Source organism: Streptomyces sp. NPDC058697 (assembly GCF_042715345.1).
Taxonomy (GTDB): domain Bacteria; phylum Actinomycetota; class Actinomycetes; order Streptomycetales; family Streptomycetaceae; genus Streptomyces; species Streptomyces liliifuscus.
This window is the reverse complement of sequence record NZ_JBHXSU010000001.1, coordinates 226,561-339,933: the sequence shown is the minus strand read 5'-3', so window position 1 is coordinate 339,933 and position 113,373 is coordinate 226,561. Positions and strand designations below refer to the sequence as shown.

Here is a 113,373-nt window from a genome sequence, read left to right as displayed (position 1 = left end):
GCCGAGCTCGGCTACTGGCTCACCAAGGCGGGCAGCCCCGTACCGGCGGACGGCTGGGACCATCCGTACGCGCTCCAGGCCGCCGGACAGTGGCGCGAGGCGGCCGAGGTCTGGCGCGCGTCCGGCTGCCCGTACGAGGATGCCGCCGCGCTCGCCGAGAGCCCGGACCCGGACGACAAGCTCACGGCCCTCGCAGGTCTGGACGCACTCGGCGCGGAGCCCCTGGCACGACTGGTCCGTGGCGAACTGCGGCAGCTGGGCGTGCGCCACATCCCGCGCGGCCCGCTCGCCGCGACACGCGACAACCCCGCGGGCCTCACCGAGCGCCAGCTCCAGGTCGTGCGGCTGCTGGCCCAGGGGCTGACCAACCCCGAGATCGCCGAGCGGCTCGTGGTGTCGGTGCGTACGGTCGACAACCACGTCTCCGCCGTACTGGACAAGCTCGGTGCCCGCTCCCGGCGCCAGGCCACCGCCCGCGCCACGGAGCTGGGGCTGGTGCCCGGACGCGAGACCTAGGTAGCCGCCGACGCCGAGCTGAGTGACCGGCACGGATATCTGCGCGCGGGGGACGGGACTAGAAACAGGCCCATGGAAGGGGCCCCGGAAGCCGGGTCCCGGATCGGGGGATGCACATGTCCGTCACACCAGCACAGGCGGCCCGGCAGGAACTCACCCAGTTCAAGGGCCAGTTGATCGGGTCGGACGACTCCGGCTACGACGAGGCCAGTCCCGTCTACAACGCGATGATCAAGCGTCGGCCCGCCCTCGTGGCGCGCTGTACGAGCGCCGAGGACGTCACGCACGCCATCCGCTTCGCCCGCGCCCACGAGCTGCCGCTCGCCGTACGCGGCGGCGGGCACCACGGCGCGGGACTCGGGACCTGCGACGACGGCGTGGTTGTCGACCTGTCCCCGCTCAAGGACATCGAGGTCGACGCGGAGGCCAGGACGGTCCGCGTCGGCGGCGGCTGCGTCTGGGGCGAGGTGGACCAGGCCACCAACGCGCACGGTCTGGCCACCCCGAGCGGCATCATCTCCACGACCGGCGTCGGGGGTCTCACCCTGGGCGGCGGCCTCGGCCATCTCACCCGCAAGTGCGGGCTGGCCATCGACAACCTCCTGGAGGCCGAACTCGTGCTGGCCGACGGCCGGCACGTGACCGCGAGCGCCGACGAGCACCCCGACCTGTACTGGGCGATCCGCGGCGGAGGCGGCAACTTCGGCGTCGTCACCTCGTTCCTGTTCCGGCTGCACGAGGTGAGCACGGTCGTCGCGGGTCCCACGTTCTGGCCCGTCGAGCAGTGCGCCGAAGTACTCGCCGCCTACCGCGACTTCATCCCGCACGCACCCCGCGAACTCAACGGCTTCTTCCTGATCGGCGCGGTCCCGCCCGCCCCGCCGTTCCCCGAGGAACTCCATGGACGCAAGGCCTGCGGTGTCGTGTGGTGCTACGCCGGAGAGGACACGGACGCGGCGGCGCGCGCGATGGCGCCCCTGCTCGACGCCCTGCCGGAACCGATGCTGCACGGCCCCGCGCCGATGCCGCACCCCATGATCCAGGGTGCCTTCGACGGCCTCTACCCGCCGGGCGACCAGTGGTACTGGCGTGCCGACTTCGTCAACGAGATCCCCGCCGAGGCGATCGAACTACACGCCAAGTTCGGCGCCGAACTGCCCACCATGAAGTCGACGATGCACCTGTATCCGATCGACGGCGCAGTCCACGACCACGCGCCGACGGACACCGCCTGGAGCTACCGCGACGCACGCTGGGCCTCCGTCTACGCGGGCGTGGACCCCGACCCGGCCAACGCCGAGGACATCAAGCGGTGGACCGTCGACTACTTCGAGGCCCTCCACCCGTACTCGGCGGGCGGCGCCTACGTGAACATGATGATGGACGAGGGCCAGGAGCGCGTACGGGCCAGCTACCGCGACAACTACGCCCGGCTGGCCCGGATCAAGGCCGAGTACGACCCGGGCAACCTGTTCCGGCTCAACCAGAACATCGAGCCGGCCGCGCGGCCCTGACCGGCGGGACCTGGAACGGGCCCTGGCGCCAACGGGGGGCGTCAGGGCCCACGGCTCGGGGCTACAACTCACCTATGGGGGCTCGCGCTTCAGGACTTGCGGGCGACGCCCCCGTACACGTCCGTCGCCTCCGGAGTGGTGCCCGGCTCGGGGCGCCACAGCGGGCAGGAGACGATGCCGGGGTCCAGCAGTTCGAGGCCGTCGTAGTAGACGGAGATCTCCCGCGGGCTGCGCAGCACGTACGGGACGGCACCGGTGTCGTCGTAGCCCTCCTGGGCCCGCTTGAGTTCGGCGTCCGTGTCGGTGCTGTCGTAGTGCACGAAGTAGCTGCCCGACGGCAGGGCGGCCTGGAGGCGGCGGACGATCGACTGCGCCTCCTGGTAGTCCTGGATGTGGCCCAGGATGCCCATCAGCATCAGCGCGACGGGCTTGCCGAAGTCGAGGATCTTGCCCGCGGCCTCGATGATGTTCTCGGGCTCGTGCAGGTCCGCGTCGATGTAGTCGGTGACGCCCTCGGGGGTGCTGGTGAGCAGCGCCTGGGCGTGCCGCAGCACCAGCGGGTCGTTGTCCACGTAGACGATCCGCGACTCGGGTGCCACGCGCTGGGCGACCTGGTGGGTGTTGTCGTACGTGGGCAGGCCCGTGCCGATGTCCAGGAACTGGCGGATGCCCAGCTCACCGGCGACGAACGTCACGGTCCGGATCAGATAGCCGCGGGAGGCGCGGGCCATCGTCTCGATGTTCGGGGCGATCTCGCGGTAGGCGTCGCCCGCCTCCCGGTCGACCTCGTAGTTGTCCTTGCCGCCCATCCAGTAGTTCCAGATGCGGGCCGAATGCGGCACCGTGGTGTCGATCTTGGACAAAGCGTCCTGGTCGGGAGTGGACTGGCCGTCTGCCATGCGAGATCTCCTGCCGTGCGTCACGCGGTCTGCTTCCAACCTACCGTCAACTGCCCTTTGCATCGCCCCAGTTGGAGATCGGGAGCGGATGGTGCACGGATGGGAGGGCCGGGGCCGCCGACATCCAGAGTGACCACTGGGACGTGTTGGGCGAGGGTGCGGAACACCCGGCGGTAGGCGTCGGCGGCCTCGGCGCTCTCGGGGTCCGGATGGCGTCCGGAGTCCGTCAGATGGAGCAGGGCGCCGTCCCGCTCGGCCACGGACTCGGCGAAGTCGAGCGCCTGGATCCAGGTCACCCGGGAGTGCCCGCGGCGCAGTGGCCCGTACACCAGCTCGTGGACGATGCCGCCGTCGACCGCCAGGCGGCCGGGGGCGGCGAGGAGTTCGCGGTACGGACGGGTCGGGTCCACGTGGTGCAGTTGGTCCCGCGAACGTCTGATCATGAATCCGTTGCGGACCAGTTCGGCGAGCAGCCCGCTTCTGGCGATGCCGTCGGGGCCCTCGACGACCAGTGTCCGGCACCGGTCGACTGCCTCATGGAGCGTGCGCATACCACTCCCTCCAGGACGACCGACTTCCCCAGTGTGGCCGGGCGACCCGCACGGCGGGAGTGCGCGTGCGGGTTGTCCGGTTGTGCGGCCGTAGTGGTGGATGGTTGTGCCGGCGTAGTGGTGCCGCCCGGCCCGGCGCGCGAGGGCGTCGGAACACGGGCTCGCGACACGGGAGTTCGACGGGGTGCCTGCCGGGCGGCGAGGGGCGTCAGCTGACGAGCGACGTCAAGTGACGAGCGGCGTTCAGGTGACGAGCGACGTCAGGCGACGAGGAAGTCGGCCTGGCCGGACTTCGCGCCCTCCAGGAACGAGATCATCTCTTCCCGGGTGTAGATCAGCGCGGGCCCGTCCGGGTCCTTGGACTGGCGGAACGCGACGCTGCCGTCGGGCAGTCGCTTGGCCTCGACACAGCTGCCGCCGTTGGTACCGCTCCAGGGCTTGTGCCAGCCCTCGGTTCCCAGATCGATGGCGGGCATGCCGCTGTGGATGGGGTCCATGGAAGTCATGGCTCACAACTCCTTACGCAGTTCAGCCAGGATGGCCCTGGTCCGAGCGACCGGCTCCGCCTGCACGGACATCCGGTCCATTACTTCGAGGTACGTCACGACGTCGGCCGGCTGGTCGACATAGACCGAGCCGACGAGGCTCTCGGTGTAGACGACATCGGGGAGTTCGGAGAAGCCGAAGCGGAAGTGGTGGAAGGGGCCGAACGCGCCCGGATGGGCTCCCACGGAGTAGCGCAGTATCTGGATCCGGACCTTCGGCATGTCCAGGACCTCGTTCAGCCGGTCGATCTGGGCCCGCATCACCTCGACCCCGCCCACCGGGCGGCGCAGCACCGTCTCGTCCAGGACGGCCCAGACGGCCGGTGCCTCGGATTTCGAGAGCAGGTCCTGGCGCTTGAGGCGCAGGGCGACACGGCGGTCGATGTCCTCCTTGGTCTCGTTGGGAAAGCCGATGTGCATGAGCGCGGCCGCGTAGTCGTGCGTCTGCAACAGGCCCGGGACGTAGTGGGGTTCGTAGAGACGGATGACGCTGGCTTCGCTCTCCAGGCTCACGTAGGCGCTGAACCACTCCGGCAGCACATCGCGGTACGAGTACCACCAGCCGGGCCGGTTGGCCTCCCTGGCCATGGAGAGGAAGTCGTCGACCTCGGACTCCGGGACTCCGTAGGTGTGCAGCAACTCCCTCACGTAGGGGATACGGAGGCCGACCTCGGCCTTTTCGATCCGGCGGACCGTCAGAGCAGTGACCTCGATGGCCCGCGCGGCGTCCTCGAAGGAGACTCCGGCCTGTTCCCGCAGATGCCGGAGCCGCTTGCCGAGAACCATCCGCAGGACGGTCGGTGCACTGCCGCCCGAGCGGTTGTCGCTCACGTCCTACCTCCCGGAACGGCCGTCACAGCGTGCAGTGTGCCACGAGGTCGCTGACACAGACAGAGCGATGAGGATCGTTCTGAAATTATCAGAACGCTTGTTGCGGGTTGTGTGTGTCGGCCATCATAGTGATCGAGTGACCTGCCGCACAGTCCGGCGGCGACGGCGCACAACAGCGCATCGCCTTCCCGGACTTGACGCCCCGGCAGGGAGGCAGACCGCCGCACCGCGATGCGACACCTGGATGGCCACCGTGACCGACGGACAATCGAGGAGCCCGGGCAAGGGTCCCGCCGGGGCCAACAAGGCGCTGGCGTCCGCCCTCAGAGACGCCGGCTGCTCCTATGCCTCGCTCGCCCTCCGGGTCAACGAACTGGGGCGCAGACAGGGCGCGGACTCCAACTACGACAAGGCGTCGGTCACCCGCTGGCTGAACGGCCAGCAACCCCGGGGAAACACCCCCGAGTTGATCGCCGCCGTCCTGTCCGAGCGACTCGGCCACGCCGTCTCGCCGACGGACCTCGGCTTTCTGCCCGACCAGCAACGCCCGGTCGTCGGCAGGGCACTCGTGTACCGCGAAGACCTGGCAGACACCTTGCACACCTTGGCCGAACTGGGCTCCACCGACATCTCCCGCCGCAGCCTCCTCGGCGCGGTCCCCTTCGTCGCCGGCGCCCTGACGAACCCTCAGCGCGAGTGGCTGCTCTGGCTGGTGGAGCACGCCGGGAATCACGACGTCATCCGGCTCGCGCCGGTCACCGACGGCGGTCCCGTCGAGCAGGTCCACGCCATGATCAGCATGTTCGACCAGATGGACAACCACTTCGGCGGCGGCGGAGTGCGCACCAGCATCGTGCACTACCTGTGCACCGAGGTCGTGCCCATGCTCCAGCGCCGCGGCACACCCCCGCACCAGCAGCGCCTGCTGTACGCGGCGGCCGCCCGCCTCGCCGCGATGGCCGGCTGGAGCTCGTACGACGCGGGGGAGTACGGACTCGCGCAGCGCTATATGACCCAGGCGCTGCGGCTCTGTGCCGAGGGCCGCGACCGCGTCCTGGGCGGGCAGATCCTGGCCGGTCTCTCCCACCTCGCCACCAGCCTCGGCCGCCCGGACGAGGGCGTGGCACTGGCGAGGGCCGGCATCGCGACCGCGAAGGACTCGGGCAGCCCGCTCGGCCTGATGCGCCTGTACGCCATGTCGGCGCGCGGACACGCGGCGCGGGGCCGCTCCGGTGAGACGGCCGAGGCGCTGAAGCTCGCGGAGCGGCAGCTGGACGCGAGCCGGGGAGCCGCGCAGGAGTCCGTGTGGGTGCGTTTCCTCGACCACCACTATCTGCAGGCCGAGTCCGCCCTGTGCTTCCGTGACCTCGGCCTGGCCGCGCAGGCGGAGCGCACAGCCGGTGAGTCCATCGACGCCAACGCCGACCGGCGCAGGCGCCAGGCCATCAGCCGTTCCGTACTGGCGACCGCGCACCTCCAGCAGAACCGCCTCGACGAGGCGATCGGTACGGCGACCAGGGCCCTCGACACCCTCAGCACGGTGCACAGCGAGCGGTCCATCCAGGCCCTGCGTGACTTCCGCAAGAGGCTGGAGCCCCGCAGCCACGAGCCGCTGGTCCAGGAGTTCGAGCGAAGGTCCCGACCGGTCCTGGGGGCGGTGGCATGACCAACGGACCCGGCACGAGCGGCCTGCCCGACGGCTTAGTAACCGTCGGGCGAGGGGGCGTTCTGGGCGCGGTCGACGGGCAGATTGGCCCCGGAGATCCCGCTCGACCAGTCCGACAGCAGGAACGCCACCACACGCGCCACCTCCTGCGGCGCGACCGGCTCCCCGCCCGGCAGCTCGGCCGCCGCGAACGCGGCGAACGCCTCGGGTTCCTCCCTGCGCATCCGGTCCCAGCGCCGGCCCGGGATGAGCATCGACCCCGGCGAGACGGAGTTCACCCGGATCCCGTCCGGGCCGAGCTCGCGGGCCAGCGAGGCCGCCAGATGGATCTGCGCGGACTTCGCGGTCCCGTACTGCGCGTTGGGGCCAGGCTTCCAGCCGGAGATCGACGAGATGACCACGACCGAACCACCGCCCGCGGTACGCAGATACGGGACGGCGGCCCGTACCAGCCGCGCGGTGTGCCCGACGTTCAGCTCCCAGGTCGCGGCCCAGTCGCCGGCGTCCGTCTGTTCGAGGCCGCGCCCGCGAGAACCGCCCGCACAGGCCACCACACCGTCCAGGCCGCCGAAGCGACTCGCCGCGGCCGTGACGAACGCCTCCAGCCGCTTGGGTTCGGTGACGTCGAGGGCTCGGGTGAACAATCCGTCGGGCGCGGCAGAGTCGAGCGTGCCTCTCAGCGCCTCCAGGTCCCGTGCGGTACGGGCGCAGGTCGCGACCCGGGCGCCCTCGGCGGCCAGCAGCCGCACGATCTGCTCGCCGAGGCCGCGTGTGCCGCCGGTGACGAGCACGCGCTTGCCGCTCACGCCGGACCAGCCGAGGGCATCCTGCCCGCTCTCGATCGTCCGGCCCTCGCTCGCATTGCTCACGCTTTCGAACATACATGCCACACCACTACGCGCCTGCAACCGGACAACCCCCGCACTCCCTGGTCCGCCGCCGCTCGGGCCGGTTGGCTGCACGAGCAGCCACCGAGACCGTCCCCCACCCGTGCTGCACTCGAAGGAGGCACGATGACGGCATCCAGGGCACACCGCCGTCGGCCGTCGCCCTCGCTGACGCGCGGCGCGGACCATGACTCGCCCACCGGTAGGCCCTGGGCCGGTGAGACGGCCCGGACCGCCCCGGTCGCGTCCTCGGCTCCCGCCGCGCCCGATTCCGTGAGCGGGGCCAGTTCCCTTCGCATCGTGGTCCCCGCGCAGCCCTCGCGCGCCTCGGGCGTACGGCGCATGGTCGCCGAACAGTTGTCGCACCTGCGGTTGCCGGCCGAGCAGCTCGACAACGCCGTCCTGGCCACGGACGAACTCTTCGCCAACGCCGTCCGACATGGCAGCCCCGACGCCGGCGACATGGTCACCGTCAGCGTCGAATGCACCGACCACGAAGTACGGGTGACGGTCGCCGACCACTCGGCCGAGCTGCCGCGCCACCGCACGGCGGACGACGCCGACGAGTCCGGACGCGGGCTCGCCATCGTGGCCGCGCTGGCCGACGACTGGGGCATCGCACCGCCCGACCCCGGCGAGTCGGGGAAGCGGGTGTGGTTCTCATTGGAAATCCAGGGGGCGTCATGAGCGGTTCCGGCATGCCGGGCCACGTCGCACACGACACGGCGCGAGAGGGGCGTACGGGGGTCGCCCCCCGCCCGGGTCGCGACGGGCCCACGGAGCCGGCGGGTGCCCCGGGCGGTGACCCGGGGCACCCGTGCCGGGACGGGCACGCGGGGCGAGTGCATGACGCGGCGGGGGAGGACGGCGCGGGGCGCAGCCACGACGAGATACACGGCGAGGTGGGCGAAGTGCGTCCGGTCGTCGTGCCGGCGCTCGCGGCGGCCCTCGCCCGCGAGCTGGTCCGCAGGGCGGACGAGGACCGGAGAGTGACGCGGGCGGCACACCGCAGCCCCACGCAGGTCGCGCGCCGCCGTATCACCGAATGCCGCAGGGGCAACGCCGAAGCGCTGAAGACCATCGTCAAGCGCCATGCCTGGCCGACCGCCGACCTGGTCGGTGCGCCCGCCTCGACGGCGGCGCTGATGATCCTCCTGCACGCCCCCGACCTCGAGTTCCAGCTCACCTGCCGCGACCTGATCGCCCAGGCCACGGCGGACGGACGCTGCCCGGCGCCGCACCACGCGTACATCGCCGACCACTGCGCCGTCGAACTCGGCCAGCCGCAGTTCTACGGCACCCGTGTCGACCCCGCGACCTTCCGTCCGTATCCGGTCCGCCAGCCCCGGACGCTCGACGAGCGCCGCGAGGACGTCGGGCTGTGCCCGCTCGACGAGCAGATGAGGGCGCTGCGCCTCGGCGGCTGAGGCCGTGGCGGCGGCTCGGTGCGAAGGCGGAGGGAGCGTTACGGCTCCAGCCGCAGCTGCCATTCCTGCTCCTGGTCGCCGGAGACCATGCCCTCCTCGCGCACGGTGAAGACGGAGGTGAGGGTCTCGTCGGCCCGCCGTACCGCCTCGGGGCTGCCCTGCAGGGTGACGGTCACGGGCGCCGAGAGCGGCGGCGCGGTCATCGGCGTCACACCACCACCGACCGGTACGTCGTTGTCGAACGCAGCCGTGTAGACCGTGGCGCCCCCGTCCCCGGGCATGTCGTCCGCCGTTCCGAAGGCGGATTCGAGGGTGTGGACCACCGCCCGCGCGTCGGCGGCCGTGCCGCCGCTGAGCGTGAGTGTCAGAGCGAGATGCGTGCCAGGCGTCATGACCAGCCACCTTTTCTTGTGCGGATGCGCGCCGTCCCGTCCGTGTAACCGGTCCTCGGGGCCACAAACGGCGGCTCGGCCCTGCGTGGGGCATGTCTCCATGACACCGCCATCCACCGGACCTCGCAGCCCCACATGCACCGGACCTGCCGGCCGCACCGGCCGGGTGTCGCGGACCGCCGCCGCTTTCCCGCTCGGCTTTCCGTCGGCTTCCCGCCGGGTCAGGACGGTCGCAGAGGGGTGATCTCCAGGAGACGGGCGGCCATCCGGCGGGCGGGCTCCTCGGTCTGTTCCGCGATGCGGTGGAAGGTGTCGTGGGCCGACCGGGCCGGCCAGGCGGCGGGCAGGTGCCGGGCGGGCAGTCGCGGGTCCGTACGGATGATCTGGAGCCACTCGCTCGTCAGGCGCAGCCGGGTCCCGAGCGGGTCCCCGGAGCCGGAGCCGGTGTCGGTGTCGGTGTCGGAGCCGAGCCGGTGGGTCCAGCGTTTGTCGAAGTCGGCGTACCGAGTGCCGACGCCGTCCAGGTCCCAGGTGTCACGGATCATCAGGCCGATGTCGGTGGCATCGTCGGCCGTGGCGTGGAAGATCTTGACGTGGGCCGCGAGCCCGAGTTCGGAGACGAGCTCGGACACGTCGAAGACGCCGGGCGCGATCCACAGCCCGCTGTAGAGGGGGCCGAAGCCCGACCACGCCAGCCGGGAGCGCAGATCGTGCCGCTGGCGCTGCCAGGACTCGGGCAGTGAGAAGCCGAGCAGAGTCCAGGTGCCGTCCCAGTCGTCGTTGACGGCGCCGGTGTCCCAGAGCCGCTTCTTGCCGTTCCAGAGGATCTCCGTCGCCTGCGGGGTCAGACCGAAGTACATCCGGCGCCCCTCCCGCTGACGCCGCAGCAGACCGCGGTTGACCATCCGGGTCAGCGTGGACCGCACCGCCTGCTCCCCGACCCCGGCCCGCGCCAGCACCTCGATGACGCTGCCGGAGTACACGCACAGCGGCCCCTCCTCCAGAACATGGCCGCCGAAGAACGCGAACATCAGCGACTGGGGGCGCAGTTGCGGTCCCTCGGGGAGGTCCATGGCCCCCTGCGGAGTCTCGTCGTGCACGTCGGAAAGGGCCGGGCCGTCCACTTTGCAACCTCCCTTGTCCGGGGTACTGACAGCGCGAACATAGGTGTGTAGATTGCGGCCGTCAAGAAAGTGCACAACATTCCGTCACCGTCAGGAGGAGCCCATGCAAAGGCGCATTCTCGGGCTAGCCATAGCCGTGGTCACGGTCGCAGGCGCGGCCGGATGCGGGTCCTCGTCCTCCTCGAGCGGCGCTTCGGCGTCCTCCGGCGGAGGCGGGACCACGGAGGTCAAGGTCGGCATCATCCCGATCGTCGATGTCGCACCGCTCTATCTGGGCGACAAGAAGGGCTTCTTCAGCAGCCGGGGCATCAAGCTGAAGATGGAGAGCGCCCAGGGCGGCGCGGCGATCATCCCCGGTGTGGTGAGCGGCCAGTTCCAGTTCGGCTTCAGCAACACCACCTCGCTGATGCTCGCCCAGACCAAGGGTGTGCCGGTCAGGTCGGTGGTGAACGGAGCGGCCTCCAACGGCAAGGTCGGCGCCGACGTCACCGCCGTCGCGGTCAAGAAGGACAGCTCGATCAAGTCGGCCAAGGACCTCGCCGGGCAGACGGTGGCGGTCAACACCCTGCAGAACATCGGGGACACGACGGTCCGCGAGTCGGTCCGCAAGGCCGGCGGCGACCCGTCCAAGGTCAAGTTCGTCGAGATACCGTTCGACCAGATGCCCGCCGCCCTGGACGGCGGACAGGTCGACGCGGCCTGGATGGGCGAGCCCGCGACGACGATCGCCAAGGCACAGGGCGCCCGCGTCATCGCCTCGCCCTTCGCCGAGACCGACCCGAAGCTCACCGTGGCCACGTACTTCACCTCGGCCAAGGTGATGCAGGAGAACCCGGATCTCGTGAAGAAGTTCACCGAGGCGATGGCCGAATCGCTGACCTACGCCTCCGAACACCCCGACGAGGCACGCCAGATCCTCAGCTCGTACACCAAGATCAGCGGCGATGTGCGCGAGAAGCTCATCCTGCCCAGCTGGCCTGCCGAGGTCGACATGGCCTCCCTGGAGAAGCTGGCCGCCCTCGGCGAGGAGGACGGCATCTTCGGCGACAAGAAGCCCGACCTGAACGCGCTCTTCTCATGACCAGCCCCGGTCTCACCTCTGTACTGGCGGAGCCCGCCGGGACCGACCCCGGTCCCGGCGCGGCACCCGCCAGGCGAGGTCCGGTCCCCGTCGCGGTACTGCGCGGCCTCGCCGGTCTCGCCGGACTGGTCGCGGTGCTCGAAGTGCTGCCGCACACCGGCCTGGTGTCGCCCGACTACCTGCCGCCCGCCTCGGAAACCGTCCGCACCCTGGGGACCCTGCTCGCCGAACCGGCCTTCTGGACCGCGCTCGGCGACACCCTCACCGGGTGGGGCCTGGGGCTGGCCGTCGCCGTCGTGGCGGGCGTCGCCGCCGGAGTCGTCATCGGTTCCGTACCCGTACTGCGTGCGGTGACCGCCTCCACCATCGAGTTCCTGCGCCCCATCCCGTCCGTGGCCCTGATCCCCGTCGCGGTCCTGCTCTACGGCACCGACCTCCGGTCCAAGCTGCTGCTCGTCGTGTACGCCTCCTTCTGGCAGGTGATCGTCCAGGTCCTGGCCGGCATGCAGGACGTCGACCCGGTCGCCGAGGACACCGCCCGCAGCTATCTCCTAGGCACCTGGGGCCGGGTCCGCCACGTCCTGTGGCCCACCGCCCTGCCGTACGTGATGACCGGGGTACGGCTGGCCGCCACCGTGGCGCTGATCCTCACCATCACCGCCGAACTCGTCATCGGCGCCCCCGGCCTCGGCCACGAGATCGCCGTCGCCCAGGTGTCCGGCGCCGTACCGGAGGTCTACGCCCTCGTCCTGGTCACCGGCCTGCTCGGCGTCGCCGTCAACCTCGCGGCACGGGCGGTCGAACGACGGGCACTGCACTGGCACCAGTCCGTACGCACGGAGGTGACCGCATGACCGTCCTCACCGTGGCCCGACGCGGCCTGCTGGTCCTGGGTCTGCCCGCGGTCCTCTTCACCGTGTGGTGGTTCGCCACCGCAGGGAGCACCGACTTCTACTTCCCGCCCCTGGCCACCATCCTGGACAGCTTCGGGAAGGTCTGGACGGCGGACCGGCTGCTGTCGGACGTGGTCCCGAGCCTGCTGCGCCTCGCGGCCGGCTATCTCCTCGCCGTGGTCGTCGGAGTGGGGCTCGGCCTGATCGTCGGGATGCGGCGGGCCGTCCGGGACGTCCTGGAACCGGTCCTCGAACTCTTCCGGGCCATCCCGCCACCCGTGCTCATCCCGGTGATCATGCTGTTCGCGGGCATCGGCGACACGATGAAGGTGCTCGTCATCGTCAGCGGCTGCATGTGGCCGATCCTGCTCAACACCGTCGAAGGCGTCCGCGCGGTCGACGAGGTGCTCGGCGACACCTGCCGCTCGTACGGCATCACCGGCGTGGCGCGCCTGCGGCATCTGGTGCTGCGCGCGGCGAGCCCCCAGATCGTCACGGGCATGCGCCAGGCCCTGTCGATCGGGATCATCCTCATGGTCATCAGCGAGATGTTCGCCGCCAGCAACGGCCTGGGCTTCACCATCGTGCAGTTCCAGCGATCCTTCGCCATCCCCGAGATGTGGAGCGGCGTCCTGCTGCTCGGCATCCTCGGCTTCCTCCTGTCCCTGCTCTTCCGGTTCGCCGAGAACCGAGTCCTGGCCTGGTACCACGGCCTGCGCCGCGCGCAGCGCAACCCCTGACGCACCCCCCCCCGACGCCCCCGTCGCAACGCCTGACGCAATCCCTGAAGCACCGCCTGACAAGGAGACGTCGATGCTCGACGTACAGGACCTGCAGAAGATCTACACCGGTCGGCACCGCAACGTCGAGGCGCTGCGCAACCTCACCTTCCACATAGCCGAGGGCGAACTGGTCTGCCTGGTCGGCCCGTCGGGCTGCGGCAAGACCACCCTGCTGAAGTGCATGGCGGGCCTGCTCGCCCCCACTCGCGGCGAGGTGCGCCTCGACGGCCGTCCGGTCGCCGGACCACCGCCCGGCATGGCGGTCGTCTTCCAGGAGTACGGCCGCTCGCTGTTCGCCTGGATGAACGTGCGCGACAACGTCGCCCTGCCCCTGCGCCGCAAGAAGCTCGGCAAGGCGCGCGAGCGGGAGCTGGTGGACCACGCCCTGGAGGTGGTCGGCCTCTCCGACGCCCACGAGGCGTACCCCTGGCAGCTCTCGGGAGGCATGCAGCAGCGCGTCGCCATCGCCCGCGCCGTCGCGTACGAGCCGAAGGTGCTGCTGATGGACGAGCCCTTCGCGGCGGTCGACGCGCAAACGCGTGCCGAACTGGAGGACCTCATCCGCAAGTTGTGGCACGAACTCGGCGTCACCGTCCTGTTCGTCACCCACGACATCGACGAGGCGGTCTACCTCGGCCAGCGCACCCTGATCCTGTCCAAGTCCCCGACCGTCGTGCAGGAGGACCTCACCATCGACCTCCCCGACGAGCGCGACCAGTTGCACACCCGCTCCAGCCCCCGCTTCGCCGAACTCCGCGCCCACGTCTACGAACAGATCCAACGGGCCAAGCACCACAGCGGGGACACGGCCCCGGACCCGGTGGTCGCGGACCGTGCCATCGAGCCGGTGCTTCAGAAGACCGAGTCCTGAGCGTCCGGCGGGGGGCGGCGGGCGGCACGCCAGGCGCCGCTTCCGCGGCAGACGGCCGCTCTCCGGCGCCTCGTCGGTGATCACCCGGAAGCGGACGGCTCCGACTCGACCAACCCCTCGCGGTAGGCGATCGCCACGGCCTCCGTGCGGCTGGCGGCGCCGAGCTTGGCGAGGATGTTGGAGACGTGCACGCTTGCCGTCTTCCCGCTGATGAAGAGTTCCTCGCCGATCTGGCGGTTGGTGCGGCCGCGGGAAAGGAGCAGCAGGACGTCGTTCTCACGTGCCGTCAGCAGAGGTGCTCTTTCCGCCGCGGACGCGGTCTCCGCGAGGCGCCCCCGGCGGATCAGCCGTTCGGCCTCGTCGCGCAGTGGCACTGCGCCCAGCCGGACGGCCGTGTCGCGCGCGGCACGCGCGTGCGTGGCGGCCTCGTCGCGCCGCTCCGCCCCCAACAGGGCCTCCGCCAGCCGCAGTTGACAGCGGGCCTGCTCATAGACATCCCCGTAGCCGAACGCCGCGACGGCCTTCTCCCAGGCCCCGACGCTCAGTTCGACGCCCTCTCCGCCGTTGTTCGGCCGGGCGCCGGCCCGCGCCCACTCCGCCTCGGCGCGCGCCAGCCAGGCCAGCCCCTCGGGGCCCTGCGGTGTTCCGTCCTCGCCCTTGGCCGCCGTGACGCGGGCCAGCTCCACCAGCTCTTTCCCGGGCGCCGCCCAGCGGCCGACCCCTTCCTCGTCGCCGGTCAGCCGGGCCTCCACGACCGCGTCCCCGATGGCTGCCAGGGTGAGGGCCGCGAGCCGTACGGTCACATGGGGCGTGGTACCGGCGTCGTCGATGAGCGCCGCGAGCGTCGTACGGAACTGTTCGAGAGCCCCCTCCGCGTCGCGTCGCAGTACCGCGGCGTCGGTCAGGAGGAGGCCCGCGACGAGCGTGGCCATCCAGTCGAACGGCCCGTCGAGCAGGGCCCGGGCCCGCTCGGCGGCGTGCTGGTCACCGCGTGCCAGGGCCACGGACAGGGCGGGCCCGATCGCGTATCTGCTCGCCGTCGGCAGCCGGTCGCCCTCGGCCTCCACCGCCCGGACGCACTCGTCCCACTGACCCAGCGTGAACAGCATCAGGGAGCGCAGATAGCGCATCTCCACCGGGTACGGCGACGAGAGGAGCCCGGCGCGGCCCGCGCGCTCCAGCCCCTCGGTGAGCCAGGTCAGGCATTCGTCCAGGTCACCGGACTCGTGCGCGCCGATGGAGAGGTTGAAGAGCGCGCGCATCTCGACGGAGGTGTTGCCGGCGCGGCGGGCCAGCTCACGTGCGTCCCGCAGCCGGGCCCGCCCTCCGGGAGTACGCCGGCTGTCCCCTTCGAGGCCGACCAGGGAGATCAGCAGATCGGCCTGCGCGTCGGACACGTCGAGTTCCTCGGCGATGCGCAGGGCCTTGCGGGCCACGCGGTGGGCGGCCTCGTCCTCACCCATGTACCTCGCCGCCATGACATGCGTGGCCGCGGCCCACACCCAGGTGCGCGACGGAGGATCGGCGGGGATCATCGCGAGCGCCTCGTTGCTGTACGTGAACGCGGCCGCGAGGTTGTCGATGCGCATGAGGTTGCCCGCGAGCGTGTAGCGGACGCGCGCGGCCAGTTCGGAGTCCTCGTCGTTGCCGACCCTCGCGAGCGCGGACCTCGTCAGCGAGACGGCCCGGTGGGTCTCACCGGCGTGCGCGGCGGCCGCCGAGGCGCGCAGCGTCAAGGTGACCGTGTCGAAGCCTTCGGGCCGTCCGGCCGCAGGCACCGCCGACCACAGGTCGAGCGCCGCTTCCAGATGCCGCAACTCCTCGGCGGGTGCCCGGACGCGGCCCGCGTGGTCGGCGGCCTCCAGCGACGCGGCCAGCGCGTCGGCCAGGTCGTGGCTCTCCCGGGAGTGGTGGGCGCGCTCCGCCGCGCTCTCGGCCCGGTGGCCGCGTCCGGCCAGCACTCCGGCGAACGCCCTGTGCAGCCGCACCCGTTCACCCGGCAGCAGGTCGGCGTAGACGGCCTCGCGGATCAGGGCGTGGCGGAAGGAGTACGTGTCGTCGCCGCCAGGGACGAGGAGTTGCCGCCCGACGGCCTCGCGCAGGGCCGACTCCAGCTCCTCCTCGGGCAGTTGGACTGTGTCGCGCAGCAGATCGTGGTCGACGCGGCGCCCCGCGACGGCTGCCGTGCGCAGCACCTGCTGGGCGGTCGCCGCGAGTTGCTCGAAGCGGATGAGCAGCACGTCGGCCAGCCCGCTCGGCACGGCGGACGCCGCCCCGGGCATGGTCTCGGAGGTGGCGGCGAGCAACTCCTCCGCGTAGAACGCGTTGCCCTCGGCGCGTTCGACGATACGGCGGACGGTGGCATCGGGCAGCGGGGCGACCTGCTGGGCACGGACGAGACGCGCCACCTCGCCGTCGGGCATCGGCCGCAGTTCGAGCCGCTCGACGACGGGCAGCCGGACGAGCTCGGCGAGCAGCGGGCGCAGCGGGTGTCTGCGGTGCAGATCGTCGGCGCGGTACGAGGCGAACACCGCGAGCCGCTGACCGGGCGCACCACCCGCGCCCGCGTCCCCTCCTCTTGGGCGGACCCGGGACTGCAGGATCCCCCGGCTGAGCAGGAAGCGCAGCAGGTCGCGGGAGGACTGGTCGGCCCAGTGCAGGTCCTCCAGGACCAACAGCAGCGGGGCGGTCCCGGCGAGATCGGTCAGCAGGCTCGCCATGCCCTCGAACAACTGCAGCCGTCCGCCCGCGTCCCCCGCGCCACCGCTGCGGTCGCCGAGCAGCCGGTCCACCACGGGATGCGAGGCCAGGGCGGCGGAGAACCGCTCGTCGTCGGCCAGCACACCCACGATCTCGGTGAACGGCAGATAGGGCAGGCCCACGTCACCGAGGTCCACGCAGTGCCCCGTGACGACGGTCGTGCCGGCCTCGGTGGCATGCCCCGCGGCCTCGGCGAGCAGCCGGGTCTTGCCGACTCCCGCGTCCCCCGCGACGAGCACGGCACGCGCCTCACCGGCCCGGGCCCGGTCCAGGACTCGGGTCAGACGGGCGAGTTCGTCCTCGCGGCCGATGAACGGCGTGGTGAATGAGGTGGTCGGCACACATCCATCCTGGCACGCACCACCGACACAGCCACCGCCGCGGCCACCGGCCGTCCCGCCGACGACCTGCTGGGCCGTGCCGTCGGCAGTCCCAGCGGCTCCGTCAGGCGGCCCCGGGCGCGGACGAAGGACTCCTGCGCGTCGAGTGTCCCCGCGTCTACGGTGAGTACCCGCCATGGGGTCCTGCCAGCAGCCGACGGGTCAGATCCGCCTCGATACGAAGATGGGCGGCGGCGGACGGGAGATCGTGGACCGACCGTGTGCCGGGACAGCCCGCGAGCTTCCCGACGTACCAGTCCTCCCAGGCGGGACCCTCACACTCGACGGGCTGCCCGCCGCGAGCGACTCCTCGACGTAGGCACGCGTGGACTCGACGAGTGTCCCGGGCCGGACGTCACCGGCCCCACCGGCGAACTTCTCGGCCACGGCCCGGCACAGCGTGGACTTGCCGGCTCCGGGGCTGCTCCCGATGACGGAGATCAACTTCAGCGCAGGGTCTCCGCCCAGTTCGCCGGGACCCGTCCCGCGGGCCCGGGTGCGGGCTGGTCCGCCGGGTGGGCGAGCGGCGGAGCGAGTTCCGGACCGGACTCGTACAGCTCGGAGGTGCTGAAGTTCCAGAACCAGCGCTCGCCCGGCTCGAAGCTGCGGATGATCGGATGGCCGGTGGTCTGGTGATGGGCGGTGGCGTGCTTGGCGGGGGAGTCGTCGCAGCAGCCCACGTGACCGCACTGGGCGCACCGGCGCAGATGGAACCACCAGCCGTCCACCTCGTCGCATTCGACGCACCCCGCGCCACTCGGCGGGACGCCGGGGTCGATTCCGTCCGTGGTCATGAGGCCTCCTGAGGGGCGTCGGTTTCGGCGGCGGTGAGCGGGAGGAAGACCTGGAAACGGGTGTCGCCGGGCTCGGAGTGGACCTCCAGATGCCCGTGGTGCTTGTTCACGACGATGCGCCAGGAGATGTCGAGCCCCAGTCCGGTGCCCTCGCCGACCGGCTTCGTCGTGAAGAACGGGTCGAAGATCCTGCCGCGGATCTCCTCGGGCACACCGGGCCCGGTGTCGCGGAACTCCACGAGCAGCTGGTCCCGTTCGAGCGCGGTGCGTACGGTCAGCACGCCCTCGCCGCCCATCGCGGAGGCCGCGTTGTCGATGAGGTTCGTCCACACCTGGTTCAACTCGCCCGGGTAAGCGGGGATCTTGGGCAGAGCACGGTCGTACTCCTTGACGATCCTGATGCCGGAGCCGATCTTCCCGGCGAGCATCATCAGCGTGCTGTCCAGCAGTTCGTGCACATCGGCGACCTGGTAGGGCGCCCGGTCGAGCTGGGAGTACTGCTTGGCCGCGTTCACGAGATTCGAGACCCGGGTGGTGGAGTCCTCGATCTCGTTCATCAGGAGCTCGGTCTCGACGGTGTAGTTGAGCCACCCGACGGCCCCAGCCAGCATCTCCTCGTCCACGGCTCCCGCGACCTGCTCCAGCCAGTCCGTGTCTAGCCCAGCCTGCACGAACGTCGGCGCGAGCCGCCAACCGCCCTCGATGCCGTGGTCGTCGAGCCAGTCGGCGAGCGCGTCCTCCCGGTCGGAGGCTTCGAGAGGGCTCAGGGCGGGTGCCTTGGCGACGCGTGCGGCGGTGTTCTCCTGGATCTCGACCAGCGTCTTCAACGCCTCGCGCTGATACGGACCCGAGGCGATCACACTCAGTTTGTGCCGCATGTGCGCGACCCGGTCCCGTAGCGCGGACGTGGCCCGCACGGCAGCCGCGGCCGGGTTGTTGAGCTCGTGCGTCAGCCCGGCGGACAGCGAGCCGAGCGCCAGGAGCCGCTCGCGCTGACCGATGGTCCGCTGGGTGTTCTGGCTGCCGAAGAACAGCCCTTCCAGCAGGTGCACGGCCATCGGGAACCACTCCCGCAGGACCGCGGCGAACGTCTCGGCGGGCAGGATGAAGAACCGCGACGGCTCCGTCACCCGCAGGGAGCCCTTGTAGCGCGCGTCGTCCGGGACGGCCAGATAAGCCTGCATGGCCCCCGCGTACACCCCGCGCTGGGAGGTGCGGCTGATCTCGACGTCGTCCTCGCCGACCCGCCGTGACATCACCAGCGTGCCTTCGAGAAGGACGAAGAAGCAGGTGGCGGGCTCGCCCTCCTCGTACACGTAGCCGGGCTCGAACTTCTCGACGCGGCCTTCGCTGCACAGCCGCCCGAGCTGTTCCGGGTCCAGCTTCTCGAACAGGAAGAGTGTGCTGAGTTCCGCCGCGTCGCACGGCATCGGCTGCCCGCTCACGACTGCTCCAGATACCTGTGGACGAGCATCACGGCCATGGCTCCCTCTCCGACGGCGGAGGCGACACGCTTGGCGGACTCGGCGCGGGCGTCACCCGCCACGAACACTCCGGGCACATTGGTCTCCAGGTGGTACGGCGCCCGGTCCAACTCCCAGTCCGGGGGCGGCTGTCCGCCGACGGCCAGGTCGGGTCCGGCGACGATGAACCCGCGTTCGTCCCTGAGCACGGTGCCGTCCAGCCAGTCGGTCAGCGGGGCCGCGCCGATGAACACGAACATCCACTGCGCGTCGACGAGTTCGGTGTGCCCGCTCTCGATGTCGCGCACGGTCAGCTGCTCCAGGTGGTCGGAGCCGTGCACCGCCTCGACGACCGTTCCCGTACGCACGGAGATATTGGGCGCGTCCGTGATCTGCCCGATCAGGTAGTGCGACATCGACGCGGACAGGGAGGAACCGCGCACCAGCAGGGTGACCGACTTCGCGCCCCTGGACAGATACATGGCGGCCTGCCCGGCGGAGTTCGCACCGCCGACGATGTAGACGTCGTGTCCCTGGCAGGAGGCCGCCTCGGTCAGTGCCGATCCGTAGTACACCCCGCACCCGGTCAGGTCCGCCGTGCCGGGCGCTTGCAGCTGCCGGTACGACACGCCGGTCGCCAGGATCACGCAGTGCGCGGCGATCGCGGAACCGTCCGAGAACCGCACGGTCCGCGAGGAGCCGTTGACCTCCAGACCGGTCACCTCGCGCGCGGTGAGGATCTCGGCGCCGAACTTCGACGCCTGCCGTCGCGCCCGGTCGGTGAGCTGTGCCCCGGACACACCGTCCGGGAAGCCGAGGTAGTTCTCGATCCGCGAGCTCTGGCCGGCCTGTCCGCCGGTCGCGGAACGCTCCACGAGCACGGTCCGCAGCCCTTCCGAGGCCCCGTACACCGCGGAACCCAGCCCGGCGGGTCCGCCGCCGATGACGACGAGGTCGTAGAAGTCCGCCGCGGGGGTCGTGGCCAGCCCCACCTGGGTGGCCAGCTCGGTGTCGTCGGGCTCGACCAGCACGGCCCCGTCCGCGGTGACCACGAGCGGCAGCCGCTCCCCGTCCTGATCGGCGCAGGCCAGCAGCCGCTTGCCCTCCGGTTCGTCAGAGGAGTACCAGCGGTACGGCACCTGGTTGCGGGCCAGGAACTCCCGCACGTCCGACGAGCGCGCCGACCAGCGGTGCCCGACGACCTTCGTGATCGGAACCGCCCGGTGATCGGAGGCCCGCCAGGCGTCCAGGAGGTCGTCCAGGACGGGATAGAGCTTCTCCTCGGGCGGGTCCCAGGGCTTGAGCAGGTAGTGGTCGAGGTCGACGACGTTGATCGCGTCGATGGCCGCGTTCGTGTCCGCGTAGGCGGTCAGCAGTACTCGCCGCGCGCCCGGGTACACGTCCAGGGCCTGCTCAAGGAACTCGATGCCGTTCATCTGGGGCATCCGGTAGTCCGCCAGGATCACCGCGACGAGATCACCGCGCAGCTTCAGCTCCCGCAGGGCCTCCAGGGCGCTCTCACCGGACTCGGCGCGCACGATCCGGTATCCCTCGCCATAGCGTCGCCGCAGGTCACGGGCCACGGCACGGGAGACTCCAGGGTCGTCGTCCACTGTCAGGATGACGGTCCGTGCTGCGTCCGTGCCCTGTGCCATTCGTCTCCCACCCCGAGCGGTCGGCGTCCCGGGGCGGTCTGTCTGCGGTACCGCCCCCGGTGCATCCCCATCGTATGTTCGATCGTCCTGCTTCGCTCCGAAACCGGGAGGTACCGCACGCCCGGCGCCCGCCGGGGTGTCGTACGGCCGGTCGGGGGCACCTGGGGACGGGAGGCAATGATGAACGCAAGCACGTTGACGCGAGGCGGCCGGGCGGGGAAACGAAAGGCCGCCCCGGCGATCGAGGGCGCGGCCCGGGCAGGTCTCACCGCACGCGGTGTGATCTACCTGCTGGTGGGCCTGCTGGCGCTGCAGATCGCCTTCGGCGGCAGCGGGAAGCAGGCGGATCAGGGAGGCGCGCTCCAGGAGGTGGCCGGGAAGCCCTTCGGCGGGGCCATGCTCTGGGCACTCGGCATCGGGCTGGTCGGCATGGCGCTCTGGCGGCTGTCCGAAACGGTCTTCGGCGCGGCGGGCCCCGACGGCGGCAAGGCGAAGAAGAGGCTGACATCCGCGGCCCGAGCCGTGTTCTACGGCTTCGTCGCCTACACCGTGCTCTCCTTCGCCGCCGGTTCCGGAGGGAGCGGATCGAGCGACGGCAAGTCCCGGGACGCGACGGCCAGGGCCATGGACCTGCCCGCCGGGCAGTGGCTCGTGGCCGCGGCGGGCGTGGGCATCCTCTGCGCGGGCGTGTGGATGGTGGTGCAGGCCGCGCGCCGGAAGTACCACAAGCACATGAGGCTCGGTGAGATGTCGCACCGGGTGCGCCGGACGGTCGACGTGACGGGCGTCGGCGGCGGGGTGGCCCGCGGTCTGGTGTTCGCCGTCGCCGGAGGCTTCGCGCTCCGGGCCGCCGTGGAGTACGAACCGGACAAGGCGAAGGGCATGGACGACACCCTGCGCTCGTTCACCGAGACGCCGGTGGGGCCGTGGCTGCTGGTGTTCATCGCCGTCGGTCTGGTGCTCTTCGGGCTGTTCTCGTTCGCCATGGCCAGGTACCGCAAGGTCTGACCCGTCACACGGACGTTGCCCCGGATCCCGCCGGACCCGGGGCAACGGACGCGTCAGCGGGGCAGACCGCCCGGCGCGGTCGCCCAGTCGGTGTCCGGCTCCCGAGAGAGTCCGAACGTGAGGGTGCCGCCGCCGCGCAGGAAGCGGGCATCCGTCCAGGAGCGGTCGTACGAACGGCCGTCGAGCCGGACACCGCTCACATACGGATGATCGGCGTCGGCCGAGGGCGCGTCGATGACGATGTCACCGCCACCCGGCCGGTCGACCACGGCGTACGGGAAGAGCGGGGCGCCGAGCAGCAGGTTGCCGCTGCCCGGGGTCTGCGGATAGAGGCCGAGGGCGGAGAAGACGTACCAGGCGGACATGGTCCCGAGGTCGTCGTTGCCGGGCAGTCCGGCCGGTCCGGTGCCGTACACGGTGTCGAGGATCTGCCGGACCGTCGCCTGGGTCTTCCACGGCTGGCCGAGCGCGTTGTAGAGCCAGGGGGCGTGGATACCGGGCTCGTTGGTCGGGTCGTACCGCAGGGCGTCGCCGCCCTTCACCGACCAGGAACCGTCGGGCTTGTGGAAGAAACCGTCGAGCCGCCGCGCGGCCGTCTCACGTCCGCCCATCGCCTCGGCGAGGCCCTGGACGTCCTGCGGCACCATCCAGGTGTACGTGGCGCTCGTGCCTTGCGCGAAACCGCGGTCGCTGCCCGGGCTGAACGGCGTGACCCATGAACCGTCGAGGTTCCGGGCCTGGATGTAGCCGGTCGTTCCCGCGCCGTTGGTCGCCCCCGGGTTGAAGACGTTGCGCCACCAGCCGCCCCGCTCGGCGAACTTCGTGGCCTGCTCGTCGAGGCCCAGCAGCTTCGCCCAGCGGCCCAGCGCGTCGTCGGCGACCGAGTCCTCCAGGGTCTCGGCGGCACCGCCCCAGCAGTGGCAGACGTCCTGCGCCGCGTACTGAGAGGTCAAGTACTGGGCGAGGTTGGGCCGTTGGCCGGTGCACTGGCCGGGGCAGCCCGCGTCGGAGAGCCCGTCGGGGTGCGGCACGGTGGCCTGGCGGGCCAGGGAGTCGAAGGCGCCGCGGTAGTCGAAGTTGCGGACGCCCATGGCGTAGAAGGTGGCGAGCGTGGCCGCCGTCGGGTCGCCGGTCATCACATGGGTCGGCCCGTTGATGTGCACCCAGCGGTCCCACACCCCGCCGTTCTGCCGGGCGAAGTTGTAGAGGGACTGGGCGAAGTCCCCGGCGATACGCGGTTTCAGCAGGGCGAGCAGCTGTATCTGCGCCCGGTACTGGTCCCAGCCGGAGAAGTTGCTGTACTGCGCTCCCTGCCCGCGCTCGACGCGATGCGGCTTGCCGTCCATGCCCGGATAGCGGCCGTCGGTGTCGCTGACCAGGTTGGGCTGCATGAGCGAGTGGTAGAGCGCGGTGTAGAAGGCGGTGCGCTGGGCCGTACTGCCGCCTCCGACGCGCACGGAACGCAGCTCGCGGTCCCACGCCCGCGTCCCGGCCGCGGCCACCTGGTCGACGCCCGCCCGCGGCGCGATCTCCTTGCGGAGGTTGGTTTCCGCACCCGCCTGGCTCACGTACGAGATCCCGAGCCGCATCCGGACATCGTTGTCAGAGCTGGTGTCGAAGCTGACCCAGCCGCCGGAACCGCGGCCCGCGCGGTCGGCGCCCGTGGCGTAGCCCTCGCCGCCTCCGCCCGAGGTGGCACCGGGGGAGAGGGTGCCGTCCTTCCACGTACCCGTGGTCGAGAACGCGCGGTCGAACGAGGCGCTGAAGTAGAGCCGGTAGTAGCTCTTGCGGTTGTTGACACCGCCGTTGGCGCGCCGTCCGCAGAACGCGCCGGTCAGCACCCAGCCACTCACCTTGCGCTTGGCCCGGTCGATCTCGACATGGGCGTCCTCGCTGCCGTTGAGCGAGTTGGAGACCCGGAAGAGCAGGTTGGCGGGCTTGTCGGCGGGGAACGTGAAGTCGGCGACGCCCGCACGCTTCGATACGGCGAGGTCTGCGCGGGCGCCGGAGTCGAGCCCCACGGAGTAGCGGCCCGGCACGGCCCGCTCGTCGGCATGCGAGAAGTTCGCGGCGTAGACGGAGTCCGTGGTGTCGGCCGACGGCGACGAGGTGACGTCCCCGACGAACGGCATGATCGGTACGTCGCCCGCGGCCCCCGGATTGCAGCCCGCGCCGTTCACGTGCGTGAGACTCAGCCCGCGCAGCCGGGTCGCGTTGTACTCGTAGCCGTTGGCGGCGCCCGTGCTGGTCTGGTCGCCCCGGGTGCTGGTCGGCGACCAGGCGATCATGCCGTAGGGGAGGGTGGCACCCGGATAGGTGTTGCCCCCGTTCGTCGTGCCGATGAGCGGATCGACGTACGCCGTGGGGTGGGCCGGTGTGTCGGGGGCGCCGGCCGCGGAGGAGACCGGGCCGGGCAGTGCGGCGGCGAGCGCGGTGGTCAGCGCGAGAGCGGCGGCTCTTCTGCCGAACCTCCGCGCCACACCTGTGGATCCGAGGACCATGTAACGGAACCTTCCGTCAGGACGGACAGCGGGGCCCGGCTGCCTAAAGGGGCTCCGGGCCCGCGAAATGCCGCCGAGCGTAGGCCGCCCGGACGCGGGGTGGAACGGCAGAGGTGGCAGCCCCGGTGAACGGGTGGTGAATCCGGGGCACTTGGGTCGAGTGGTGCTGGGCCGGGCAGCGCGGGGCGGGCGCCAACGGGCTCCGCCACCTGACCGGTGACGGAGCCCGTCGAGCCGTGCCCCGGAGCCTTGCGGATCAGGCCGTGTGGAGCGTGAGGCCGTACCGGCCGAGGATCTCGTTGATGGGCTGGTACCAGGTCTCACCGCCGGTGGAGCAGTTGCCCCAGCCGCCGGAGGTGACGCCCTGCGCCTGGTCGCCGCTGATGAAGGCGCCGCCCGAGTCGCCGCCTTCCGCGCAGGCGCTGGTCTTGGTCATCTGATGCACCGCGCCCTGGCTGTAGTTGACGGTCTCGTTCTTCGCGAGCAGAGTGCCGCAGCGCCAGTGCGTGGTCGATCCGGACCGGCAGATGGAGGAACCGACGGGCGCCTCGTTGGACCCGCGGACGAGCCGGTCCGGGATGGTGCCCCAGCCGAGTACGACCGGTACGGTCCACCAGCCGCTTCCGACGTTGACCCAGGCGTAGTCGTTGCCCGGGAACGAGGAGCCCTGGATGTTGCCTATGTAGGAACGGTCCCAGCCGCTGACGCCCTGTCCCGCCCCGCCGCAGTGGCCCGCGGTGACGAAGCCGCCGTGGACCGAGAAGCCGATGGAACAGCGGACGTTGCCGGTGTAGAAGGGGTCGCCGCCGACGGTCCCGGCGGCGAAGGTCTCGGGCGCCGAGGCGACCTCTTCGACGGTGACGGGACCCGTCGCACGGGCCTTCGAGAGGAACGTGCGGACATCGTTGTCAGCACGCTGCGCGGCGACGACGGCCACGACGACCGAGCTCGCCTTGGCATCGACGTACCAGTTGCTGACGCCCTCGGGCGCGGCCAGCTTGTCGATGCGGGACTTCGCCGCGTCGAGCTGCTTCGCGCTGTGCTTGACGGTACGGACGGTCGCGCCGGTCTCCCGTACGGAGTTGACGGCGGCCTTGGAGGCGCCGGCCGTGACGGCGACGGTCAGCTTCCCGCTCTTGGCGTCGAACCAGGAACCGCCGTAAGCGGCTCCCGCCGCGCGTCGTGCCTCCGACTCGACGGCCGTCGCGGTCTTCTCGGCCGCGAGCCGCGCCTCGGCCTGGGTCTTCGTCAGGCCGAAGTCGCGCTGCATGGCGTCGAGGAGACCGGCGGAGGCCGGAGCGCCGGAGGTACGGGTGGGTTCGGGGGCGCCGGCGGCAGAGGCGGGTCCGGCGGCGAAGGTTGCCCAGGCGCCGACGATGAGGAGTGCGGACAGGCCTGTGCGCATGGTAGTGGTGCGTCTCAAGGCAGTAGCCCTTCGTTGTTCCAGCGTGGTGGGGGAGGAACAGCTGAACTGTGAGAGCGCTCTCAGTGCATGGCGGGGCAGAGCCTAGCGGCTGTTCATGGTCAGGTACATACCAAAATTGGCACTCTCTTTGCCGATGACCGGCGCGACGATCCGAACCGGCCGGACCGGCCGAACCGCCGCGCCACGCGCTGTCCGCCGCCGGACTCCCGGACGGACGGGGCCCGTTCTCAGGAAGCGGTGCAGGAACCGACCGAGGGGGCAGAGGAGTTGCCGTTCTTCATGACGGTGAACCCGAAGCTCGTCGACGCTCCGGCGGCCAGAGCGCCGTTGCCGTTCGGCTTCATCGTCATGACGTTGCCACCGGCGTCCCAGGTCGGTGTGCCGTTCCAGGTCGTGGAGACCTTCTGCGGGGAGGCCACCGTGACGGTCACCGTCCAGGTGCTGATCGCCGAACCGCCCGCGGTCACGGTCACCTTGCCGTTGTAGCGGTCGCTCCAGTCGTCCGTCCTGCTGTACGACACCGTGCAGGCGGCGCCACCGCCGCCACCCGAGCCCGTGCCGCCGAGCGCGGTGAGCACGGCGTTGTAGGCAGGCTTCTTGGCGTAGTTGTTGTCGAACAGCAGGGGAGTGCCACTGGCCCGCCACGAGTACTTGTCCGTGACGCCCCAGACGGTGATGCCGGTACAACGGGACACGCCCAGACAGGAGTTGACCACGTTGGTGTAGCTGTTGGCCTGCGCCGAACCGGAGCCCTCGATGTCCAGCTCGGTGATCTGTACGTCGACTCCGAGGTCGGCGAAACGCTGCAGGTTCGCGCGGTAGTCGCCCGGCACCGGGGACGCGCTGTTGAAGTGGGACTGGAAGCCCACGCAGTCGATGGGCACACCGCGCGCCTTGAAGTCCCGCACCAGGTTGTAGACGGCGTTGCTCTTCGCGTTGACCCCGTCGGTGTTGTAGTCGTTGTAGCAGAGCTTGGCCGCGGGATCGGCGGCGCGGGCGGTGCGGAACGCCTCCTCGATGAAGCCGTTGCCGAGCTTGTCCTGGAAGGGCGAACTGCGCCGGGCGCCGCTGCTGCCGTCCTGGAAGGCCTCGTTGACGACGTCCCAGGAGTGGATCCTGCCCTTGTAGTGCTGCATGACCTGAGTGATGTGGTTGTTCATCGCGGTCCTGAGGTCGGCGGCGCCGAGCCCGCCGACCCAGCCGGGCAGTTGCGAGTGCCACACGAGCGTGTGCCCGCGGACCTTCATGCCCCTGCTCTGGGCGTGGCCGACGATCTGGTCGGCGGCGCCGTAGGTGAAGGAGTTCCGGGTCCCCTCGACCGCGTCCCACTTCATCTCGTTCTCCGGAGTCACCGAGTTGAACTCCGTGTTGAGCGTCGAGGCGTAGGGGGCCTCGCCCAGGTGGTTGGCCGCGACCGCGGCGCCGAAGTAGCGGCCCTTCTCCGCCGCCGCGGCGCCTAGCGTGCCGGCGGCCTCGGCCGTCCCCGCGAGAGTGGTGACGCCGGCCGCGGCGAGCAGGCCCGCCATGCCGATCACCAGGGCTCTTCGGGTGCGGGAGTGCCGGGGCGGAGGGGTGGCCGCGGGATCTGTGGACGTGCGGGTGATCATGTCGTCCCTTTCTGTCGTATCGAAAGTTTCGAGCATGTTTCCGATTGGCTGCGCAGACCTTACGGCTGACCCCAGGTAGCGTCAACGGCCTGCGCTGGCAAGGATTCCGGATGGCTCAAGATGGCCGGGCCGCCCCAGGGGTCTCGTGGTGTCCCTTGTCGGGCGGCCCTGTCCTGCCTACATTCCGCACAGCAGTCGACATCGTCCACGAATGTTTCGAAGAGGGGAGTAGGAGGACAACCGAGTGATTCTGTGGCACCGGTCGAACCGACCTGACGAGTTCCTCACATGTACCGGTCAAGGTCGACACATGATCACAACCACACACGGTGCCGTGCGCCGCCCCGTCGCCGTTCTGGCCGTCTCACTCGTCCTCGTCGGCTGCGGCGGCGGAGTAGCGGCGACGACGCCGGATCAGGGGCCCGCAAGGACATCGGTGAACGGCGGTACGGCCGCGCCACCCGCCCCCGCACCCCACGTCGCCCTGAGCGTGGCACCTCAGCAACTGCCCGGCCTCGGGCCGAAGACGTGGGCCAAGGTGCCCCCGAGGACCCGCCAGGCCGTGGTGGTGACAGGCCGGGACAAGAACTCGTCGATCTCCACCGCGGTGCTGTACGAGCGGACGGCGGCCGGCTGGCAGGCCGGGGCCACCTGGCCCACGCACAACGCCCTCAGGGGCTGGACCGGCCACCACCGGGCGGGAGACCTCCGCTCGCCCGTCGGCGTCTACGCGCTCACGGACGCGGGCGGCCTGCGGCCCGACCCGGGCACCAGCCTCCCGTACAACCACTCCGGAGGCTTCAGCATCGGCGGCACGGGATTCGAGGGCGAGCCCCTGGCCGGCTCGTTCGACTACGTGGTCGCGATCAACTACAACCGCCGGGCCGGCACCACACCGCTGGACTGGACCCGCCCCCTCGGAGCGGGCCGGGGCGGCGGCATCTGGCTGCACGTCGACCACGGCGGCCCCACCCAGGGCTGCGTCAGCCTCCGGAAGAAACACATGAAGGAACTCCTGCGCGCCCTCGACCCCGACCTCGATCCCGTGGTCGTCATGGGCGACGCGGCCGCACTCAGACGCTGAACAGGCCACCGGACCAGCACTAGCAGTTGGTTGTGAGAAAGATGTCAGGACGTGGGAAGCCCCTCACCCAAGGTCCCCCAACGCCCGGGGCACTTAGCATCGGCCCCGTGTGCGCACATGTGATGGTTGCCGAGGACGACGAGAAGCAGGCGGAGCTGATACGCCGTTCCCTGCTGAGCGAGGGTCACACCGCCACCGTGGTCCACGACGGCGCGGCCGCCCTGGAGGCGGCCCGGCAGCGTCGGCCCGACCTCGTCGTCCTGGACCTGATGCTCCCGGTCATCGACGGCTTCGGCGTGTGCCGGGCGCTGCGCCAGGACGACGACATCCCCGTCCTCATGCTCACCGCACGCTCCACGGAGGAGGACGTGCTGCTCGGCCTCGAACTCGGCGCGGACGACTACATGACCAAGCCGTACAGCCCGCGCGAACTGATGGCCCGCATCCGCACCGTCCTGCGCCGCAGCGGACGCCAGGCCGCCGGGCACCGCGAGGACCCGGTCGTACGGGCCGCCGGGATCGCCGTGGATCCCGTACGGCACGAGGTCGTGTGCGACGGATCGCCGGTGGACTGCACCCCGGCCGAGTACGAGATCCTCCTGGCCATGGCCGCCGAGCCCGAACGGGTCTTCTCCCGGCAGCAGTTGCTGCACCGCACCCGCGGCATCGACCGGGCCTCGACCGAACGGGCCGTCGACGTGCACATCATGAACCTGCGCAGGAAGATCGAGGCGGATCCGCGCAGACCGGTGCGGCTGCTGACCGTCTTCGGCGTGGGGTACAAGCTCAGCGGGGACCGCTGATGACCCGCGCGATACCGCTGCGCAAGAGGCTGTTGGTCCGGCTGCTGATCACGTCGGTGCTGATCGCCATCTGTTCGGTGGCGGCGACGGCCTGGCTGGCGGTGGAGACCACAACCAGGGCGATCCAGGAGGAGCAGGGGCAGGTACTGGCCGAGGACATGGACATCCTGCGGCAGTTGAGCGGATACGCGGCCACCCATCGCGACTGGTCCGGCGTAGGGAAGACCGTCCGCGCGCTGTCGGACCGGACCGGGCGGCGCATCGCCCTGACGGCCCCGGACCGTACGCCGATCGTGGACTCCGAGACACGGGACACCGCTCTGCCGCCCAGGGCCGCCGCCGCGGTGGACCCCCTGCACACCGACACCTTCACCGAGCCCGGAGCACAGCGGACCGGCATCGACCCACGCGCGGTGGGCCCGTTCCGGCTGCCGGGCGCGGAGCGTGAGCGCGTACGGCAGCTGGCCGAGAAACGCCGGGCCTGCTTCGCCGGCAACGGCGTGGAGACGGACATCACCCAACTGCCCAGCGGCCGCTCCGTCCTCATCGACGAGGAGGGCACCGTGGATGGAGGCCAGGTACCGACGCCGTGCGCCGACGGAGTGCTCAACACCCCGACCGCGACGGAGGAGAAGGCCCTGGCGGAACTCAACACCTACGCCGGGGACTGCCTGGAACGTGTCGGCGGGAAATTCCCCTCGCTCTTCGCCGCCACGGTCGACCTCACGGACGGGGCCATGCCCATGCGCTACCCCGGCCTGAAAGCTCATTCGGGCATCGACACCACCCGTGAACAGGACAAGGAGGCCCAGGAGTGCGTCGACCGTGCCCGGCGTCAGCAACTGGAGCCCTACGTCGCGCCGGCCGCGGAACTGTTCCTGGGCGGCGGCGACAGCACCGTCCCGCACTTCGACATGTCGGCCGCCAACAAGGCCAAGGTCACGGGCGTCGCCGGCCTCGTCCTCGCCCTCACGGTGGCCGTGACGGTGCTGGTCGCCACCCGGCTCGTACGGCCGCTGCGCGCGCTGACGCACGCCGCCCAGCAGCCGCCCGAGCAGCATGTACGCGTACCCGTGACCACGCAGGACGAGACGGGCATCCTGGCCGTCGCGTTCAACGACCTGGCCGAGCGCCGCGAACGCATGGAGGCGCAGCGCAAGGCGATGGTCGCCGACATCGCCCATGAACTGCGCACCCCGCTCACCAACATCCGCGGCTGGCTGGAGGTGACCCGCGACGGCGTCGTCGACCCCAACCCCGAACTGCTCGCCTCCCTGCACGACGAGGCGGTCGTCCTCCAGCGGGTCATCGACGACCTCCAGGACCTCGCGGCGGCCGACGCGGGCACACTCAGGCTGCACCGCGAGCCGGTCCGCTCCGACGAACTGCTCGAACAGGTCGTCGCGGCGCACCGGGTGGCGGCCGAGGCGGCGGGAGTCCGGCTGCACACGGCCGTGGACGGCTCCAAGGGCTCAACGGGCCCGGACGGCTCGGACGGCGCGAACGGCCGCGACGGCACACCTTGGCTCGACGCGGATCCGGTCCGGATGCGGCAGGCGCTGGGCAACCTGGTCTCGAACGCGATCCGCCACACGCCGGCCGAGGGAACGATCACGCTCTCCTCCCGTCGCCAGGACGACGAGGTCGTCTTCGAAGTGGCCGACACCGGCAGCGGGATCGCCCCCGAGGATCTGCCCAGCGTCTTCGAACGGTTCTGGCGGGCGGAGAAGTCCCGCAGCCGTCGCACCGGCGGTAGCGGCCTGGGCCTGTCGATCGTGCGTCAACTCGTCACGGCCCACGGCGGTACGGTGACGGTCACCAGCGAACCCGGCACCGGGTCGGTCTTCACACTGAGACTTCCCGACACCTGCTGACCGGTGGTTGGGCACCCGTTGACTGGTGGTTCCGGTACCAGGATCCGCGGTCCTGCCCACAACAGTGATCTGGTTGCTCCGGCACCGATGGCGCAGTGTTGCCCCATGAACACCACCAAGCACCCGGAGGTCAGGATCCGCGTGACGCCGCTGCGTCGCCTCATGGGCGACACATACGTCCCGCGCACCCTTCGAGCAGTTCCCGCACAGACCGACGACGAGGCCGTGCGCGCACGGAGCCAGGAACGGCCCACGCGATCGGACGGCCGTCGTCCCGCATGTGACTGAGCGTCGGAAGGGCCGGTCCGCCCGGCTCCCTCAGCCGTCCACGGCATGCACGCCCGGGGTCAGGATCTCGTCCAGCACTTTTCGTACGGCCTCATAGGCCTGCCCCCGCACATCGGCGTCGCGCGAGCCGCCGGGATCGCCCCGCCTGAGGTCGTCGCTCCGCGCCTTCCACGTCTCCTCCTCCCGCTCGGCCCAGGCGCGAGCACGCTGGATACGGCGCAGGAGTTCGTCGGAGTCCACGACATCAACCATGGGATACGGGTACCCGCTGGAGCGCTTTCGACAGCCCGCGTGCCCCGCCGATCCGGGTGAGGCCGGCGGACTCCCCGTCCGCAGCGGCCGACCGTCGTCCCGGCGGGGTGCCCGCGTCACGCGCCGCACCCCGCCGGTGTACGACTACTCCGCCGGGGCCGAGAGGCTCGGCGCGGCGGGCAGACCGCCGCCGAGGAGCCCCGTCAGCACGCCGATCACGTTCGACAGCACCTTCGGCACCTCGGCGACCACTCCTCCCAGATCGAGGGAGGTCAGAGCCGAGAGCAGCCCGCCGAGCGATTCCTGAAGTCCCTCCACCGCGTCCGACACCGGATCGGCCGCGGCCGGGTCGGCGGGACGGTCCACGCCGTCCAGCCGTTCCTCGACGGCCGCGGTCGCCTCCGTGACGGCCTTGTTGTGCTCGGCCGCCTCGGCAGCGTCGAACGGGCCGTGATGCCGGTCGGCGAGGGGGATGAGCGCGTCCAGGAGAGGCGTCAGGACGTCTCCGTGATCCGCCGCCTCCAGGACGTGGATCCGCTCCAGCGTCACGTCGGCCGCGTCGGCGGACAGCGGGGCCACCGCGACGGGGCTGCCCGCAGAGCCCGTGGATACGTCGGAGGCGGCAGTGGCCGCAGCGACCGGCCCGCAGACGAGAGCGGCACAGACGAGGGGCGGGAGTAGGAGCCCGCGGGATACCAGGGCGCGCATACCGGTTCCTTTCGAGTACGGCAGTCTCTGGGCCCCACCGTGTGAAACCCGCCGACCCACCGCAACCGATCACACACCCACCGTAGGCTCCAACTGCCCGCCCATCAGGGCGCCGGCCTGCGCCTTTCCTCAGTACGCGCCTGACTCCCCGGGGACCGGCCCGTACCGCCGTCGGGGTAGGGCGGCGCCGGAACAGCCCGATCCGGGACCGGTCAGGTCGCCTCGCGGTAGAGCACCAGGTGTTCGTGGTACAGCACCCCATCGCGGACATCGCCGGTGGCGGTGAACCCGATGTCGTCGACGTAGTCGATATGGCTGCCGGTCACGGTGTAACTCCCGGTGTACGCGCTCTGCCGCTCGCCGCGGGCCTCGTCGTACCGTCCGTTGGGCAGCAGTTTCTGGCGGATGTAGCCGTCGGCAGTCACCCACATCCCGACGTACGGATGCGGATCGCGGGACGTGTCGTCGTTCGTGCTCGTTCTCGTGGTCATGGCTCCACGGTCGCCCCGGTAGCGCGGGCCGACCAGGCCGCCCTTTTCCCAGGTGGACGTTTCCTGGGTGCCGCACACCCAGGTCAGCCCTCCAGCAGGTCCAGCAGATCCGCCAGCGGCAGCGGCTTGGCCAGGTGGGCATCGAATCCGGCCTCGTGGGCCGGCGTCCGGTCGGTGCCCCGGCTGAAGCCCGCCGTACGGTACGGGCGACCGTTACCCGGCCCGTCGCTGTGCGCGGAGATCCGGCCCAGGACGCTTCCCAGATCAGCTCCAGCAACTGCTCGGCGGAGAAGACCCGGCCGGGGGAGCGTGCGAGGGCCTCCAACAGGGCGTACTCCTTGGGGCGCAGGTTCAGCAGGACACCCGTTCCGCTCGCCCGGCGCGCGGCGGTGTCGACGCGCAGCGTCCCGACGTCCAGGACGGCCGGCAGTTCGGGCGGCCGGCACCGGCGCAGCACGGCGCCGATACGGGCCACGAGTTCCCGTTGCGAGAACGGCTTGACGAGATAGTCGTCGGCGCCGATCTCCAGGCCCGCCACCCGGTCCGTCTCGTCTCCGCGTCCGCTGACGACTATGACGGCCTTGCCGGCCCGGGCGTCCATGGCCCGCGTGACGGCGAAGCTCTCACGCTCCAGATAGGTACGGCACATCAGTGCGAAGTCGGGATCTTCCTCGATCAGCGCGAGGTGTGGACGCACTCGTCATCACCCGGCCCAACTGCCGCCCGCACGTTGTGTCGCTGGTGGGGGAGTTCCGGCGCGGGCGCGTGTGGCGCGGGGAGCGCGTGACGCCGCGCCAGCCCGTGCCGGAACATGGGTCACAACCGGTCACGGATACCGCTCCCGACCGGTCCTTGACGGTCCTGTGAGGTCGAGAACGGTCTCGTCAGGCCGGGAGCCCTGCCGTCAGCGAGGCCTGCGGGCCGGTCGCGGTGCGGTCCTGCGGTGGATGGGGCCACCCGGCGTGTACCAGCCGGCCTTCTTCCGGACAGCGGGCGACGGATCGTTGTCCCGGGCCCGGACCAGGGCGGCGACCGCTTCCGTGTGGGTGTGCACCGACAGCCCGACGAGTTCGGCGGCGAAGTTGCGCACGTGGGCGTCCGGATCCCGGCTCAGCAACTGGATCCCCCGGGGCAGCACCACGGCCCGGTCGGGGCGGCAGGCGTCACTCTTGCACCGGTCGCAGGCCAGCGCGTGCACCGCGGCGATGCGCACCTCAGGGCTGGGGTCGTCGAGCATGGCGATCAGATCGTCCAGCGCCTCGGTGACGAGCAGGTGGTCCAGCAGCCTGCAGCACTGCTCCCGTACCAGGGCCTCGGGGTGCGCCAGGCCCAGTCGGATGGCGGGCACGGCGGCGGAGCCGAGCCGCATCAGCTCGCGGAAGGCCGCCGGCCTCCTCGGCTCGCTGCCCAGCGCATGCACCAGGGCGTCTGCGTGTGTCTGCGCGATCGGCATGGGCACCTCCTAGTCCCCGTCTCTCCTCTCCGACGAGTCTGCGGAGGTCGTGCCGGCGCCCGCAACGCATTTCCTCGTGCTGTTCACCGCGCGCGTCCGCCGATGGCTGACTAGCGTGACAAGCCAGAGCCTTCAATGACGAGGGAGTCAGAGCCATGGCCGTACAACCTGAGGGAACACCGTGCTGGGCCGACGCCGCGTTCAGCGATGTCGAGGGTGCCAAGAGCTTCTACGGTGACGTGCTGGGGTGGACGTTCGGCGAGGCGTCGTCGGAGTTCGGGAACTACACACAGGCCTACGTGAACGGCAAGGCCGTGGCCGCCGTCGTACCGCCCATGCCCGGCACGGAGGGCCAGTCGGCGTGGTGTCTGTACCTTGCGTCGCCCGATGCCGCCGCCACCGCCGAGAAGGTACGCGCCAACGGCGGCCAGGTCCTGATGGAACCGATGCAGGTCGGCGACTTCGGCACCATGCTGCTGGCCCAGGAGCCGAGCGGCGCCGTCTTCGGCGTGTGGCAGGCCGGCGTCCACGAGGGCTTCGAGGCGACGGCCGTACCGGGTGCCTACTGCTGGGGTGAGGTCTTCACCAGGGAGCCCGAGAAGGCGGATCCCTTCTTCACCGCCGTCTTCCCCTACAGCGCACAGCAGATGGAGGACGACGCGATCGACTTCAGGATCTTCAACCTCGGCGAGGAGACGGTTCTGGGCCGGATGAAGATGACGGACGAGTTCCCGCCCGAGGTGCCCTCCTACGTCAACGTCTACTTCACGGTCGAGGACTGCGACGCCGCCGTCGCGAAGGCGACCGAACGTGGCGCGATTCTGCGGTTCGGCCCGATGAGCAGCCCCTTCGGGCGGTTCGCGGCACTCAGCGATCCCCAGGGCGCGTCGTTCTCCGTGATCGACGTGACCGCGACCGAGGGCGAGATGCCGAAACTGACCGACGTGTCCTGAGCACGGGCGCGCACCCGGGCCGCACGGGCGAGGCGGGCCCGTCCTCGGACGGGCCCGACCGCGGTGTCGCGCTACGGCTTGCGGCCGACCGCTCCGTAGGCGTCGACCACCGAACCGGCGGCCTCCGGACGCCACTGGGTGACCTGCACGACGCCGGGTTCGACCAGCTCCAGCCCGTCGAAGAACCCGGCGATCTCCTCGACGGAGCGCACGTAGTACGGGACGGCGCCACTGGAGTTGTACGCCTCGGACGCGGCGATCATGCCCTCGCTGGTGGCGGTGCTGTCGCTGATCACCAGGTAACTGCCCGACGGCAGACCGGACATGAGGCGCGAGACAAGATCCCGGGCCTGGCCGTACTCGGCGACGTGGCCGAGCGTGTTGAGGATCATCAGGGCGACGGGCTTGGACAGGTCCAGGGTGTGCGCCGCGGCCTTGAGGACATCCTCGGGCTCGTACAGGTTGGCGTCGAGATACGCCGTCTCGCCCTCGGGCGTGCTGGTGAGCAGGGCCCGGGCGTGGGCGAGGACCAGGGGGTCGTTGTCCACGTACACGATGCGTGCGTCCGGGGCCACGCGCTGGGCGACCTCGTGGGTGTTGTCGGCGGTCGGCAGACCGGTGCCGATGTCCAGGAACTGCCGGATGCCCTGCTCGCCGGCGAGGTGCGTGACAGCGCGTCCGAGGAAGTGGCGGCTCGTGAGCGCCACGTCGACGAGACCGGGGAAGATCTCCTTGATGTGGTCCCCGATCTCACGGTCCACCTCGTAGTGGTCCTTGCCGCCCACGAAGTAGTTCCAGAAGCGAGCGGAGTGCGGCTTGTCCGTGTCGATCCGGGCCCGTATCTCGGCAGCTGCGGCGAGTTCGGGTTCGTGGTCTGTCACGAGAGGGCCTCCTGCGGATCGTTGTTCGGCAATCGAACGTCAACTTAGCCGAATGATCCGCCCGCGCGTCTGCGCTCCGGAGGGCAACTCGGGCGGACCGTACGGGTTTTGGCCACTGTGGGTTAGTGTCGTGCACCGGCTCAACGGGTTCAAGGAGGAGACATGGCGATCGAGATCAGTGACGTGGCCGAGGCGCGTCGCTACGAGGCCCGGATCGACGGAGCGCCGACGGTCGCCGGCTTCGCGCAGTACATCCGTACCGACGAGCTGATCGCGTTCGTCCACACCGAGGTGAGCCCCGAGAGCGAGGGCAAGGGCGTCGGGTCCGCGCTGGTCCGGGCCTCCCTGGACGAGGCACGTGCCGCGGGCCTGCGGGTGCTGGCCACCTGCCCGTTCTACGCGGGCTGGATCGCCCGCCACCCCGCGTACGCAGACCTGCTGTACCAGGCACGCAGCAAGGTCACCGACTGACACCGCCGAACAAGGTAACGGGGTCAACGGGCCCTCTAACCGTGCTGGGCCGACGCCTGCCAGCCGAGTGCCGGGCCGAGCCGGGTGGCGATGTCGGTGAGGATCTGGACGTAGTCGTCGTGCTCGAAGGTGAAGGGCAGCGCGAACGCCACCTCGTCGATCTCCCGGAACGCCGCGTGCGCGTAGAGCTGTTCGGCGATCTCCGCGGAGGTGCCGACGAGGTCCGGCGCGAACATCAGGCGGGCCGGTCCCTGCGGCACGGCGGTCCGCGGCAGCCGCTTCTCGGCGTACGCCTCGTACTTCGCACGCTGCTCCGCCGAGGCGCTGTCGGTCGGGATGACGACGAGCCCCTGGGAGACCCGGGCACGGTCGCCGTCGGGGTGATGGGCGCGGAAGGCGCGTACGTGGGACAGCTGGACCTCGGCGAAGTCCTCGGACTCCTCCGCCTTGACGACGCTGCTGGTCAGGAAGTTCATCGCGTGCTCACCGGCCCACTGCGCCGACCGCAGGCTGCCGCCGCCGTACCAGAGGCGGCGGCCAAGTCCCGGCGCGTGCGGCTGGACGCGGTCGGAGAACACCTCGAAGCCCTGGACACCGCTGAAGTCGGTGGCAGGCTCGCCGCGGATGAAGTCCAGCAGCCGCGCCACCCGGTCGTACCCGAAGTCCTCCGCGTCGGCGGTGTCCGGATACAGCGCCTGCTTGACCTGGTCGTAGTGCATCGGCGGGCCGACGCTGATCCCCGGATTGAGCCGGCCGCCGGACAGGATGTCGACCGTGGCCAGGTCCTCGGCCAGCCGCAGCGGGTTCTCCCAGCCCAGCGGGATGACCGCGGTGCCGAGCTCGATGCGGGCGGTGCGCTGGGAGGCCGCGGCCAGGACGGCCACGGGGGAGGAGATGCCGTACTGGAGATGGCGGTGGCGCAGCCAGGCGCTGTCGAAGCCCAGTCGCTCACCGAGCTGGATGATCTCCAGCGTGGACTCGTGGCCCTTGCGGGGGTCGGCCTCGTCGAACAACCCGATGGTCAAGAAGCCCAGCTTCCGCAACGGTTGTGAGGGCAGCGGCACGGGGCTCCTCCATCGTCCGGGCGGGTTCTGTCGAACGCCTGCGCTGATCGCCATTCTGGCAGGCGATCACCGGAGGCGCGGCGGGGGGCGGTCGCGCTCGCGGGTTCGCCCTCAGCCGAGGATGTGCCGCAGATAGGCGTGCGGGTCGGCGAGATAGCGGCGCCAGTGGTCGACCAGGGCGAGATCCTGCCAGGCCACCCGGCGCATCCCGTGTTCGCCGACCTCGATGATGTCCGCACCCGGCAGCGCGGTCAGCAGCGGCGAGTGCGTGGCGCAGATGACCTGTCCGCCCTGCTTCGCCAACTGGTCGAAATGGCCGAGCAGTTCGAGGCACGAGCCGAACGAAAGGGCCGCCTCAGGCTCGTCCAGCACATACAGCCCGGGCTCCAGGAACTTCCCGCGGAACGCCGCGAGGAAGCCCTCGCCGTGACTGACCGAATCCGGCGCGAGCCCTTCCCGGTCCAGCGCGTCCATCGCCGTCTCCGCCCGCAGGAAGAACCCCTTGCGGGCCGACCAGCTGCCGAGCATGCGCCGCCCGCGCGCTGCCGCAGCGTCGAAACGGATGCGCTCGCCTAGCTCGGACTTGGCCCGATGACTCGCGTACCGCCAGTTGTGCGAGCCGCCCCAGGAGTCCAGACCGAAGCCCTCGGCCAGCGCCTCGACGAGGGTCGACTTGCCCGAGCCGTTCTCACCGACGACGAAGGTCACCGGTGCCGTGAACCGGACACCGTCCTCCATCAGCCCGCGCACACACGGCACGGACCAGGGCCACGCGTTCTCGTCGTACGAGGCCATGTGTGCGTACGCGCGTTCGATGATCACGGGTCGAGTCTTCCACAGCGCGCCGCGGCGGTTTCGAGGATTGCCGCGGCGGCCCGAGGACCGCTACGGACGCGGCTGGTCGCCCTTGTCGTCGCGCTCCGCGTTCTTCTCCTTGATACGGACCGCTTCCTTGCGGACCTCGGCCTGGGTGGCGCGCTCCTTCTGGAGCCACTCGGGACCCTCGGCCTTCAGCGCCTCGATCTGCTCCGTGGTGAGAGCCTCCGTGACACCGCCGCGCGCGAGCCCGGCGATGGAGACGCCCAGCTTCGCCGCGACGACCGGACGGGGGTGCGGGCCGTTGCTCCGCAGGTCCTGGAGCCACTGAGGGGGATCGGCCTGCAGGGCGGTCAGCTCGGAGCGCGAGACGACACCCTCCTGGAACTCGGCGGGGGTGGCCTCGAGGTACACACCCAGTTTCTTGGCCGCGGTCGCGGGCTTCATCGTCTGGGTGTTCTGGTGCGACGTCATGCTGCCCAGGGTATCGAGCATGTGAACCACCGCCGACCACGCCGGGTAACCTGGCCAGGTGACAGGCTCGGAAGATTCCCCCTCGTTCCGGCTCGCATATGTCCCGGGAGTGACGCCCAGCAAGTGGGTGCGGATCTGGAACGAGCGGCTGCCCGACGTCCCCCTCACCCTCCTCGCGGTGTCCGACGCCGAGGTCTTCGACGTGCTGCGGGGCGGCGACGCCGACGCGGGATTCGTACGGCTGCCGGTCGACCGTACGGATCTCAGCGCGATCCCCCTCTACACCGAGACGACCGTCGTCGTGGTCCCGAAGGACCACGTCGTGGCGGCCGTCGACGAGGTGACCGCCGAGGACCTGGCGGACGACATCGTGCTGCATCCCCTGGACGACACCCTCCACTGGGAGCGGCTGCCGGGCCGGCCCGCGATCGAGCGCCCCGCGACGACGGAGGACGCGATCGAACTCGTCGCGGCGGGCGTGGGACTCCTGATCGTCCCGCAGTCGCTCGCCCGCCTGCACCACCGCAAAGACCTCACCTACCGGCCGGTCACCGACGCCCCCGAGTCGCGCGTCGCCCTGTCCTGGCCCGAGGACCGGACCACGGACCTGGTCGAAGACTTCATCGGCATCGTCCGCGGCCGGACCGTCAACAGCTCCCGGGGCCGTTCCGCGGCCCAGACCGAGCCCAAGGACAGGCCCGAGGCGAAGAACAAGGGCACCGATCGTCGGAAGCCCGCCGCCGGCAAGGCAACAGGCAAGCCGACCGGCAAGAACCCACGGACCGGCTCCGGCGCCCCCAAGGGAACGAAGCGCGGAAAGCCCCGCCGCAAGTCCTAGCGACCGCGGGGGCCGACGAGTCTCGCGGGCTACTCCCGGTGGCGTATGCGCCGGTGTGATCCGGCCCATACGGTGATGACGTGACGAGCTTCGACGGACTGGTGGAGCGTGCGCGATCACTGTCGCCGCTGACCGCGGACCTGCTGGTGGTCGCCGTGGTCGGGCTGTTCACGGCGTCCGACGCCGCGTCCAACGACCCCGACTACCAGCAGGCCGACGGACTCACCTGGCTGCTGCTCGCGATCTCCCTGACCGCACTCGTGTGGCGCCGACGGTGGCCGGTGCCGGTCGCGATCGTCACGGGCGCCGCCTGCGCGGGCTGGGCGCTGCACGGGCACATCGGGGAGTTGCTGAACCTGCCGGCGATCGTCGCCCTGTACACCGTCGCGGTGCTGGGCGACCGGCGGCGCACCCTGTGGACCGGGCTCGTCGCGTCCCTCGTCTCGGGCGCGGTCGCGCTACGGGTGGGGCGTGACGTGGCCAACCCGCAGGGGCTGCCGTTGCTGGAGATGATCTGGCCGCTGGTGCCCCTGCTCCTCGGCGAAGTCATCCGTACGCGGCGGCAGTTGATGGACGAGTACGCGGCCCGGGCCGTCCGCGCGGAGGAGGAGCGGGAGCGGGAGGCGGCGCGCCGGGTGCACGAGGAGCGCCTGCGCATCGCCCGCGAACTGCACGACATCGTCGCGCACACGGTGACCGCGATGACGGTGCAGGCCGGAGTCGCCCTCGACGCACTCGACACCCGCCCCGAGGTCTCCCGGCAGGCGATGCGGCAGGTACGCGACTCGGGCAAGGAGGCCGTGGGCGAACTGCGGGCCACCGTCACCGTGCTGCGCGACCACGACCTCGACTCCACGGCACCCGCTCCCGGACTCGCCCAACTGCCCGAACTGGTCGGCCGGTTCACCGACAGCGGCGTGAACGCGGCACTGCGCCACGACGGCACGGCGGACGGGCTCTCGCCGATGGTCGAGCTGGCGGCGTACCGCATCGTGCAGGAGGCGCTCACGAACGTGGTCAAGCACTCCGGCGCACGCCACGCGGCGGTCTCGGTCGCCCGGCACGGCGACCGGCTCTGTGTGGAGATCGCGGACGACGGACCACCCTCGCGGACCGGGCCACCCGCGAAGCTCGGCCCGCCGTCACAGGCCACGGCGACCGAGGGCTTCGGGCTCGTAGGCATGCGCGAGCGTGCCGCCGCGGTCGGCGGCAGCATCGAGTACGGTCCGGTGTCCGGCGGCGGCTTCCGCGTACGGGCCGTACTCCCGGTCGTGCTTCCGGCCGAGGCACTCCGGGGAGGGCGGCCATGACCGTGCGCGTGGTGCTCGCCGACGACCAGACCGTCGTACGGGCCGGTTTCCGGGCCCTGCTGGACCTGACCGACGACCTGGTGGTGGTCGCGGAGGCGGCCGACGGGACGCAGGCCGTCGAGGCGGTCCGGCTGACCCGGCCCGACGTGGTGCTGATGGACATCCGGATGCCCGGAGTCGACGGCATCGAGGCCACCCGCCGCATCGCCGCCGACCGCACCCTCGACGGAGTACGCGTCGTCATGCTCACCACCTACCAGGTCGACGCGTACGTCTTCGAGGCGCTGCGGCACGGCGCGGCGGGCTTTCTGCTGAAGGACATCGAGCCCGACGGGCTGCGCGCGGCGATCCGTACGGTCGCGGCCGGACAGAGCCTCCTCGCGCCCGCGGTCACGCGGTCGGTCGTCGAGGAGTTCGCCCGGCTGAGGGCCCCGGAGGCGTCCGGTGCCGAGCGGCTGGCCGCGCTCACCGACCGGGAGCGCGAGGTGATGGCACTGGTCGCGGCCGGACTGAGCAACGAGGAGATCGGCCGGCAGCTGATCATGAGCCCGTTGACCGCGAAGACCCACGTCAGCCGGGCGATGACCAAGCTGGGAGCGCGCGACCGGGCGCAGCTGGTGGTGCTGGCGTACGAGACAGGGCTGGTCCGGGCGGGGGAGCGGTGAGGGTACTCCCGCGGGAGTAGTTGCCGACTCCCGGCGGCGGATGTCCGGGGCGTCACCGCTCCCTACCGTCGAAGGCATGATCGAGGCACGCGAACTCACCAAGAGGTACGGCGACAAGACCGCCGTCGACCAGCTGTCCTTCACGGTCCGGTCCGGCCGGGTGACCGGCTTCCTGGGCCCGAACGGCGCCGGAAAATCCACCACCATGCGACTGATCCTCGGCCTGGACGCGCCCACCTCGGGCGCCGTCACGGTCGGCGGCAAGCCATATGCCGAACTGGCCGCCCCCCTGTGCACCGTCGGCTCGCTGCTGGACGCGAAGGGCGCGCACGGCGGGCGTTCGGCGTACCGGCACCTGGCCGGGCTCGCGGCGAGCAACCGCATCCCGCGCCGCCGCGTCGACGAGGTGCTGGACCTGACCGGTCTGACCGAGGTCGCGGGACGCCGGTTCGGCGGCTTCTCGCTCGGTATGGGCCAACGGCTCGGTATCGCCGCCGCGTTGCTCGGCGATCCGGAGGTGCTGATCCTCGACGAGCCGGTGAACGGGCTGGACACCGAGGGCATCCGCTGGATCCGCGACCTGATGAAGTCCCTTTCCGCACAGGGCCGTACGGTCTTCCTCTCCAGCCATCTGATGAGCGAGATGGAGCTGACCGCCGACCATCTGATCGTGATCGGACGCGGCCGGCTCCTCGCCGACACGACGATGCGCGACTTCATCGAGACCAACTCCCGCGCCCATACGCTCGTCCGCTCCCCGGAACCCGAGAAGCTGCGGGGCCTGCTGGAGGCCACGGGTGCCGACGTCCGTCTCGACCCGCGGGGCGGCTGGCGGGTGGACGGTCCGGACGCCGCGGCCATCGGCGACCTGGCCCGCGACCACGGTCTCGCGATCCATGAACTCACCCCCGCCCACTCCTCGTTGGAGGAGGTCTACACGGCCCTGTCCCAGGACTCGGCCGAGTACCGGACGCACGCTGTCCGGAGCCGGAAGGAGACAGTCTGATGGCGACCACGACCCTCACCACCGCCCGGGCCGGCTTCCCAGGGGCCCTCGCCCATGAGTGGATCAAGTTCCACAGCGTGCGCTCCACGGTCTGGACGACCCTCGCGACCGCCGCCGTGCCCGTGCTGGGTGCGGTGTTCGTGGCCGCCACCGAGAGCCTGCAGCCGGACGACACAGTCCTCGGCGGCAGCCTCACCGCCTCCGTCCCCGCCCAGATGCTGGCTGCGGTGGTCGGTGCCCTGCTGATCACGGGCGAGTACGGCAGCGGCACCGTACGCACCACCTTCGCCGCCAACCCCCGCCGAGCCACCGTGCTCGCCGCGAAGGCCACCCTGATCGCGGCCCTGATGTACGTCCTGGCGTTGATCTCCTGCACGCTCGCCTATCTGATCGGCGACGCGATGCTCGACAGCGGCCGGTACGCCCAGGGCGATCCGCTGCCCGCCCTGTTCGGCATCGCCGCCTCCTTCGCCGTCGCCGGGCTCCTCGGCCTCGCGGTCGGCACCCTCGTACGCCACTCCGCGGGAGCCGTCACCACTGTCGTCGGCGTACTGCTCCTGCCCTCCCTCCTCGGCCCGCTCTTCGGCGACGCCCAGCGCTGGATCGCGGGCGTCTCCCCGACCAGCACCCTGGAGAAGCTGATCCAGACCTCGGACGCGACCGCGGAAACCGTCGGCAGCCTCGGCCCCTGGCCGTCCCTGCTCCTGGTGGCGGGCTACACGGCGGTACTGCTCCTGCTCGCGGCCGGTGCCCTGCGCGGACGAGACGTCTGACAGGAACGGAGGAACGATCATGCTGTGGAGCGCCGCTCGCCTACGCACCCTGCTCGCCCTGGTGTTAGCCGATCTCCTGCTGCTGGCGGCGGTGTCCGCGACGTGTGCGCAGGCGACCGTTTCCGCCCCGCACGGCGCCCGGATCATCGCCGAGGAGAAGGCCGGTGAGCGTCTGGTCGATCTCACGGTGGACTCGCCCGCGCTGGGTCGTTCCGCGAAGGTCCGGCTGCTCACCCCGGACGGCTGGGAGGAGCGGCGGCCCGGCGAGACCTGGCCGACCCTGTATCTGCTGGTCGGCGGCGACGGCAACTACAGGGCCTGGACCGAGGACTACGACGCCCGTCTCCAGGAGTTGCCCGACCTGCGGGACGTACTGGTCGTCATGCCGGAGATGCCGTTGTCCGGCTTCTACAGCGACTGGTTCAACAGCGGCGAGGGCGGCCCGCCGGCGGTCGAGACCTTCCACCTCAGGGAGGTACGCCCTCTGCTGGAGCGCCGCTATGGAGCGGGCGTCCGCCGCGTGGCCGCGGGTGAGTCGCAGGGCGGATTCGGCGCCCTCTCCTACGCGGCACGCCACCCCGGGCTGTTCCGGGCGGTGGCGAGCTACAGCGGATTCGTACATCCACTGCGCCATCCGCACGCGGTCCGGGCCGGGATGACCTACCTGGGCCTGGACTGGACGGCGGTGTGGGGCGACCCGGTCGCCGAACGGGCCAACTGGCAGGCTCACGACCCCTATTACCTGGCCGACCGACTGCGCACGACTCCGGTCCACGTCTCCGCCGGCGACGGCACGGAGGGCGTCTTCGACCCGCCGGGCACGCCACCGGACGTGGAGATCCCGGGGCTTGAGGACCCTGCCGACCCGTTCCTCGAGGACGCGATCTCCCCCACGGAGACCCTTATGCAGCGTCAGTCCCGGTCCCTGGCCGCCCGCCTGGCGTCCGTCGGGGCTCCGGTGACCACCCACTTCTACGCCGGAACGCACTCGCCTCCGTACTGGAAGCGCGAGTTGTACCGCTCGCTCCCCATGCTGCTGAGGGCGCTGGGGATCCGGGACCGGTGACCGTGACGCGCTGCCTCAGTCCCGCGGGCGGGGCTGCCCGGAGTCCGGTTGTGTGGGCTCGGTCGCCGCGGAAGGCCGGGGGACGGTGTCGGTGGGCCGGGCCGAGTCGGTGGGGGTGGTGCCGTGCTTCGGGCCGACGGTCTCGCCCGGGATGACGCGGGGAGCCGTCTGCCCGTCGGTCCCGTCCGTCCCGGCCGGCTCGTCCCTCGTCGCCGCGGCCTCGGCCTTGAGGATGCGGGCCGACTTGCCTGCCGAACGAGCCAGATCGGGAAGCTTCTTGGCGGCGAGGACGAGGATGACGACGACGAGGATGATCGAGATTTCGCTCAGTCCGAACATTCGGGTCCTGCCTTCTTTCTCTGCCCGGCCCGGTCGGGGCGCGAGCACAACGGGGGAGGGGTGGAGCGGTGGTGGCCGGCGCGGTGCGGGGAGTCAGTCGAATCGGGTGGCGGCGAGCTGTCGGCGGAGGTAGGGCAGCGCACCGCGCTCCAGCAGCGCCCGCTGCCACCTCGCACGGGCATGGTGCAGGTTACGGGCCGACGCCCCGGTCCGGTCACCGAGACCGGGGCGGGTGCGCGACGCGGTGCACAGCAGGGCGGTCAGCCCGGCGAGGGTGCTCGCGGCCGCGATGAGCGCGAACACCCAGCCGGCGGTGACGAGCGAACCGCCCATCGGCCCCTGTACGCCGGCGAGCCGAAGGCTGTACCCGAGCACGAGCAGGACCGCCGCGGCGGTGGCGGCGATCGGCGGAGTGAGCACGGCGAGGGCGGGCAACAAGGCTCCGGCATCGGCCGGTTGGGGCTGCCGGTCGTACTCCACGGTCGTCCTGGACTGCCGACCGCGCTCCCCGGCGGCCCGGGACTGCCGACCGCGCTCCACGACCGTACGCGCGGCGAGGTACTCGCGGTACTCGTCACCGGCCGCGGCCGTGATCTCGTCCACGGCCCGCAGCGCCTGGGCGCGCAGCCGTGTCGCGGCCGCGCTCGTGGGGTCGGCGAGCAGCGCCGTACGGATGTCCGTCGTGCTCAGCGCCTGGCGCAGTACGTCCTCGAAATCCGCTCGGTCCTCCGGGCGGAGGCGGGGCGGGCCGGCCAAATGGTCTCCCTGGGTGGCTCGAACGATGGAGGTGCGGCCCGCTTCGGGCGGGGCGCGGGCCCGCCCCCGGTGAAGGGGCGGGCCCGTAGGTACGGAGGGCGGGAGCCGTTGGCTCAGACGCCGACGCCGAAGTCGGAGGCGATTCCGGCCAGGCCGGACGCGTAACCCTGGCCCACGGCACGGAACTTCCACTCCGCGCCGTTGCGGTACAGCTCGCCGAAGACCATCGCGGTCTCGGTGGCGGCGTCCTCGGACAGGTCGTAGCGGGCGATCTCGGCGCCGCCGGCCTGGTTGACGATCCGGATGAAGGCGCCACGGACCTGGCCGAAGCTCTGGCCGCGGTTCTCGGCGTCGTGGATGGACACCGGGAAGACGATCCGGGTGACGTCGGCGGGCACGCCGGCGAGGTTCACCTTGATGACCTCGTCGTCGCCCTCGCCCTCGCCGGTGAGGTTGTCACCGGTGTGCTCGACCGACCCGTCAGGGCTGGTGAGGTTGTTGTAGAAGACGAACTGGGTGTCGGAGGCGACCTTTCCGGCCTCGTTCAGCAGCAGCGCGGACGCGTCGAGGTCGTAGTCGGTGCCCGTCGTGGTCCGGACGTCCCAGCCCAGGCCGACCAGAACCGCGGTCAGGCCCGGAGCCTCCTTGCTGAGCGAGACATTGCCGCCTTTGGCCAGGGAAACTCCCACGCTGCTCTCCTTCATGCTCGGTTGTGCGGTGCCGGGTCCGGTCCATGTGGTGAACCCGAAAATAAATCTACATCACTGTAGAAATATGGGGGGTGGGTCGGTTGTACTCGCTCGCGAGGCCGGCCGCGGCGAGGCAGCGGTTCGCAGGCGAGTGGAGCGCGAGCGGATCTCTATACGATGGACCGCCCGTGAAGTGCGCGGCAGCCGAAGGGAGACAGGGCGTGACGGATCACCGGCGGCGTCCCCGGCGGCGGGGGCAGGGTGAGCTGGAGACGCAGGTCCTGTCGGCCTTGCGGGAGGCGGACGGGCCGGCGACGGCGGGCTGGGTGCAGGACCGCCTCGGCGGGGATCTCGCCTATACGACCGTGATCACGATTCTCACCCGGCTGCTGGCCAAGGGCGCGGTGACCCGGGAGCGCGCGGGACGGTCGTTCGCGTGGACACCCGCGTCGGACGAGGCGGGGCTCGCCGCGCGGAAGATGCGCAAGGTGCTGGACGGCGAACCGGACCGGGAGGCGGTGCTGGCCAGCTTCGTCACCGCGCTGTCGCCGGACGACGAGCGGCTGCTGCGTGAACTGCTCGGGCAGCCCGAGACGGAGAGGGAAGACTGAAGCCTCATGGGGGTGTTCGTCTTTCTGCCCTTGATCCTGCCTTTGACGGCTTGGCCGATCGCCCGGCTGGCCGAGCAGCGCCTGCATCCGGGCACAGCCACCCGGCTGCTGACCGGCGTGGCCGGTGTCATGGCCGTCTGCAGCACGGTCTGCCTGGCCCTGCTGATGGTCGTCGGCACCGCGCAACTGCCCGGAAACCCGCTGCCCGACGGGTGGTCGGACCCCGAGGTGCGCGCGGCCGTCCCGTACGACGAGGTCGCCGGACGAGCGGCCATCCCCGCTCTGCTGGCGGTGGCCCTGGTGTGCATCGGGACGTTGTGGCGACACGGCAGAGTGCGCCGCCGCGCCCACCGCGCGCTGGCCGGACTGCCCGGTACGGGGGTCGCGGTGCTGCCCGACGAGATGCCCTACGCGTACGCCCTGCCCGGCGGAGCCCGCGACCGGATCGTGGTCACCACCGCCCTGCTGTCCTGCCTCGAACCCGCCGAGCGGCGCGCCCTGTTCGCCCATGAGCGCGCACACCTGACGGCCCGCCACCACCGCTTCCTCCTGGTCGTGCAACTGGCGGCGCGCGCCAACCCGTTCCTGCGACCGCTGCGAACGGCCGTGTCCTATAGGGCGGAACGCTGGGCCGACGAAGAGGCGGCCCACGCCGTGGGCAGCCGCAGGGTCGTGGCGTGCGCGATCGGCAAGGCGGCACTGGTCTCCCGCGGCACCCCGCCCCCGACACTCGCAGGCTTCGCCGCACCGGGCCCGGTACCCCGCCGCGTGGCGGCCCTCCTGGAACCCGCGCCCGCCGTACGCGACTGGCCCTCCCTGTTCACCACGGTGGGCATGGCCACCTGGGCAGCGGCCGTCGGAACGGCACTCTCCGCGATGTCCTCGGCCAGCTCCGCCGTGACGATGGTCCTGATCCTGCACGCGGCGACACCACTCTGAGCGCCTGCCTGGCCCGGCCTGGCCATCAGGTCACGGACGAGGGCGAGGGAACGTTTCCAGGGCTCTGGCCAGGCCGGCGGCGTCGGTGCCGATCTTGCGGTAGACCGAGGAGAGCAGTCGCGTCACGCCCTGCTCGGTGAGGCTCAGCGCCTTCGCGACCACCCCTGCCGGGAGCCCCTGGGCCGTCATCTCGGCGGCCTTGCGTTCCGGAGCGGTGAGCGTGTCCGTCTGTCCGTAGCGAAGGGGCAGCGGCCGCAGCCCGGCTGCCGAGAGTTCCGCCCTGGCCCGGGTCGCGAGGGCCTCCGCGCCGCAGTGGACGGCGCCTTCCTGGCCTTGGTAGAGACGGTCCGCGGCCTCCTGCAGCCTGCCGTGCCGGGAGAGCGCGGCCCCGTGGCCGACCAGCGCACGGGCCAACTCGTACGAGGCGGGCGACCGTTCGAGATGCTCGATCGCCTCCGTGTACAGGTCGAGCGACGCAGGTCCGCCGGTCACCTCGGCCTCGGTATGGAGCGCCTGGCCGATCGCGGAGGCCGCACCGAAGTCACGGGCCCGCTTGACGGCGTCCTGGGCGAGACGGATCGCGCGGTCGGGAGCGGCATGGGCGACGGCGGACGCCAGATCCAGCTGCCAGGGGCACCAGGTCGGGTTGCGCCAGGATCGTGACTCCAGCCATTCGCCTACTGCGGACAACAGGTGCTCGGCCTCGGAGTGCCGGCCCTCGGCCAGGAGCAGTTCGGCGTACACCGTGCGGGGATCCGGGTAGATGACGGCGTTCGGGACCACCTCGCCGTAGTGGTAGAAGTCGGCGAGCTGCCGCGCTTCGTCGGTCCGACCACGGGCGAGGAGGATCTGAATCAGGATGCCGATGGCGAACCACTGGGCGGGCACCGCGCCTTCTACCCGGTCAGCGGTGCGCAGTCCCTCACGTACGAATTCCTCCGCCTCGGTGAGGCAGCCGCGACGGTAGCGGATGTAGCCGAAGAGGGTCTGGCCGACAGCCAGGTGGGAGCCGCGCCAGCCTTTGGTCTCGCACTCGGCCATTCCCTTGGTGAACAGTTCCTCGGCCCGGCGTGGCTGGTCGCAGTACATGAAGACGAGGGCGACGGAAACGGGCAGCTCGAAGCCCCGGTTCTCAGCGGTCCAGCTCAGCCCGCCCCGCAAGGATTCCTCGGCATACTCAAGAACGGTCTGCCGCGGCTCGCCTCGCATCATCGCGTCCCAGGACCGCAGGCCGAGGATGTACCGCTCCTCCAGTCCACGGCCGGTCAGCCGCTCCGCCAGCCGTGCCAGCCTGCGCGAGCGGGCGGCCGAGTCGGGCTCGTCGGTGCGGAACGCGCTCCATACGAAGTGGTCGGCCTGCATACGCAGTCGGATACGCGGATTGGTCGCCTGCTGTGCCTCGTCGGCGGCCACGGCCGCGGCCTCGGCCACCCGGTCGAGATGCGCCAGCGCCTGGGTCAGCCGGTAGACGATGGAGGCGCGCAGGTCGGGGTCGATCCCGGGCTCTGCCAGAGCCGCCCGGAGATGGCTGACGGTGGCTGCGGGTTCGATCAGGAAGGTCGAGCACGCGAGTTCATGGAGGAGCGCCGCACGGTCCTCCGGAAGGGGCGGCTCCTGCAGTGCCCGGGTCAGGACGCGCCGGGCGGCCTCCGGAGCCCCCGCGCACAGATACTCATGGGCGGCCTCCCGAAGGCATGCGACTGCCTCGGGCCTGCCCTCGCACGGGACTTCCAGCAGATGCCGGGAAGCGGCGGTGGGCCCGAACCCCGCGGCGTGGACCGCCTCCGCCGCCGCGTTGTGCAGACCGACCCGCAGACTCGCGGAGATGTCCCGGTAGACCGCTGTCGCGATCAAGGGGTGTACGAACTCCAGGTCGCCTCCCTGACCTGGGGCGTCCTTGAGGATCCGAGCGGTGCGCAACCTCTCGGCCGCCTCGATGGCTTCTTCGCGGCCGACCACCGCGATGGTGGCGGCGAGTTCCGGCGAGATGGACGTACCGAGGACCGCCGCGGCCCACGCGAAGCGGACGGTGGCCGTGCCGAGCCGGTGCAGTCGGTCGAGGAGCCCGGGTCCCTTGACCGCCGAGGCGAGGTCCCGCATAGAGGACAACTCGTCCCGCGTGCCCTTCATACGGCGCTCGCCGAGTCGGATGGCGAGCTCGACGGCCTCGAACGGGCTTCCGCCGGTGGCTGTCCAGCACTCATCGCAGAACTCGTCCTCGGCTCCCTCGCCGACCTCGTCCCTGACGATGCGTGCCACGCCCGCGGACGTGAGCGGTGCGAGGGAGTAGGGGCGGTTCCGGTGACGTTCGACGAGTGTGCGGAAGGGTGTTGCCTCGTTCGGCAGTTCGTCGGGCCGGTAGGCGGCGACGATCAGCAGCGGGAGGTCCTCGGCCCGTGGGGCGAAGGAGGCGAGCCAGTTCAGGGACTCGACATCCGCCCAGTGCATGTCGTCCAGCAGCAGGATGACGGGCGCCTTCATCACCGTGAGGCGCGTCATGACCCAGTCGAGTCCGTCGCGCACCCCGGTCGGGTCCGGCACCCGTGCGGTGCCCGTCGCCTCCAGGCCGAGCGCGGCGGCGACGATGTCGTACCAACTCCCCAGGAAGGCCCGGCGCTCGGGGTCTTCCATCGCCGCCAGGGCGGGTTGCACGAGTTGCCGCACCACGTGGAAGGCCAGCTCTTGTTCCTTCTCCCCGCCCTTGCCCGAGAACACCGTGAATCCATGTGCCGCAGCCCGGGCGCGTGCCTCCGTCATGAGCGCCGTCTTGCCCAGCCCGGCCGAGCCGGTGAAGGTGAGGAGTCCGGTGCGGCGCGGTCGCGGCACACCGTCCCCTGTATCACTGAGCTCGGCCAACGCGGCGTCGATCGCACGGAGTTCCCTATGGCGCTCCAGCAACAGATGGCTCTCGGGGTCCGGTTGCCGCAGCTCATGCGCCATATGCCCTACCGCTTCCTGTTTCGTTGATCCTTCGGAAGGCAGCGATGAGCGTACGCCCTTGCGGACATCGGGTGGTCGTATTGGGCAATGAGTACACAGGGAAGGGCGAATCATGCATCGGAACGGTTTGAGCGCCTTGCTTTCAGGTAACGTAAGTTGATTGGCCTGCCGTCAGTGGACGGAGGACATCGCCGTCGCGTCCGCGTAGCGCGGCACGGTGCGGGACCAGTAGTAGCACCCGCGAATCCAGCCGGACATGCCTTCCACGTAACCGACGCCGGCGGGGCTCAGCTCCGGCTTGATCTTCTCGTAGAGCGTCTCGAACTCGACGATCGCGCTGTTGATCCGTCGGATGGCCAGCGTGACGGCCTGCGGCAGGGAACACTCGTACGCACGCTGATAGGCGAGGGCCAAATTGATCATTCCACCTGTCCGTTGCTCCTTCACCGAGGAGAAGAGGTCGGCTGTCCACACTGCCGCATCGACGGAGAGACGCCCCAGGCGCTGCATTGTGGCGTGATGGAGGTCCTCGGGGGCGAGTTCGCAGGGCTGCGCGGCTTCGTACAACGGATAGAAAGGCTCGATGCCCGCGGTCAGCGAACGTATCGACTTGCACAACCCCATCCGCACCGGAGGCGAGTGCGACTGGGCCACCGCCTCGTACAGCAACCCGTGCACATACTCCCGGCTGTTCCAAGCCCATCGCGCGGCCTGTGCGGGCGTGCACCGCTCCTGGACCTGGCGGTGGAGATCGGTCAGGGCCGCCCCGAGCGGGGTGCTGGGGGGCTGGCCGTCGCGCAGGATCCCGATGCTCTCGGTGAGCATGGGCAGGAGGCGGCCCGGCCGCTGTCGGCCGACCTCTTCCGCCTGGTCGTCGAAGATGAACTGGTAGGCGATCTGGTTGGCCACGATCTGGAGGACATCACTGTCCACGGTCGGGCTGTTGTAGGACGCGAGTTCCGCCGGGCGGGTTTTGACGATCATGGCCGAGACTGCCGGGTCGTCGGTCAGTCCCCAGGTGCGCAGCCAAGTGTCGACGCCTGCCGCCGATTCGGATTCGTGGCGGTTGCTCATAAAAGGGAACGGCATGTAGAGATTGGCGTCGATGAGGTCCTTCAAGTTGTCCGCGGGAATTTCTTCTTGCAGAGCGACCGTGATTTCCTCATGCGTCGTCGACACCGTTGTCACCTGCCGATCCGGGGTTCTGTGCGCGGGATGTCATCGTGCTTCGGGGAGCGAGAGAATGAGCGCGAGGCGGTGTGCCGACCGCTATGCGCGAGCGTGGTTCGCAGATCATCGGCAGCGACCTCGGACCCAATGTCACGGCGGGGCGCGGTTGTCCGACCGGCCCGGGCGGATGGCGCAGCCGCCAGTGACTGGAAATGGTCGCAACAGCGACCGTGGCCTCGGCCATCGCGAACGCGTCCCCGATGCATTTACGGCTCCCCGCGGAGAAGGGGAGCATCGCGCGGTGTCGCACGGCGACGGACCGCTCCGAGCCCGGCAACCAGCGCTCGGGCAGGAACAGTTCGGGGTCGGGGAACGACGCGGGATCGTGGTGCAGGAGGTAGGGGCTGTACAGGACGGTGGCGCCCGGGGGGAGCCGGCGCCCGGCGAGCTCTGTCTCTCTGGTCGTGACGCGAGTGAAGAGCCAGCCCGGTGGGGAGTGGCGCAGCGTCTCGGTGACGGCGGACCGGGTGTACGTGAGGCGCGACAGGTCGTCCAGTTCGGGCCGGCGCTGCCCGTCGAGCACGGTGTCGACCTCCGAGTGCAAGTGGCCCTCGGTCTCCGGATGCTGAGCCAGGAGGCTGAAGGCGGAGGCCAGGCACAGTGCGGTGGTCTCCACGCCGGTTATCAGGAGCGTGATGAGCTGGTCGTGGACCTCCTGTTCGGTGACCGCCGGGTCCTCGCCCCCGTCGCGCGCGGCGGCCAGCAGCGTCCCCAGTACGTCGTCGCGGGGCGTGCCCCGCCGCCGTTCCGCGATGACGGCGTCGATGATCCCGTGCAGGCGGTCGACCGCACGCCGATAGCGACGGTTCGCCGGTGTGGGGACACGGAACGGGGCGCCGACCGGGACGACCGTGCGGACGAACAGGCCACGGACGATGGTGCCGAGGGCGCTCCGTATCCGGGCGGCCCTGGCGTCGTCGAGCGAGTCGGAGAGCAGGACGCGGCTGGTCACCCTTGTCGTCAGGGCCATCATCGCCGCGCTGACGTCGATCCTCTGCCCGGCCCGCCATGTCCGGCACACCGACTCGGCCTCCTCGCCCATCAGTTCCGTGTACTCGGCGACGCGGGAGGCGCGGAAGTCCGGCTGGAGCAGTGTGCGCTGCCGTCGGTGTGCCTCCTGGCGGCAGGTGACCAGACCGTCACCCATCAGTGCCCGGAGCCTGTCGTACTGCGAACCTCCCTTGTCGAAGGTGCGCGCGTCCATGAGCATCCGGTGGACCAGCTCCGGGTGGCACACCATCCAGGCCCGCAGCGGGCCCAGGCGTATCTCGACCAGATCGCCCCGGGCGGGCAGGGAATTCAGAAAAGCCAACGGCCGACGGAACAAAGCGATACCGTGGCTGATGCTCGGGAATATGCCTGGCGCAGTGCCCACGGTCCATAGTCGATCCGGTTCGGGCATGGCGTCGCTCATCGAATACCACCTGCCTCAGTCGACTCACGTAAATCGGTGAACGTGCCACCGGCTCGGTGCTTGAGTCATGTCCTGCCCAGTTCAACTGCTGTCGGCTCCCCAGATCGACTTTCCGTGGGGGCGCACAGGAGCACAAAGAGGCGTTGGGTGAAACATTGTTGATGCATGCTGCACTTACTGGAATTGCCTTTCGTCACTCAAGTGGCCTTTTGTAAAGGGTCACATCAGGGGGACGAAAAAGAGGAACCGGCGGGCCCGGATCCTGTTCGGGGCCGGAGCTCGTCCGCATCGCGAACGAGGCCCGCGACATGGTCGGTGATCGTGTCGAGGATGTCGGCCCAGGCGGCGTCGTCGCCCAGCACGAGGAAGTTCAGGGTCAGCCCGTCGGTCATGGCGGCCAGATAGCGGGCCAGCACGGGGGCCGGGACGCGGAGTTCGAAGTCCATGCTGCGGGCGAGCTGTTCGACGAGCTCGGTGTAGGTGTCGCAGTACAGCTGGTACTGCCGCCGTGCCAGATGCTCGAACCCGGGCTCACGCAGGGCGTACTGCGTCAGCTCGTACGTGAGCATGTGCTCGCCGGGATGTGCGGACACATGGTCCCAGTAGGCCTGGAAGCCGGCCCGGACGGTTTCCCGAAGGGTCGCCTTCGGCCTGATCGCTTCCCTGACCACCGTGACGGAGTGCTCGGTGATCGTCGTGATGACGGACTCGATCAGGGCCTGCTTGGAGTCGAAGCAGTAGTGGAAGACGCTCAGGGACAGACCGGCCTCCGCGGCGATGGACCGGGTCGTCGTCCTGGAGACGCCGTCCCGGGTCATCGCGCGGATGGCCGCTTCGGTGAGCTGCCGACGCCGTTCGGCCGACGGCATCCGTGCCATGGGTGTTCCCTTCGTTCCGGTGGGCGTCAGCTGCTGTAGACGCCCACCTCGTAAAGGGAGTAGCCCCAGTCGGTGCCCCGGTCCAGCCCGTGGATCCGTACATAGCGGGCCGGCACGCCGGCGAACCGGGCCGTGTCCAGACCACCGTCACCGGCGGTGGTGGACCAGGCGGACTGCCAGGTGGTGCCGTCGGTGGAGGTCTCGACGCGGTACGACTTCCCGTAGGCGCGCTCCCATTCGAGGGTGACGCGCTTGACCGTGCTGGTGGAGCCGAGGTCGATCCGGAGCCACTGGTCGTCGCTCCAGTCGCTCGCCCAACGGGTGTCCGTGTTCCCGTCCACGGCCCGGCCGGGGGCGTAACTCGTGAACGGGTTCGACTCCGACGAACTGGCCGACGCGGACGCGCCCTTGGCGAGATTCACCCCCGCCCTGTGCCCCTCGGACGAGCCCCAGGTGTCGAGGTACGACTCGGCACCCCGGAAGAGGTCGTCCACGACGTCCTGGCCGCCGACCTGCCGGATGTCCTCGATCCAGTCGGGGACCAGCCCGTAGTGCGAGGCACCGTCGGTGTTCAGGTCCCAGGTGCGTGAACCGGTCGTCTGCTTGTCGATGACCGAGCCGCCGTCGGTGCTGCGGAAGGGGTACGTCACGGGGTTCGAGGCGTTCGCGCCGCGCGGGGCCGGCCAGCCGCCGACGCCGTTCATGTCGGTGCCGTAGCCGTATCCGACGTCGTACTTCTCGCGCAGCGCCTTGGTGCGGTCCGCCTCCGCGCTGAACCCCTCGGATCCGTGCATGTACTGGGCGATGAAGCCGCCGAGACCGTAGACGCGCTCGGTCCAGTTGAGGTCCATCCAGCTGTGCGAGGAGAGCACACCCGGGTAGGACTCCGACTCGAAAATGTCGAGGACCCGGCCGGTGGCCTTGACGCTCATGTGGTCGACCTCGAGCATCATCTTGCGCTGCATCATGCCGCGTACGGCGTACTCGCCCAGCTCGGTCAGCCCGCGTTTGTTGCACTGGGCGTCAGCGTCGTACGACGGGACCTCGACCCCCGCCGGCAGCTCCTCCTCGGCACCCGGTGCCGCCGCACCCCCGATGGGGTTGTCGTGCTGCGGGCCCGTGCACTTCTCCGTCTGCCAGAAGGTGCCGGTCGACAGGAACTGGCCGACGTTGATCGCCGTACCGAGGCCGCCCTCGTCGAAACGGACCCCGCAGAGCGCGTTGTCGAACTTGTGGCAGAGGAACATGCTGCGTACGCCCAGGTCGTACAGCTCGTCCAGACCGGCGTCGATGTCGTCCTTGTCGCACTGGGCGATGTCCAGGATCTGCTTGCAGCCGAACGGCTCGGACGTCTCGACGCCCAGGACGACGGCCAGCTTGCCCTGCTCGATGACGCTTCGGGCCTGCGCGCTGTCGGTGACGATCCGGAACCAGCCCTTGCCCGTGCCGCCGTACATCTTGTCGATGTAGTCCTGCATGTCGTACGTCAGCTTCGCCTGCAGCCGGATGGACGTCATCTCGTCGCAGCTGCGGTCCTTGAAGGGGTAGACCGAGCAGATCACGCCGTTGGTGACAAGGTCGTTGACGAGTACGCGCTGGCCGCCGCGCCAGGCCCGCTCCACCCAGGCGTAGTAGTTCTGCTGGTGGGTCAGCGAGTCGTAGGCCGGCCAGTCCTTGAACGTGGGCCACCCGTCGGGGTCGTGCTTGCCGTCGCCGCCGTTGGTGATGAAGTCGAAGATCGCGAGCGATCCGTCGGGATAGTGCTCGGGGCAGTCCTTGAGCGCGTCGGCCACTCCCGCCTCGGAGAACGGCTTGCCGCAGATGAGCCGGCCGCCGAATGCCTCGTTGGCCATGATGTGGTTGTGCGCGTCGACGAACCCGCGTACCTCGCCCTGGGAGTTGGTCCCCTTGAAGGGCTCACCGGTGACACCGATCTGGGAGTCCGGCGCCGGCCGCGCGACCGGGTTCCACCAGTCCGTCCCCGCCGCGGAACTGGGGGTGGGGCCGAGTGTCACGGCCATGACGAGCAGGAGCAACGACAGAACCGTGACGGGTCTGCGCCTGTGGTGCGGCTGTTGAGTCATGGTCATCACCCACGTCTTCGGTCGGCGGACGGCGCAGTCGATGAGCCAGACGGCCGGGGCTCGACACCTCACGGCTGGTTGTCATGACTCGTGCAAGCGATTGGGTCGAGAATCGCGACTGCGGTGAACGGAGTCAAGAGTCCGGGACGGATGACCTGATGGTTCGTCGGCCGTGACGGGTCCCGGCGATGAACAGCTGGTGCACATGGGCCTCTTGACGACCCGTTGGTCCAGTCCTACCTTCCAGTCAGTTGTTCAAAAAGGCAGTCATCGTTTATGTCTGTGAATTCCGACTGACCCCCCACGCCCAAGGAGCCGACATGCTCACGCGCTTTCGGGCGCTCACCGTGACCGGTGCGGTGTGCGCTTCAACGTTCATGGCCCTGCCCAACGCCGTCGCCGAGGTGGAACCCGGCGGCTGGACCTCGGTCTCTCCCACGCACACCGTCCAGGAGCGAGGCTGCGGACAGGTCGACGGCCTGACCTTCCAGCTCACCTGCTCGACGGCCAGTGGCGACCAGCGGGCCGAGCGGCGGTACGCCACCTACACCGGCGGCACCCGCCAGTTCGAGGGCTACTTCCGGATCAGCAGCCTCAGCGGCACCCGCATCAGCCTCAAGCAGACCTTCAACGAGTCGGCGGCGGGCCCGTACTTCATGCTCGCCGTCGAACGCGGCGGGCGCCTGTACGCGGTCCACGGAGGCGACACCCTCTCGAACGCGGGCACGGTCGGAGCCACGGTCCGCGTCAACACCGTTCACGAGGTGGGCAGTTCACACCGCACGTACATCAACGGCTCGCTCCAGCACACCTATTCGAGCCCCAGTGGCAGCTTCTACGACAAGTTCGGCGCCTACCGCACCAACAGCGGCAACGGACCGGCCACCGTCGTGTGGAGCAACGTCCGCTTCTGGCGCAAGTAGCCGAGAACCGATGAGTGTTCCCGCACGCATCGCGGCGCCGACAGCGCTCGTGCTCGCTCTCCTCCTGGCGCTGTCGGCCTGCTCCGCCACACGGACGACGGGCGAGAGCGGGGCGGACGGGCGTCGTCCCGCGACCGCCCGGCATCCCGTTGCAGGGAAGGCCGATACCGCCTCGGGGGTCGTGCTTCGCGCCGAGCGCACCACGCCCACCGACATCGATCTGCGCTGGCAGGGCGGCGGTTCGGGTGCCTCCGGCCACGTCCTCGAATTCGCGACGGAGGAGTCCGGTCCGTACACCGTCCTGCGGTATCTGCCGCCCAGTGTGACGAACTACCGGCACCCCGATCTGATGCCGAACACCACCTTCTTCTACCGGCTGCGTGCCTTCGGCGGTCCTGTCTCGGAGCCGGTGAACGTCACCCTCCCGAAGGGAGAGCTGACGGCGGCCGACGAGAACTCCAGCCACGACTGGCTGCCCGCTCGCAAGGATCCGAAGCGGACGGTCCCGGGCCGACGCCTCCGTTCCACGGGTGCTGGAGCCCCCACCGGGTTCAAGGGCACGGTCAAGCATGCGAACGGCATTCTCTTCATGTGGACGGACCGTGCCTCCGACGAGGCGGGGTTCCTGCTGGAGGCCCGTACGAGGACAGGCTCGGCCTACGAACCCGTCGTGGTCCTCGAACCCGACGTCAATTCCACCGGGCTGATCACCCTGCCCACCGAGAAGGAGGCGTCCTACCGCGTCCGGGCCTTCACTTACGGAGAGCGGTCGAACGTGGTGAGGCTGACCACAGGCGAGTCCACCGGTCCCTGACCTGCCTGACACGGACCGGACCAGGATGGTAGAAGCAGGGCATGACCACTTGTTCCACCTGCACATGCACCTCCGGCACCATCCGCACCTCCTCTCCGGTCGGCGCACGATGACCGCGGGCATCGACACCCCCGACAGCAGGGGCCGCACCGGACTCCACCGGGTCGGCCTGGACCTGACGGGAAACCATCGGGTCAAGGTGCGGGACGTGAAACTCCTGTCCTGCCACTGGTACGTGGAACGCACCACGACCTTCGACTTCCAGCACGCCGACGGCACCTGGTCCACCCAGGAGCGCGAAACCCACGACCGCGGCAACGGCGCCACGATCCTGCTCTACGACGAGGACCGCGAAACCGTGCTGCTCACCCGGCAGTTCCGCTATCCCGTTTACGTCAACGGCCACCCGGACGGAATGCTCGTCGAGACCCCCGGCGGACTGCTCGACGAGGACGACGAGCACCCCGAGGTCGCCGTACGCCGCGAGGTCATCGAGGAGACCGGCCACACGGTCGGTGACGTCCAGCGGGTCTTCGACGTCTATATGAGCCCGGGATCGGTCACCGAGCGCGTGACCTTCTACGCCGCCTCCTACGGTCCGGCCACCCGCACCCACGAGGGCGGCGGCCTCGACGAGGAGGGCGAGGACATCGAGATCGTCGAACTGCCCTTCCGCCAGGCCCTGTCCATGATCCGCACCGGCGAGATCGCCGACGCCAAGACCATCATGCTGCTGCAGTGGGCGGCGCTGGAAGGGCCGTTCAGCGGGAAGGCCACGTCCGCCGCCGAGTAGTCCACCCGGCACGCACGGAACCCGAGCAGTCCACTTGGGTTCCATGCGTGCTCAGCGGAGCAGCAGTTGGACGATCGCGACCGTGCCGACCGCCACGATCAGGGCTCGTAGCGCCGCGGGGCTGAAGCGGCGGCCGATCCTGGCCCCGAACTGGCCACCCAGCGCGGAGCCGCAGGCGATCAGTGCGACGGCCGTCCAGTCGAAGTCCGCGACGAAGAGGAAGAACGTCGCGGCGGCCGCGTTGACGATGGCGACCAGGACGTTCTTGACGGCGGTGAGGCGCTGCAGCGACTCGTCCAGGAGCGTGCCCATCACCGCCACATAGATGATTCCCTGCGCGGCGGCGAAGTAGCCGCCGTAGACGCTGGCGAGGGTCATGCCGGTGAACAGCAGCGGGCCACCGTCCCTGCGGGCCGGGACGCCGGTCCGTGCACGGCGGCCGCGCAGGAATTTGCCGATCAGCGGCTGGAACGCGACCAGAACGAGGGCGAGGCCCACCATGACCGGCACGATCCGCTCGAACGCCGTCGCGGGCAGGGCCAGCAGGAGCGTGGCGCCCGTCAGACCTCCCAGCAGGGCGCCGACACCCAGTTTCAGGATGCGCCGGCGCTGGCCGCGCAGTTCCTCCCGGTAGCCGAAGGCTCCGCTGATGTTGCCGGGGATCAGCCCGAGCGCGTTGGAGACCGTGGCGGTGACGGGCGGCAGGCCGGTGGCGAGCAGAACCGGAAAGGTGATGAGCGTGCCCGAGCCGACCGCGGTGTTGATACCGCCCGCGCCCACCCCGGCGGCGAACACGGCGAGACCTTCCAGGGGTGTCACGCGGCACCCTGCCCGGCGCGATCGCCGCCCGTGGCCGGCCGGACGGCAGGGGCGGCACGACGGAACAGGCGCCAGGAGATGTTCACGAAGCCGACGCTAATCGGCGAACGCTTCGGCCCCCGCCGAAGTGTCCCGACCGTTCCCACCCGGCTTCCGGCCCGGTCGCGAGCCGTTTCTACCCGGCTTCCGGTCCGGCTGCGAGCCGTTCCGACCTGGCTCCCGGCCAGGCCGCAAGACGTTGCCGCCCGACTCCCGGCCCGGCCGCGACCTGTTCTCACCCGGCTCCCGGCCCGGCCGAGCATCGACGCGCGGCGCGGCTTCGCCCTCGGCCGCATCGCCGAGCGGCGTATCACTCGAACCGTGCCGTGTCGCCCGCTCCCTTGCGTACGATCTCGGCCTCGCCGCTGGAGAAGTCGATGACCGTGGTCGGCTCGGTGCCGCAGTCCCCGGAGTCGATCACCGCGTCGACGACGTGGTCGAGCTGTTCCTTGATCTCCCAGCCCTGGGTCATCGGCTCCTCCTCGTCGGGCAGGAGCAGGGTGCTGGACAGAAGGGGTTCGCCGAGTTCGGCGAGCAGGGCCTGGGCGACCACGTGGTCGGGGATACGGACCCCGACCGTCTTCTTCTTCGGGTGGAGCAGCTTGCGCGGCACCTCCCTGGTCGCGGGCAGGATGAAGGTGTAGCTGCCGGGGGTCGATGCCTTGATGGCGCGGAACACGTCGTTGTCGACCTGCACGAACTGGCCGAGCTGCGCGAAGTTCTGGCACACCAGGGTGAAGTGGTGCCGGTCGTCGAGCCGGCGGATCGACCGGATCCGGTCGATGCCGTCACGGCTGCCCAGCTGACAGCCCAGCGCGAAGCAGGAGTCCGTGGGGTACACGACGAGCGCGCCCGCGCGGATGGAGTCGGCGACCTGGCTGATCGTCCGCTGCTGAGGATTCTCGGGATGAACGTCGAAGTACTTGGCCACGTGCCGAGCTTATGCTCTCGGCCCCTGCGGCCGACGCAGGCCCGGTGCGGAGGTCTGGTGCGGAGGTCTGGTGTGGAGGTCTGGTGCGGAGGCCTGTGCGGGTGTCCGGCGCGGGTGTCCGCGGGCGCTGGTGAGCTGGGGCTCACCAGCGCCGGGAGCGGGTTCGGCGTGGAAGGGTGTCAGTCCCTGAGGCGGTCGATCTGCCGGATCTTGTTGGTGGCGTCCAGGGCGGCGACCTTGTACGACTCGGCGAGCGTCGGGTAGTTGAACACGGCGTCGACCAGATAGTCGACGGTTCCGCCGCAGCCCATCACCGACTGCCCGATGTGGATGAGTTCGGTGGCGCCCGTGCCGAAGCAGTGCACACCGAGCAGCTTCCGGTCCTCGGGGGAGACCAGCAGCTTGAGCATGCCGTGCGAGTCGCCGATGATCTGGCCCCGGGCCAGTTCGCGGTAGCGCGAGATGCCCACCTCGAACGGCACGCAGTCCTCGGTGAGCTGGTCCTCGGTCTTCCCGATGAAACTGATCTCCGGAATGGTGTAGATGCCGATCGGCTGGAGGTCGTGCATCCGGTTCACCGGTTCACCGCACGCGTGGTACGCGGCCGTACGCCCCTGTTCCATCGAGGTCGCGGCAAGCGCCGGGAAGCCGATGACGTCGCCGACGGCGTAGATGTGCGGCACTTCGGTGCGGTAGTGCTCGTCGACCGTGATCCGCCCGCGCCGGTCGGCGGACAGCCCCGCCTTGTCCAGGTCGAGTTCGTCGGTGAGCCCCTGCCGGCCGGCCGAGTACATGACGGCGTCCGCGGGGATCTTCTTGCCGCTCTCCAGGATGGTGAGCGTGCCCTTGGGGTGCTGTTCGACCGCGGCGACGGTCTCGCCGAAGCGGAACGTGACCGCGAGGTCCCGCAGGTGGTACTTGAGCGACTCGATCACCTCGACGTCGCAGAAGTCGAGCATGCCCGGCCGCTGCTCGACCACGGTGATCTTGCTGCCGAGGGCGGCGAACATGGAGGCGTACTCCATGCCGATCACGCCGGCCCCGACGATGACCATGGAGCGGGGTACCCGTTCCAGGTTGAGAACGTTGTCGGAGTCCAGGATCGTGCGCTCGTCGAACTCGACGGTCGCGGGCCTGGCCGGGCGCGTACCGGTGGCGATGACGATGGTGTCCGCGCTCAACATCCGGTCGTGGCCGGTCACTTCGCGCAGGGCGACTGTGTGGTCGTCGACGAAGCGGCCGGTGCCGGCGAAGAGGGAGACGTGGTTGCGGGAGAGCTGGTTGCGGATGACGTCGACCTCACGGCTGACCACGTGCGAGGTGCGCGCGGTCAGGTCGGCGACGGTGATGTCCTCCTTGAGGCGGTAGCTCTGGCCGTACAGATCGCGCTGGGTGAGACCGGTGAGATAGAGGACCGCCTCGCGCAGAGTTTTCGAGGGGATGGTCCCGGTATGGATGGAGACCCCACCGACCATGTCGGGGCGGTCGACGACGGCGACCCGGCGGCCGAGCTTGGCCGCGGCGATGGCGGCCTTCTGGCCGCCCGGGCCGGATCCGATGACGAGCAAGTCGAAGTCGCGCACCCTCCGGAGTCTGTCAGGCGAAGGCTCTCGCCCGAAAGGGTGAACGGGTGTCGGTTCTTCCCGCTCACTGGAATCCGGCGAGCTCCTGCCGGGTGCGCAGGGTCCAGGAGTGCTCCTCACCGAGGTGCCGGACCCGGTCCTGGAGTATCTGCCGCAGCAGCCGGGCGGCACGAGCCCGGTCGCCGGCCTCGCCGACACAGCGGGCGTGGGCGTTGCGGCTGCCCAGGGTGGCGGGGTGGTCGTCGCCGAGGATCCGGGTGCGGTCCTGTACGAGGATCTCCAGCAGGTCGGCGGCTTCCGCAGCGCGGCCAACGGCGCCGAGGCCCCGCGCGTGACCGCTGCGGGCGGCGAGTGTGTGCGGGTGGTCGTCGCCCAGGGCCGACCGGCAGTCGTCGACGAGGTGTTCGTACAGCTCCACGGCTTCCTGCGTCCGGCCGCGGCGGCTGGTGCTGCGGGCGTGGGCGGCACGGATCGCGAACAGATGAGGGTGGCCGTCGTCGAGCACGGTACGGCTGTCGGTGAGCAGCTCGTCGAGCAGCCGCGCGGCCTGGTCGGGATCGCCCGCCTCGCCGGTGAAGAAGGCCCGGTAGCGCCGCCACACCAGGGCAACGGGGCTGCGGGAGCCGTGAGTTCCGCCGTCCCGCGCGCCGTCCCCGTTCGCGTCGGCCAGCAGTGCGGTGAGCAGGGCCGCCGCCCTGGCGGGGTCTCCGGACTCGCCGAGGAAGCGCGCGTGCCCATGACGGGCCGCGACGGTGTCGGGATGGTCCGGATCGAGGACCTGAAGGCAGTCCTGGATCAGCTCCTCGAACAGCTCGGCCGCCTGCGCCGCGTGCCCGGCCTCCCCCAGGAAGTGGGCGTGGTGGCGCCGGTTGTTGAGCGTGTACGGGTGGTACGGGCCCTGCGTACGGGTCCGGTCGGCGACCAGACTTTCGAAGTGCCGGGCGGCGAGCGCGGGGCGACCCGCGTCGCCCAGCAGATAGGCGCGCCCGTAGCGGGTGCTGAGGGTGTGCGGATGGTCGGCGCCCAGCAGCCGGGTGCGGTCGGCGAGCACCGCCTCGAACTCGGCCAGCGCCGGTCCGATCCGGCCGGACTCACCGAGGAACAGGGCAAGGTTGTTGCGGCTGTTGAGGGTGTGGGAGTGGCCGGCACCCAGCACGCGTACGCGGTCGGCGACGACGTCGCGCAGCAGGTCCGCCGCTTCGGCGGGGCGGCCGGCCATGCCCACGTACCGGGCGTAGGCGTTGCGGTTCTCCAGTGACTCGCGGGCGTCCGGGCCCAGTTCGCCGGTCGACTCGGTCACCAGCTCCCCGTACAGCTCGACGGCCCGCGCGGGGTTGCCGGCTTCGCCCACGCAGGTCGCGTACCACTGCCGGGGCAGCCGGCCGCGGCCCAGGCCCGCCTTCTCGAACGCGGCCATGGCGTGCGAGAGGTCTCCGCGCTGGTAGGCGGTGGTGCCGATGTCGAGTGCGCCGGTGGCGTTGGCGTGGCCGATGAGGGTCTCCCAGACGGTGTCCGGGATACGTGGCGGCGGGACCTGCTCGTCGAGGGTGTGGTGGAGGTAGTCGAAGGCCTGGAAGCGGTCACCGTCGTGCGGCAGCAGCAGGCTGGAGGTGGCGTGCAGGGGTTCCGTCGCCCAGGTCAGCGCCTCCTCCCAGGGCTCCGGACGCAGCGCGGTCCCGCCGCGCCGCTCCAGATACACCTCGTGCAACCGGCGCAGGACCTCCTGCGGCAGCGGCTGGTGGAAGCCCGTACGGCGGGCGTCCGCGGCTGCCGTCACCAGCGCGGCGGCGCGCGGATGGGTGCCGGTCGACCAGGCGTTGTGCCACTCGTCCAGCAACTGCGGTGCGGCGGCCAGGTATTCGGCCACCCCGTGCCCGTGCCGGCCGGCGCCCTTGACCGCCGCCCTGATCCGGGGGTCCTCGGTGTGCCGCTCGGCGCGGGCGATCTCGGCCGCGCTCCACGTGCGGTCGACCCGCACCGTGGTGGCCAGCCGGATCACCTCACGGCCGCTGCGCAGGACATCGAACCCGGGCTCGTTGTCCGCCCCCGACCTGGCCCCGAACTTGCCGTGCTGCTGGGCGCTCATCGTCGCCAGGATCACCACACTGGAGTCCTCGGAGCCCAGCATCCGCTGCACATGCCCCGCGGAGAGCCCACCGACCCCCAGAAACACATCCAGCTCGTCGAGCCACACCACGGCACGGCGCATCCGCACGACGAGGTCGACCAACGGGACCACCGACTCCCGGCTGTCGGGCACGATGAGCCGGTACTTGGCGAAATGCTTGCGCATCACCTCGTACGCGAGCCGCGACTTGCCCGCCGTCGACTCGCCGACCAGCAGGACGAACCCCTCACCCGCACTGAGCGCGGCCTCCACCTGCGGCATCATGTCCCGGTCGACGAACGCGGGCACCCGGCCGAGCCCTGCCGCCCCACCACCGCCCGGCGGCGCCGGATGCACCCCGAGCCAGATCGGATCCCGAGCGTCGGCCACGGTCGGCACCCGCCCCCGCCGCGAGATCCTCAGCAGCCCGGGTAACGCCTGCTGCCGCGCCGAGACCCGGTCCAACGCCTGCCCGCCCGCTGCCGCCGCAGCGCCCGCGGGCCCCGCGACAGCAGCACCGGGCGGCCCGAGAACCGCCACGAGCACCGGCCGCGCCAAGCCCGCCACCAAGCGCACCACCCCGGCCACCACCGACGCGAACCACCCCGCCCGCCACGCCATGACACCACCCCCGTGCGGCTGTTGACCCTCCTTTGCCCGCTCGGGGGCCGGTGTAGCCATACCGCGGGCGTTCCGCCTACTCGTTGGGGAACTTCCAGATGAAGGGCTCGCCGTCCTCCTCCGACCAGTGGACCTCAAGAGACTTCGCGTTCGAGGGGACCAGGTACGACTCGCAGAAGACGTGGCTCTCGCCGGACTTCCAGGCCGTGACGTCGTACGGGTCCTCGCAGCCGGGGGCGTCGTCGGCGGAGCCGAGGAGCAGGGTGCCTCGCCGGCCGTCCGCCCAGATGGTGGTGCCGTCGCCCGCGTCGGAGTCGCTCGTGAGAGCCGGGCCCGCCTTGTGGGTGTACTTCACATGGGCGACGGCGAGTGCCATGCCCTTGGCGTCGGCCTTGTCCTGGACCAGCTTCTCGGCCTCGGCCTCCGTGCCGAGGTCCACCTTCTGGGCGGTGATCTCGTACGTGACCTTCCCGTCCTCCTCCTCGACCTTCCCCGTGGCGCTCTCGCCGGTGGCCAGCTCGCCCCCGGACGGCGCCTTGGCCTGCGATGCGGTGGCCTTGGGCCGGGAGGGCTTCTTCGCGTCCGTGCCGGTGTCGTCGCCACCGCCGCATGCGCTGAGGGTGAGCGCGAGGACGGCGGCGGGTGCGACGGCGCGCAGCGCGGAATTGTGGCGCAGCAAGACAGACTCCTTGAGATGAAAGGTGTGGGGGAGGCCCCGGCTGCCGGTGGCGGCGCGGCCTGGCGGGCCGCGGTCAACACGGGCGGGGCATGGGGGAGTTCGCGCACCTCGCCGAGGGCGCGATCACTGATCCGTTGAAGATCTTGGTCCAACCCAATGCGCTGCGTCAACAAATGTGAACGTTGTGTGAGGTGTGGTCGCCGTGGTGTGGAGGACGCGCTGTCCCGACAGGCGGATCAGGCCGCGGTGGAGCGCGCTACGCGGAATCCCACGTCGTCGACCCGGTAGCTCGGGTGGCTGCGCCGCCGTGCGGAGGCCCGGCAGCTCCAGTGTTCGTCGAACCAGCCGCCCCCGCGCAGGACCCGGTAGGTCCCGTAGACCTCGGCGTCGTAGACGTCCCAGCACCAGTCCCAGACGTTGCCGAGCATGTCGTGCAGGCCCCATGGGTTGGGCTGCTTGCCGCCCACGTCGTGGAGGCGTTCGTCCGAGTTGCCGCGGTACCAGGCGATGTCGTCGAGCGGCCCGTAGCGCGGCCCGGTCGTACCGGCGCGGCAGGCGTGCTCCCACTCGGCCTCGGTGGGCAGCCGGTACCCGTCCGCGGCCGTGTCCCACTCGACGCCGTCCACCCCGTCCGGCCCGTCCAGCCCTTCTACCTTCTCCACGCCTTCGGCGTCGTCGTGGAGGAGATAGGCAGGGGCGAACCCCTCATGCCGGGACAGGGCGTTGCAGAACCGGACCGCGTCCCACCAGGACACGCCCTCCACGGGCAGCCGGTCGCCCTCGGTGCTGCCCGGCCTCGCCCCCGTGACCTGTGCGTACAGCGCCTGCGTGACCGGGAACGCCCCGAGCCGGTAGGGCGAGAGCTCGACCGGCCAACTGCGTTGCGTCCGCCGGTCGGTCAGCGTCACCTGCCCCGGCGGGACAGCGATCATCTCGTTCACCGTGCTGGTATCCATGAGCTGTCGATCCTACTGAGGATCTCCGTCCGCCTCCGGGACCGCGTAGCCGGGCACGGACGGCCAACGGACGGTCAGTACGACCGACTCCTCCTCCGCGAACCAGGAGTGGTCCACTCCGGGCCCCCACACCACGTAGTCACCCTGCTGTTGCAGCGTGACGCTGTGGCCGGGGAACTCCACACGGAACCGGCCGCTCACCAGGACCTGGAGGGCCGTGCGCTCCTCGCCCTCGACCCACCGCGATCGCTCGTCGCCCTTGGGGTGTACGCCCCACTTGATCTCCAGGGCCTCGCTGTGGCGCGGATCGTCGGCGTCCTTGAAGTGCCCGAGCAGCCACCCCCGGTCCAGCGCCGCGTCCTTGCCCGCGTTTCCCACATACACACTGTCGTTCACGCGCCCGGACGCTAGCAGTTGCCCGCGTCCGGTACCGCGCTGAGGGTGGTGCGCCCACCCCGAGGCCTACCGACCGTCCAGGATCGCCGGCAGCTCGTCCATCCAGGCCAGCACCGCCTCCTCGTAGCGGATGCCGAAGGCCAGCGTGGCCTCCGTGAAGCGGTCGGGGGCGCCCGCGGCCACCCTCTCCCGGTAGTCCGCGAGCCGCTTTTCGTGGTCGGCGCGGTGCGCGGCGATGAACTCCGTCAGCCGGTCCCTGTCCAGGGCGGAGCCGAAGGCGATGGTGAGCAGCAGCGGGTAGCGGATCTGCTCGGAGCCCGGCGGCTCGGCGAGCCACGCGGCGAAGGCGGCCCGGCCCTCGTCGGTGAGCCGGTAGGGCTGCCGCGACCGGGGGCCCGCGGGCCCGGCCTCGACGAGCCCACGGCCGGCGAGGGCCGCCAGCTCGCGGTAGACCTGGCTCCTGGTGAGGGTCCAGAAGTCGCCGATGAGCTGCTCGGCGGTGTGCACCAGCTCGTATCCGCTGGCCTCCCCGCCGTGCAGGAAACCGAGCAGCGAAGCCGCGGTGGGGTTGAGGTCGGCCATCCCGTTCTTCCCTTGACATTCCACTGTGGACGGTGTGCCATGAAAAGTAAGCACAGTCCACTGTGGCATGTCAGGAGGCGGCAATGAACACACAGAGTTTCGCGGCCGGGTTTCACGGGTTGCACGACGAGACCGCCGTCGAAGAGCTTCCGGTCAAGGGGACGCTGCCCGGCTGGCTGGAGGGGAGTCTGCTGCGCAACGGCCCCGCGCGCTACGACGCGGGGGAGCGCTCCCTGCGGCACTGGTTCGACGGTCAGGCGATGCTGCACCGCTTCACCATCGACGGCGGAAGGGTCTCCTACGCCAACAGGTTCCTCGACACGGCCGCCCACCGAGCCGTCGAGTCGGGGACGATCGCCTACCCGGAGTTCGCGACCGACCCGTGCCGCTCACTGTTCGCCCGCTTCTTCACCCGCTTCTCGCGCAGGCCCTCCGTGAACGCGAACGTCAACATCACCCGCTTCGGTGACCGCTTCGTGGCGCTGACCGAGACGCCGATACCGGTCGCCTTCGACCGGGACACGCTCGCGACCGCGGGAGTGGTCGGCTACGAGGACGACCTGAGCGGCCAGCTGACCACGGCCCACCCGCACCAGGACCCCACCACCGGCGACCTGGTCAACTACCTGCTGCACTTCTCGCGCACCAGCGAGTACCGCGTCTACCGGCAGAAGGCCACGGGCGCGGCCCGCGAGCCGATCGGCAGCCGCCAGATCGCCCGCCCGTCCTACATGCACAGCTTCGCGATCACGGGCCGGTACGCGGTCCTCGCGGAGTTCCCGCTCGTGGTGAACCCGCTGAGCATCGTGCTCAGCGGCCGGCCGTTCATCGAGAACTACCGCTGGGAGCCGGAGCGCGGCACCCGCTTCACGGTCATGGACCTGCGCGACGGCTCGGTGCGCGGTGTGTACGAGGGGCCGGCGTTCTTCGCGTTCCACCACATCAACGCCTTCGACGACGGCGACGACATCGTCCTCGACATCTGCTCGTACGAGGACGCCTCCGTCATCGACGCGCTGTATCTGGACCGACTGCGCGCGGGCGACGCGATCCCGTTCGCGCTGCCCACCCGCTACCGCATCGGCCTCGGCACCGGCGACGTCGAGGTGCGGCGGCTGTCCGAGGACTCACTGGAACTGCCGCGCATCGCCTACGACCGGCACAACGGCGTCGACTACCGCTACGCGTACGGTGTGGGCGCCCGCGACCGCAGCGGTGACGACTTCATCAACCAGCTCGTGAAGGTCGACGTGACGACAGGACGGACGCTGAAGTGGTCCGAGGACGGCTGCTATCCGGGCGAGCCGGTCTTCGTGGCGGCACCGACGGCCGCGCCCGGCGCGGAGGGCGAGGACGACGGTGTCGTGCTGTCGGTCGTCCTCGACTCTGCGCGGGGCTCGTCGTTCCTGCTCGTGCTGGACGCCCGCACGTACGAGGTGCTGGCGCGTGCGGACGTGCCGCACGCCATCCCCTTCGGCTTCCACGGGCTGTTCACCCGGCACACCTCGTAGGCACGGGCCGCGGACCTTGCGCGGGCTTCTGTCCTTGCACGGGCCCAGCCCTTACGCGGGACTCGCCCAGGTCCCGCTCTCCGCGGAGCGGGACATCGCGTCCAGGGCGGCCGCGCTGTGGACGGCGTCCTCGACCGTGGCGCCGTACGCGGTGCCCTCGGCGATCGAGCGCAGGAAGTTGTGGGCCTCGATCACCTTGAGGTCGTCGTAGCCCATGCTGTTGGCCGAGCCCGGCTGGAAGGCGGCGTACTCACCGTGCCCGGGGCCCACGTACAGCGTGCTGACCGGCTGGTCCTGGTACGCCGTGCCCCGGCTGACGGCCAGCTCGCCCATGCGGCGGAAGTCCCAGGAGACCGCGCCCTTGGTGCCGTGGATCTCGAAGCCGTAGTTGTTCTGCTCGCCGACCGAGACCCGGCAGGCCTCCAGGACACCGCGGGCGCCGGAGGCGAAGCGCAGGAGGCAGGACACGTAATCCTCGTTCTCCACCGGGCCCACTTCGCCGCCCGTCGAGCGGGTGTGGCCCGCGGTGGCGCCGGTGGGCCGGGCCCGCTCGGGGACGAAGACGGCCGTGTCGGCGGCCAGCGACGCGATCTCGCCGAGCAGGAAGCGGGCCAGGTCCACACCGTGCGAGGCGAGGTCGCCCAGCACTCCGCTGCCGCCGCGCTCACGCTCGTACCGCCAGGTCAGGGCACCCTCGGGGTGGGCCGCGTAGTCACTGAAGAGGCGGATGCGGACGTGGGTGACCGTGCCGATCTCGCCGGAGGCGATCAGTTCGCGGGCCGCCGCGACGGCAGGTGCGTTGCGGTAGTTGAAGCCGACCGTGCCCTGCACGCCCGCCTTCGTGACGGCGCCGGCCACGGCCCGGGCGTCCTCGGCGGTGAGGCCGACCGGCTTCTCGATCCAGATGTGCTTGCCCGCCTCGGCCATGGCGACGCCGATCTCGCGGTGCAGGAAGTTCGGGGCGGCGATGCTCACCGCCTGGACCCGCGGGTCGGCGGCGATCTCCCGCCAGTCCCGGGCCGCCGTCGCGAAGCCGTACTGCCCGGCGGCCTCCTCGGCCCGGCCGGGCACCTCGTCGGCGACGGCGACCAGTTCGGGCCGCACGGACAGCTGGGGGAAGTGATGCGGCACACGGGCGTACGCCTGGGTGTGCACCCGCCCCATCCAGCCGAACCCCACGACGGCGACGCCGAGCGTACTCACCATGACTGCCCCTCTTTGGACCGGTCCAGAACTCTTCCGGTTCACACTGAAGGCCCGTTCCCGCACGTGTCAACCCCAGGAGCGGCCCATGAAGACCCCACGAGGACCCTTTGACAACCCGTCGATCCCTGTGGAACGGTCCATTTCATGAGACCACCGACGATCCGCGACGTCGCCGAGCGGGCCGGAGTGTCGAAATCCCTGGTCTCGCTCGTGCTGCGCGGATCCGACCAGGTGCGCCCCGAGAAGCGGCAGGCCGTCCTGGCCGCCGTCGAGGAACTCGGCTACCGGCCCAACGCGGCCGCGCGCAGCCTCAGCGAGCGGCGCACCCGCACGGTGGGCGTGCTCCTCAACGACATGCGCAACCCCTGGTTCGTCGAGCTGCTCGACGGCCTCAACTCCCTGCTGCACGCCCACGGCCTGCGCATGCTCCTTGCCGACGGCCACCTCAACCTGCGCCTCGGCGAGGACCTCACCCGCGCCTTCACGGACCTGCGGGTCGACGGCCTGATCGCCGTCGGCACGCTGCCGGGCCCCGAGGCGCTGCGCACGGCCGCCACGCTGGTGCCCACCGTCGTCGCGGGCGCCCGCGAACCCGTACTGCCGCACGTCGACCTCGTCGCCAACGACGACCAGCTCGGCGCCCGGCTCGCCACCGAGCACCTCATCGCGCTCGGCCACCGGCGCATCGCCCACATCGCGGGACAGGGGATGGTCGGCGAACTGCGCCGCCGCAGTTTCGAGACCGTCATGCGCGAACACGGGCTGGCCGACACGGCCGTCGTGGAACAGGGCGACCTGACCGAGGAGGGCGGCTACCGGGCCACGGTCCGGCTGCTGAGCGCCCGCGAACGGCCCACCGCCGTCTTCGCCTTCAACGACATCGCCTGTGTCGGCGCCCTGTCGGCCGCTGAGGAACTCGGCCTCCGCGTGCCGCACGACCTCTCCCTCGTCGGTTACGACAACACCTACCTCGCGCGCCTGCGCCATCTGTGGCTCACCACCGTGGACAGCGCCGGCCACGACGTCGGCCGCCGCGCCGCACAGTGCCTGCTCGACCGCATCGCCGACCCCGCCCGTCCCGCCGAGGTCGTCCTCAGCACGCCGGCGCTGGAGGTACGGGGCACGACGGCCGCGCCGCGCGGGACCCACGCCTGAGTCACGCACACCACGAACCCCGACGGTGCGGGTGAACGTCCGACCCGAACGAGGCCCGGGGAGCACCGGCGCGGGGCCGTGTCCTCGTGCGCCAACAGCTCTAGAGTGGGCGGCTTCTGACCGGTTCACCGTGTCCTTCCCCTGGAGGAGCGCATGTCCCGCAGACCGCCCCGACGTTCCGTGCTGCGTGGCCTGGCCGCCGCCGGAACCGCGGTGATCGGCTTCGACCCCTTCACCCGGAGCTGGGCGGTGACCCCGTCCGACGGGCCGCTGCACGGCATCCCCGAGCTGGACGGCACCCTCCACACCGACGAGGCCGCGCTGAGCGCCGCCGCCGACGACTTCGGCCACATCGTGCACCGCCGTCCGGCCGCCGTGCTGCGGCCGGGCTCGGTCGCGGACGTCGTGGCGATGGTGCGGTTCTGCGACAGGCGGGGAATCCCGGTCGCCCCACGTGGACAGGGCCACGCCACGAACGGCCAGGCACAGGTCGCCGGCGGCCTGATCGTCGAGACCACTCCGCTCGCAGCGATCCAGCCCATCGGCCCCGGCAGCAGCAGCGTTCGGGTCGGAGCCGGCGCGAAGTGGAGCGACGTCGCCAAGGCCACCCTCGTCCACGGACTGACCCCTCCCGTCTTCACCGACTACCTCGAACTCTCCGTCGGCGGAACGCTGTCCGTCGGCGGCCTCGGCGGCCAGACCCACCGCCACGGCGCGCAGGTCGACAACGTCCTGGAGCTCGAAGTCGTCACCGGCGCGGGGGAGTTGCTGCGCTGCTCCCCGACCCGCCACCGAGACCTGTTCCTCGCCGTACTCGCCGGCCTCGGCCAGTGCGCCGTGGTCGTCGGCGCGACCGTACGACTGGTCCGCGCGCCCGAGACCGTACGCCACTACCTGCTTCCGTACGACGATCTGCGGACCTTCGTGGAGGACCAGCGCCTGCTCGTCCGCGACCGGCGGTTCTCCTACGTCGAGGGCCAGATCGTTCCGGATGCCACGGGTGCTTTTCGCGGGTACGTCATCGAGGCCGTCGCCTACGGACCTCCCGCGGGAGACGTTCCGGACGACGCCGAACTCCTGCGCGGCCTGCGGCACGACCCGTCCGGCGCGGAGATCACCGACATCCCCTACTACGACTTCCTCGACCGGCTAGCCCCGGCCGTCGCCGCCCTCAAGGAAGCCGGGCTGTGGGCGTACGCCCATCCATGGCTCAACCTGCTCCTGCCAGGGCGGAAGGCGGCCGACGTGGCGGGCCGGCTCCTGGACGCGCTCACCCCGGACGACGTGGGTCCGGGCGGTGTGGTGCTGCTGTACCCGCTGGTGCGCGAGCACCTGAGAACCCCGCTGCTGCGCATGCCCGACGACCCCGAGCCCTACCTCTTCGCGGTCCTGCGGACCACTCCGCCCGACGACACGGCGTCGGTACGGCGGCTGCTGGCGGCCAACCGGTCCGCGTACGACCTCGTCCGCGCGGTCGGCGGCACCCGGTACCCGGTCGGATCCGTGCCCTTCGACCGTGCCGACTGGCGACGGCACTTCGGGTCCGCCTGGCCCCGGTTCGCCGCCGCGCGGAAGACCTTCGACCCGCGCGGAATCCTCGTCCCCGGACAGGGAATTTTCTGACCGGGCGGGTCAGGCTGCCCGACCCGGTCAGCCGACCGGGTCGTCGCACTGCGTCCCGGGCGGGCAGAACCAGAGCAGGGCGGTGTCCACGAGCTCCCGTTCGTCCTCGGTCCCGTCGGCCTCGGAGCCGTACGCGACCAGTGCGTACCGTTCGCCGTCCGTCGCCTCGAAGCGATGGTCGATGACGTGCCGGGTGCCGCCGCCCAGTTCGCCCGCGATCTCGTCGGCGCGGTACTCGTGCTCGGCCGCCTGCCCCACGGCGCTCGGGACCTCCTCCATGGCGACCGGTTCGTATCCGTCGAGCTTCTGCGCCTCGGTCTGCGCTGCCTGCAGCGAGGAGTACGGAGAGGTCTCCATCACCTGGAACACCTGAAGCCGCCGGGTGCCGTCCGGACTGCGGTAGTCGACGATGTCGATCCCGTACTGCGAGGACCGGCTCTCGCGCTCCCAGCCCTTCGGCAGCGCCACCCGATACCCCGCGATGTCCTGGAGGGATTCGTATTCCTCGGGGAGGGCAGCCGACGACTCGAAGGTGGTGTCCTGCGAGGGCGATCCGTCCGCGGGAACCTCGTCCCCGGTCCCGCCCGACGTCGTCTGCGAGGAGTCCTGTTGGGTGGCCGCAGGGTCCTTGTACGGTTCCGGCTCGTCCTTCCAGGCCAGTGCCCAGATGCCGAAGGCGAGCCCGGTGACCGCGAGCACGATCCCCGTCTGCTGCCGGACGCTCTTCTGCCGCGGCACGTCCAGGTACTGGTCGGTGTGGAAGAGACGTTCGCGCCGGGAACCGCCCCACTCCTGCCGCTCGGTGTCGAACACCCTCATCGTCGCGGCCCTCCGTGTTGCTGTCCCGCGCCCGTCATCCGCTGCCTGCCGCCGTCCGTCGTCATCCCGCCGGTCATCCGAGGAGCTGGGCGATGCCCTGGACGACGGCTGTCGCCGAGGCGATGGCTCCGGCGGCCGCGGCCTGTGATCCCAGCCAGCCGCGTACGCCCGTCAGCAGGCGGGTGAGGCGCTCCGGTCCGGCGGCGCCGGTGCGCGTGATCTCCGCCTCCGCGTCGGCCAGTTCACCGTCGAGGGTCGTGTCCTCGGCGCTTGGCTCCCGCGCGGGCAGGGCTTCGCGGAGTGCGCGAATGGCCTGCAGCAGTTCCTCCTGCCGCACGTCCGGCTCCGCCGCGGTGTGGTTTACGGAGTACGCGCTGCCGTGGCTGCCGGTGGCGATCGAGCCGCCGCTCATGGAGCCGATGTGCACGCCGCCGGCACCGCCGTCCTGCGTGGGCCGGCCGGGGGTGGGGTGTCCTGTGTCGCTCATGTGCAGGGATCCTTGGGGTCCGGGGTGCCTAGCTGGGGTCGGTGCGCGGAGTGCCGTGCGCCGGGGCGGTGTTGTGCGAGGTGGCACTGCCGTGGGTGCCGGTGGCGACGGAGCCGCCGGTCATCGCCTGGACGAAGACGCTGCCACCGCTGACCTGGTAGACGTGCTGCTCGAACTGCTCGGTCTGGTAGCCGTGGGCGTGGAGCGCCTGGCGCACGCCGTTCACGATGCGCTCCTCGACGGTCTTGATGTACCGCGTGACGTCCATCTCCTGATAGGGCGACAGCCCGGAGGCGGCGGACAGTTGACGCAGCGAGACCCGGGGCACGTCGGGGGCCGGTTCGCGGGTGGACCAGCCGGTGCTGAGCTCCCTGGAGACGGTCTTCAAGGCGCTGATGCCCGCGCTGACGCCGGTCGCGGGACCGTGGCCCAGGGCCCGCACCGCGCCGCGCGCCCAGCCCTCGGGCAGCCGGTCCACCAGGGCGTCCACGTTCCTGAAGTCCTTGCGCACCGGGCCGAGTACGTATGGCGAGACCTCCAGCACGAGCATGCCGCCCTGGGTGTGCACGCGGACCAGGACCGTCACCACGACCTGTTCGTGCCAGGCGCCGATGCGGACGCGCAGGAAGACGCGCCGCCCCTCGCCGCCCTCGTCGACGGCCTCCTTCAAGTGGGCGGCGACCTGGGTGGGGTCGTAGACGGGCAGGCCGCCGCTGTTGGGTCCGCCCGCCGCCGTCGTGCTCGCGTCCGGGCTGCCGCCGACGTGCAGTTCCTCGTCGCGGCCGACACCGCCCGGCAGATAGACGAACCGGTCGATCTCCAGCTCGCGGAGCCGGTCCTTCCCGGTGCGTGCGGCCGAGTCGCGCAGCCGCAGCAACTGGGGCTCGATCATGGCGAGTGCGCCCTCGGCGGTGAGCGGCCCCTTGTCCTGGTGCGGGATCAGGGCTCCGTTCGAGGCGGGATCGGCCGGGGCGGCAGGCCCGGTCGGCGGCCCGGAGCGCTTGCGCAGTTCCATCGCGAAGGACCAGGCCCGACGCCCCGCACCCAGCCCGACGAAGGGGCTGTCCGATTCGTAGAGCGTCAGGGCGGCCTTCTGCTCGCGCTGAATGTTGACGAGCAGATCCTCGTACAACGGCCCTGCGGGCAGCTCCGGTTGAGCCGTCTTCTGGAAGGTCCAGCGCGACAGCCAACGGCACAGGGCCCGGCGCTGAGTTGCCTGGTGCCACCATGCGATCAAGGCGATGAGCAGCGGAAACAGCAGCGGATACGGCGTCTGTACGGTGCCCTGGAGCACCCCGGCCACGTACCAGTACCAGTAGAAGAGGGCGAACATCGCCGCACACCACGTCACCGTGCGGCCGAAACCCTCGGCCGCCTTGGCCACCGGGTCGGGGAGGCCCGCCTGACGACCCTCGGCGCTCTGCGACTTCACGGCGTGGGCGAACCAGAGGCCGAGGGCGACGAACGCGTAGAACTGGAACCATGGCAAGGGCATTCCGGCGGTGAGCTTCTCGTCGCCGGCGTAGAACGCGGTGAACACGTCGCCGAAACCGACCTCGGCCCCGTCGCCCCAGCTGTCGGCGACACGGTCCCAGAACATCACGACGTCGGACAGGAAGAAGCCGAGCCAGGCCACGAGCATCAGCCCCGCCGTGCGCGCCTCCTGCCGTGTGACACGCACGGCATGGGCCAGTACGGGCAGGACGTCGACCCCCAGCGGCGGGGCCACGGGCCGCTCCTGGTGATCCACGAGTTCATCGATGACCCGGCGCCGGAAGCCGGCGTCCTGGTAGACGCCGGCACACAACAGCCGGGTCGCCTCCGTGCGGCTGTACGGATGTTCCGGGAGGCTCACTCCGGCCACGTCGCTCCTATGTCCCCTGGTGTCAGGGGAAGGAAGCTAGTGGACGACCGGCCCCGCCCGTCCGGTCGTCGGGCACCGGCACTTCGTTAGGGTGAAAGGCCGCGCTTCCGCTGGACAGGTTCCGGAGGAGTCAGAGAACGGCGGCCACCTCGAAGCCCGCCTCGCTGATCGCCGCGCACACTTTCGAACCGTCGAGCGCCTCGCCCGTCACGGTCACCGAACCGGTGTCGAGGTCGATGCCGACCCGGTCGACGCCGTACACCCCGCAGACCTTGGTCTCCAGGGTGTCGGCACAGCGGCCGCAGGTCATTCCGATGACGTGGTACCGCTGTTCAGTCATGATCCCTCGTCTCTTCCCGACGTGCGCACGCACGCTGTGGGAGCCGTTCCGGGATCAGATACGCGTCCGCCGACGGCGGTGTTCACCCCCGCGGGCGACTCACAGGGAAGCCGGCCGGACGGTCCCGCCCGTACCGCCGAGCACGTCCAACGCCGTGACGGCCACGTGCAGTTGGGTGCGATGGGCGCCGGACTCCAGGTCGTTGCCCAGGAGCCGCTCGATGGTCCGCAGCCGTTGGTAGAAGGCCTGCCGGGAGAGCCCGACGTGCTTGGCGGCGATCGACTTGTTGCCGGCGGCGACGAGATACTCGCGCAGGGTCGACAGCAGGTCGCTGCCGTGTCGGGCGTCGTGCTGGACGAGGCGCCCGAGGTGCTGTTCCACGTACCGCTGGACGCGGACGTCGTCGCGCAGGGAGTACAGCAGTTCCGGCAGACCGATGTCCGACGCGACATGGAAGGGTCGGTCGGCCGTCCCGGGGCCGATCGCGTCGGCGATCTGTTCGGCCTCGCGGAACGATCTGGTGACCTGGCTGAGTTCGGTGACTCCGGGGCCCACCGCCACGACGAGCCCCTCCCCGAACGTGCCGCGCAGATCCCGGCCGACGCGTTCCACGACGGGCTGCCAGGCCGAGGCGCGGGCCAGCGCGAGCAGCAGTCCGGTCCGGTGTTCGGACAGGTCTCCCACCAGGGCCTTGACCCCTGAGATGGGCAGTTCCGTGGCGAGGTGCCCGGTCACCGTGGTGTCGCCGTCGGCCGTGTCCGAGTGGTCGATCACCACCGGGACGAGGCGGTGGCCGGTCGTGGGCAGTCCGAGCGCCTCGGCCCTCAGACGCGCCTCGGTACGGCTCCGGTAGCGCCAGTGGAGCAGATCGAGCAGGACGGAACTGTGCGCGCGCCGGTCCCACTCGGGTCTGCCGGTCAGCCGAGCCAGGGTGAGGGCGGTGGCGGCCTGTTCGAGGATCATCGTCTGCTCGGGACCGATCGCCGGACCGGACGCGTGGGGCAGCATGATCAGCCGCCCCCACCGTCTGCCCCGGTCCTCGACCGGCGCCACGAGCCAGCCCTCGGGCCCGCTCGCCGCCGCCCGGTCCGGCGTCGAGGCGTTACGCGAGCGTCGCGGCCAGGCCTCCAGGACCTGTCCGTCCGGCGGACCGGCGGTCCGGCAGATCACCGCGTGGTGGATCAGGTTCTCCAGGACCACCGGACACCCCGTGAGGTCCGCGGCGGCCTGTACGAACTCCTCCGGGTCCGCGCCGCGCAGCGTGAGCGAGGTGAACAGTTCGCGCACCTGCTGGGCGCGGCGCAGCAGCTCGCCCTGCGCGTCCAGGATCAGCGCGTGGACGGTCTGGGTGACCTCGATGAACCGCACCCCGCGCGCCAGCACGATCAGCGGCAGGTCCCGCTCCCGGCACGCGGTGACCAGTTCCTGCGGCGCGTGCTGGTAGCGGCGGCCCAGCTCGACGACCAGCCCGGCCACGCCCACATCGGCCAACTGGTCGACGTAGCCGCGCAGTTGGGTGGGATCGGCCGGGTGCGGCATGCCCGTGGTGAGGACGAGTTCGCCGCCCTCCAGGAAGGAGGCCGGGTCGAGCAGCTCGGTGACATGGACCCAGCGGACCGTGCGCGACAGCTGGTCCTCGCCTGCCGCCACCCGGGGCAGACCGGCGGCGATGACGGGCAGCCGCAGCACGTCCGCGACCGTGAGGAACGGCATGGGGGCAGCTCCAGTCCGACGACGTGCCGACCGACCCGGCACGATGTCCGGACCACTCTGAGGGGTGAGACAGACCGACGCAAGGCTCGATTACCCAGCTCAGCGCCATGCCCCCGCAGGGGGCGCGGGGAACGGCGCGAGCAACCACACAGAACCGGCAGCCGCGAACGCACCACGCACCCCGAGGCGACAAGGCGACAAGGACCAGCGGTCGGCGTCAGGGCCGCCGCGCGATCAGATCCGCGACCGTGGCGATCGGAGACGTACGGGCCCGCCCGCCCGCCTCATGCCGGTCCGCCCACCGATAGGCGACGTACAGCCCGCGCACACCCAGCCACCGCAGCGGTTCCGGCTCCCAGGTGCCGGGCCGGTGCCCTGTCCACGGCAGCCGGGTCAGCCGGGACTCGCGCCGGAGCACCAGATCGGTGAGGGTGCGGCCGGCGAGGTTCGTGGAGGTCATCCCGTGTCCGACATAGCCGCCGGCCCAGCCGAGCCCCGTGGCGCGGTCGAGTCCCACGGTGGCGGACCAGTCGCGGGGCACGGCGAGCACACCGCACCAGGCGTGGTCGACGCGGGCACCAGAGGTCTGCGGCAGCATCTCGTAGAGCGTGTCGGTGAGCTGGCCGATGGTCCGGGCGTCCACCTGCCCCGCGTCGTCGGTACGGGAGCCGAAGCGGTACGGGACACCGCGCCCGCCGATCGCGATCCGGTCGTCCGGGGTGCGCTGCGCGTACATGTGCCCGTGTGCCGTGTCGCCCAGCGTCTCGCGGCCCGCCCAGCCGATCTCCTCCCACACCTGCTTCGGCAGCGGCTCGGTGGCGATCATCGAGCTGTTCATCGGCAGCCAGGTGCGGCGCAGCCCCTTGAACGAGGCCGTGAACCCCTCCGTCGCCCGCAGGACCACGGGTGCGCTGACCGTGCCGTGCGCGGTGACCGCCCGCCCCGGCTCGATGGCCGTGACCGGGGACTTCTCATGGAGGGTCACGCCGAGCCGTTCGACCGTCTCGGCGAGCCCCTTGACCAGGGCGGCGGGCTGCAGCCGGGCACAGTGCGGGGTCCAGGCCGCGGCCGTCATACCGTCGACGCGGACGCGGTCCGCGGCCTCCTCCGGTGTCAGCATCACGGCCTCCGGCACACCCCACTCGTGGTCGGCCGCGGTCTTGTGGCGCAGCCGGGTCGCCTGCGCGGGGGTGCGGGCCACGCGCAGGGTGCCGCCCTTGACGATGTCGGCGTCGATCCCCTCGCGCTCGGCCACGGCGACGATCTCGTCCACGGACTCGTTCATCACGTGCTGGTAGTCGAGCACGGCATCCCGCCCGTACTGCTTCGCCAGTCGGTCGCGGGCGCCGGGCACGAGCCCCGACGCCCAGCCGCCGTTGCGGCCGGAGGCGCCGAACCCGGCGAACTCGGACTCCAGGATCGTGATCCGCAGCGACGGGTCGGCCAGTTTGAGGTAGTACGCGGTCCACAGTCCGGTCAGTCCGGCGCCCACGATGCACACATCGGCGTCGCGGTCACCGGGCAACGCGGCGCGTGGGGTGGGCAGTTCGGCGAACCAGTGGGAGATCCGGCCGTTGACCGGGCCGGGTTGACCGAGCGTGGTGGCGCTCACGGGATGTCCTTTCAAGGCGGCTGGACGAGGAGACGACGAAGGTCAGACGCCGAGCAGGGGAGGCAGCTCGGAGAGGTCGCTGATCTCCTCGTACGGCTGGTAGGCGGCTGAACCCGGGAAGCCGTACCGGTTCACCCAGATCCGCCGCATGCCCTCGTACCGCTTGGTCGGCATGATGTCGTACTCCCAGCCCTGCGCGGTGTGGATGATGTCCTCGGGACCGCGCCCGGTGGCCTTCATCAGGTACTCGAAGGCCTGCGGGAGCGGCTTGTACGCTCCGGCCTGCTCGGCGGTGAGGACGTAGTCCCACTCCACGCCGAGCTCGTCGACGGCGTACGAGATGAGGTCGTCCTCGCTGTTGGAGAGGATGGCGATGTCGTACTCGCCCTTGAGGCGGCGCAGTGCGTCCGGGACCTCGCGGAACGGCGTGAACTTCTTGATGGCCTCGATCAGCGCCTCGCCGTCCTCGTCCCGGTACTCAAGGCCGTGCAGCAGCATGACGTTGCGCAGGGTGCGGCGGACGACCTCGCGGTAGGGGCGGTAGTCGTCGACGACGCCCTGGAAGCGCATGACGTACGCGTCGTGGTGGAACCGGTCCGGGTCGACGCCGAACTCGGCCAGACGGTCCTTGACGATCTCGTGCGTGGCGGTCCGGGTGTCGAAGTTGATGAGGGTCCGGTAGCAGTCGAAGCTGACGACCTTGCGCATGGAGTGAACTCCTCTGTGTGGGGCGGGGGTTGAGGTGTTTCAAAGGTGAGGTGGTGACGGGGTGAGCGGGTTCAGGACCGGCTGCTGGCCTCGGTCAGGCCCAGGTCCTTGGTCTCGGGGGCGAGGAAGTAGGAGACGACGAGTCCCACCAGCGTGATCGCCACGGCGACGCCCAGCGTGCCGCGTACGCCCAGGTCGTCGGCGGCTATCGGCAGGAGGAACGTGGAGGTGGCGGAGCCCACGCGGCTCATGGCGGTTGCGATGCCCACGCCGGTGGCCCGAAGGTCGGTCGGGAACAGCTCGCTCGGGTAGACGAACTGCAGACCGCTGCCCGCCGCCTCGAAGAACTGGAAGGCCGCGAACAGGGCCACCACCACGAACGCCCAGTGCAGCGGCAGTACGGCAAGCGCGATCAGCGAGACGTTGATGCACACGAAGCTGCTGATCAGCAGCGAGCGGCGGCCGATCCGGTTGACGACGACCAGGCCGAGCCCGATGCCGGCCACCGCGATGGTGGTGATCAGCGCGCTGGCGCCGTATGTGCTCCCCACGCCGAACGCGGACAGCATCTGCGGCTGGAACGAGCGGACCGCGAAGGCGGGCGCGACCTGACAGATCCAGAAGACGGAACAGAACACGACCGGGACCGTGTAGCCGCGTTTGAAGATCTCGACGAGATTGCCGAGCCCGGAGCCGCCCCGCTTCTCCTGGCGGCCCTCCGCGAGCAGTTCCTCGTCGCTCACCTCCTGGCCGAGGTGTTTGCGGACGACGGCCTTCGCCTCGTCCATACGGCCGCGCGAGGCCAGCCAGCGCGGGGACTCGGGGATGCCGGCCCGCATGAAGAGGAAGATCAGCGCGGGGACCGTGCCGGAGGCCAGCATCCAGCGCCAGGAGTCGTCGCCGAGCCCGGTCAGCGCCCAGCCCACCCAGTAGCTGACGCCGTACCCGACCCACCACGCGAGGACCAGGCCGGACAGGGCCGGGCCGCGCATCCGGCGGGGCACCAGCTCGGTGGTGAGGGCGGAGGCGATGGGGTAGTCGGCACCGATCGCGATGCCGATGAGCAGCCGCAGCACCAGCAGCTGCCAGGCCTCGGTGACGAAGAACTGGAGCGCCGAGAAGACCACGAAGGTGGCCAGGTTGAGGACGTACATCAGATGGCGGCCGACCCGGTCGGTGATCGGGCCGAAGACCGCGCCGCCGATGAACACCCCGACCAGGACGGAGGCGGCTATCAGGCCCGTCCACAAGGTGTCGAGGGCGAGTGCGGGCGTGATGAGGCCGAGGGCGACACCCATCACTCCGAGCAGATAGCCGTCGCAGAACGGGCCGCCCATGGCGACCAGCATGATCCGGCGGTGGAAGGAACTGACGGGCGCGTCGTCGAGCGACGAGGCCCCGCCGGTGGTCGATGAGGTCAGGGACATGCTTGAGGCTCCTGGGGGACGCGGGAAGGCGAGGGGGACGCGCGCCGGCAGGGGGACCGGGCGAAGGAGGCTTCGTACGTCAAGCATTGGAAAGCGGGGATGCGGGAGACACGGGGATCCGCGGGATTTTTGGGGCGATGGGGCGATGGGGGGATGCGAGGGCGGGCGAAGGCGCACAACGCTGTACGCGGTGCGGACCGGTCGTCACCGGGGTGGCCGGGGTGGCCGGGGTGGCCGGCGAGGCGGTCCGGGGTTGGCCATCACCCTGGTTCAGCGCGGATCCACCGTCAATGAACACGGTGTTCTCTTGGGGGACGGCGGGTGGACAGTGTGTTCCGTGGCCGCCGACCGGTTGACACACCGTCCACAGCGGCCGTCCCGGGAGAACACCCTGGCCGTTGACCCTTCCGCCACGACCCCCGGAGGGTGGAAGCGGTACCTCGTACCAGCCGCCCCGCACCGCCTCACGCCGTGGGAGAACCGCCTTGGCCGACCGGCTCGTCGTCCTGCACCGCGGCATCCTGCCGCACAACGCCGCCTGCATCGAAAGCCTCGCGGACACGGTGTACGCCACCGAGGAGGAACTGCCGCACCTCCTGCCCGGCGCGGACGCCCTGCTCTGCTGGCACTCGATCACCCCGGCGGTCGAGGCGGCCTGGCCCGCGGACCCGTCGAGCGCACCGGGCTGGGTGCATGTGGCCGCCGCCGGTGTCGACTCACTGCTCTTCCCGGCCCTGGTCGACAACCCCCGGGTGGTGCTCACCAACTCGCGCGGCGTCTACGACCGGCCCATCGCCGAGTACGTACTCGGCCTGATCCTGGCCCTCGCCAAGGACTTCCCGGGCACCTGGGAGCACCAGCGGCGCCGCGAGTGGCGGCCCCGGGACAGCGAACGCATCGACGGCCGGACCGTCCTCGTGTGGGGCACGGGCCCCATCGGCCGTGCCGTGGCCCGCATGCTCCACACCGTCGGCATGCGAGTGAGCGCCGTAGGACGTACGGAGTGCGCGGCGGACCCCGACTTCGGCACGGTGCACGCTCTCTCCGGGCTGCGTCCCGCCCTGGCGGCGGCGGACTACGTGGTGCTCGCGGCTCCCCTCACGGCCGCCACCCGGGGCATGGTCGACGCGTCCGTGCTCGCCTCGATGAAGCCCGGCGCGCGGCTCGTGAACGTGGGCCGGGGCGGACTCGTCGACGAGGAGGCACTGGTCCGGCACCTCACCGACGGCCGCCTGGCCGGAGCGGCCCTGGACGTCTTCGCCCACGAGCCGCTGCCTGCCTCCTCACCCCTGTGGGACCTGCCGGGCGTCATCGTCTCCCCGCACACGGCCGGCGAGGTCACCGGCTGGCGCGACGACCTCGCGGACCTGTTCCTCGACAACCTGACCCGCAGGGCCGAGGGCAGGGAACTGCACAACGTGGTCGACAAGGAACGCGGCTACGTACGGGAGGTCAGGGGCGGGTGAAGGTGCCCAGACCGTTCTCGTTGAAGGCCTCCACGGTCACCTTCGACGCCTTCGCGCCGCCCGCGTTCTCGGATCCCGAACCGACGTCGAACGTGACGCCGGACAGTCCGGTCGCGTTCTCCCCGACCGTCCGGAAGCTGAACGTGTCGCCGTCGAAGTGGGTGAGCCGGAACGTGGTCGGCTTCGGCCCCAGGCTCATGGTGAGTTCGCCGTCCGCGGCCGTCACGGTCAGCGGACCGTAGTAGTCGTTCTCGTACGTGCCCGTGTACGTGTCGTCGGACCGGGCGGCGGCCGCGTTCTCCGGCGGCTTGCCGTAGTCGGTGGGGGAGCGGTCCGCGTCCAGCTGCTGCTGGTACACCTTGTCGACCAGGGGCAGCCAGTCGGTGGTGGGTTCGCCGTGCTGGGCGATGTCGAAGAAGTCGAGCGCGACCGAGTCGGCGAGACCCACCGGCGCCCCGTTGGTGAGGACGGCGATGCCGAGCTGCTCGCCGGGCAGCATCGTCACGTTCGTGTTGGCGCCGAGTTCGAAGGCTCCGGAGTGGCTGAGGCGCAGCCGCCCTTGGTCGTCGTAGTTGACGTTCCAGCCGAGCCCGTAGAAGCCGGCGCGGCCCGCCGGTGCCGGCGGCGGGCTGGAGACGATCTCGGGCAGATGGGTGCGCTCCAGCTGGTCGGCGGGCACGATCTGCTTCCCGCCCAGCTTTCCGTCGGCGAGCTGGAGCCGCAGCCAGGTGGCCATGTCGCTCGCGGTGGAACTCGCGCCGCCCGCGGGCGACTGGGCGTCGGCGTCCCGTACGTACTTCGCCTCCCAGGTCCCGTCGGCGTCCTTCACATGCGTGGCCGCCTTGTCCGTCGCCTTCTCGTAGTCGGCGAAGCTGGAGCTGGTGGAGTTCATGCCGGCGGGGGAGTAGAGCGTGTCCTCCGAGAGCTTCTCCCAAGTGGTGTCCTTGGCGTTCGCGACCGCCTGGCCCGCCGCCGTGACCCCGTAGTTGGTGTACGCGTAGCTGGCCCGGAACGGCGTCAGCGGCTCCTCCCGCAGCTGGTCCAGGATGTACGCCCTGTCGTAGCCGAGGTCTTCGAGCAGGTCCCCGGCGTGGTCGGGCAGCCCGCTGCGGTGCGAGAGGAGATCGGCGACCGTGACGTGGTCACCGACCCAGGGGTCCTTGAGCGCGAAGCCGGGCAGGTGCTCGGCCACCGGGTCGTCCCAGGTGATGACCTTGTCGCCGACCGCGCCCGCGACGACGGTCGAGGCGAGCGGCTTGGAGAGGGACGCCAGCTGGAAGACGGTGTCCGGTCCGACGTCCCCGGACTGGCCCACCCGTCGCTCCCCGAAGCCCTCCAGGTGGACGACCCGGTCCTTGTAGACGACGGCCACGGCGACACCCGGGACGCCCGTCTCCTTCATCCCGTCCCGCACGATCCCGTCGAGCCGGTCCACGGCCTCGTCCACCTTCGCCTGCGTGAGCTGGGGCGGCGGCTGGGGCGGCGGATCGGCCGCCGGTGCCGCGGCGGACGGGGTGGCGGCGTATCCGGCGGCGAGGAGGGAGGCCACGGCGGCCGCTGTCACCGCTGCGCTTCCGTGGTGCCTCGTCTGTCGCCGAACACCCATACACACCATTCAACGCGCGGCACCGGACCTTGTCCTGCGGAGCCAGCCGGCCCGCTCCCGCCCGGCCGGAGCCCCGCGCAGGCTCAGCCGCGCTTCGGCGGGGTGTAGAAGTCGCCCTCGGACGTCCAGACCCCGTCCTTCACGACCACTCGCTGCACGCTGCGGGTGCCGAGGTGGTTGCCCGGGCTGAAGCTCATGACCGGCGACACCCCCACATCCACCTTCGTCGCCTTCTCGTACGCCTTGTCGATCGCGTCGGCCGTGACGGGCCCCTTGATCGTCTTCGCGATCTCCGCGAACACCTTCGCGTTGCTCCAGCCCCACAGCGCGAGGAATCCGGCGCTCTGCTTGGGCTCGTACTTGGCCATCGCGGTCCGGAACTCCTTCACCGCGGGATCGGTGTCCGAGGGCGCCTTGACCAGCTGTACGGCCTTGAGACCCTCGGCCGCGTCCTTGGCGAGGGAGACCGTCGACTCCGCGGCGACCGGCGCGTAGGCGTACGTGGGCAGCGACAGTCCCTGCAGCTTGGCCTCCTTCAGGAAGGCGGCCGCCTCGGGGGAGGTGAGGATGAGGATCACCGCCTGGGTCTTCGCGGCCTTCACCTTGCTGATCACCGGTGTGTAGTCGGTGGTCTGGTACTTGACCGTCAGCCGGTCGACCTCGACCGAGGGGTCCACCTTCTTCGCGACGGGCTCGACCTGCTTGGCCACGTTCACGAACGCGGCCGGGTCACTGTGCACGACGAGGACCTTCTTCGCACCGTCCTGCACCGTCCACGCCGCGATCGCCGCGGCCTGGTCCTCGTAGAGGGTCTGAGTGCCGAACAGGCCGGGGCGCGGCGGCTTGAACCAGGACTCGTTGCCGCCCACCTCGTTGAGAACCGGAACCTTCGACTGATTGAGGACGAACGGGAAGGCCGCCTCCGCCTGGGAGGTGCCGTTCGCGTTCACGATGGCCACGACCTTGTCCTGGCCGACGAGTTCGCGTGCTATCTGCACGGTCTGCTGCGGATCGGCCGCGTTGTCCTTGACGGTCCACCGGACCTTGCGGCCGTTGATGCCTCCGGACGCGTTGATCATCTTGAAGTACGCGTCGGCGCCGGCCCTCTGGGGCACTCCGTACGAGGCGGTGGCGCCGGTCAGCGGGAGCCACGCCCCGATGTGGATCTCCGACGAGTCGCCGCCGGCTCCTGTGGAGTCCTGGCCGGCGCATGCGTTGGCGGTCAGCGCCACCACGGCCAGAACGGCCGTCGTACCCGCGGCGCGGCGGAATTTTCTCATTGTCCGGAACACGGTCCACCTCGTTCACAACAGTTCACAACATGAGTTCAGTTCGTTTCACAGTCGAGCGGTGGTCGCGGCGGTCTCCCGGGCGCCGCTGAAGTACGCCGCCTCGGCGAGGGCGGCGAACGACGGGTCCCCGGGCCGCCCCCGAGCGGCGACCGACCCGTCGTGCAGCACGGCCACCTCGTGGCAGACGGACATGGCACGGCTGAGCAGCTGCTCCAGCAGAACGACCGTCAGGCCGTCGTGGGCCAGTCGCACCAGCCGGTCGTACACCTCGTCGACCAGCGCGGGCGCGAGCCCGAGGGCCGGCTCGTCGACGATCAGGACGTCGGGCTTCACGATCAGGGCGCGGGCGATGGCGAGCATCTGCTGCTCCCCGCCCGACAGCCCGGCGGCCGGCACGGACATGCGGTCGCGCAGCCGCGGCGGCAGCCACTCGGTGGTCTCCGCGAGGCGCTCGCGCAGCGGGGCCCCGGTGATGCCCGCCGCGTAGGCCGCCACTTCGAGGTTCTCCCGCAGGGACAGCGTCTTGAACAGGGCCCGTCCCTCGGGCGCCAGGCTGGTGCGGACGACGGTCCCGCCCGTCTCCCTGCTCCCGCGCGCGGGCTTCAGCGAGCCGTGCAGGATTCCGGCGAGGGTGCTCTTCCCGGCGCCGTTGGCCCCGGCGATCCCGAGCACGACCCCCTCGCGTACGTCGAGGTCGACGTCCCGCAGTGCGACCACGCCGCCGTAGCTGTGACCGACCCCGCTCAGCCGCAGCATGCTCCGCTCACCGACCCGCTCGGGCAGCTCGGCCCGGCTGCCGACCGTACCCAGGTACGACGACCGCACCTCGGGGTTGTCCAGCACGGTGTCCGGGGTGCCCTCGCCGATGGTGCGGCCGAAGTCGAAGGCCAGCACCCGGTGCGCGACGGAGAACAGATCGTCGAGCACGTGGTCGATGACCAGCACGGCGGTGCCCTGTGCGTGCAGCCGCCTGATCTGCTGTGCCAGCAGCGCGCGTTCGCCGGCGTCCAGACCGCCGAACGGCTCGTCCAGCACCAGGAGTTTCGGTTCCTCGGCCATCGCACGGGCGAGGTCCAGCCGCTTCTGCAGGCCGAACGGCAGCTCTCCGGGCCGTCGGTCGGCCACGTCGGCGAGGCCGACCGAGTCGAGCAGCCGCGCGACATCGGCCCGGTCCCGGCTGGTGATCCAGCGGCGCGTGCACAACACGTTCTCGGTGACGGTGAGTTCGGAGAACACCTCCGCGTGCTGGAACGTACGCCCGATGCCCAGCCGGCGCCGCGCGGTGGCCCGCGCCTTGAGCAGGGAACCGCCCGCGAAGTCGACCGTCCCGCTCACCCGGCCGTTGCCGGTCAGGCCCGAGACCGCGTTCAACAGGGTCGTCTTTCCCGCCCCGTTGGGCCCGATCACGGCCAGGACCTCGTCCTGCCGCAGCGACACCGAGGCGTCCTCCAGCGCCTTCAGCCCGCCGTACGCCACCGAGACGTGCTCCAGGCGCAGCACGACGTCGGCTTCACCTGAGGCGGTGGCGGTGGCCGGTTGCCGCGGTTCGAGGCCGACGGCAGGGGTCGGCTTCGAGGGCGTGGGTGCCGGTGCCGGCCGTCGCCACACACGCCGGAGCACCGACCGCAGGGGCGCGCTGAGGAACGGCACCACTCCGCCGGGCAGGAACAGCAGCACCCCGATCAGCACGAGGCCCTGCACGACCGGCTGGGGGAGTCCCACGGCGGACGACAGCGAGGGGTTCCAGGTCAGATACGCGCCGCCGGCCACCGCGCCGATGATGGTTCCGACGCCGCCCAGCACGCACGCTGCGATGAGCGCGATGCCGAGGTTGAGGGAGAACGGATCCGGGCTGACGAAACCGGTGATGAGCCCGAGCAGCACACCCGCGAAACTGGTGAACGCGGCGCTCACGGCGAACGCCAGCGCCGACTGCGCCTCGGGCGCGATGCCGATCGTACGGGCCGCCAGGGGATGCGACTTCGCGGCCACCAGCCGCATCCGCAGCCCGGACGCGGCGGCCGGTACCGCCAGCGCGAGCACCACGGCCGCGGCGCCCACCGCGAGGTACTGGGACTCGGAGCTGCCGCCCGCGAGGGTGCCCAGACCCAGGGAGCTGCGCAGTTGGAGCACCGCGACGCCCTGGTCGCCGCCGGTCACGCTGCTCCAGCGGTTGATCAGCTCCAGCGTCACCATGGTGAAGGCGAGGGTCAGCAGGGCGATGTAGAGCATCGAGAACCTGGCACCCGCGTACCCGAGGAAGGCGCCGAGGACGGTTCCGGTGACCACTGCTGCCAGGATCACCGTCTCCAGAGACCAGCCGTGGCCACTGCCGTACGCGGCGAAGTAGGCGCCGATGGCGAAGAACGCCGGGTGACCCACCGACCAGATGCCGGACCAGCCGGCCAGCAGACCGACCGACAGCACGACGACGGTGTAGATCGCGGCGAGCGCCACCGAGTACATCTGGTACGCGGGGATCGCGCCGGAGGCCATGAAGGCCATGAGCACCGCGCCGGCGGCCGGCCCGAGCGCGGCCTTCGCGAGGAGGGAACGGTTGAAGACCATGGATACGACCCCTCAGACCCGTTGGAAGGTGCGGGTGCCGAAGATGCCCTGAGGGCGGATCAGCAGCACGAGAACAGTGAACGAGAAGACGAATGTGTCCCGGAGGCTGGCGGAGGCGTAGTTCGCCGCGAGGTTGTCCAGCACGCCGACGGTGAGTCCGCCGACGACAGCGCCGTACATGCTCGTCAGGCCGCCCAGGAAGATCCCGGCGAAGGCGCGGAACAGCGGTGCGACGAGGGCGGTCGGCACCAGCCCCGACCTCGGCGCGTACAGACACGCGGCGAGTGCGGCGAGGCCGAGGCCGAGCGCCCAGGCGATCCGGGCCAGGCGCTGGGGCTCAAGTCCGACGACGCGCGCGGTGTCCGCGTTCTCGGCCACCGCGCGCATCGCGGAGCCGAGTGTGGTGCGGGCGAACAGATAGCCGACGACGGCCATCGCCACCGCGGCGACGGCGATGGTCACCAGGCTCTGGACCGGCAGTGCCGCGCCCGACCAGCTCACCGTGCCGTTGACCAGGTTGGGGAAGGACTTAGGTTCGTCGCCCCAGATCGAACTGGCCACGTTCTCGACCACCAGGGACACGCCCATCGTCACGACGAGCGCGGAGAACAGTTGTCCCTGGCCCAGTGGCCTGATCACGGTCTCGCGCACCAGCAGGCCCGCCACGACGGTGATGGTGACGGCCGCGACGATGCCGAGCACCGTCGCCACCCCCTGGTCGCGGAGCGAGACCGCCACGTACAGGCCCAGGGTCGCCAGGGACGCCATCGCGAAGTTCACGACGTCCGTGGCCCGATAGATGATGACCAGGCCGAGCCCTATGAGGCCGTACACGGCTCCGCTGGCCACGCCACTGACCAGGACCAGCAGAAACTGACTCACGGTCCCTCCTTCTTCGAAGAGCTTCGAGAAGCGCGTGCGGCGTGTTCGCGCCACGTGCTCGAAAGCCGTGTGCGCGGTACTCGCCGCTTAGTAAAGTGAACTCAATTCAGTAAGCTAGGCACTCCGGCGCCGGGCGGGCAATACTCGTGCACGGGATTTGTCGGAGTGCGGGTGGTCTGGTGCCTGTCCGGCACGATCCGCCGGAAGGGCAGGCCCTCGCCCTCGTCTCGCTCTAGCTCTGGCTCTGGCGCAGCGCGGTCCGTGCGGCCGCCAGACCGAATACGAGAGCCGGGGCCAGGCCGCCGGCATAGGCGCGCCGGTAGAGCCCGCCCGCGTCGGCGCCGGCCACGAGCAGGCCGGGCACGGTGTGCCGGTCGTCCGCCGACAGGGCGCGGGCGTCGGCGTCGATCAGCAGACCGCCGAAGGTGAACGTGATCGCGGGCGCGGCCTCGATCACATAGAAGGGCGGCTCGTCGAGCGGTTGCCGGTCGAGCAGTCGCCCGGGGGCCGGCTCGCCGCCCCCGCCGACGGTGGCGTTGTACTCCTCGACCCGGTCACGGATCCTGGCGCCCGGGTAGCCCCACTCCTCGGGCATCCAGGCGAACTCCTCCAGACTGTCGGCGGCCGCGCTGCGGGCGCCCGCACGATGGCAGAGCTGGAACTTGTCCACGCCGGGGATGCCCTCCACGTACGAGGCGGAGATCCACTCGCGGTGCACGCGCGCGTCGGCCACCAGCAGTCCACGGGCCTGCGGTCTTTCCAGCAGTGCCATGGTGGTCAGATGGTCCCCGACCGTCTCGTCGACGAACCGTTCGCCGGTGAGGTCGAACAGCAGGGCGTGCTCGCTGTAGTAGAGGGCGAGGTCGACGAATCGGGCGGGGTCGGCGAGGGAGACGCCCGCGGGCATCAGATGACCGTAGAAACCCGCGTCCTTCTTGCCGAAGGCGGCCCCGGCCGCGAGACCGAGCGACAGCCCGTCGCCCCGGCTGTGCGGGTTGGCCCGCAGCTCGATGTCCGCGGCCTGGGGGTGCAGGTGTTCCGTGCGCAGGCTCGGATCTCCCTGGAACCCGCCGGTCGCGAGCAGGGTCCAGCCGGCGTCGATCCGGCGGACCGATCCGTCCGGCAGTACGCACTCCGCACCCGTGACCGCGCCGTTCTCCGTCAGCAGGGCGCGGGTCGAGGTGGCGGTCAGTACCTCGCCGCCCCGGTCGCGGATCAACCGCTCGCAGGTGTCGAGGTAGTGGTTCATGTCGATCTGATGCCCCCGGCCGAAGCCGAGTACGGGCACCGGCGGCCGGCATTCCACGCCGAGAGAACGGATCCAGTCCACCGCGTCGGCGAACCCGTCCGTCAGGGCCGCGGCGAGTTCCGCGTCGCCGTCGGGATTGACGCGACGCAATTCATCGAAGGTGGGGGTCGTCCATACGAAGCCGGCGAAGCGCGCGGAGCCGCCGGGGCGCTCCGCCTTCTCCACGAGAACCACGGAGCCGCCTTCCGCGGCCACCCGGGCGGCGGCCGAGAGTCCGGCCATTCCGCCGCCCACCACCAGCAGATCCACTGTTCCAACACCCATAGCGGGTCCCACCGCCTTGTCGTGTCGCTGAGTGACCTGAACCCTAATTGAACTCACTTCTGTAGTCGAGAGGTGTGTCGGTACGAGCTTCGACGGGACTGCTTTCGGCCGGGCGGAGTGGTCCGGATCAGTCGGGGACGAGCACCGTACGCCCCCGTGTGCGGCCGGAGCGCAGTCTGTCGATCGCCTCCGGCGCGCTCGTCAGGGCGAACTCCTCCGTCTCCACCTTCACCACGCCCTTGCGTGCCAGGGCGACGACCTCTTCGAGTTCGGTCCGCGTCCCCCAGAACGGCAGCGAGATCCGGACCCCGGGAGGCAGCGCGCCGGGCTTGCGCACGGTGAGCTCCCCGCCGCCGCTCCCGACGACGGCCAGGTCACCGCCCGCCCGCAGGGCACCGACCGCGAGCTCCAGGCTGGAGCGGCTGCCGACGAAGTCGAGCACGGCGTCCACGCCGACCCCGCCGGCCCGTCGCCGGAGTGCCTCAGCGGTGTCGGGCCGCAGCAGCGTGCCGAAGTGTGCGCCACAGGCGTCGGCCAGCGCGAGCGCCTCCTCGCGTACGTCCACCGCGAGGACCTGCGCCGATGTCGTGGCCCGCAGGATCTGGACTGCCAGATGCCCGAGCCCGCCGACTCCGATGACGGCCACGGTCGCGCTGCTGCTGCCACCGCTGCTGCTACCGCCGCCCCGACTGTCGTCGCCGTCGAGTGGCAGTGACGGCCGGATCCCCGCCACGGCGTGATACGCGGTGAGTCCGGCGTCCGACAGGGGCGCCGCCTGCGTGGCGGGCAGATCGCCCACCGGAACCAGCAGTCGCCCGGACGGTACGAGCAGGTAGTCGGCCATGCCGCCGTCGCGCCCGAGCCCCACTCCCGTACCGGTCCGGACCACGTCGAGCTCCGTGCGGCGGTCGCAGTAGTTCTCCGCACCGGCCGAGCAGCGAGTGCACTGCCCACAGCCCCACGGGCCGTAGACGACCACGCGTTCGCCGACCGCCGGACCGATGGCTCCGGGGCCGCGCTCGGCCACGCGCCCGGCGACCTCGTGCCCGAGAGTGAACGGAGTTCGGTAGGGCAGGGCATCGGGCCTGGCGTCCAGGACGTGGAGGTCGGAGCGGCACACCCCCGCCGCCTCCACCCGGATCAGGACCTCATCCGCCCTGGGTGTCGGGCGTGCCACTTCGGTGAGCACCGGTGGCCCGCCCCAGTGCATCATCCGGACTGCTCTCATCCTGGCTGTTGACATGCGCGAAACGGTAGCAAAAATGAAGTCAGTTCAATATGCAGCTCGGTAGGCGAGCGGAGGCGGGTCAATCCGATGGACGACGAAGACACGCGACTCGGACGCTTCACGGGCAGAGCCGCGCTGGTCACGGGAGCCGGATCCGGCATCGGCGCGGCGGTCGCCCGGCGACTCGCGGCGCAAGGAGCAGTGGTCTTCGCCTCGGACGTCGACGGCTCCGCGGCCGAGGCGGTCGCCAAGGAGCTGCCCGGCGCGAGCCCCGTGACCGTGGACGTCTCGGACGCCGCCCAGGTCGACCGGGTGGTCGAAGAGGTCGTACGGGAGCGCGGGCGCCTGGACGTAGTGGTGCACGCGGCCGGAGTCGACGACCCGGAGGCGAAGCAGTGGATCGCCGACGCGCTGCTCGACGGACGCCCGCCCGACGTCGTCACCCGGCTCGACGGGGCCGCGTGGCGGCGGGTCATGCGGGTCAATCTGGACGGCACCTTCCATGTCCTGCGGGCCGCGCTGCGGGTCATGGCGCCCCACCGGTCCGGTGCGATCGTCACCGTCGGCTCCTCCTCGGCCTTCGACGCTCCGGCCGGCTACCCGCACTACGCGGCCTCGAAGGCCGGTGCGCACGCGTTGAGCCAGGCCGTCGCCAAGGAGGCGATCGCGTTCGGCGTCCGCGTGAACACGGTGGCGCCGGGGCCCACCGACACGGGGATGGCGGCGCGGACGCCCGCCGCGTTGCGGCAGGATCTGGCCGATCCTCGGGTTCGGCCCTACGCGACGGCGGGCGAGATCGCCGATGTCGCGTTGTTTCTGGCGAGTGATGAGGCGGTGAATCTCGTTGGGGCGGTGGTGCTTGCCAATGGGGGGCGATTCACGGTGTGAGGGGTTCGTGGGGGTGTGGATCGGATGATCGCTGCGGGTGCGTCGTGGCTGGTCGCGCAGTTCCCCGCGCCCCTGGAGGGGCGCCCATGGAACCGGAGTTGTTTGGTCTAGGGAGGTCCTTGTGAATCGGGTCGATGTGGATCCGGCGGTTTTGCTGGAGAGCGAGGAGCGGGGTCAACTGCGGGCGGTTCTGCGGGACTTGTTCGCCGAGACCTGTGGGGCCGAAGAGGTACGCAAGCAGGTGGAAGGTCCGCGCGGGTACGACCAGGCGCTCTGGGCTCGGCTCGCCGGGGAGATCGGGGTGCATGGGCTTGCTCTGCCGGAGGAGTACGGCGGTGGGGGGTACACCTTCGCCGAACTCGCCGTGGCTCTGGAGGAGGCCGGGCGTGTGCTGTGTCCCGCGCCGCTGCTGCCGACCGTCGTGCTCGCGGGGCATGCCCTGCTCGGCAGCGGTGATCGGCGGGCCTGCGAGCGCTGGTTGCCCGGGATCGCCTCCGGCGCGGTCACGGCCACGGTCGCCGGGTTCGTACAGGCCGCCGAGGTGACGGCCGAGCGCGGGCCCGACGGCTGGGTGCTGCGTGGGGAGGCCGACTTCGTGCCCGACGGCGAGGGCGCCGATCTGCTGCTGGTGGTGGCCCGGGCGCCGGACGGGGAGCGGCTGTTCGCCTGTGAACCGGCGCCACCGCACGGGACGCACGGCTCGACCTGCGATCGGACGGCCCGCCGCGTCCTCGATCCCACCCGCCGTCAGGCGCTCGTCCGCTTCCGGGGAACGCCGGCCGAACCGGTCGGCGAGCCCGGCCAGGCGCCCGGAATCGTCGACGCCGTCCTCGATGCCGGTCGGGTGGCGCTCGCCGCCGAGCATGTCGGCGGCAGTGCGCATGCCCTGGACGCCACTCTGGAGTACGTCTCGCAACGAACTCAATTCGGTCGTCCAATAGGTTCGTTCCAGGCGGTCAAGCATCGACTGGCCGATCTGCTGGTCGATGTGGAAGGGGCGCGGTCGGCGTCGGCGTACGCGGGCGCCTGCCTGGCGGAGTGGACTCCTGAGTTGCCCGTCGCCGCGAGTGCCGCGGCGGTGGCGTGCACCGGTGCGTACCGCCTCGCCACGACCGAATACGTGCAGCTCCACGGCGGTATCGGCTTCACCTGGGAGCACCCTGCCCATCTGTACGTCCGCCGGGCGCGGGCCGACGAGGCGCTGTTCGGCACGGCCGACGACCACCGGCTGCGATTGGCCGAACTGCTCGGCCTCGTCGGCACTTCGGGCTGAGTGGCGGCTCACGATCCATTGACAGGGGCATCCACTGCCCGCAGAATCGTACTGAATTCAGTTCAGTTTGGAGGAGCTCATGGTAGTCGAAGACGAGATCCAGTTCGAGCGGGACGGTCACGTCGCGCGGGTCTGGCTGAACCGGCCGCACAAGAAGAACTGCGTGACCGTGCCGATCCTCAACCGGCTCGACGAGATCATCACCGAGGTCGACGCCGACCCCGAGCTGCGCGTGCTGGTGCTGCGCGGGCGGGGCAACACCTTCTGCTCCGGGTTCGACCTGGACAGCCTCAAGGCCGACTTCATCGGCAGCTCCACCGCCATCGACGTCGCCGTGCTGTCGGCGAAGATCTGCGACCGGCTCTACTCGATGAAGACGCCGTCCATCGCCGTCCTCGAAGGTCATGTCACCGCGGGCGGCTTCGAGTTGATGATTTCCTGCGACTTCGCGATCGCGGCGGACGACGCCCTGATCGGCGACTTCCACATCCGCCGCGCCCTGTTCGGCGGGGCCGGACCCATCTACCGGGTGCCGCGCATGATCGGCATCCGCAAGACCAAGGAGCTGATGCTCACCGGCAAGCTGCTCACCGGGGTCGAGGCCGCGGAGTTCGGGCTCATCAACTCCTCCGCGCCGGCGGACAAGCTGGACGCCACGGTCGAGGAGTTCTCCGACCAGCTGGTCGACAAGAGCCCGTTCACCATGTGGATCACCAAGATGACCATCGACCGCAGCCTCGACGCCGACATCCAGTCGCTGATGGTCATGGAGCACCTCGCGGTCGGCGTGATGCTCAACTCCGAGGACGCGGCGGAGGGTGTGGCGGCCTTCCTGGAGAAGCGGGAACCGCAGTGGAAGGGACGCTGAGCACCACGGCGGACCCCGGGAGCCGGCTCCGCGGCTCCCGGTGCGCCGGCTGCGCGGTGGCCGTCCACCCCGCCGACCCGGCGTGCCCGCGCTGCGGGGGACCGGCCGAGGAGGTCGTTCTCTCCGGTACGGGCACGCTGTGGACGTGGACCGTACAGCGGTACGCGCCCAAGTCGCCGCCGTACGCCGTCCCCACCGCCGGATTCGAGCCGTTCGCCGTGGGCTATATCGAACTGCCGGAGGGCGTACGGGTGTTGGCGGTGCTCGACATCCGGCCCGAGGACGCGAGGATCGGCATGCCGCTGAGCCTCGCGGCGGGGGACGGCGTGCCCAGGGCCGTGGGAGTCACCGCGTGAGCGCCGAAGAGGTGCTGGTCTGCGGCGCCGGAATCACCTCCTTCGCCCGTACGGAGGACGACGGCAGGCAACTCGCCGTACGGGCCGTCCGATCCGCGCTGGCCGACGCCGGGCTGCCCTGGTCCCGGGTGCGGGCGGCCTTCGGCGGCAGCGACGCGGCGGGCAACGCCGACACACTTGTCAGCGAACTCGGCCTGACCGGCGTGCCGTTCATCAATGTGCGCAACGGCTGTGCCACGGGTGGCAGTGCCCTCGTGTCGGCCGTGGGCGCGATCCGCTCCGGCGCGGCGGACGTCGCCCTCGCCGTCGGCTTCGACAAACACCCGCGCGGCGCCTTCGACCCGCGGGCCGCCGACTGGGGGCTCGACGAGGCCTACGGGCGCGACGGGCTCATGGTCACCACCCAGTTCTTCGCCATGAAGATCCAGCGGTACATGCACGACCACGGCATCAGCGCCCGCACTCTCGCACTGGTCGCCGAGAAGGCGTACGCCAACGGGGTCCGCAACCCCCACGCCTGGCGCCGCAAGCCGGTCGACGCGGACGAGATCCTGGCGTCCGGCATGGTCAACGACCCGCTGACCCGGTACATGTTCTGCTCACCCGGACAGGGCGCGGTCGCCCTGATCCTGTGCAACCGCGCGGTCGCCGACGAACTGGACGGCACCCCGGTCGCACTGCGGGCGGCGGTCGTACGGACCCGGCGGTTCGGCTCCTTCGAGGTGTTCAGCCCCTGGGCGCCGCCCGGGACGCCGACCAGCGTGAGCGCGGACGCGGCCCGACTGGCCTTCGAGGAGGCGGGGCTGGGCCCGGGCGACATCGACGTGTGCCAGCTCCAGGACACCGAGAGCGGTGCCGAGGTGATGCACATGGCCGAGTGCGGGTTCTGCGAACACGGCGAGCAGGAGCGGCTGATCCCCTCCGGCGCGACCGCGATCGGCGGCGCGCTGCCGGTCAACACCGACGGCGGCTGTATCGCCAACGGCGAGCCCATCGGTGCCTCCGGCCTCCGCCAAGTCCACGAGATCGTCCAGCAGTTGCGGGGCCGGGCGGGCGAGCGGCAGGTGCCGGGGGAGCCGTCGACCGGCTTCACACACGTCTACGGGGCACCGGGCGTCAGCGCCTGCACCGTGCTGACCCGTTGACCCCGGGACCTGGTGCTCCGGCTGACCGACCCGACCGACCGACCCGACTCACCGACCCGATCGTCGAAGGGAGGACCATGAGCGAGATCCCCGAACCCGAGGAGTTCCGTGCCGAGGCCCGGCGCTGGCTGGCCGGCACGGCGGAGACACGCGCCGCACGCCAGGACTGGGGCATCGGCGACGACTCGGTGGCCGTCTTCGAGAACTGGACCGAGACCGAGGAACGCGCACACACCGAGCGGATACGGGACTGGGAGCGCACCCGGTACGACCGGGGGTGGGGCGCGCTCGACTGGCCGCCGGAGTACGGGGGACGCGAACTGCCCTCGTACTACGAGCAGTTGTACCGGACCGAGGAGGCCGCCTTCGATGTGCCCCGGCGCACCGAGGTCTTCCCGGTCACCCAGCAGCTCGTCGCCCCCGCGATCCGCATCTGGGGCACCGACGAACAGAAGGCTCGCTGGCTGCGCCCCATGCTCCGCACGGACGAACTCGCCTGCCAGCTCTTCTCCGAGACGGAGGCAGGTTCCGACCTCGCCGCCGTCCGCACGCGAGCGGTAAGAGAAGGGGACGGCTGGCTGCTGCGCGGCCACAAGGTCTGGACGTCCGGCGCCCGCGTGGCCACCTGGGGCGTCGCCGTCTGCCGCACCGACCCGGACGTGCCCAAGCATGCGGGCATCACGGTCTTCCTGGTCCGGATGGACGCGCCCGGCGTGACCGTGCGGCCCATCCGGCAGATGACCGGCGGCTCCAGCTTCAACGAGGTCTATCTCGACGACGTGTTCGTACCGGACGCCGACCGGCTCGGCCCGGTCGGGCAGGGCTGGCGGGTGACGCTCACCGTGCTCGCGGCCGAGCGGCTGGACTCCGGAGGCCTCGGACTGGACAACGCCGACCGTGCCCTCCACCTCGCCCGCAGACTGCCCCGCCCGCTCACCGGTGGTGAACGGCAGCAGGCGGCCGACCTGTTCGTCCGCACCCTCGTTCAGCGACTCATCGGACTGCGTGTCACGGCAGCCGTGGCCGCCGGCCGCGAACCGGGCGCGGAGGCCTCCGTCGGCAAGCTCCACGCCACCGCGACCATGCGGGCCACCACCGACCTCGTACAGCAGCTGCTCGGGCCGCGGCTGGCCGCCGACACGGGGGAGTGGGGCACGTTCGCCTGGACCGAGCACCTGCTCGGCGCCCCGGGATATCGCATCGCCGGCGGCAGCGACGAGATCCAGCGCACCATCCTGGCCGAGCGGGTGCTCGGACTGCCCAAGGAGCCGAAAGGGGCGGGGAGTTGAGTACAGCGACCGACGTGACGGCACTCGCCGGACGAGTGCGCGAGCGGCTCGCCGCCCGGCATCCGGACGTGCCCTTCGGCGAGTTGCGCACCCTGCCCGGCGGCCACTCGGGGCTCACCTACTCGATAGCGGCGGGATCGGACTCGTACGTCGTGAAGGCGGTACCGCCGGGGCAGCGGCCCGTCGGTCGCAACGACGTACTCCGTCAGGCCAGGGTGCTGCGCGCCCTCACCGGATCACTGGTCCCGGTACCGGCCGTGGTCGCCGTCGACGAGCGGGAACCGGCCTGGTTCGCCATGGAGTTCGTGGAGGGCGAGGCCGTCGAGCCGGTCCTGGACGAGCACCGGCTTGACCCGGGCCTGTGCCGGACACGGATGCTGGCCCTGGCCGGAGTCCTGAGGGAGCTGCACGGTACGAAGACCGAGGTGACCTCGGAACTTCTCGACCCGGCAGGCGAGTTGGAGCGATGGGGACGCACCATGCGGGCCGTGCCGGAGAAACTCCGGCCAGGTGCGGAGGAGTTGCTGAGCCGCCTCGCCTCCATGGTCCCGGACGGCATGCCACCCACCCTGACCCACGGCGACTTCCGGCTCGGCAACGTGCTGTGCCGGGGCGAGCGGCCCGCGGCCGTCGTCGACTGGGAGATCTGGGGTCTCGGAGACCCTCGCATCGACCTCGGCTGGTTCCTTCTCTTCGCCGACCACCGGAACTTCCCTCGGCTGGGCCGACCGGTCCCTGGCCTGCCCACCGAGGAGGAGCTGCTCGCCGCCTACGCGGGCGGCCGCAGCGAACTCCCCGACCTCGCCTGGTTCCGTGCCCTGGCCCGCACCAAGATGGCCGCGATCATGGGCCACAACCTGCGCAGGCACCGCGAAGGCAAGCACCACGACCCCGACCAGGAGCGGTTGCCGCCGACCATCGCGGCGATGATCCGCACCGCGCTCGACATCCTCGCGCAACGGTCTTGAAGGAGTACCACCATGGATTTCGGACTCTCCCCGAGGACCGACGAACTCCGCTCGCGCATGGCCGCGTTCATGGACGAGTACGTCCTTCCCGCCGAGCCCGTGTACGACCGGCAGCTGGCCCAGGCGGGCAATCCCCATGAACTGCCCCCGATCATGTGCGAGTTGAAGGAGAAGGCGCGCGCCGAGGGGCTGTGGAACCTCTTCCTCGCACACGGTGACTGGGGCGCCGGCCTGACGAACCTCGAATACGCGCCGCTCGCCGAGCTGGCCGGACGGTCGGTCATCGGCCCCGAGGTGTTCAACTGCTCGGCCCCGGACACCGGCAACATGGAACTGCTCGCCCTGTTCGGCACACCGGAGCAACAGGACCGCTGGCTGCGGCCGTTGCTCGCGGCCGAGATCCGGTCGTGCTTCGCCATGACCGAGCCGGAGGTCGCCAGCTCCGACGCACGCAACATCCGCACCCGGATCACCCGCGACGGCGATGAGTACGTCGTCAACGGCCACAAGTGGTACACGTCCGGGATCCTCGACCCGGACTGCCGGCTGATCATCCTCATGGGCGTGACCGACCCGGACGCGCCCACGTACCGGCAGCAGAGCATGCTGCTGATCCCGCGCGAGACTCCCGGCATCACCGTCCTGCGCGATCTGCCGATGTTCGGCTACACCGACCGCTGCGGCCACGGCGATGTCCTCTTCGAGGACGTACGGGTGCCCGTGTCCTGCCTGTTGGGCGGTGAGGGAGAGGGGTTCGCCCTCGCCCAGGGCCGGTTGGGGCCCGGACGCATGCACTACGCCATGCGCGCCGTCGGATTCGCCGAGCGGGCCCTGGAGTTGATGTGCCGCCGGACCCTGACCCGTACGGCCTTCGGTGGCGCTCTCGCCGAACAGGGTGTCGTCCGCGAGTGGATCGCCCGCAGCCGGATCGAGATCGAGCAACTGCGGCTGCTGGTCCTCAAGTCCGCCTGGCTCATGGACACGTCCGGCAACGCGGCCGCCCGTACCGAGGTCGCCGCCATCAAGGTGGCCGCGCTGGAGGTCGCCCATCGGGTGGTCGACCGGGCGGTCCAGGCACACGGGGCAGCGGGGGTCAGCGACGACACCGTACTGGCGCGGCTGTTCGCCATCACCCGGGCGCTGAAGATCGCCGACGGGCCCGACGAGGTGCATCTGCGGACCGTGGCACGCCGTGAACTGACCAAGTACCGCGAGGAGTCGGCATGAGCGGACACACACTGGACGGCCGCGTCGCCGTGATCACCGGTGGTTCCCGGGGCATCGGCCTGGGCATCGCCAAGGCGTACCGGGAGGCGGGGGCCCATGTGGTGATCGCCGCCCGCAAACCGGACGGACTCGCCGTCGCACGCGAGGAGTTGCTCCGGGTCAAGGGCGACGGCGAGGTGCACGAGGTGGTCGCCAACGCCGGGGAAACGGACGACGCCGAGCGCTGTGCCGAGGAGACCATGGCACGGTTCGGTCGCCTCGACATCCTGGTCAACAACGCGGCCACCAACCCGTACATGGGCGATCTGCTCGACCTCGACCTCCCGCGCGCGGAGAAGACCGTACGGGTCAATCAGTACGGCATGATCGCCTGGACCCGGTGCGCCTGGCGGGCGTGGATGGCGGAGCACGGGGGAGCGGTGGTCAACATCGCCTCCGTCGGCGGGCTGATCGTCGATCCGCACATCGGCTGGTACAACGCCACCAAGGCGGCGATGCTCCACATGACCCGGCAGCTGGCGTACGAACTCGGGCCGCGGGCGCGGGTGAACGCGATCGCGCCCGGGCTGATCAAGACCGAGCTGGCGAGGGCCGTCTGGGAACCGAGGGAGCCGATCCTCACCGCGAAACTGCCGCTGCGCAGGCTGGGGACGGTGGAGGACGTGGCGAACGCCGCGGTTTTCCTCGCCTCCGAGGCGTCGGCGTGGATGACCGGCCAGACACTCGTCCTGGACGGCGGGGCGACCGTGCTGCCGATCGGGGTGGACGCATGACGACGGCCTCCCCGACCAACCGGGACACGGAACTCTTCTCGCTGCACGGCCGGACGGCTGTCGTCACCGGGGCCTCCTCGGGGCTCGGGGCCCGGTTCGCGACCGTCCTGGCCGCCGCCGGCGCCACGGTGTTCGCCGCGGCCCGCAGACCCGACCGGCTGAAGGAACTGGCCGACGACGATCCGCGCATCCACCCCGTCGTCTGCGACGTCTCCCGGGAGCCGGACCGCGTGCGACTGGCCGAGACCGTGCTGGCGGCCGTTGGACGCTTCGACATCCTCGTCAACAACGCGGGGGCGCCCGGAGCGGTACGGGCAGAGGACGAGAGCGCCGACGACTTCGCGGACGTACTGGCCGTGAACCTCGTGGCCGCCTTCCACCTCGCCCGACTGCTGGCCGAGGCACCCTCCTCCGGTCGTACGCGATCCATCGTGAACGTCTCGTCCGTCCTCGGGCTGGTCTCCGGTGCCCCGATGGGCGGTGCCGCCTACGCCGCCTCGAAGGCCGGACTCGTCGGGCTGACCCGCGAATTGGCCGGTCAGTGGGGGCAGTCGGGGATTCGCGTCAATGCTCTGGCGCCCGGCTGGTTCCGCACCGAGATGACCCACGAGTTGTTCGCGGACGAGCGGTCCCGGCGGTGGGTCGAGCGCGGCACGATGCTGGGCCGGGGCGGTGAACAGGGCGAACTGGACGGGGCGTTGCTCTATCTGGCCTCGGACGCGTCCTCGTACTGCACCGGACAGGTGCTCACCGTGGACGGCGGATGGACGGCGCGATGAGGGTGACGGTCGAAGTCGACGGTGACGGGGTGGCGCGCGTCGAGATGTGCCGTGGGGACGGCAACGCGATCGACCTGGCGATGGCCGGGGCGCTGCTGGAGGCCGCGCGGGAGTGCGAGCGGGCGGGAGCGCGGGCCGTGCTGCTCACCGGGCAGGGTCGGCACTTCTGTGTCGGAGGCGACCTGAGGGAGTTCGCGGCCCTCTCCGGTGACCGGCTGGTCGCACACCTCACCGAGGTCACCGACGCGCTGCACGGAGCGCTGCGGATCCTCGCCGGTCTTGACGCGCCCCTGGTGACGGCCGTGCAGGGGAGTGCGGCGGGGGCCGGGCTGGGGCTCGCCGCGGCCGCCGACCTGTGCTTCGCGGCCTCGGACGCCGGCTTCACGGCCGCGTACACCGGAATCGGCTACTCACCGGACGCCGGGGTCAGCTGGTCGCTGCCCCGGCTCGTCGGACCGAGGCGGGCGATGGACCTGCTGCTTACCAACCGCCGGATCCCGGCCGCCGAGGCCCTGGAGATGGGCCTGGTGAGCAGAGTCGTCGCGCCGGAGCGGCTGTACGAGGAGGCCGCCGAGGCCGCGGGCGCGCTGGCACGCGGGGCCACGGGCGCGTACGGGGCGACGCGGCGGCTGGTCGCCGGGGCGCTGTCGGCGGGGTTCGGCGAACACCTCGACGCGGAGGCCCGCCAACTGGCCGCCGCCGCGGTCTCCGCCGAGGGGCGGGAGGGCGTGGCCGCGTTCCTCGCCAAGCGCCGGCCCGACTTCACGCACGCCCCGGTCCCATGAGCACCGGGGTCGGGCCGGTCGCCCCTCTTTCGTTCACAATCCGCTCTCCATTCGCAACCGGCCTTCCAACCGCAACCAGCCTTCCCACCGCAACCAGCCTTCCATTCGTGACCGACTTGAACTTGGGTCTACTCTCGGACTCCCGAGCGGTGATCGGTGCCGCTCGTGGTGAGAAGAGGGAGAGACGATGGTGAGCGCGCGGATCGTGGATCCGGACGAGGGGCCCAGGTCCAAGCGGGCCGCGATTCTCGTGGCGGCCGTGGAGCGGTTCGGGGAGGACGGCTACGAGAACACGAAGTGGTCCGAGGTCGCCGACCGGGTGGGCATCGGGCAGACCGCCCTGTACCACTACTTCGAGTCCAAGGCCCACTGCCTGCTGACCATCATGCGCCTGGAGCTGCAGCGCTCCCACGACATGTTCGTCGAGGCCACGGCCGGGAAGTCGGAGCCGGTCGAGGAGCTGCGCGCGGGGGTCAGTACCGCATTCGCGGTCACTGAGCAGGAGATCCGCCAGATGCGCATCCTGCAGGCCAACATGTCCCTGCTCGCCACCCCGCGGAAGTCCAAGCGCGAGGAGACCGAGCGCGTCGCCGCCCGCCAGCTGGTGCAGATGGTCGAGCGGGACTGGACGAACCTGCTGATGCGCGGCATGTCCAAGGGCGCCTTCCCGGTCCGGGACGCGCACACCCTCGGGCTCGCCGTCCTCGGAATGATCGTGAGCGTCTGGCGCTGGTACCGCCCGAGCGGAGCCATCCCGCTCCCGGAGATCAGCGACATGATCGAAGGATGCGTGGTGCGCATGGTCGCCGAATAGCGGTCCCGGCTGTTGGCCAGGTCCCGCCTCTTGCAGGAGGCGGGGCACTCGTCTTACATTCAAACTGAAGTGAACTCAGGTCGTTTTAGGGCCTTGCGGAAACACTGACAGAAAGACTGACAGGAACGCTGAGGAGAACGATCAGCATGGTGCTTCGCGCATACATGGCCGCCATGGACGGCCAGGATCCCGACAAGGCCCTGGAACTCCTGGAGCCGGACTTCCGCTTCCTCATCGCACTTCCCGGAGGGCAGCGGACCGGGGAGTCCCGCGAGGACTTCGCCGAGTACATCGCAGGGCGCGCCGCGGTGGACCGTACGCACGAGATCGTGCGGTACGCGGTCGACGGCGACGTCGAGACGGTGTACGGCTTCGTGGTCGAGAAGGGGGTGACCGCCGGCGCCTTCCTCTCCGCCGCGCAGATCTCGCCCGCCGGGCTGATGGCGCGCTACCAGTCCTTCTTCACCACCGACTTCGACCTGGTGGACCGGCCATGACCACACAGTCCAGCGCTTCCCAGGCTGCCGCCGCCCAGATTGCTGCTTCCCAGCCTGCGGCCCCGGGGCCCGGCGCCTCCTTCCTGACCACCTGGTTCGCGATCCTGGACAGCGAGGACGCCGACCGGATCCTCGACCTGATCAGCGACGACTTCTCGTTCTCCATCCTGTTCTCCACCGGCGGCGACGGCGCGACCGACTTCCACGGCGGCCGGGCCGAGATGGAGGGCTACCTTGCCCAGCGCGAGGTGGGCGTCCGCACCCACCACCTGCTCTCCGCGAGCACCGTCGGCCGGGACGAGCTGTTCCTGGGCGAGGTGCGGCGGCACGGCGAACTGGAGGCGACCTTCGTGGCGTCCGCGCGCCTGACCGACACGGGCCGGGTACGGCGGCTGCTCATCGGGCGCTCGCCCTCCGTGCTGTTCACCTGAGGGGTTACGACAAGCCCGAGAAGCCTGCCGAGCTGGAGAAGCCCGCCGAGCTCGAGAAGTCTGAGGAGCGACGATGTACAACCTCGTCTTGCTGGCCGCCCGGCCGTCCGACTGGACCCATGAGCGGTTCATCGACTGGTGGCGCGGCGACCATGCCGAACTGACCCGCACCCTGCCCGGACTCAGGTCCTGGCGGCACACCGAGATCGACACGGCACTCGAACCGCGCTCCGAGGGCTGGGACGGCGTCTCCATCCTGGGCTTCGACACCGCGGAGGACCTGCGCAAGGCCCTCGACAGCCCCGAATGGGCTGCGGCCGTCGCCCAGGTCGGCGACATGAAGGGCCGCCGGATCGCAATCATGGGCGGCGAGAAGGACATGCTCGCGGGCTGAGCGGCTGAGCGGCTGAGCGGCTGAGTGGCTGGGCGGGTCGAGTTGGCCGATTTGGCCGAGCGCGTCGACTGCGTCGGCGGGCGCGCCGGCCGATCGGCGGGAACGGACATCACCACCTTTCGCGCGACGAGGCGAGGAAGCGGATGCGACAGACAGTACGAGCTTTCCAGGAGCGGGCCGAGGAGGCCGACTTCACGGCCGTCGTCGACGACGCAGGGCCGCACAGCGCGCGCGAACTCCTGGCGCACGCGGCCGACCTGGCCGACACCATGACACCTGACGGAACACCCGGCGGCACGGTCCTCCTCCAGGCCGACAACACCTGGCGCACTGTGGCGGCGACCCTCGCCGTGGGGATGACCGGCGGTGTCCTGGCCCTGGTCAACCGGCATACGACCCGGGCGGAGTTCGCCGCCGCCCTGGAGGACATCCGCCCCGACGTCGTGATCGCCGAACCGGCCGCGCTCCGGGAGTGGCAAGGCCGGGAGGGCCTGCCGGGCGCGCGGACGGCCGAAGCCCTGGACGGCTGGACGGTCCTTGCCGGCCGCGGCCCGCGCGATGTCTCCCGCTGGTCCGGCGGCGCCCTCATCGGCCTCACCTCCGGCTCGACCGGACGGCCCAAGGGCGTCGTCCAGTCCGAGAGCGCGCTGCGGTACGCCTGCTCCAGCACCGCCGACATCAACGGGCTGCGCGACGGTGACGCCGTGGCGGCCGTCGTTCCCCTCTCCTCCACAGCCGCGTACTGCTTCGGCGTCTGTATGGCGCTCATGCTCGGCGGACCGCTCGTCCTGAGTGGACGATGGGACCGCGAGGAGGCACTGGCGCGGATGGCGGCCCACGACGTCCGGTGGACCATGTGCGTGCCGACGATGGCTCTCCAGATGGGCTCGGCGGCGGCCGGATCGCGCGTCCTCGAAGGAGTCCGTTCGATCACCGTCGGCGGCGGTCCCATGGACCGCGGCGCGCTCGCCCGCGCCGAACGCTCCCTCGGTACGAGGATCCTGCGGGTGTTCGGCATGTCCGAGTGCCTCGGGCACACCTCGCCGCGGCCCGAGGACTCCGAGGAACTCCGCCTAGACCGCGACGGCCGGCCTTTTCCCGGCACCGAACTCCGAGCCGTTGCCCACGACGGAACGGTCCTGGGTCCCGGCCGGACGGGCCGGGCCGAGGTCCGCGGGCCCTCCCTCTTCCTCGGCTACGCCCGCGACGGCAAGGTCGAACCGCCCGCCCTCACTCCGGACGGCTTCTTCCCCACCGGGGACCTGCTCATGACCGGCGACGACGGCACGGTCACCATCATGGGCCGCGAGAAGGACGTCATCATCCGCGGCGGCCGCAACCTCGACATCACCGAGATCGAGCGTGCCGTCGCCGGGCACCCGTCGGTGGCCCGCGTCTGCGTGGCCCCCGTACCGGACCCGCTGCTCGGCGAACGCGCCGCCGTCCTCGTCGTGCCGGAGGACAGCGCCGACGCACTCGGCCTCGACGAGATCACCGCGCACCTCGCCCGAACCGGCCTTTCCAAGGCCAAGTGGCCCGAATTCGCCTTCACCGTGGGCGAGTTGCCGCAGACCACCGTCGGCAAGCTCGACCGGTCGGGAGCCCGTGAACTCGCCCGCGAACTGCACGCGCGGCTCTCCGCGCAGCCGGAGCCGGAGCCGGAGTCGACACCCAAGCCGTCGCCGGAACAGACGCCGACGCCGGAGTCGGAGCAGGAACAGCCTCGTCAAGGAGATGCATGACCACCCCCACAACCCGTGTCACCCGCTTCGACCGCGGCAGTTGGGCGGAAGCAGGCGCCGAGACCGTACGTCCAGGCGTCCACCGCATCCCGCTTCCGCTGCCGGACGACGGGCTGCGGGCCGTCAACGTCTACGCCCTCGAAGGGCTGACGGAAGGGGTGGTCCTGATAGACGGGGGATGGTCGATCCCCGAGTCCCGCAAGGCACTTGAGGACGCGCTGGGCGGGCTCGGCCACGACCTCGGCGCGATCAGCCACGTCCTGGTCACCCACATCCACCGCGACCACTACACCCAGGCCGTCGAACTGCGCAGACTGCTCGGCTCCCGGGTCTACCTCGGCTCCGGCGAGCGCCGCGGGCTGGAACTGCTCGGGGAACTGCGTACGGACCAGCCGGTCGGCTCACTTCGGACGCTGCGCCGGGCCGGCGCCCACGAACTCGCCGAGCGCATCGCCGCGATGGACCACGGCGGCTTCGACCCGAGCGTGTGGGAGGCGCCGGACCGCTGGCTGGAGAGCGAGGAACTCCGCTTCGGAGAAGCTGGGTTGACGGTCATTCCCACACCCGGCCACACCCGCGGACACGTCGTCTACCTCGACCGGGCCCGGGGCCTGATGTTCTCCGGGGACCACGTCCTGCCGCACATCACCCCCTCCATCGGCTTTGAACTCGGGGGCGGCACACTGCCGTTGGGCGACTACCTAGCCTCGCTGCGACTGATGACCACACTCTCCGACGCTCGGCTGCTGCCCGCGCACGGCCCGGTCGGCGACAGCGTCCACGCACGCGTCGGCGAACTGCTGACCCACCACGACGACCGGCTCACCGAGACTCTCACGGTCCTCGGCGACCGCACTCTCAACGCCCATGCCGTGGCGGGGGAGTTGGGCTGGACCCGGCGCAAGGTGGCCTTCGCCGACCTCAGCCCCTTCAACCAGATGCTCGCCGTCAACGAGACCGCGGCCCATCTGGACGTCCTGGTGGCCGAAGGACGTGCGAGCCGCACGCAGGAGGACGACATCGACCTGTACGCCGTCGTCCCCGCCCCTGCCTAGCGGGCCCTCGCCGAACAGGCCGCACCCGCACCCTGAGACATCACAGGATGTGCCCTTCCCCGTTGGATGCCAAGGTCGTTGACCATGACGGAATCGGCGCCGGTTACGTCAACGACTGGTACCTGGACGCGGGTGGCCCGGGCACCTGGAAGTCCCAGATCCCTCAGTGCTGAGCCGGCTGATCCCGGTCCCGGTCATCGCGCCGTCCAGCCCCCGTCGACGTACAGCTCCGAGCCCGTCATGAAGCTCGCGTCGTCGGAGGCGAGGAACGCGACGGTGGCCGCGACCTCCTCGGGTGTGCCGAGGCGGCCGAGCGGGGTGCCGTCGAGCATGGCGGCCAACCGCGGTGTGCCGCGCCACAGTTCGCGGGAGCGGGGTGTCTCGATGAAGCCTGGGTGCAGGGAGTTGACCCGTACGCCGCGCTTCGCCCAGTGCAGTGCGGCGTTCTTGGTCATCAGGCGGACGGCCCCTTTGGCCGCGTGATACGAGAACTGGGCGCCGAAGCCGCCGACCGTGCCGAAGATCGACGCGACGTTGACGATCGAGCCGCCGCCGGAGCGCTCGATGGCCGGGCCGCCGTGCTTCATACCGAGCCAGACGCCGGTCTGTGTCACGCCGATGACCTGGTCCCAGGTCTCCTGCGTCTCCGTCTCGACGGTGCCCATCGCGGCGATGCCGGCGTTGTTGACCAGCACGGACAGACCGCCCAGCTCGGCGGTCGCGCGGGTGACGACCGCCTCCCAGGCCGACTCGTCGGTGACGTCCAGGGCCAGGCCCAGGGCACCGCCGCCGACCTCCTCGGCGAGTTTCGCGCAGCGGTCGGTGTCGACGTCGGTCACGACCACCGTCGCGCCCTCGGCCGTGAGCCGCCGTACGACCGCTTCGCCGATTCCTCCGGTGGCGCCGGTCACCAGCGCCACCTTCCCGGCCAGTCTCGGTTCCATGGTGTCTCCCACGTGCTCAGTCCCTGACGCCGCGCCAGGCCAGCGCGCCGCCGTCGATCACATACGAGGAGCCCGTGATGAACGCCGCGTCGTCGGACGCCAGGAAGCAGGCGAGGCGGGCCACCTCCTCCGGCCGTCCGAGCCGGTCCACCAACTGGGGTGCGGTCAGCTCCCGTTCCATCGCGTCACGGTCCTCGGCTGACGCGAAGAAGTCCTGCGCGAGTGGTGTGTCGATGACGCCGGGGCAGAAGCAGTTGCAGCGCACGGGGGCGAGATCGACGGCGGTGACCTTGGTCAGATGGATGACCCCCGCCTTCGTGACGCCGTAGGCGGGGGCGTTGGGGAAGCCGGTGAGACCGGACACGGAGGCGGTGTTCACGATCGCCGGGCCGCGCGGGGAAGCGCGCAGGAAGGGCGCCGCGTACTTGGTGGTGAGCCACACGGCCTTGAGGTTGACCTCGTAGACCGCGTCCCACACCTCCTCGGAGAGTGTCTCGACGCTTCGGCCGGGGCCGGACGTGAACGTGGTCTCGATCACCCCGGCGTTGTTGACGAGCACGTCGAGTCCGTCGAACCGCTCCGCCGACCGCGCCACCATCGCCTCGATGTCGTCGCGCACCCGCAGATCGCAGACGATCGACTCGGCCTTTGCGCCCGCCGCGCGCACCAACTCGGCCGTCTCGGCGGCGGTTTCGCTGTTCCGGTCGGCGACGGTGACCGCCGAGGCCCCCTGCCGGGCGAACTCCACGGCGATCGCCCGCCCGATGCCCTGGCCCGCCCCGGTGACGAGGGCGGTCTTGCCGTCGAGGGAACCCACCATGCTGTTCACTCCCGTCCATGAGCCGCCGGATCCAGGTAACTGAACCCACTTCAGTTCGATGGCGAGTCTAGATCCGGGGCGCGAGGGCGGCAAGGCTCGGAACACGCCTTCCACGCGGCCCGGCGCCGCCCGGTGGCGGGGCCGGGCCTCGGGAGGGCATGCCTATGGCCGCCGAGGTCCCCTACGTGGCCGCACAGACCAGTTCGCGCCGAGCGCCCGGTGCATAGGTTTCCGGCAACACCGGCGAAGTGCGAGGAGAAAGGAGGCGGGCTCGTGGAGAAAACGCAGTACGACACCTGTGTCATCGGGGCGGGACCTGCCGGGCTGGCGGTCGCGAGGGCCCTGGCCGAGAGGAACCTGCCCTACACGCACCTGGAGCGGCACACCGGGCCCGGCGGTATCTGGGACATCGACAATCCCGGCAGCCCGATGTACGAGTCGGCCCACTTCATCTCCAGCAAAACGCTCTCGGGATACGGCGGCTGGCCGATGCCCGATCACTTCGCGGACTATCCCCCGCACCGCCAGATCCTGTCGTACCTGCGCTCGTTCGCCGACGCCTACGGGCTGACGGACCGGATCGAGTTCGGCGTCGGGGTCGAGGGCGTCGAGAAGAACGCGGACGGGACCTGGACCGTCACCCGGACCGACGGACGGCAGAGCGTGCACGGCCAGGTCGTGGTGTGCACGGGCGCCCAGTGGCACCCCAACCTCCCTGAACTGCCAGGGGACTTCACCGGCGAGGTCCGCCACACGGTCGGCTTCCGCAGCGCGGAGGAACTGCGCGGGAAGCGGGTGCTGGTCGTGGGCGCGGGCAACTCCGGCTGCGACATCGCCTGTGACGCGGCGCGCAGCGCGGACCACGCGGTGATCAGCATGCGGCGCGGCTACTGGTTCATCCCCAAGCATCTCTTCGGGCGGCCGGTGGACACCATCGCGGCCGGCGGGCCGAAGCTGCCGATGTGGCTGGAGCAGCGGGTCTTCGGCGCCCTTCTGCGGATCGTCAACGGCGACCCGAGGCGCCTGGGCCTGCAGAAGCCGGACCACAGGCTGTTCGAGACCCACCCCGCGGTCAACTCGATGCTGATCCACCATCTCCAGCACGGGGACATCATCGCCAAACCGGGGATCGCCCGCGCCGAGGGCAGCACCGTGTACTTCACCGACGGCACGAGCGACGACTTCGACCTCGTCCTGATGGCCACCGGCTACGTCCACAAAGTGCCCGTCGCGCAGAAGTACTTCGGCGACGAACAGCATCCCGACCTGTACCTGTCGTCGTTCTCCCGCGAGCACCAGGGGCTGTTCGGCGTCGGCTTCATCGAGACCAACTCCGGTGCGTACCAACTGTTCGACACCCAGGCGCAGTTGATCGCCGGGTACATCCACGACACGCGGCACGGGCTGCCGAACGCGGAGCGCTTCGCGGGCATGATCCGCAGTGACCGGCCGGACCTGACCGGGGGCCTTAAGTTCGTCGCCTCTCCCCGCCACACCGGCTACGTCGACAGCGCGACCATCGTGAAGCACCTCGCCAGGGTCGCGGCCAGGATGGGCTGGCGCACCGAGGGGCAGCCGCCTCCGGTGAGGTCCCCGCGGCGGGCGGAGAAGGTGTCGTGAGCGGCTTCGACTTCACCGACAAGGTCATGCTGGTGACCGGCGGCGCGGGCGGTATCGGCAGCGAGATGTGCCGCCGTTTCGCCTCCGGCGGTGCCCGCTGCGTGGTCGTCGACATCGACGCCGCCCGCGCCGCGAGGACCGCCGACGAACTGCCCGGCACCGGTCACCTGGGCATCGGCTGCGACGTCCTGGACCGCGGTCAGGTGGAGCGGCTCTTCGACCTGGTCGCCGACACGTACGGCCGGCTCGACGTGCTCGTCAACAACGTGGGTATGACCAGCGCCGAACGCTTCGACGTCCGCAGCGTCGAGAGCATCGAGCGGGAGATCACGCTCAACCTGACCTCCCCGCTGATCGCGACGAGGATCGCGATCCCCCTGCTCCAGGCATCCCGGGACGCCCGCGTGGTCACCACCGTCTCCCTCGGCGGGATCTTCCCGCTGGGCGAGACCCCCATCTACACGGCCTCCAAGTTCGGACTGCGCGGCGCGATGCTCTCCATCGGGCTCGACCTGCGGAGCAAGGGCATCCTCGCCGGGTCGGTGCTCCCGTCGGCCACCGACACCCGGATGCTGCGCCAGGAGGCCGTGGACGGCGGCAACTCCATGCAGTTCCAGGACCCGCCGCAGCAGCCCGCCGACGTGGTGGCGGCCGTGGTCGGCCTGCTGGACAGGCCGCGCCTGGAGGCGTACGCCCGGACCGGTGAGTCGTGGCTCGTCCGTTTCGCGATGCTCGCGCCGAACCTGCTGCCCAGGGTCCTCCCGCTCTTCCGCAGGAGAGGTGATCGCGGCATGGCCCGTTATCTGGAGGACCTGCGCCGCAGGGGTCTTGCGTGCCGGGTCGACGACCGATGGGAACTGGTGGAGGAGGCATGACCACAGTGGAGAGCCGGTCCGTACTGCGCGTTCTCAACCCCACGACGGGGGAGCTGAACACCACGCTCCCTGCCGCGACGGCGGAGGACGTGGCCAAGGCCGCGGAGCGAGCCCGGCGGGTCTTCGACTCGGGAGTGTGGTCGCGGCTGCCGGTTCGTGAGCGCAGCGCGGTGCTGCTGCGGCTGGCCGCTCTGATGGAACGCGACGCCGAGCTGCTTGCCCGGCTGGACAGCGAGGACGCGGGCAAGCCGATCTCCGAGTGCCGGGAGGGTGACGTACCGGGCGCGATCGAGTCGATCCGCTGGTTCGCTGAGGCGGCCGACAAGGTCTTCGGCCGCGTCGCCCCCACCGGGTCCGACAGCCTGGGCCTGGCGATCCGGGAGCCCATCGGGGTGGTCGCGGCGATCCTGCCGTGGAACTACCCGCTGGCCATGACCGCGTGGAAGGTCGGGCCCGCGCTGGCGGCGGGAAACTGCCTGCTGGTCAAGCCCGCCGAGGCGACACCGCGTTCGGCGCTCCACCTGGCCGGGCTCGCCGCCGAGGCCGGTCTTCCGGACGGCGTCCTCACGGTCCTGCCCGGATACGGTCCGGTCGCCGGGACCGCCCTGGCCCGCAGCCCCCTCGTGGGAGCGCTGTCGTTCACCGGGTCCACCGGCACCGGGCGGCGGATCCTCAAGGACGCGGCCGAGACCAACTTCAAGCGTGTCTCGCTGGAGATGGGCGGCAAGAGCCCCCAGGTGCTGATGTCCGACGCCCTCGTCTACGGGGACGAGCTCATCGACGG

Annotated in this window: 106 protein-coding genes and 1 pseudogene (2 of these 107 cut by a window edge); 51 read left to right on the top strand and 56 right to left on the bottom strand. The window is 70.8% G+C overall.

What is annotated here, in order from left to right; genetic code table 11:
* Window positions 1-516, top strand: partial view of an ATP-binding protein gene (locus ACFWXQ_RS01520; protein ID WP_383947428.1) — the final stretch only. It extends 2,085 nt beyond the left edge of the window; only the last 516 of its 2,601 coding nucleotides appear in the window; the start codon falls outside the window, past its left edge; the stop codon is at window positions 514-516.
* 116 nt (window positions 517-632) lie between these two features.
* Window positions 633-2,030: an FAD-binding oxidoreductase gene (locus ACFWXQ_RS01515; RefSeq protein ID WP_383947426.1), complete on the top strand. Its 1,398-nt coding sequence runs from the start codon at window positions 633-635 to the stop codon at window positions 2,028-2,030.
* A gap of 89 nt (window positions 2,031-2,119) precedes the next feature.
* Here the strand turns inward: ACFWXQ_RS01515 and ACFWXQ_RS01510 are convergent, their stop codons facing one another.
* From ACFWXQ_RS01510 to ACFWXQ_RS01495, 4 genes are all read right to left on the bottom strand, one after another.
* Window positions 2,120-2,929, bottom strand: coding sequence for an SAM-dependent methyltransferase (locus ACFWXQ_RS01510; protein WP_383947423.1), 810 nt, complete (start codon window positions 2,927-2,929; stop codon window positions 2,120-2,122).
* A 20-nt stretch (window positions 2,930-2,949) separates the two neighbouring features.
* Complete coding sequence (locus ACFWXQ_RS01505) at window positions 2,950-3,480, bottom strand: hypothetical protein (RefSeq protein ID WP_383947420.1); 531 nt, start codon at window positions 3,478-3,480, stop codon at window positions 2,950-2,952.
* Window positions 3,481-3,740: 260 nt separating this feature from the next.
* Window positions 3,741-3,986 (bottom strand): DUF397 domain-containing protein, encoded by a 246-nt coding sequence (locus ACFWXQ_RS01500; protein ID WP_269651822.1) that lies wholly within the window; start codon window positions 3,984-3,986, stop codon window positions 3,741-3,743.
* A gap of 3 nt (window positions 3,987-3,989) precedes the next feature.
* The gene (locus tag ACFWXQ_RS01495; RefSeq protein ID WP_383947439.1) at window positions 3,990-4,811 is read right to left on the bottom strand and encodes a helix-turn-helix domain-containing protein; all 822 of its coding nucleotides are present in this window, start codon (window positions 4,809-4,811) and stop codon (window positions 3,990-3,992) included.
* Between the two features lie 289 nt (window positions 4,812-5,100).
* On the opposite strand from ACFWXQ_RS01495, the gene ACFWXQ_RS01490 reads away from it, so the two are divergent.
* The gene (locus tag ACFWXQ_RS01490; protein ID WP_383947417.1) at window positions 5,101-6,522 is read left to right on the top strand and encodes a hypothetical protein; all 1,422 of its coding nucleotides are present in this window, start codon (window positions 5,101-5,103) and stop codon (window positions 6,520-6,522) included.
* 35 nt (window positions 6,523-6,557) lie between these two features.
* On the opposite strand, the gene ACFWXQ_RS01485 is transcribed toward ACFWXQ_RS01490, so the two are convergent.
* Entirely contained in the window at window positions 6,558-7,391 is an 834-nt protein-coding gene (locus ACFWXQ_RS01485; RefSeq protein WP_383947415.1) for an SDR family NAD(P)-dependent oxidoreductase, read from the bottom strand.
* A gap of 144 nt (window positions 7,392-7,535) precedes the next feature.
* On the opposite strand from ACFWXQ_RS01485, the gene ACFWXQ_RS01480 reads away from it, so the two are divergent.
* Both ACFWXQ_RS01480 and ACFWXQ_RS01475 read left to right on the top strand, forming a co-directional pair.
* Window positions 7,536-8,096, top strand: coding sequence for an ATP-binding protein (locus ACFWXQ_RS01480; protein WP_383947412.1), 561 nt, complete (start codon window positions 7,536-7,538; stop codon window positions 8,094-8,096).
* A 215-nt stretch (window positions 8,097-8,311) separates the two neighbouring features.
* Complete coding sequence (locus ACFWXQ_RS01475) at window positions 8,312-8,836, top strand: DUF6624 domain-containing protein (protein WP_383947437.1); 525 nt, start codon at window positions 8,312-8,314, stop codon at window positions 8,834-8,836.
* A gap of 38 nt (window positions 8,837-8,874) precedes the next feature.
* Here ACFWXQ_RS01475 and ACFWXQ_RS01470 read toward each other — a convergent pair whose 3' ends face one another.
* Both ACFWXQ_RS01470 and ACFWXQ_RS01465 read right to left on the bottom strand, forming a co-directional pair.
* A complete protein-coding gene (locus tag ACFWXQ_RS01470; protein ID WP_383947409.1) occupies window positions 8,875-9,228 on the bottom strand; it encodes a hypothetical protein in 354 nt (117 codons plus the stop codon).
* Window positions 9,229-9,449: 221 nt separating this feature from the next.
* Complete coding sequence (locus ACFWXQ_RS01465) at window positions 9,450-10,301, bottom strand: PaaX family transcriptional regulator C-terminal domain-containing protein (protein ID WP_383947434.1); 852 nt, start codon at window positions 10,299-10,301, stop codon at window positions 9,450-9,452.
* 154 nt (window positions 10,302-10,455) lie between these two features.
* Here ACFWXQ_RS01465 and ACFWXQ_RS01460 point away from each other — a divergent pair, with 154 nt between their 5' ends.
* The 4 genes from ACFWXQ_RS01460 (at window position 10,456) to ACFWXQ_RS01445 (ending at window position 13,979) form a co-directional block, all read left to right on the top strand.
* On the top strand, window positions 10,456-11,433 hold the full coding sequence (locus ACFWXQ_RS01460) for an ABC transporter substrate-binding protein (RefSeq protein ID WP_383947406.1): 978 nt from the start codon (window positions 10,456-10,458) through the stop codon (window positions 11,431-11,433).
* Entirely contained in the window at window positions 11,430-12,287 is an 858-nt protein-coding gene (locus ACFWXQ_RS01455; protein ID WP_383947403.1) for an ABC transporter permease, read from the top strand. Before ACFWXQ_RS01460 ends, ACFWXQ_RS01455 begins: the two co-directional genes overlap by 4 nt.
* Window positions 12,284-13,066: an ABC transporter permease gene (locus ACFWXQ_RS01450; protein WP_383947400.1), complete on the top strand. Its 783-nt coding sequence runs from the start codon at window positions 12,284-12,286 to the stop codon at window positions 13,064-13,066. The genes ACFWXQ_RS01455 and ACFWXQ_RS01450 overlap by 4 nt, the downstream gene beginning before the upstream one ends.
* Window positions 13,067-13,139: 73 nt before the next feature.
* Window positions 13,140-13,979: an ABC transporter ATP-binding protein gene (locus tag ACFWXQ_RS01445; protein ID WP_383947398.1), complete on the top strand. Its 840-nt coding sequence runs from the start codon at window positions 13,140-13,142 to the stop codon at window positions 13,977-13,979.
* A gap of 80 nt (window positions 13,980-14,059) precedes the next feature.
* On the opposite strand, the gene ACFWXQ_RS01440 is transcribed toward ACFWXQ_RS01445, so the two are convergent.
* The 4 genes from ACFWXQ_RS01440 to ACFWXQ_RS01425 all read right to left on the bottom strand — a co-directional run bounded on the left by ACFWXQ_RS01440 (window position 14,060) and on the right by ACFWXQ_RS01425 (window position 21,031).
* Entirely contained in the window at window positions 14,060-17,080 is a 3,021-nt protein-coding gene (locus ACFWXQ_RS01440) for an AAA family ATPase (RefSeq protein ID WP_383947395.1), read from the bottom strand.
* Window positions 17,081-17,565: 485 nt separating this feature from the next.
* Window positions 17,566-17,913 (bottom strand): UBP-type zinc finger domain-containing protein, encoded by a 348-nt coding sequence (locus ACFWXQ_RS01435; RefSeq protein WP_386267269.1) that lies wholly within the window; start codon window positions 17,911-17,913, stop codon window positions 17,566-17,568.
* Window positions 17,910-19,358: an ATP-binding protein gene (locus tag ACFWXQ_RS01430; RefSeq protein ID WP_383947389.1), complete on the bottom strand. Its 1,449-nt coding sequence runs from the start codon at window positions 19,356-19,358 to the stop codon at window positions 17,910-17,912. Before ACFWXQ_RS01430 ends, ACFWXQ_RS01435 begins: the two co-directional genes overlap by 4 nt.
* The gene (locus tag ACFWXQ_RS01425) at window positions 19,355-21,031 is read right to left on the bottom strand and encodes an FAD-dependent oxidoreductase (RefSeq protein ID WP_383947386.1); all 1,677 of its coding nucleotides are present in this window, start codon (window positions 21,029-21,031) and stop codon (window positions 19,355-19,357) included. Before ACFWXQ_RS01425 ends, ACFWXQ_RS01430 begins: the two co-directional genes overlap by 4 nt.
* 180 nt (window positions 21,032-21,211) lie before the next feature.
* Here ACFWXQ_RS01425 and ACFWXQ_RS01420 point away from each other — a divergent pair, with 180 nt between their 5' ends.
* Entirely contained in the window at window positions 21,212-22,039 is an 828-nt protein-coding gene (locus ACFWXQ_RS01420; protein ID WP_386267266.1) for a DUF1206 domain-containing protein, read from the top strand.
* A 53-nt stretch (window positions 22,040-22,092) separates the two neighbouring features.
* On the opposite strand, the gene ACFWXQ_RS01415 is transcribed toward ACFWXQ_RS01420, so the two are convergent.
* The 3 genes from ACFWXQ_RS01415 to ACFWXQ_RS01405 form a co-directional block, all read right to left on the bottom strand.
* Complete coding sequence (locus ACFWXQ_RS01415; RefSeq protein ID WP_383953437.1) at window positions 22,093-24,540, bottom strand: GH92 family glycosyl hydrolase; 2,448 nt, start codon at window positions 24,538-24,540, stop codon at window positions 22,093-22,095.
* A gap of 256 nt (window positions 24,541-24,796) precedes the next feature.
* Complete coding sequence (locus ACFWXQ_RS01410; RefSeq protein WP_383953457.1) at window positions 24,797-25,945, bottom strand: S1 family peptidase; 1,149 nt, start codon at window positions 25,943-25,945, stop codon at window positions 24,797-24,799.
* Between the two features lie 248 nt (window positions 25,946-26,193).
* Window positions 26,194-27,573 carry an endo-1,4-beta-xylanase gene (locus ACFWXQ_RS01405; RefSeq protein ID WP_383953439.1) on the bottom strand — a complete coding sequence of 460 codons (1,380 nt, stop codon included), beginning with the start codon at window positions 27,571-27,573 and terminating at the stop codon, window positions 26,194-26,196.
* Window positions 27,574-27,883: 310 nt separating this feature from the next.
* Between ACFWXQ_RS01405 and ACFWXQ_RS01400 the strand changes: the two genes are divergently transcribed.
* From ACFWXQ_RS01400 to ACFWXQ_RS01385, 4 genes are all read left to right on the top strand, one after another.
* Entirely contained in the window at window positions 27,884-28,657 is a 774-nt protein-coding gene (locus ACFWXQ_RS01400) for a L,D-transpeptidase family protein (protein WP_383953441.1), read from the top strand.
* 107 nt (window positions 28,658-28,764) lie between these two features.
* Window positions 28,765-29,460: a response regulator transcription factor gene (locus ACFWXQ_RS01395; RefSeq protein WP_383953443.1), complete on the top strand. Its 696-nt coding sequence runs from the start codon at window positions 28,765-28,767 to the stop codon at window positions 29,458-29,460.
* Window positions 29,460-31,334 carry a sensor histidine kinase gene (locus tag ACFWXQ_RS01390; protein WP_383953445.1) on the top strand — a complete coding sequence of 625 codons (1,875 nt, stop codon included), beginning with the start codon at window positions 29,460-29,462 and terminating at the stop codon, window positions 31,332-31,334. The genes ACFWXQ_RS01395 and ACFWXQ_RS01390 overlap by 1 nt, the downstream gene beginning before the upstream one ends.
* Window positions 31,335-31,439: 105 nt before the next feature.
* A complete protein-coding gene (locus ACFWXQ_RS01385) occupies window positions 31,440-31,622 on the top strand; it encodes a hypothetical protein (protein WP_383953447.1) in 183 nt (60 codons plus the stop codon).
* A 30-nt stretch (window positions 31,623-31,652) separates the two neighbouring features.
* On the opposite strand, the gene ACFWXQ_RS01380 is transcribed toward ACFWXQ_RS01385, so the two are convergent.
* The 5 genes and pseudogenes from ACFWXQ_RS01380 to ACFWXQ_RS01360 all read right to left on the bottom strand — a co-directional run bounded on the left by ACFWXQ_RS01380 (window position 31,653) and on the right by ACFWXQ_RS01360 (window position 34,526).
* Entirely contained in the window at window positions 31,653-31,874 is a 222-nt protein-coding gene (locus ACFWXQ_RS01380) for a hypothetical protein (RefSeq protein WP_383953459.1), read from the bottom strand.
* A gap of 144 nt (window positions 31,875-32,018) precedes the next feature.
* Entirely contained in the window at window positions 32,019-32,582 is a 564-nt protein-coding gene (locus tag ACFWXQ_RS01375; RefSeq protein WP_386267263.1) for a hypothetical protein, read from the bottom strand.
* Window positions 32,583-32,794: 212 nt separating this feature from the next.
* Entirely contained in the window at window positions 32,795-33,073 is a 279-nt protein-coding gene (locus ACFWXQ_RS01370; RefSeq protein WP_383953449.1) for an Atu4866 domain-containing protein, read from the bottom strand.
* A gap of 238 nt (window positions 33,074-33,311) precedes the next feature.
* Window positions 33,312-33,674, bottom strand: a pseudogene (locus ACFWXQ_RS01365) (winged helix-turn-helix domain-containing protein); the annotation flags it as partial.
* A gap of 303 nt (window positions 33,675-33,977) precedes the next feature.
* Entirely contained in the window at window positions 33,978-34,526 is a 549-nt protein-coding gene (locus tag ACFWXQ_RS01360) for a HEAT repeat domain-containing protein (RefSeq protein ID WP_383953451.1), read from the bottom strand.
* Window positions 34,527-34,681: 155 nt separating this feature from the next.
* Here ACFWXQ_RS01360 and ACFWXQ_RS01355 point away from each other — a divergent pair, with 155 nt between their 5' ends.
* Complete coding sequence (locus ACFWXQ_RS01355; RefSeq protein ID WP_383953453.1) at window positions 34,682-35,479, top strand: VOC family protein; 798 nt, start codon at window positions 34,682-34,684, stop codon at window positions 35,477-35,479.
* 71 nt (window positions 35,480-35,550) lie between these two features.
* Here the strand turns inward: ACFWXQ_RS01355 and ACFWXQ_RS01350 are convergent, their stop codons facing one another.
* Window positions 35,551-36,360 (bottom strand): SAM-dependent methyltransferase, encoded by an 810-nt coding sequence (locus ACFWXQ_RS01350; RefSeq protein WP_384082699.1) that lies wholly within the window; start codon window positions 36,358-36,360, stop codon window positions 35,551-35,553.
* 162 nt (window positions 36,361-36,522) lie between these two features.
* On the opposite strand from ACFWXQ_RS01350, the gene ACFWXQ_RS01345 reads away from it, so the two are divergent.
* A complete protein-coding gene (locus tag ACFWXQ_RS01345) occupies window positions 36,523-36,831 on the top strand; it encodes a GNAT family N-acetyltransferase (protein WP_383954354.1) in 309 nt (102 codons plus the stop codon).
* A gap of 35 nt (window positions 36,832-36,866) precedes the next feature.
* On the opposite strand, the gene ACFWXQ_RS01340 is transcribed toward ACFWXQ_RS01345, so the two are convergent.
* From ACFWXQ_RS01340 to ACFWXQ_RS01330, 3 genes are all read right to left on the bottom strand, one after another.
* Window positions 36,867-37,895 carry an LLM class flavin-dependent oxidoreductase gene (locus ACFWXQ_RS01340; RefSeq protein WP_383954356.1) on the bottom strand — a complete coding sequence of 343 codons (1,029 nt, stop codon included), beginning with the start codon at window positions 37,893-37,895 and terminating at the stop codon, window positions 36,867-36,869.
* A gap of 111 nt (window positions 37,896-38,006) precedes the next feature.
* The gene (locus tag ACFWXQ_RS01335) at window positions 38,007-38,717 is read right to left on the bottom strand and encodes an AAA family ATPase (protein ID WP_383954358.1); all 711 of its coding nucleotides are present in this window, start codon (window positions 38,715-38,717) and stop codon (window positions 38,007-38,009) included.
* Window positions 38,718-38,780: 63 nt separating this feature from the next.
* A complete protein-coding gene (locus tag ACFWXQ_RS01330) occupies window positions 38,781-39,206 on the bottom strand; it encodes a DUF5997 family protein (RefSeq protein ID WP_383954360.1) in 426 nt (141 codons plus the stop codon).
* Window positions 39,207-39,243: 37 nt separating this feature from the next.
* Between ACFWXQ_RS01330 and ACFWXQ_RS01325 the strand changes: the two genes are divergently transcribed.
* The 6 genes from ACFWXQ_RS01325 (at window position 39,244) to ACFWXQ_RS01300 (ending at window position 44,843) form a co-directional block, all read left to right on the top strand.
* Window positions 39,244-40,023: a LysR substrate-binding domain-containing protein gene (locus tag ACFWXQ_RS01325; RefSeq protein WP_383954362.1), complete on the top strand. Its 780-nt coding sequence runs from the start codon at window positions 39,244-39,246 to the stop codon at window positions 40,021-40,023.
* Between the two features lie 80 nt (window positions 40,024-40,103).
* On the top strand, window positions 40,104-41,333 hold the full coding sequence (locus ACFWXQ_RS01320; protein ID WP_383954364.1) for a sensor histidine kinase: 1,230 nt from the start codon (window positions 40,104-40,106) through the stop codon (window positions 41,331-41,333).
* Window positions 41,330-41,998: a response regulator gene (locus ACFWXQ_RS01315; protein WP_383954366.1), complete on the top strand. Its 669-nt coding sequence runs from the start codon at window positions 41,330-41,332 to the stop codon at window positions 41,996-41,998. The genes ACFWXQ_RS01320 and ACFWXQ_RS01315 overlap by 4 nt, the downstream gene beginning before the upstream one ends.
* Before the next feature lie 76 nt (window positions 41,999-42,074).
* On the top strand, window positions 42,075-43,004 hold the full coding sequence (locus ACFWXQ_RS01310) for an ATP-binding cassette domain-containing protein (protein ID WP_383954368.1): 930 nt from the start codon (window positions 42,075-42,077) through the stop codon (window positions 43,002-43,004).
* Entirely contained in the window at window positions 43,004-43,777 is a 774-nt protein-coding gene (locus ACFWXQ_RS01305) for an ABC transporter permease subunit (protein ID WP_383954370.1), read from the top strand. Before ACFWXQ_RS01310 ends, ACFWXQ_RS01305 begins: the two co-directional genes overlap by 1 nt.
* Window positions 43,778-43,796: 19 nt before the next feature.
* Window positions 43,797-44,843 (top strand): alpha/beta hydrolase, encoded by a 1,047-nt coding sequence (locus tag ACFWXQ_RS01300; RefSeq protein WP_383954372.1) that lies wholly within the window; start codon window positions 43,797-43,799, stop codon window positions 44,841-44,843.
* Between the two features lie 15 nt (window positions 44,844-44,858).
* Here the strand turns inward: ACFWXQ_RS01300 and ACFWXQ_RS01295 are convergent, their stop codons facing one another.
* The 3 genes from ACFWXQ_RS01295 to ACFWXQ_RS01285 form a co-directional block, all read right to left on the bottom strand.
* Window positions 44,859-45,182, bottom strand: a complete 324-nt coding sequence (locus ACFWXQ_RS01295) for a twin-arginine translocase TatA/TatE family subunit (RefSeq protein ID WP_383954374.1) — start codon at window positions 45,180-45,182, stop codon at window positions 44,859-44,861.
* 93 nt (window positions 45,183-45,275) lie between these two features.
* On the bottom strand, window positions 45,276-45,938 hold the full coding sequence (locus ACFWXQ_RS01290) for a hypothetical protein (protein ID WP_383954376.1): 663 nt from the start codon (window positions 45,936-45,938) through the stop codon (window positions 45,276-45,278).
* A 113-nt stretch (window positions 45,939-46,051) separates the two neighbouring features.
* Window positions 46,052-46,627 (bottom strand): TerD family protein, encoded by a 576-nt coding sequence (locus tag ACFWXQ_RS01285; RefSeq protein WP_055617887.1) that lies wholly within the window; start codon window positions 46,625-46,627, stop codon window positions 46,052-46,054.
* 221 nt (window positions 46,628-46,848) lie between these two features.
* Here ACFWXQ_RS01285 and ACFWXQ_RS01280 point away from each other — a divergent pair, with 221 nt between their 5' ends.
* Both ACFWXQ_RS01280 and ACFWXQ_RS01275 read left to right on the top strand, forming a co-directional pair.
* Window positions 46,849-47,238 (top strand): BlaI/MecI/CopY family transcriptional regulator, encoded by a 390-nt coding sequence (locus ACFWXQ_RS01280; RefSeq protein ID WP_383941535.1) that lies wholly within the window; start codon window positions 46,849-46,851, stop codon window positions 47,236-47,238.
* A 6-nt stretch (window positions 47,239-47,244) separates the two neighbouring features.
* On the top strand, window positions 47,245-48,177 hold the full coding sequence (locus ACFWXQ_RS01275) for a M56 family metallopeptidase (RefSeq protein ID WP_383941532.1): 933 nt from the start codon (window positions 47,245-47,247) through the stop codon (window positions 48,175-48,177).
* A gap of 30 nt (window positions 48,178-48,207) precedes the next feature.
* On the opposite strand, the gene ACFWXQ_RS01270 is transcribed toward ACFWXQ_RS01275, so the two are convergent.
* From ACFWXQ_RS01270 to ACFWXQ_RS01250, 5 genes are all read right to left on the bottom strand, one after another.
* Entirely contained in the window at window positions 48,208-51,117 is a 2,910-nt protein-coding gene (locus tag ACFWXQ_RS01270; RefSeq protein ID WP_383941529.1) for an ATP-binding protein, read from the bottom strand.
* Between the two features lie 171 nt (window positions 51,118-51,288).
* On the bottom strand, window positions 51,289-52,305 hold the full coding sequence (locus ACFWXQ_RS01265) for a (-)-alpha-amorphene synthase (RefSeq protein ID WP_386267256.1): 1,017 nt from the start codon (window positions 52,303-52,305) through the stop codon (window positions 51,289-51,291).
* Window positions 52,280-53,659 (bottom strand): cytochrome P450, encoded by a 1,380-nt coding sequence (locus ACFWXQ_RS01260; RefSeq protein WP_383941523.1) that lies wholly within the window; start codon window positions 53,657-53,659, stop codon window positions 52,280-52,282. Before ACFWXQ_RS01260 ends, ACFWXQ_RS01265 begins: the two co-directional genes overlap by 26 nt.
* A gap of 326 nt (window positions 53,660-53,985) precedes the next feature.
* Window positions 53,986-54,639, bottom strand: a complete 654-nt coding sequence (locus ACFWXQ_RS01255; protein ID WP_383941521.1) for a TetR/AcrR family transcriptional regulator — start codon at window positions 54,637-54,639, stop codon at window positions 53,986-53,988.
* Between the two features lie 26 nt (window positions 54,640-54,665).
* Window positions 54,666-56,729, bottom strand: coding sequence for a discoidin domain-containing protein (locus ACFWXQ_RS01250; protein WP_383941518.1), 2,064 nt, complete (start codon window positions 56,727-56,729; stop codon window positions 54,666-54,668).
* A gap of 314 nt (window positions 56,730-57,043) precedes the next feature.
* Between ACFWXQ_RS01250 and ACFWXQ_RS01245 the strand changes: the two genes are divergently transcribed.
* From ACFWXQ_RS01245 to ACFWXQ_RS01235, 3 genes are all read left to right on the top strand, one after another.
* Complete coding sequence (locus tag ACFWXQ_RS01245) at window positions 57,044-57,646, top strand: hypothetical protein (RefSeq protein WP_383941515.1); 603 nt, start codon at window positions 57,044-57,046, stop codon at window positions 57,644-57,646.
* A 10-nt stretch (window positions 57,647-57,656) separates the two neighbouring features.
* Window positions 57,657-58,460, top strand: a complete 804-nt coding sequence (locus ACFWXQ_RS01240) for a fibronectin type III domain-containing protein (RefSeq protein WP_383941512.1) — start codon at window positions 57,657-57,659, stop codon at window positions 58,458-58,460.
* A gap of 109 nt (window positions 58,461-58,569) precedes the next feature.
* Window positions 58,570-59,253, top strand: a complete 684-nt coding sequence (locus ACFWXQ_RS01235) for an NUDIX domain-containing protein (protein WP_383941540.1) — start codon at window positions 58,570-58,572, stop codon at window positions 59,251-59,253.
* Between the two features lie 51 nt (window positions 59,254-59,304).
* Here ACFWXQ_RS01235 and ACFWXQ_RS01230 read toward each other — a convergent pair whose 3' ends face one another.
* From ACFWXQ_RS01230 to ACFWXQ_RS01195, 8 genes are all read right to left on the bottom strand, one after another.
* On the bottom strand, window positions 59,305-60,072 hold the full coding sequence (locus ACFWXQ_RS01230; protein WP_384082744.1) for a sulfite exporter TauE/SafE family protein: 768 nt from the start codon (window positions 60,070-60,072) through the stop codon (window positions 59,305-59,307).
* Between the two features lie 349 nt (window positions 60,073-60,421).
* On the bottom strand, window positions 60,422-61,042 hold the full coding sequence (locus tag ACFWXQ_RS01225) for an L-threonylcarbamoyladenylate synthase (RefSeq protein ID WP_055611488.1): 621 nt from the start codon (window positions 61,040-61,042) through the stop codon (window positions 60,422-60,424).
* Window positions 61,043-61,221: 179 nt separating this feature from the next.
* Window positions 61,222-62,625, bottom strand: coding sequence for a Si-specific NAD(P)(+) transhydrogenase (gene sthA / locus ACFWXQ_RS01220; RefSeq protein ID WP_383941504.1), 1,404 nt, complete (start codon window positions 62,623-62,625; stop codon window positions 61,222-61,224).
* Between the two features lie 64 nt (window positions 62,626-62,689).
* Window positions 62,690-65,353, bottom strand: a complete 2,664-nt coding sequence (locus tag ACFWXQ_RS01215; RefSeq protein ID WP_383941501.1) for a tetratricopeptide repeat protein — start codon at window positions 65,351-65,353, stop codon at window positions 62,690-62,692.
* 76 nt (window positions 65,354-65,429) lie between these two features.
* On the bottom strand, window positions 65,430-66,032 hold the full coding sequence (locus ACFWXQ_RS01210) for a hypothetical protein (protein WP_383941498.1): 603 nt from the start codon (window positions 66,030-66,032) through the stop codon (window positions 65,430-65,432).
* A gap of 236 nt (window positions 66,033-66,268) precedes the next feature.
* A complete protein-coding gene (locus tag ACFWXQ_RS01205) occupies window positions 66,269-66,988 on the bottom strand; it encodes a formylglycine-generating enzyme family protein (RefSeq protein WP_383941495.1) in 720 nt (239 codons plus the stop codon).
* 12 nt (window positions 66,989-67,000) lie between these two features.
* Window positions 67,001-67,384, bottom strand: coding sequence for a signal peptidase I (locus ACFWXQ_RS01200; protein ID WP_383941492.1), 384 nt, complete (start codon window positions 67,382-67,384; stop codon window positions 67,001-67,003).
* 66 nt (window positions 67,385-67,450) lie between these two features.
* A complete protein-coding gene (locus tag ACFWXQ_RS01195) occupies window positions 67,451-67,966 on the bottom strand; it encodes a PadR family transcriptional regulator (RefSeq protein ID WP_362079067.1) in 516 nt (171 codons plus the stop codon).
* Between the two features lie 83 nt (window positions 67,967-68,049).
* Here ACFWXQ_RS01195 and ACFWXQ_RS01190 point away from each other — a divergent pair, with 83 nt between their 5' ends.
* Window positions 68,050-69,477 (top strand): carotenoid oxygenase family protein, encoded by a 1,428-nt coding sequence (locus ACFWXQ_RS01190; protein WP_383941488.1) that lies wholly within the window; start codon window positions 68,050-68,052, stop codon window positions 69,475-69,477.
* 51 nt (window positions 69,478-69,528) lie between these two features.
* Here the strand turns inward: ACFWXQ_RS01190 and ACFWXQ_RS01185 are convergent, their stop codons facing one another.
* Window positions 69,529-70,683 carry a Gfo/Idh/MocA family protein gene (locus ACFWXQ_RS01185; RefSeq protein ID WP_383941485.1) on the bottom strand — a complete coding sequence of 385 codons (1,155 nt, stop codon included), beginning with the start codon at window positions 70,681-70,683 and terminating at the stop codon, window positions 69,529-69,531.
* A gap of 144 nt (window positions 70,684-70,827) precedes the next feature.
* Here ACFWXQ_RS01185 and ACFWXQ_RS01180 point away from each other — a divergent pair, with 144 nt between their 5' ends.
* Together ACFWXQ_RS01180 and ACFWXQ_RS01175 are read left to right on the top strand one after the other, a co-directional pair.
* The gene (locus tag ACFWXQ_RS01180; RefSeq protein ID WP_383941482.1) at window positions 70,828-71,838 is read left to right on the top strand and encodes a LacI family DNA-binding transcriptional regulator; all 1,011 of its coding nucleotides are present in this window, start codon (window positions 70,828-70,830) and stop codon (window positions 71,836-71,838) included.
* 153 nt (window positions 71,839-71,991) lie between these two features.
* Complete coding sequence (locus tag ACFWXQ_RS01175) at window positions 71,992-73,461, top strand: FAD-binding protein (protein ID WP_383941479.1); 1,470 nt, start codon at window positions 71,992-71,994, stop codon at window positions 73,459-73,461.
* Window positions 73,462-73,488: 27 nt separating this feature from the next.
* Here the strand turns inward: ACFWXQ_RS01175 and ACFWXQ_RS01170 are convergent, their stop codons facing one another.
* The 8 genes from ACFWXQ_RS01170 to ACFWXQ_RS01135 form a co-directional block, all read right to left on the bottom strand.
* The gene (locus ACFWXQ_RS01170; protein ID WP_383941476.1) at window positions 73,489-74,280 is read right to left on the bottom strand and encodes a hypothetical protein; all 792 of its coding nucleotides are present in this window, start codon (window positions 74,278-74,280) and stop codon (window positions 73,489-73,491) included.
* Window positions 74,281-74,353: 73 nt separating this feature from the next.
* A complete protein-coding gene (locus tag ACFWXQ_RS01165) occupies window positions 74,354-74,767 on the bottom strand; it encodes a hypothetical protein (protein WP_383941473.1) in 414 nt (137 codons plus the stop codon).
* 28 nt (window positions 74,768-74,795) lie between these two features.
* Complete coding sequence (locus ACFWXQ_RS01160) at window positions 74,796-76,631, bottom strand: hypothetical protein (RefSeq protein WP_383941470.1); 1,836 nt, start codon at window positions 76,629-76,631, stop codon at window positions 74,796-74,798.
* A 130-nt stretch (window positions 76,632-76,761) separates the two neighbouring features.
* Window positions 76,762-76,971, bottom strand: a complete 210-nt coding sequence (locus ACFWXQ_RS01155; RefSeq protein ID WP_383941467.1) for a heavy-metal-associated domain-containing protein — start codon at window positions 76,969-76,971, stop codon at window positions 76,762-76,764.
* Between the two features lie 99 nt (window positions 76,972-77,070).
* Window positions 77,071-78,684, bottom strand: a complete 1,614-nt coding sequence (locus ACFWXQ_RS01150) for a PucR family transcriptional regulator (protein WP_383941464.1) — start codon at window positions 78,682-78,684, stop codon at window positions 77,071-77,073.
* A gap of 217 nt (window positions 78,685-78,901) precedes the next feature.
* A complete protein-coding gene (locus ACFWXQ_RS01145; RefSeq protein WP_383941461.1) occupies window positions 78,902-80,296 on the bottom strand; it encodes an NAD(P)/FAD-dependent oxidoreductase in 1,395 nt (464 codons plus the stop codon).
* A 42-nt stretch (window positions 80,297-80,338) separates the two neighbouring features.
* Window positions 80,339-81,004, bottom strand: coding sequence for an HAD-IA family hydrolase (locus ACFWXQ_RS01140; RefSeq protein WP_383941458.1), 666 nt, complete (start codon window positions 81,002-81,004; stop codon window positions 80,339-80,341).
* 71 nt (window positions 81,005-81,075) lie between these two features.
* Entirely contained in the window at window positions 81,076-82,431 is a 1,356-nt protein-coding gene (locus ACFWXQ_RS01135; protein WP_383941456.1) for an MFS transporter, read from the bottom strand.
* A 485-nt stretch (window positions 82,432-82,916) separates the two neighbouring features.
* Between ACFWXQ_RS01135 and ACFWXQ_RS01130 the strand changes: the two genes are divergently transcribed.
* Window positions 82,917-83,897 (top strand): D-2-hydroxyacid dehydrogenase, encoded by a 981-nt coding sequence (locus tag ACFWXQ_RS01130; RefSeq protein ID WP_383941453.1) that lies wholly within the window; start codon window positions 82,917-82,919, stop codon window positions 83,895-83,897.
* On the opposite strand, the gene ACFWXQ_RS01125 is transcribed toward ACFWXQ_RS01130, so the two are convergent.
* From ACFWXQ_RS01125 to ACFWXQ_RS01100, 6 genes are all read right to left on the bottom strand, one after another.
* Window positions 83,884-85,503, bottom strand: coding sequence for a serine hydrolase (locus ACFWXQ_RS01125; RefSeq protein ID WP_383941450.1), 1,620 nt, complete (start codon window positions 85,501-85,503; stop codon window positions 83,884-83,886). The genes ACFWXQ_RS01130 and ACFWXQ_RS01125 overlap by 14 nt on opposite strands.
* Window positions 85,504-85,586: 83 nt before the next feature.
* Window positions 85,587-86,795, bottom strand: coding sequence for an ABC transporter substrate-binding protein (locus ACFWXQ_RS01120; RefSeq protein WP_383941447.1), 1,209 nt, complete (start codon window positions 86,793-86,795; stop codon window positions 85,587-85,589).
* Between the two features lie 45 nt (window positions 86,796-86,840).
* A complete protein-coding gene (locus ACFWXQ_RS01115; protein WP_383941444.1) occupies window positions 86,841-89,363 on the bottom strand; it encodes an ATP-binding cassette domain-containing protein in 2,523 nt (840 codons plus the stop codon).
* Between the two features lie 12 nt (window positions 89,364-89,375).
* Window positions 89,376-90,245 (bottom strand): branched-chain amino acid ABC transporter permease, encoded by an 870-nt coding sequence (locus ACFWXQ_RS01110; protein ID WP_200394136.1) that lies wholly within the window; start codon window positions 90,243-90,245, stop codon window positions 89,376-89,378.
* A gap of 232 nt (window positions 90,246-90,477) precedes the next feature.
* Entirely contained in the window at window positions 90,478-91,818 is a 1,341-nt protein-coding gene (locus ACFWXQ_RS01105; RefSeq protein WP_386267244.1) for an FAD-dependent oxidoreductase, read from the bottom strand.
* Between the two features lie 127 nt (window positions 91,819-91,945).
* Window positions 91,946-93,046: an NAD(P)-dependent alcohol dehydrogenase gene (locus tag ACFWXQ_RS01100; RefSeq protein ID WP_383943843.1), complete on the bottom strand. Its 1,101-nt coding sequence runs from the start codon at window positions 93,044-93,046 to the stop codon at window positions 91,946-91,948.
* A gap of 87 nt (window positions 93,047-93,133) precedes the next feature.
* Between ACFWXQ_RS01100 and ACFWXQ_RS01095 the strand changes: the two genes are divergently transcribed.
* The 17 genes from ACFWXQ_RS01095 (at window position 93,134) to ACFWXQ_RS01015 (ending at window position 108,330) form a co-directional block, all read left to right on the top strand.
* Window positions 93,134-93,934, top strand: coding sequence for an SDR family NAD(P)-dependent oxidoreductase (locus ACFWXQ_RS01095; RefSeq protein ID WP_383943748.1), 801 nt, complete (start codon window positions 93,134-93,136; stop codon window positions 93,932-93,934).
* Window positions 93,935-94,055: 121 nt separating this feature from the next.
* Window positions 94,056-95,207 (top strand): acyl-CoA dehydrogenase family protein, encoded by a 1,152-nt coding sequence (locus ACFWXQ_RS01090; protein ID WP_383943751.1) that lies wholly within the window; start codon window positions 94,056-94,058, stop codon window positions 95,205-95,207.
* 79 nt (window positions 95,208-95,286) lie between these two features.
* Window positions 95,287-96,075 (top strand): enoyl-CoA hydratase/isomerase family protein, encoded by a 789-nt coding sequence (locus ACFWXQ_RS01085; protein ID WP_383943754.1) that lies wholly within the window; start codon window positions 95,287-95,289, stop codon window positions 96,073-96,075.
* A complete protein-coding gene (locus ACFWXQ_RS01080; protein ID WP_383943757.1) occupies window positions 96,060-96,431 on the top strand; it encodes a Zn-ribbon domain-containing OB-fold protein in 372 nt (123 codons plus the stop codon). Before ACFWXQ_RS01085 ends, ACFWXQ_RS01080 begins: the two co-directional genes overlap by 16 nt.
* Window positions 96,428-97,576, top strand: a complete 1,149-nt coding sequence (locus ACFWXQ_RS01075) for a thiolase family protein (protein WP_383943760.1) — start codon at window positions 96,428-96,430, stop codon at window positions 97,574-97,576. Before ACFWXQ_RS01080 ends, ACFWXQ_RS01075 begins: the two co-directional genes overlap by 4 nt.
* 77 nt (window positions 97,577-97,653) lie before the next feature.
* Window positions 97,654-98,865 (top strand): acyl-CoA dehydrogenase family protein, encoded by a 1,212-nt coding sequence (locus ACFWXQ_RS01070; protein ID WP_383943763.1) that lies wholly within the window; start codon window positions 97,654-97,656, stop codon window positions 98,863-98,865.
* Window positions 98,862-99,833 (top strand): phosphotransferase family protein, encoded by a 972-nt coding sequence (locus ACFWXQ_RS01065; RefSeq protein WP_383943766.1) that lies wholly within the window; start codon window positions 98,862-98,864, stop codon window positions 99,831-99,833. The genes ACFWXQ_RS01070 and ACFWXQ_RS01065 overlap by 4 nt, the downstream gene beginning before the upstream one ends.
* A 12-nt stretch (window positions 99,834-99,845) precedes the next feature.
* On the top strand, window positions 99,846-101,060 hold the full coding sequence (locus tag ACFWXQ_RS01060; RefSeq protein WP_383943769.1) for an acyl-CoA dehydrogenase family protein: 1,215 nt from the start codon (window positions 99,846-99,848) through the stop codon (window positions 101,058-101,060).
* The gene (locus tag ACFWXQ_RS01055; protein ID WP_383943772.1) at window positions 101,057-101,833 is read left to right on the top strand and encodes an SDR family oxidoreductase; all 777 of its coding nucleotides are present in this window, start codon (window positions 101,057-101,059) and stop codon (window positions 101,831-101,833) included. Before ACFWXQ_RS01060 ends, ACFWXQ_RS01055 begins: the two co-directional genes overlap by 4 nt.
* Window positions 101,830-102,612: an SDR family NAD(P)-dependent oxidoreductase gene (locus tag ACFWXQ_RS01050; protein ID WP_383943775.1), complete on the top strand. Its 783-nt coding sequence runs from the start codon at window positions 101,830-101,832 to the stop codon at window positions 102,610-102,612. Before ACFWXQ_RS01055 ends, ACFWXQ_RS01050 begins: the two co-directional genes overlap by 4 nt.
* Window positions 102,609-103,397, top strand: coding sequence for an enoyl-CoA hydratase/isomerase family protein (locus ACFWXQ_RS01045; RefSeq protein ID WP_383943778.1), 789 nt, complete (start codon window positions 102,609-102,611; stop codon window positions 103,395-103,397). Before ACFWXQ_RS01050 ends, ACFWXQ_RS01045 begins: the two co-directional genes overlap by 4 nt.
* A gap of 187 nt (window positions 103,398-103,584) precedes the next feature.
* Complete coding sequence (locus ACFWXQ_RS01040) at window positions 103,585-104,211, top strand: TetR/AcrR family transcriptional regulator (protein WP_383943781.1); 627 nt, start codon at window positions 103,585-103,587, stop codon at window positions 104,209-104,211.
* A 146-nt stretch (window positions 104,212-104,357) separates the two neighbouring features.
* Complete coding sequence (locus ACFWXQ_RS01035) at window positions 104,358-104,708, top strand: nuclear transport factor 2 family protein (RefSeq protein ID WP_383943784.1); 351 nt, start codon at window positions 104,358-104,360, stop codon at window positions 104,706-104,708.
* Window positions 104,705-105,139, top strand: coding sequence for a nuclear transport factor 2 family protein (locus tag ACFWXQ_RS01030; RefSeq protein ID WP_383943787.1), 435 nt, complete (start codon window positions 104,705-104,707; stop codon window positions 105,137-105,139). Before ACFWXQ_RS01035 ends, ACFWXQ_RS01030 begins: the two co-directional genes overlap by 4 nt.
* Before the next feature lie 73 nt (window positions 105,140-105,212).
* On the top strand, window positions 105,213-105,533 hold the full coding sequence (locus ACFWXQ_RS01025; RefSeq protein ID WP_383943790.1) for an EthD family reductase: 321 nt from the start codon (window positions 105,213-105,215) through the stop codon (window positions 105,531-105,533).
* 143 nt (window positions 105,534-105,676) lie between these two features.
* Entirely contained in the window at window positions 105,677-107,275 is a 1,599-nt protein-coding gene (locus tag ACFWXQ_RS01020; RefSeq protein ID WP_383943793.1) for an AMP-binding protein, read from the top strand.
* Window positions 107,272-108,330, top strand: a complete 1,059-nt coding sequence (locus ACFWXQ_RS01015; protein WP_383943796.1) for an MBL fold metallo-hydrolase — start codon at window positions 107,272-107,274, stop codon at window positions 108,328-108,330. The genes ACFWXQ_RS01020 and ACFWXQ_RS01015 overlap by 4 nt, the downstream gene beginning before the upstream one ends.
* Window positions 108,331-108,524: 194 nt before the next feature.
* On the opposite strand, the gene ACFWXQ_RS01010 is transcribed toward ACFWXQ_RS01015, so the two are convergent.
* Both ACFWXQ_RS01010 and ACFWXQ_RS01005 read right to left on the bottom strand, forming a co-directional pair.
* Window positions 108,525-109,274, bottom strand: a complete 750-nt coding sequence (locus ACFWXQ_RS01010) for an SDR family NAD(P)-dependent oxidoreductase (RefSeq protein WP_383943798.1) — start codon at window positions 109,272-109,274, stop codon at window positions 108,525-108,527.
* 16 nt (window positions 109,275-109,290) lie between these two features.
* A complete protein-coding gene (locus ACFWXQ_RS01005) occupies window positions 109,291-110,094 on the bottom strand; it encodes an SDR family NAD(P)-dependent oxidoreductase (RefSeq protein WP_383943801.1) in 804 nt (267 codons plus the stop codon).
* 273 nt (window positions 110,095-110,367) lie between these two features.
* Between ACFWXQ_RS01005 and ACFWXQ_RS01000 the strand changes: the two genes are divergently transcribed.
* The 3 genes in view from ACFWXQ_RS01000 to ACFWXQ_RS00990 are tightly spaced (each overlapping or abutting the next) and all read left to right on the top strand, a layout consistent with a single transcriptional unit that may run on beyond the window.
* Entirely contained in the window at window positions 110,368-111,714 is a 1,347-nt protein-coding gene (locus tag ACFWXQ_RS01000) for a flavin-containing monooxygenase (RefSeq protein ID WP_383943804.1), read from the top strand.
* Complete coding sequence (locus ACFWXQ_RS00995; protein ID WP_383943807.1) at window positions 111,711-112,589, top strand: SDR family NAD(P)-dependent oxidoreductase; 879 nt, start codon at window positions 111,711-111,713, stop codon at window positions 112,587-112,589. The genes ACFWXQ_RS01000 and ACFWXQ_RS00995 overlap by 4 nt, the downstream gene beginning before the upstream one ends.
* Window positions 112,565-113,373 carry the 5' portion of an aldehyde dehydrogenase family protein gene (locus tag ACFWXQ_RS00990; RefSeq protein ID WP_383943810.1) on the top strand. It continues 634 nt past the right edge of the window, so 809 of the gene's 1,443 nt are visible here — the first part of the coding sequence; its start codon is at window positions 112,565-112,567; its stop codon lies off the right edge, out of view. Before ACFWXQ_RS00995 ends, ACFWXQ_RS00990 begins: the two co-directional genes overlap by 25 nt.

Coding starts and splice junctions, on each gene's coding strand:
- ACFWXQ_RS01515 (WP_383947426.1), top strand. CDS start 633: ATGTCCGTCACACCAGCACAGGCGGCCCGGCAGGAACTCACCCAGTTC.
- ACFWXQ_RS01510 (WP_383947423.1), bottom strand. CDS start 2,929: ATGGCAGACGGCCAGTCCACTCCCGACCAGGACGCTTTGTCCAAGATC.
- ACFWXQ_RS01505 (WP_383947420.1), bottom strand. CDS start 3,480: ATGCGCACGCTCCATGAGGCAGTCGACCGGTGCCGGACACTGGTCGTC.
- ACFWXQ_RS01500 (WP_269651822.1), bottom strand. CDS start 3,986: ATGACTTCCATGGACCCCATCCACAGCGGCATGCCCGCCATCGATCTG.
- ACFWXQ_RS01495 (WP_383947439.1), bottom strand. CDS start 4,811: ATGGTTCTCGGCAAGCGGCTCCGGCATCTGCGGGAACAGGCCGGAGTC.
- ACFWXQ_RS01490 (WP_383947417.1), top strand. CDS start 5,101: ATGGCCACCGTGACCGACGGACAATCGAGGAGCCCGGGCAAGGGTCCC.
- ACFWXQ_RS01480 (WP_383947412.1), top strand. CDS start 7,536: ATGACGGCATCCAGGGCACACCGCCGTCGGCCGTCGCCCTCGCTGACG.
- ACFWXQ_RS01470 (WP_383947409.1), bottom strand. CDS start 9,228: ATGACGCCTGGCACGCATCTCGCTCTGACACTCACGCTCAGCGGCGGC.
- ACFWXQ_RS01465 (WP_383947434.1), bottom strand. CDS start 10,301: ATGGACCTCCCCGAGGGACCGCAACTGCGCCCCCAGTCGCTGATGTTC.
- ACFWXQ_RS01460 (WP_383947406.1), top strand. CDS start 10,456: ATGCAAAGGCGCATTCTCGGGCTAGCCATAGCCGTGGTCACGGTCGCA.
- ACFWXQ_RS01455 (WP_383947403.1), top strand. CDS start 11,430: ATGACCAGCCCCGGTCTCACCTCTGTACTGGCGGAGCCCGCCGGGACC.
- ACFWXQ_RS01450 (WP_383947400.1), top strand. CDS start 12,284: ATGACCGTCCTCACCGTGGCCCGACGCGGCCTGCTGGTCCTGGGTCTG.
- ACFWXQ_RS01445 (WP_383947398.1), top strand. CDS start 13,140: ATGCTCGACGTACAGGACCTGCAGAAGATCTACACCGGTCGGCACCGC.
- ACFWXQ_RS01435 (WP_386267269.1), bottom strand. CDS start 17,913: ATGACCACGGACGGAATCGACCCCGGCGTCCCGCCGAGTGGCGCGGGG.
- ACFWXQ_RS01425 (WP_383947386.1), bottom strand. CDS start 21,031: ATGGCACAGGGCACGGACGCAGCACGGACCGTCATCCTGACAGTGGAC.
- ACFWXQ_RS01420 (WP_386267266.1), top strand. CDS start 21,212: ATGAACGCAAGCACGTTGACGCGAGGCGGCCGGGCGGGGAAACGAAAG.
- ACFWXQ_RS01415 (WP_383953437.1), bottom strand. CDS start 24,540: ATGGTCCTCGGATCCACAGGTGTGGCGCGGAGGTTCGGCAGAAGAGCC.
- ACFWXQ_RS01410 (WP_383953457.1), bottom strand. CDS start 25,945: ATGCGCACAGGCCTGTCCGCACTCCTCATCGTCGGCGCCTGGGCAACC.
- ACFWXQ_RS01405 (WP_383953439.1), bottom strand. CDS start 27,573: ATGATCACCCGCACGTCCACAGATCCCGCGGCCACCCCTCCGCCCCGG.
- ACFWXQ_RS01400 (WP_383953441.1), top strand. CDS start 27,884: ATGATCACAACCACACACGGTGCCGTGCGCCGCCCCGTCGCCGTTCTG.
- ACFWXQ_RS01390 (WP_383953445.1), top strand. CDS start 29,460: ATGACCCGCGCGATACCGCTGCGCAAGAGGCTGTTGGTCCGGCTGCTG.
- ACFWXQ_RS01385 (WP_383953447.1), top strand. CDS start 31,440: ATGAACACCACCAAGCACCCGGAGGTCAGGATCCGCGTGACGCCGCTG.
- ACFWXQ_RS01380 (WP_383953459.1), bottom strand. CDS start 31,874: ATGGTTGATGTCGTGGACTCCGACGAACTCCTGCGCCGTATCCAGCGT.
- ACFWXQ_RS01375 (WP_386267263.1), bottom strand. CDS start 32,582: ATGCGCGCCCTGGTATCCCGCGGGCTCCTACTCCCGCCCCTCGTCTGT.
- ACFWXQ_RS01370 (WP_383953449.1), bottom strand. CDS start 33,073: ATGACCACGAGAACGAGCACGAACGACGACACGTCCCGCGATCCGCAT.
- ACFWXQ_RS01360 (WP_383953451.1), bottom strand. CDS start 34,526: ATGCCGATCGCGCAGACACACGCAGACGCCCTGGTGCATGCGCTGGGC.
- ACFWXQ_RS01355 (WP_383953453.1), top strand. CDS start 34,682: ATGGCCGTACAACCTGAGGGAACACCGTGCTGGGCCGACGCCGCGTTC.
- ACFWXQ_RS01345 (WP_383954354.1), top strand. CDS start 36,523: ATGGCGATCGAGATCAGTGACGTGGCCGAGGCGCGTCGCTACGAGGCC.
- ACFWXQ_RS01330 (WP_383954360.1), bottom strand. CDS start 39,206: ATGCTCGATACCCTGGGCAGCATGACGTCGCACCAGAACACCCAGACG.
- ACFWXQ_RS01315 (WP_383954366.1), top strand. CDS start 41,330: ATGACCGTGCGCGTGGTGCTCGCCGACGACCAGACCGTCGTACGGGCC.
- ACFWXQ_RS01310 (WP_383954368.1), top strand. CDS start 42,075: ATGATCGAGGCACGCGAACTCACCAAGAGGTACGGCGACAAGACCGCC.
- ACFWXQ_RS01305 (WP_383954370.1), top strand. CDS start 43,004: ATGGCGACCACGACCCTCACCACCGCCCGGGCCGGCTTCCCAGGGGCC.
- ACFWXQ_RS01300 (WP_383954372.1), top strand. CDS start 43,797: ATGCTGTGGAGCGCCGCTCGCCTACGCACCCTGCTCGCCCTGGTGTTA.
- ACFWXQ_RS01295 (WP_383954374.1), bottom strand. CDS start 45,182: ATGTTCGGACTGAGCGAAATCTCGATCATCCTCGTCGTCGTCATCCTC.
- ACFWXQ_RS01275 (WP_383941532.1), top strand. CDS start 47,245: ATGGGGGTGTTCGTCTTTCTGCCCTTGATCCTGCCTTTGACGGCTTGG.
- ACFWXQ_RS01270 (WP_383941529.1), bottom strand. CDS start 51,117: ATGGCGCATGAGCTGCGGCAACCGGACCCCGAGAGCCATCTGTTGCTG.
- ACFWXQ_RS01255 (WP_383941521.1), bottom strand. CDS start 54,639: ATGGCACGGATGCCGTCGGCCGAACGGCGTCGGCAGCTCACCGAAGCG.
- ACFWXQ_RS01250 (WP_383941518.1), bottom strand. CDS start 56,729: ATGACCATGACTCAACAGCCGCACCACAGGCGCAGACCCGTCACGGTT.
- ACFWXQ_RS01245 (WP_383941515.1), top strand. CDS start 57,044: ATGCTCACGCGCTTTCGGGCGCTCACCGTGACCGGTGCGGTGTGCGCT.
- ACFWXQ_RS01240 (WP_383941512.1), top strand. CDS start 57,657: ATGAGTGTTCCCGCACGCATCGCGGCGCCGACAGCGCTCGTGCTCGCT.
- ACFWXQ_RS01235 (WP_383941540.1), top strand. CDS start 58,570: ATGACCGCGGGCATCGACACCCCCGACAGCAGGGGCCGCACCGGACTC.
- ACFWXQ_RS01215 (WP_383941501.1), bottom strand. CDS start 65,353: ATGGCGTGGCGGGCGGGGTGGTTCGCGTCGGTGGTGGCCGGGGTGGTG.
- ACFWXQ_RS01205 (WP_383941495.1), bottom strand. CDS start 66,988: ATGGATACCAGCACGGTGAACGAGATGATCGCTGTCCCGCCGGGGCAG.
- ACFWXQ_RS01195 (WP_362079067.1), bottom strand. CDS start 67,966: ATGGCCGACCTCAACCCCACCGCGGCTTCGCTGCTCGGTTTCCTGCAC.
- ACFWXQ_RS01190 (WP_383941488.1), top strand. CDS start 68,050: ATGAACACACAGAGTTTCGCGGCCGGGTTTCACGGGTTGCACGACGAG.
- ACFWXQ_RS01185 (WP_383941485.1), bottom strand. CDS start 70,683: ATGGTGAGTACGCTCGGCGTCGCCGTCGTGGGGTTCGGCTGGATGGGG.
- ACFWXQ_RS01180 (WP_383941482.1), top strand. CDS start 70,828: ATGAGACCACCGACGATCCGCGACGTCGCCGAGCGGGCCGGAGTGTCG.
- ACFWXQ_RS01175 (WP_383941479.1), top strand. CDS start 71,992: ATGTCCCGCAGACCGCCCCGACGTTCCGTGCTGCGTGGCCTGGCCGCC.
- ACFWXQ_RS01170 (WP_383941476.1), bottom strand. CDS start 74,280: ATGAGGGTGTTCGACACCGAGCGGCAGGAGTGGGGCGGTTCCCGGCGC.
- ACFWXQ_RS01165 (WP_383941473.1), bottom strand. CDS start 74,767: ATGAGCGACACAGGACACCCCACCCCCGGCCGGCCCACGCAGGACGGC.
- ACFWXQ_RS01155 (WP_383941467.1), bottom strand. CDS start 76,971: ATGACTGAACAGCGGTACCACGTCATCGGAATGACCTGCGGCCGCTGT.
- ACFWXQ_RS01150 (WP_383941464.1), bottom strand. CDS start 78,684: ATGCCGTTCCTCACGGTCGCGGACGTGCTGCGGCTGCCCGTCATCGCC.
- ACFWXQ_RS01140 (WP_383941458.1), bottom strand. CDS start 81,004: ATGCGCAAGGTCGTCAGCTTCGACTGCTACCGGACCCTCATCAACTTC.
- ACFWXQ_RS01135 (WP_383941456.1), bottom strand. CDS start 82,431: ATGTCCCTGACCTCATCGACCACCGGCGGGGCCTCGTCGCTCGACGAC.
- ACFWXQ_RS01125 (WP_383941450.1), bottom strand. CDS start 85,503: ATGGGTGTTCGGCGACAGACGAGGCACCACGGAAGCGCAGCGGTGACA.
- ACFWXQ_RS01115 (WP_383941444.1), bottom strand. CDS start 89,363: ATGGTCTTCAACCGTTCCCTCCTCGCGAAGGCCGCGCTCGGGCCGGCC.
- ACFWXQ_RS01105 (WP_386267244.1), bottom strand. CDS start 91,818: ATGGGTGTTGGAACAGTGGATCTGCTGGTGGTGGGCGGCGGAATGGCC.
- ACFWXQ_RS01100 (WP_383943843.1), bottom strand. CDS start 93,046: ATGAGAGCAGTCCGGATGATGCACTGGGGCGGGCCACCGGTGCTCACC.
- ACFWXQ_RS01095 (WP_383943748.1), top strand. CDS start 93,134: ATGGACGACGAAGACACGCGACTCGGACGCTTCACGGGCAGAGCCGCG.
- ACFWXQ_RS01085 (WP_383943754.1), top strand. CDS start 95,287: ATGGTAGTCGAAGACGAGATCCAGTTCGAGCGGGACGGTCACGTCGCG.
- ACFWXQ_RS01070 (WP_383943763.1), top strand. CDS start 97,654: ATGAGCGAGATCCCCGAACCCGAGGAGTTCCGTGCCGAGGCCCGGCGC.
- ACFWXQ_RS01060 (WP_383943769.1), top strand. CDS start 99,846: ATGGATTTCGGACTCTCCCCGAGGACCGACGAACTCCGCTCGCGCATG.
- ACFWXQ_RS01055 (WP_383943772.1), top strand. CDS start 101,057: ATGAGCGGACACACACTGGACGGCCGCGTCGCCGTGATCACCGGTGGT.
- ACFWXQ_RS01050 (WP_383943775.1), top strand. CDS start 101,830: ATGACGACGGCCTCCCCGACCAACCGGGACACGGAACTCTTCTCGCTG.
- ACFWXQ_RS01045 (WP_383943778.1), top strand. CDS start 102,609: ATGAGGGTGACGGTCGAAGTCGACGGTGACGGGGTGGCGCGCGTCGAG.
- ACFWXQ_RS01040 (WP_383943781.1), top strand. CDS start 103,585: ATGGTGAGCGCGCGGATCGTGGATCCGGACGAGGGGCCCAGGTCCAAG.
- ACFWXQ_RS01035 (WP_383943784.1), top strand. CDS start 104,358: ATGGTGCTTCGCGCATACATGGCCGCCATGGACGGCCAGGATCCCGAC.
- ACFWXQ_RS01030 (WP_383943787.1), top strand. CDS start 104,705: ATGACCACACAGTCCAGCGCTTCCCAGGCTGCCGCCGCCCAGATTGCT.
- ACFWXQ_RS01025 (WP_383943790.1), top strand. CDS start 105,213: ATGTACAACCTCGTCTTGCTGGCCGCCCGGCCGTCCGACTGGACCCAT.
- ACFWXQ_RS01020 (WP_383943793.1), top strand. CDS start 105,677: ATGCGACAGACAGTACGAGCTTTCCAGGAGCGGGCCGAGGAGGCCGAC.
- ACFWXQ_RS01015 (WP_383943796.1), top strand. CDS start 107,272: ATGACCACCCCCACAACCCGTGTCACCCGCTTCGACCGCGGCAGTTGG.
- ACFWXQ_RS01010 (WP_383943798.1), bottom strand. CDS start 109,274: ATGGAACCGAGACTGGCCGGGAAGGTGGCGCTGGTGACCGGCGCCACC.
- ACFWXQ_RS01005 (WP_383943801.1), bottom strand. CDS start 110,094: ATGGTGGGTTCCCTCGACGGCAAGACCGCCCTCGTCACCGGGGCGGGC.